This is a genomic window from Rhodococcus sp. WAY2 (genome assembly GCF_009859915.1).
Lineage (GTDB): Bacteria > Actinomycetota > Actinomycetes > Mycobacteriales > Mycobacteriaceae > Rhodococcus_F > Rhodococcus_F oxybenzonivorans.
Genome location: NZ_CP046572.1, coordinates 1,838,403 through 1,953,300 on the forward strand (window position 1 = coordinate 1,838,403; position 114,898 = coordinate 1,953,300).

The following is a 114,898-nucleotide window of genomic DNA, read 5'->3' on the forward strand; positions in this document are numbered from 1 at the left end:
CAGGGCCAGAGTCGATACTCCGCTGGTCTGCAACCAGGCGTCGGCCCAGCTGGTCAGGTCGCGACCGGATGTGCCGGACAGCTCGGTCAGCAGATCGGCCAAGGTGGTGTTTCCGAAGGCATGGGCGCGGAAGTAGCGGCGAGCGCCCTCGAAGAAGGCGTCCCGACCCACGTAGGACGCGAGCTGCTTCAGCACACTGGCGCCCTTGGCGTAGGTGATGCCGTCGAAATTGAGCTTCGCGGCTTCGAGGTCGACGATGTCGGCCACGATGGGATGGGTCGTCGGGAGCTGGTCCTGGAGATAAGCCCAGGCCTTGCGCCGGTTGGCGAACGCCACCCACGCCTGTGTCCACCGCGTCGCCTCGGCACTGGCGAGTGACCCCATGTAGTCGGCAAACGACTCCTTGAGCCACAAATCGTCCCACCACACCATGGTGACGAGGTCACCGAACCACATGTGCGCCATCTCGTGGAGGATCGTGTTGGCCCGGCCCTCGTACTGGGCATCGGTCGCCGACCCACGGAACACGTACGCCTCGGTGAAGGTGACGCAGCCCGGATTCTCCATGGCCCCGAGGTTGTACTCGGGCACGAAGACCTGGTCGTACTTACCCCACGGATACGGGTAGTCGAAGGCGTCGGCGAAGAAGTCCAAGCCCTGCTGAGTGATGTCGAAAATCGTGTCGGCGTCCAGATATCGTGCCAGGGATGCCCGGCACAGGACGCTCAGCGGAACTGTGAGGTTTCCTCTCTGCCAGGAGGATTCGACCCTGTGGTACGGACCGGCCACGACCGCGGTGATGTAGGTGGACAGGGGCAAGGTAGCTGCGAAGGTGACGACCTGGCCGTCCCTCACGGTGTCGCGACGGTCGACGTACTGGTTGGAGATCACTTCCCAGCCGCGTGGCGCGGTGACGACGAAGGTGAACGAAGCCTTGAGGTCGGGTTGTTCGAAGCACGGGAAAACCCGGCGGGCGTCGGCCGGCTCGTACTGGGTGTACAGGTACGTCTGTCCGTCGGACGGGTCGACGAACCGGTGCAGACCCTCCCCGCTGCGCGAGTAGTCGCCGTGTGCGACGACGGTCACGACGGATGATTCCCGTAGTCCGGTCAATGCGATGCGTGCACCGTCGTACTGCACATCCACCGCGGTTCCGTCGACGGTCACCGACTCCACCCGGGCACCGATGAAGTCCAGCCAGGTCTCGGGGGAGTGCGAGGTGAATTCCACCGTGGTGGTGGTGCTGAAGGTGTCCACGCCGGGATGCACGGCACCGAGTAGGTCGAGCTCCACTCGGTACCGGAGCACCTCGATCGACCGGCTGCGTTCGGCTGTTTCGGCCCGGGACAGGTTCGCGGTACTCACGGCGTCGATACTGCCAGGCGGAGAAGGCTCGCGGAGAGAGACGGTGCGGCGGCCGGGCGACCACATGAGGGCGGTACCCGATAATGGCCCCATGCGGTCGCGGAGGAAGATCCTGGATGCCACGCTCGAGTTGATCAGAAGTGACGGCTTCGACGGGGTCACCATCGCGGCGGTGGCTCAGGCCGCGGGCGTCACGCGGCAAACCGTCTACTCCATCTTCGGGTCACGCGAGGAACTGGTGTCGCAGGCGATCGCCGGCCTTGCGGTGGAGGTGGTGGGCGGCATCCGTTCCCGCTTGGACGCCACCGACACGCCCTTCGAGCTCGTCGTCGAGCTTGTCGTCGCCAGTCGGGCTGCGGTGCACGCGGACCCGGTCCTCGCGGCACTGCTCCAGGCCGAGCAGGGAAACCCTCTTTTCGACGCGGGAATGATGCGTCGCGCCAAACCCGTTGCACGCGAGTTGCTCTCACCCCTCGTTGATCGCTACCCCGACACGCAGACGTACCTGGACGACATCGTCGAAATTCTGGTCCGCCTGGGACTCTCGGTCATCATGTTCGACGACGAAGCCGTTCACGCCGACGACGACCTGCGCAGGTTTCTCACCCGCTGGCTACTGCCGGCGATGCCCTTCGGCTCGTGACGACCCGGCGCGGTGTGCGCCCCAGGTTCCGCCTCTCGAACAAACGAGTTTCTTGACACATCTTCGATCGAGTGTCTAGTTTTGACCTCGCCTGAGGGATTGCTTCGGGCGCTCTGCCCGCAAAGTGCGTCCGGTTGGCCGGCTCACGCGTGATGTGACCACGTCGACCTGTCTTGTCATCTCGCCGAGTACGTCTTCACCGAGAGCTGGGGGAAAGCTGTGTCTGCACTCAATCGCCGGTCCTTTCTGACGGGCGCGGCCGCCGCGGGAATTGCGTTGGCGAGCCCGCGTGTTGCCCAGGCCGGCGTCAGTCGCGAGGACCGTGGTGCGCGAACCTCGGTCACCCGCGAAAGTCATCGGGTGATCGTCGTCGGATCCGGATTCGGGGGTGGTGTCGCAGCTCTTCGTCTTGCCGAGGCGGGCGTGCCGGTACTCGTGCTCGAACGCGGAATGCGTTGGCCCACAGGGCCCAATGCGGAGACTTTTCCGCGGGCTACAGCTCCGGACAAACGGATCCTCTGGTACGAATCCAGCCCACAGCTCTTCGGCACGCCGGTGGCGATGGAGCCGCACGCAGGTCTCCTCGAGGCGGTGCTCGGTGAGAACATGACCGCACTGTGCGCTGCGGGAGTCGGCGGCGGATCCTTGGTATATCAAGGGATGACGCTGCAGCCGGCCGAGGCCGTCTTCAACACTCATTTCCCGGAGGCGCTCGACTGGGTGAGCATGGACAGGATTCACTATCCGCGGGTCGCTCGCATGCTGAAACTCGCGGTCGCTCCCGACGAACTGGTCGCCAGCCCGAACTACCGAGCTGCAAGGGTATTCGAGCAGAACGTCACGCGTGCCGGTCTTCCCGTGGCGAAAATTCCGATGCCGATCGACTGGAACTACGCGCTCGACGAGGTCCACGGGCGCGTGAAAGCGTCGTATACCAATGGCGACGGCGCTCTCGGCGTGAACAACGGCGGTAAACACTCGGTCGACGTCACGTACATCGCCGCCGCCGAGGCGACCGGGCGCGTGACAGTGGAGATCCTGCACCAGGTCACCGACGTCGAGCGGGCCAAGGATGGCCGATGGATCGTGCACGTCGACCGGATCGACTCGTCCGGCAGAGTCCTCGAGAAGAAGATACTCACGACGACCGCTCTGGTGATGGCCGCCGGCAGTGTGAACACCACCAAGCTGCTGGTGCGGGCGTCGGCAAAGGGACAGATTCCGGACCTACCCGACCAATTGGGCGCCGGTTGGGGTACCAATGCCGACCGAATCTATGTGTGGACAAGCCTCGAAGAGGAATTCGGCGCTCCGCAGGGCGGCCCGGTGGTCTACGGCAGTCTGAACTGGGACGACCCCTCGTCCGCTCACACGGTCATCCAGGCGTCGATACCACCGCTCTCCTTCGACGCCCGCAGCACCATGCTCGTCGGGTACGGCGTCAGTGAGGGCCGTGGCAGCATTGCCTACGACTCGGCGAATGACGGCGCTGTATTGCGTTGGCCGAAGGAAGGTGACGCAGTCATTCAGCAGGGTCATATCGATCCGACCGTGCGAAGAATCGCCGGACCGGGAAGCATACTCTCGGATACAAATTCGGGATTCCCCTCCACCTGGCATCCGCTGGGCGGTGCCTGCATGGGCGCGGTGTGCGACCTCGAAGGCCGCGTGCACGGCCAGCGCGGGCTGTACGTGCTCGACGGTGCCCTGATGCCCGGCAACACCGCCGCGTGCAACCCGTCGATGACGATCGCCGCTGTGGCCGAGCGCGCATTGGACCGCATTGTCGCTGCCGACGTCGGGACCCTGATATGAACTGGACGCGGAGAGGAACTACCTGTTACTCAGCACCGACCCGATGCCGGCGGCGACGACGAGCGCGATCGCGGCCAGCGTCTGCAGTCCCAGTACCTGCCCGAGGACGAGAACCCCGGCGAGCGTGGCAGCAGCCGGCTCGAGCGCGATGAGGATGGCGAACACCTTCTTGCTCATCACCTGTAGCGCCCGCAGTTCGAGAGTGTACGGAATGACCGAAGACAGCAGAGCCACCGCGGCGCCCACCGCCAGAGTGCGGGGATCGAACAGTGCTGTCCCGCCTGAAATCACACCGAGAGGCAGCGTGAGCACCGCAGCGACGATGCTGGCACCGGCCAGGCCGTCAGCGCTCGGAACCGTCGCCGCCAAGTGGGAACCGGCGACGATGTAGCCCGCCCACGCCGCCCCCGCAATGAGGGCGAACGCAACACCGACGGCGTCCAGCGCCTCGGTGCCCGTGTCCCGCAATCCGAGGATCACCACTCCCGCGAGAGCCGCCAGCACCCACACGCCGTCGCGGAGTCGCCGCGACAAGACGGCGGCCAGGGTGAGCGGCCCCAGGAACTCGATGGTGACGGTGGTGCCCAACGGTAGCCGCGCCAGCGCCTCGTAGAAGGCCGAATTCATCACTGCGAGAGCAAGTCCCAGGGCGATAATGCCCTCTCGTTGCGGTCGCGTCCACCGATGCCATCGTGGACGGACCAGAATGCCGAGGATCAGTGCGGCGACGGTGAGCCGCAGTGCCACGGCGCCCGACGCGCCCACCGTGTCGAACAAGGTGCTCCCGAAGGCGGCGCCGAACTGGACGGACAACACCGATCCGAGGACCGACAGGACAGGGACGAGCCGGTTGGGGGACGTTCCGGTCACGGGCGCTGTGTCTCCGCCGCAGCGGTGCGGTGAACCTGTCTTACGGCCGGGCGGAACCGATTCACTGCCCCGTGAAGTTCGGTGTCCGGCGATCGAGCATCGCCCCGACCGCTTCGTGGTGGTCGGCGGTGTGGTGCGCGAGCGCTTGCATCGCCGCCGAGAGTTCGAGCAGGCTTTCGAGGCTGTGTTGACGTCCCTCGCGGAGCAGCTTCTTGGTCATTCGAAGCACCTGGGGTGGGTTGACCGCCACCCGGTCGGCCAGCGCGCGCGCCGCCGGCAGCAACTGGTCGGGCTCGGTCACCTGGGAGACGAGTCCCCACTCGAGGGCTTTGGCGGCGTCGATCGCGTCACCGGTGAACGCCATCTCGCTGGCGCGCGCCATGCCGATGGCCTGCGGAAGAAACCAGGCGCCCCCGTCGCCGGGGACGAGGCCGACCTTGACGAAACTCTCCGCGAAGACTGCGGCGGTGGAGGCGATCCGCATGTCACACATCAACGAGAGGTCGCAACCCGCACCGATTGCCGGCCCGTTGACGGCGGCAATGGTCGGTACCTCGCAGTGGTACAGGGCGAGTGGGATGCGCTGGATACCGTGGCGGTAGCCCTGCCGGATTTCGGCGGGGGAGCCGCCGAACATTCCTTCGCGGTTCTGCATGTGCTTGACGTTGCCGCCGGAAGAGAACGCCGAACCGGAACCGGTGATGATGGCGGCGCGCACGCTGGGGTCACCGTTGACCTCGGCCACCGCGTTCTCGAGTGCCTCGATCACGTCGGGCTCGGAGATCGGGTTGCGGGCCTCGGGACGATTGAGCGTCCACGTGATGATGTCGCCATCGCGGGTGGTGAGCACAGCGTCGGTCATGTACGGCTCCCTCTGGGTGTGTGCGGCTTTCGGATCAGAGCCAAGTCTTGCATTCCGGCTAGATGCCGGCCCGCCGCACCAACGCGTCGGTGAGGGTCGGCGCGAAGAAGCCCAGAACCCGGAACAGCTCCCCATATCCCGGAAGCAACTCCACGGGCCGCGTCCGGACGGCGGTGACGAACCATTCGGCCGCCTGCTCCGGGGACAACGCCGCCATCGAGTCGTAGTCCGCGGTCGGGGCGATCATCGGCGTCCGCACCAGAGGCAGGTCGAGGGTGGTCACGGCGATGCCGCGATCGCGAAGTTCGGCACCGAGGCTGCGGCCGAACGCGCCGACCGCCGCCTTCGACGCGTGGTAGGCGGAGAATTTGGGCATCACACCCGCGGGCACGCCCCACGTGGCCACGTTGATGATGTGGCCGTCGCGGCGCTCGAGCATCGACGGAAGCAACGCGAGAGTGAGCCGGGTCGAACCGAAGTAGTTGATCGCCATGGTGCGCTCGTAGTCGTGGAAGCGGTCGAGCGAATCTTCGACCGTCCGCCGGATCGAGCGTCCGGCGTTGTTGACGAGGACGTCGACAGGGCCGATATCGCCGAGCACCCGGGACACCATGGCGTCGATCGAGTCGGGGTCGGTCAGATCGCAGGGAACGGCGTGCGCGTCGCACCCTGCACGCAGGATGTCGTCGCGGACGGCTTCGAGGGCTTCGGCGCCTCGGGCGACGAGCACGACCTCCGCCCCGAGATGTGCCAGTCGGCGTGCCGCGGCCTCGCCGACACCCGACGAACCCCCGGTGACCAGGATGCGCTTCCCGGCTACCCGATGTCCCGACTTCGGTACGAGGCGCGTCGCGAGTGTCCGCGGCGAGGGGAGAGGATTCAGTGCCGCCTGGGTGAGCAACTGTCGGATCACGTCCCCAGCGTGGCAGCAGACCGCCCGCAATGCACCCGGCGACACGGCAAGGACGAAAACAATCAGTCGTGCTTGCTTTTTTACGGGGTGGGTGTGATGCTGGTCGCATGGCCGAACTGCAGAGGTTCATCGATGACGTGTGTGCCGAGAGCGAAGCGTTGGATGCGCTGGTCGCAGACCTCCCGGACTCCCGATGGGCAGACCCCACACCCGCGGAGGGATGGACGATCGCCCACCAGATCGGGCATCTGCTCTGGACCGATCGAGCCGCTCTGCTGGCGATCACCGACCCCGACGCGTTCACCACGCAGCTGGCGGTCGCCGCGGCAGACCCGGCAGGTTTCGTCGACGCCGGTGCCCGCGAGTTCGCGAGCCTCCCGCCGGCGCAGCTCCTCGAGGACTGGCGGACGACCCGTGCACAGCTCGCCGACGCTCTGGCCGCGGTGCCGCCCGACCAGAAAATCCTGTGGTACGGACCGCCGATGAAGGCGGCGTCCATGGCGACGGCCCGCTTGATGGAGACCTGGGCGCACGGCCAGGACGTGGCCGACGCTCTAGGAGTGACACAGACACCCACGGCGAGGCTGAGAAGCATCGCCCACCTCGGTGTCCGCACCCGCGACTTCGCCTACGCCGTCAACGAGCTTCCTGCGCCGTCCGAGGAATTCCGCGTAGAACTGACCGCGCCCGGTGGTTCGTCTTCGTGGACATGGGGACCCGAGGACGCCGCCCAGCGGGTGACCGGACCGGCAGAAGACTTCTGCCTGCTCGTCACCCAGCGGGCGAATCGGGCAGACCTTGCTCTCGTCGCGACCGGACCGGACGCCGACCAATGGCTCGACATCGCACAGGCTTTCGCGGGTCCCGCCGGCGGGGGACGGGAGGCGGGGTCGCGATGACGGTGCGGATCGGCAACTGTTCCGGCTTTTACGGTGACCGCCTGTCGGCGATGCGCGAGATGCTCGAGGGCGGCGAACTCGACTACCTGACCGGTGACTATCTCGCCGAGCTGACCATGTTGATCCTCGGTCGTGACCGCATGAAGGACCCCGATCGGGGATACGCCAAAACGTTTCTCCGCCAGGCTGAAGACTGCCTCGGACTGGCCCTGGACAAGGGCGTCCGCATCGTCGCCAACGCAGGTGGCCTCAATCCCGCAGGTCTGGCCGCGGCGCTGCGCGCGGTGAACGACACGCTGGGGCTGCAGGCAAAGATCGCTCACGTCGAGGGTGACGACTTGATCGGGCGGGCCGTGGAACTCGGACTGGGCAGTCCGCTGACCGCCAATGCCTATCTCGGAGCGTGGGGAATCGTCGAATGCCTGAACGCCGGGGCCGACGTGGTGGTCACCGGCCGTGTCACCGACGCCTCGGTGATCGTGGGACCGGCGGCTGCGCACTTCGGGTGGCAACGGGGCGACTTCGATCAGCTGGCGGGTGCGGTGGTGGCGGGTCACGTCATCGAGTGCGGCACCCAGGCCACCGGGGGCAACTACGCATTCTTCACCGAGATCGCCGACCTCGACCGGCCCGGTTTTCCGATCGCCGAGATCGACGCGGACGGATCCTCGGTCATCACCAAGCACCCCGGAACGGGTGGGGCGGTGACTGCCGGAACCGTGACCGCGCAGCTGCTGTACGAGATCACGGGCGGCCGGTACGCCGGCCCCGACGTAACGGCCCGGATCGACACCGCCGAGCTGTCCGACGACGGCGCCGATCGTGTCCGCATCAGCGGGGTCACGGGTGAGCCGCCGCCGCCTCAGCTGAAAGTCTCGTTGAACACGCTGGCCGGGTTCCGGAACGAGGCCGTGTTCGTCCTGACCGGCCTCGACATCGAGGCCAAGGCGGCGCTGGTGCGGAGACAACTCGAGAGTGGGCTGACCATCCGTCCGGCCGAACTGGAGTGGTCGCTCGCCCGTACCGACCACCCGGACGCCGATACCGAGGAAGCCGCGAGCGCGCTGCTGCGGTGTGTGGTTCGCGATTCCGACGCCGCCGCGGTGGGTCGCAGCTTCTCCTCGCTCGCAGTCGAACTCGCACTCGCCAGCTATCCCGGCTTCACGCTCACCGCCCCACCCGGGCAGGGGCAGCCCTATGGGGTGTTCACGCCCGGGTACGTGCACGCCAAGGAAGTTCCGCACGTCGCGGTACTGCCGGACGGCGCCCGCGCCGACATCGAGCCGTCTCCCGAGGTGCGTGAACTCGAGGACGTCGACGATCCGGTACTTCCGGGGCCACCGCCCGATGGACCGACGACGCGCTGCCCCCTCGGCACCATTGCCGGTGCCCGCAGCGGCGACAAGGGCGGGAACGCCAACGTCGGTGTGTGGGTCCGTACCGACGAACAGTGGCGGTGGCTGGTCCACACCCTGACAGTCGACGAAGTGAAACGACTCCTCCCGGAGGCTGCCGACCTCCCCGTCACGCGGTACGTGCTGCCGAAATTGCGCGCCGTCAACTTCGTCATCGAGGGAATTCTCGGGCAGGGCGTGGCGTCCCAGGCCCGATTCGACCCGCAGGCCAAGGGTCTCGGTGAATGGCTGCGATCCAGGCACGTCGATATTCCGAAAGCACTCCTCCCCGAAGGGACAAGTTCGTGAACGTGTGGGACACACCGGAACGGCAGGAGCTGCGCAAGACCGTGCGCGGTTTCGTCGAGAGACAGATACTTCCGCACCTCGCGGACTGGGAGCGTGACGGTGAGATTCCGCGCGCACTGCACCGTGAGGCAGCCGAACTGGGGCTGATGGGCGCCGGATTTCCGGAGTCCGTCGGCGGCGAGGGCGGGGATCTGGTAGACGCGGTCCTCATCTGCGAGGAGATGCACCAGGCCGGCGCGTCGGGTGGTCTGTTCGCGTCTCTGTTCACCTCGGGCATCGCCCTGCCGCACCTGGCAGCGGCCGGTGACCCGGAGCAGATCGAGAAGTGGGTGCGGCCCACCCTGCGCGGAGACCTCATCGGCTCGCTCGCCATCACGGAACCGGGCGGCGGCTCCGACGTCGGACACCTGCGGACCACCGCGGTGCGCGACGGCGACCACTTCGTCGTCAACGGTTCCAAAACCTTCATCACCTCCGCGTGCCGCGCCGACTTCGTGGTCACCGCGGTACGCACCGGCGGACCCGGCGCCGCCGGTGTGTCCCTCCTCGTGATCGAGAAGGGAACACCCGGTTTCGAGGTGGCCCGCAAACTCGACAAGATGGGATGGCGCGCCTCCGACACCGCGGAGTTGTCGTTCATCGACGCGCGTGTGCCGGTCGCCAACCTCGTCGGCGCCGAGAACAGCGGATTCTCACAGATCGCCCAGGCATTTCTCACCGAACGCATCGCGCTTGCCGCCCAAGCGTATTCGAGTGCGCAGCGGTGCCTCGACCTCACGTTGGCGTGGGTCCGCGACCGCGAAACCTTCGGGCGCCCCCTGATCAGCAGGCAGGCAGTGCAGAACACGGTCACGGAAATGGCCCGGAAGATCGATGTGGCCCGGGTGTACACCCGGACTCTGGTCGAGCGGTCGCTCGAGTCGAACGAGGACTTCATCGCGGAGGTGTGTTTCGCGAAGAACACCGCGGTGGAGTCGGGCGAATGGGTGGCCAACCAGGCTGTTCAGCTGTTCGGCGGGCTCGGTTACATGCGGGAGAGCGAAGTGGAGCGGCAGTACCGCGACATGCGCATCTTGGGAATCGGCGGGGGCACCACGGAGATACTGACCGGCCTTGCCGCCAAGCGATTGGGGTATCAGGCATGACGACGCTGAAGTCGACCCTCGACACCGGCTCGGACGAGTACGCGGCCGCGGCGAAAGCCATGACCGACAAACTCTCCGAGATCGACACCGAACACGCCAAGGCGCTCGCCGGCGGCGGGGAGAAGTACACCGAACGGCACAAGAAACGCGGAAAGCTCCTCGCCCGGGAGCGCATCGAATTGCTGCTGGACCCCGACTCGCCCTTCCTCGAGTTGTGCCCGCTGGCGGCGTGGGGCAGCGAATTCCCGGTCGGTGCCAGCACCGTGGTCGGGATCGGGGTAGTCGAGGGTGTCGAGTGCCTGATCGTGGCCAACGACCCGACGGTCCGCGGCGGCACGAGCAACCCCTGGACCCTCCGGAAAGTGTTCCGCGCCAACGACATAGCGCGGCAGAACCGGCTCCCGGTCATCTCGCTGGTGGAGTCGGGCGGCGCCGACCTCCCCACCCAGAAGGAAGTGTTCATTCCCGGCGGTCGCATGTTCCGCGACCTCACCCAGCTGTCCGCGGCGGGCATCCCGACCATCGCCCTCGTCTTCGGGAACTCGACCGCCGGTGGCGCGTACATCCCGGGCATGTCCGACCACGTCGTGATGATCAAGGAACGGTCCAAGGTGTTCCTCGCCGGACCGCCCCTCGTGAAGATGGCCACCGGTGAGGAGTCGGACGACGAAACCCTCGGCGGCGCCGAAATGCACGCCCGCAAGTCCGGTCTCGCCGACTACTTCGCCGTCGACGAGCAGGACGCGATCCGGATCGGCCGCAGCATCGTCAAGCGACTGAACTGGACGAAGCAGGGTCCCGCGCCCCGGGCCGACGTCATCGAACCGCTCGCGGACCCCGAGGAACTGCTCGGCATCGTCCCCGCCGACCTCAAGATCCCGTTCGATCCACGCGAGGTGATCGCCCGCATCGTCGACGGCTCCGACTTCGACGAGTTCAAGCCGATGTACGGATCGTCACTCGTCACCGGCTGGGCCGAACTGCACGGGTATCCGATCGGCATCCTCGCCAACGCGCGCGGTGTTCTCTTCAGCGAGGAGTCGCAGAAGGCCACCCAGTTCATCCAGCTGGCCAACCGCTCGAACACCCCGCTGCTGTTCCTGCACAACACCACCGGATACATGGTGGGTAAGGAGTACGAGGAGGGCGGGATGATCAAGCACGGTTCGATGATGATCAACGCGGTCTCCAACTCCACCGTCCCGCACATCTCGATCCTCCTTGGGGCGTCGTACGGGGCCGGGCACTACGGCATGTGCGGACGCGCATTCGACCCGCGATTCCTGTTCGCCTGGCCCAGTTCCAAGTCGGCCGTCATGGGCGGTGCGCAGTTGGCGGGCGTCATCTCCATTGTCAGCCGGGCGTCGGCCGAAGCGCGCGGCCAGGCCTTCGACGAAGAGGCCGACGCCGGCATGCGGGCCATGATCGAGAACCAGATCGAGGCCGAATCGATCCCGATGTTCCTGTCCGGCCGCCTGTACGACGACGGTGTGATCGATCCCCGCGACACCCGAACCGTGGTGGGAATGTGCCTGTCGGCCATTGCCAACGCCCCGATCGAAGGCGCCGAAAACTTCGGCGTCTTCCGGATGTGAGGCAGCACATGACAACCCTCGACGCCCCACACCTGATCCGGTCCGTCCTCGTCGCCAACCGTGGTGAGATCGCCCGTCGCATCTTCGCCACCTGCCGGCGGGCGGGCATCGGCACCGTCGCCGTGTTTTCCGACGCCGACGCATCGAGCCCGCACGTTGCCGAGGCCGACGCCGCGGTCCGGTTGCCCGGCAACAGCCCCGCCGACACGTACCTGCGCGGCGACCTCGTCGTCGAGGCTGCCCGCCTGGCCGGAGCCGACGCCATTCACCCGGGTTACGGGTTCCTCTCGGAGAATGCCGATTTCGCGCGCGCCGTCCACGACGCGGGACTCACCTGGATCGGGCCACCCTCGCCCGCCATCGAGATGATGGGCTCGAAGGTGGAGTCCAAGAAGCTGATGGCTTCCGCCGGGGTCCCCGTCCTGGCCGAACTCGACCCCGACGCGGTCACCGAGGCCGATCTGCCCGTACTCGTCAAGGCGTCCGCGGGCGGCGGCGGGCGTGGTATGCGCGTCGTACGCGAGCTCGCGGACCTGGCGGAACAATTGGAAGGTGCACGCCGCGAAGCACAGTCGGCCTTCGGTGACCCGACGGTGTTCTGCGAGCGCTACCTGGAAACGGGCAGGCACATCGAAGTGCAGGTGATGGCCGACCGTCATGGAACGGTGTGGGCGGTGGGGGAGCGTGAATGCTCCATCCAGCGTCGTCACCAGAAAGTGATCGAAGAGGCGCCGTCCCCGTTGGTCGAGGCCACACCCGGGATGCGGGAGCGGCTTTTCGAGGCAGCCCGGCTCGCCGCGAAAGCCATCGACTACGAGGGTGCCGGCACGGTCGAATTTCTTGCCGATCAGGTGGGAGAGTTCTTCTTCCTCGAGATGAATACCCGCCTGCAGGTGGAGCATCCGGTCACCGAATGCACCACGGGGCTCGACCTCGTGGAACTGCAACTGCAGGTGGCGTCGGGTGTTCCTCTCGACGCGGAGCATCCCACCGTGTCGGGCCACTCCATCGAGGTTCGGCTGTACGCCGAGGATCCGGCTCTGAACTGGCAACCCCAGAGCGGCACCGTCCACCACTTCGACGTGCCGGGCACGACCACCGAGTTCGACGTTCTGCGCTCGCCCGGCGTCCGCCTCGATTCCGGTGTGGTCGACGGCTCGGTGGTGGGCGTGCACTACGACCCCATGCTCGCGAAGGTGATTTCGTTCGCGGCGACGCGGTCCCAGGCGGCTACCCGGCTGGCGTCGGCCCTCGGCCGTGCGCAGATCCACGGGCTGCGCACCAACCGGGACCTGTTGGTCAATGTCCTCCGGCACCCGGCGTTCCTTGCCGGCGACACGGACACCGCCTTCTTCGCGACCCACCACCTCGAGGTGTTGTCGCGGCCGCTCGCGTCGGCCGACACCCACAGGTTGTCGGCGCTCGCCGCCGCACTGGCGGACGCGGCGCACAACCGCGAGGTCGCGGCGGTGAACGCCACGCTCCCCAGTGGGTGGAGGAACCTGCCGTCCGCTCCGCAAAGCAAGACGTTCACGACAGGTGACCGAGAGATCGAGGTCCGGTACCTGCTCGGCCGGTACGGGCTGAAGGCGGACGGCTTCGACGATGTCACCCTCGTCGCGGCGACCGCACGCAGGGTCATGCTGGACGTTGCCGGGCTGCGCAGATCGTTCGAGGTGGCGCGCTACGGCGAAGACGTGTTCGTCGACTCCGCGCTCGGGCCGGTGAGCCTGCGCGCAGAGCCGCGATTCACCGATCCGAGCACCGTGGTGGCGGAGGGGTCCCTCCTCGCCCCGATGCCCGGTTCGGTCATCCGCCTCGGCGCCGAGGTCGGCGATTCCGTGACCGTCGGCCAGCCGATCGTGTGGCTCGAGGCGATGAAGATGGAACACACGATCAAGGCACCGGCATCCGGTGTGGTCACCGACCTGTCGGTGACCGTCGGTCAGCAGGTCGACGTGGGAACGGTACTGGCAGTAGTCGAAGCAGCGCAGGCTGAAGGAGAATCATGAGCTTCATCGAGACCGAAGAACAGAAGGAACTCCGTGCCTCCGTGTCGAGGCTCGGGGAGCGCTTCAACTACGTCGATTACGTGCTTCCTCGGGCGCGGCGCGGTGAACCACTGACGGAGTTGTGGAACGAGGCGGGCAAGCTCGGGTTCCTCGGCGTCAACCTCCCCGAGGAATACGGCGGCGGGGGAGCGGGCATCTACGAACTGGCGCTGGTCCAGGAAGAACTTGCCGCGCACGGTGCCGGGCTGCTGCTCGTGGTGGTGTCGCCCGCCATCTGCGGCACCATCATCGGCAAGTACGGCACCGAGGAGCAGAAGCAGAAGTGGCTCCCAGGACTCGCCGACGGGTCGAAGATCATGGCATTCGGCATCACCGAGGCCGATGCGGGTTCGAACTCGCACCAGATCACGACCACCGCGCGGCGGGACCGGTCGAGCGGAGCGAGGGATGATGATCAAGCCGAGGACTGGGTGCTGTCGGGGAACAAGATCTACATTTCCGGGGTCGATCAGGCCGATGCCGTTCTGATCGTCGCGCGGACCGAGGACTCGAAGACCGGCAAGCTGAAGCCTGCGCTGTTCATCGTCCCCACCGACGCCGAGAATTTTGTCAAGACGCCGATGGAGATGGACATCGTCGAGCCCGACCACCAGTTCATGCTGTTCCTCGACAACGTGCGGCTTCCGGCGGACGCACTCGTCGGCGAGGCCGACGCCGCGTTGATGCAATTGTTCGCGGGCCTGAATCCCGAACGCATCCTGGGTGCGGCCATGGCCGTCGGCATGGGACGGTACGCGCTCGACGCGGCCGTGAAGTTTGCGAACGAGCGCACGGTATGGAAGACGCCGATCGGCGCCCACCAGGGGATCTCGCACCCGCTTGCTCAAATAAAGATCGAGCTCGAACTCGCCAAGCTGATGATGCAGAAGGCCGCGGTGCTCTACGACAGCGGCGACGACTTCGGTGCCGCGGAGGCCGCGAATATGGCCAAGTACGCCGCCGCCGAGGCGAGCATCAAAGCCCTCGACCAGGCCATCCAGACGCACGGTGGGGCAGGCCTGACCAAGGGATACGGCCTGGCAGCGATGCTCGGTGCGGCCCGCATCGCCCGGGTGGCGCCGGTCAGCCGGGAAATGGTCCTGAACTTCGTCTCCCAGCACTCGCTCGGGTTGCCGAAGTCGTACTGATGTCGAACGGACAGCACATGACCGAAGTACACGCCGACCGGTACGTCCGCTACGAGGTGAGTCGCGGGTTCGCCACTCTCACCCTGGACTCGCCGCACAACAGGAACGCGATCTCCGGGAGGCTGGTCGAGCAGCTCCTGCAGGGATTGCGGGACGCCGCTGCGGACAACGACGTCCGCGGCGTCGTTCTGACCCACACCGGCGGCACCTTCTGCGCCGGGGCCGATCTCAGTGAGACCGGTGGAGATGTCGGGTCCCGGACCCGTCAGATGGCGGAACTACTGCGCGCCATCGTCGAGCTGCCCAAACCGGTGGTGGCGCGGATCGACGGTCACGTCCGAGCGGGAGGCATGGGTTTGGTGGGTGCCTGCGACATCGCGGTCGCCGGACCTCGGAGCACCTTCGCCCTCACCGAGGTGCGACTGGGGCTCGCCGCCTCGATCATCTCGTTGACCGTCCTTCCCCGCATCGACGCACGCGCGGCAGGCCGGTACTTCCTCACGGGGGAGAAGTTCGGCGCGCACGAGGCCGAGGCGATCGGACTGATCAGTGAGTCTGCGCAGGACCCGGACGACACCGTCGAGGAAATTCTCGACCAGTTCCGGCAGGCGTCACCACAGGGGCTGGCGGAGAGCAAGGCCCTGATCACGAAGGCACTGCTCGCCGATTTCGACCGCTACACCGACGAGCTGACAGCGCAGTCCGCGAGGCTCTTCGAGTCCGAGGAAGCCCGGGAAGGCATGATGGCGTTCCTGCAGAAGCGGCCGCCCACCTGGGCCTCCGGCCCCGTGCGCGGGTGACGAGTCTCAGGACTCGTCACCCGCGCACGGGCGAACAGCGCAACGAGAGGAAGTGACCGCATGACCCGCGAACCGAAGCAGGACCGTAGCCGGGTCACGCGTGAGCATCTGCTCGAGGTCACCATCGACTGCCTCGCCGAACTGGGGTGGGGCGCCACCACCGTCAGCCTGGTGGCGCAACGCGCCGGGGTGTCGCGTGGTGCCACTCAGCACCATTTCCCGACCCGGGAAGATCTGATCACCGCCGCCCTCGAGGTCATGTTCGACGCCCGGATGGAGCAGGCCCGGCGGGAGGCCACCGACCTGCCGTCGGGGGCGGGCCGCACCGAGGCCGTGGTGTCGCGGCTCGTCGACTACTACACGGGCACTCTCTTCAAAGCCGCCCTGCAGGTGTGGACCGCAGCCGCGGCCGACCCGGAGCTGCGGGCGCGGATCGTGCCGCTCGAAGAACGCTTCGGACGGGTCGCCCACCGCACCGCCGTCGAGCATTTCGGCTTCGACGACTCCGACCCGGTGGCACACCGCCTCGTGCAGGCCACTCTCGACCTGGCCCGCGGGCTCGGCCTCGCCGACGTCCTCACCGACGACTCGAAACGCCGCGCCGAGGTGGTTCGTCAATGGGCTGCGCAACTCGACGCCGCGCTCCCACGGGGCACTGACGGCGCCGAACGGACACTCGACGCGGTGGCAGTCGACTGAACCGGGCACACCCCGGCCGGATCGGTAGAGTCAGCGTTCATGGGCAGGAAATGGGGAGTGCTCGCCGCGGTCGGTGTCGTGGCTGCCCTGGCCGGCTGCGGGGGCGGCGACGACGCCGGGACCGATACTGCCGCCCCACCCGCCACCGGGCAGATCACCGAACCGGGACCGTTCTTCGGTCAGTGCGGCTCCGTCACGGACGATGAAGTATCGACGGCATTCGGTATGCCCTCCTTCACCGGCGTCACCCGCAACTCCGTCGGCTGTGAATGGGAAACCGCGGGAATCGGTGGGCCCAGCGTGACGTTCTCCTGGTACCGCGGCAGTCCGATCGGCCGCGAACGGGCGGGATCAGAACTGATCGGCCGACCGGCCACCGACATCGACGTCCAGGGAAACCCCGGCTTCATCGCCTCCTCCGAGGGGATCCTGTGCGAACTCGGTGTGGAGTTCGGCGGCGATTTCATTCACTGGTCGGTGATGTATGCCGACGCCCGGCCGGCCGCCGACCCCTGCAAGGTTGCGCGGGACCTCGCCGAACTCAGCGTGTCGAGGGCGAAGTGAGCGGGGGCCAGATGATGAGCGGAGGGGTGATGAGCGGCGGACGTCGCCGCGCGGCAGAGGTTACGGCCGCGATCGTGTCGGTGGCCGGGCTGATCGCGGGATGCGGGTCGTCGATCGACGGTTCGGCCCGACCCGAAGGTGCCTCTGTCACCGGTGACACGGAGAGGTTCACCGCCCTCCTCGAGGAGTGCGACGCAGTCACCGACGAACAGATCGCCGAATCCGTCGCGGCCGACGCCATCGAGCGCGGCTTCTTCGGCGCGATCTGCCGCTGGGATGCCGTCGGCGCCAATGGTCCGGTGAAGATCACCTTCAACTGGTTCGAGACAGGTTCGCTCGACACCGAGAAGGAGACGGGCGAGGAGCTGGGCTACAAGGTGGAGTCGTCGACCATCCAGGGCCGCAGAGCCGTGGTGATGCGGCCACCGAACGATCCCGGAGCCTGCGGGGTGAGCGTGGGATCGCCGTCCTCGGGCGTGGTCGGCTGGTGGGTGCAGTTCACCGCTGCCGCGGCGGATCCGTGTGAGGCGGCGTCCACCCTCGCCGATCTGACGCTCAACCTGAGCAGCTAGTGTGCTGGCACTCGAACCGAAAGCCCTTCCTCTCACCTCGCAGCCCTTACCACCGCCCGCCCGCTTTGACCTTCCGGCGCGCCGCCGGGTATCGTTGTGGGTCGTGTCCGGCATGCCCGGGCCGATCTGTGTGCCTAGCGAGGTATTGCCGTGCGCGCGTTCGTGCAGATTTGCTGCATGGAACGAGCATCCGGCTGCCTGTGTGGGGGTATGCGACACACCCGACCGTGGGGTGCGTGCACGTCACGCACCGCCGATCGAGTGCGGGGCAGTAGCTTCCTTGCCCCAACTGCTAGATCCCTAATTTCAGAACAGCCAAGGTTGCTTGTCCAGAGCAGTCTGTTCAACACGAAGAAAGCCGGTAAATGCCAACCATCAATCAGTTGGTCCGCAAGGGCCGCCGCGACAAGACCGCCAAGGTCAAGACGGCAGCTCTGAAGGGCAGCCCGCAGCGTCGTGGCGTGTGCACCCGCGTGTACACCACCACCCCGAAGAAGCCGAACTCGGCGCTCCGTAAGGTCGCGCGTGTGCGCTTGACCAGCTCCGTCGAGGTCACCGCTTACATCCCGGGTGAGGGCCACAACCTGCAGGAGCACTCCATGGTGCTCGTCCGCGGTGGTCGTGTGAAGGACCTCCCCGGTGTGCGCTACAAGATCATCCGCGGCTCCCTCGACACCCAGGGTGTCAAGGGCCGCAAGCAGGCACGCAGCCGCTACGGCGCCAAGAAGGAGAAGAGCTAATGCCACGTAAGGGCCCCGCTCCGAAGCGCCCGCTCATCAACGACCCGGTCTACGGTTCGCCCCTGGTGACGCAGCTCGTCAACAAGATCCTCCTGGACGGCAAGAAGTCCACCGCCGAGCGCATCGTCTACCAGGCGCTCGAGCAGGCACGCGAGAAGACCGGCACCGATCCGGTCGTCACCCTCAAGCGCGCTCTGGACAACGTCAAGCCTGCCCTCGAGGTTCGCAGCCGCCGTGTCGGTGGCGCCACCTACCAGGTGCCGGTCGAGGTCCGTCCGGGCCGTTCCACCACCCTCGCGCTCCGCTGGCTCGTGACCTTCTCGCGGCAGCGCCGTGAGAAGACGATGGTCGAGCGTCTCGCCAATGAGCTCCTCGACGCCAGCAACGGCCTCGGTGCCGCTGTGAAGCGCCGTGAGGACACTCACAAGATGGCTGAAGCCAACAAGGCATTCGCCCACTACCGCTGGTGACGTCACGTCGGAGCAGTCACCTCACCGTGACTGCTCCGGCGTCGTTGCTACGTCGGGCCCTACCCGGGCCCGGCTGATCTACAACTCGAGACAATGGCCCCGCTGGTGGAACACCGGGGAGGCCGACACCCGATACACGAGCTACGAGCGGGGAAGAATCCTGTGGCACAGGAAGTGCTGACCGACCTGAACAAGGTCCGCAACATCGGCATCATGGCGCACATCGATGCCGGCAAGACCACCACCACCGAGCGCATCCTGTTCTACACCGGTGTCAACTACAAGATCGGTGAGACGCACGACGGCGCGTCGACGACGGACTGGATGGAGCAGGAGAAGGAACGCGGCATCACGATCACCTCTGCCGCGGTGACCTGCTTCTGGAACAACAACCAGATCAACATCATCGACACCCCCGGTCACGTCGACTTCACCGTCGAGGTGGAGCGTTCGCTCCGCGTGCTCGACGGCGCTGTGGCCGTGTTCGACGGCAAGGAGGGCGTCGAGCCCCAGTCGGAGCAGGTGTGGCGTCAGGCCGCCAAGTACGACGTTCCGCGCATCTGTTTCGTCAACAAGATGGACAAGATGGGCGCGGACTTCTACTTCACGGTCCAGACCATCATCGACCGTCTCGGTGCCAAGCCCCTCGTCCTGCAGCTGCCGATCGGCGCCGAGGACGACTTCGACGGTGTTGTCGACCTGGTCGAGATGCGGGCCATCACCTGGCGCGGTGTCGTGCCGACCGGTGCCGAGCCCACCATCGAGGAGATCCCCGCGGATCTGGCCGACAAGGCCGCCGAGTACCGCGAGAAGCTGCTCGAGACCGTTGCCGAGTCCGACGAAGCTCTCATGGAGAAGTACTTCGCCGGCGAGGAGCTCTCCGTCGAGGAGATCAAGGCTGCCATCCGCAAGATGACGGTCGCGTCCGAGCTGTACCCGGTGCTGTGTGGTTCCGCGTTCAAGAACAAGGGCGTGCAGCCCATGCTCGACGCGGTCATCGACTACCTGCCGAACCCGCTGGACATCGGTGAGGTTCAGGGCCACGCGCTGGGCAACGAGGAGGAAGTTCTCACTCGTAAGCCGAGCAAGGACGAGCCGTTCTCGGCTCTGGCCTTCAAGATCGCAGCGCACCCGTTCTTCGGCAAGCTGACGTTCGTCCGCGTGTACTCCGGCCGGATCGATCCGGGCGCCCAGGTCATGAACGCGACCAAGGGCAAGAAGGAGCGCATCGGAAAGCTCTTCCAGATGCACGCCAACAAGGAGAACCCGGTCGACGAGGCCGTGGCCGGCCACATCTACGCGATGATCGGTCTGAAGGACACCACCACCGGTGACACCCTTTGCGATCAGAGCAGCCCCATCGTGCTCGAGTCCATGAGCTTCCCGGACCCGGTCATCCAGGTCTCGATCGAGCCCAAGACCAAGTCCGACCAGGAGAAGCTGGGCACCGCGATCCAGAAGCTCGCCGAAGAGGACCCCACGTTCTCCGTCGAGCTCGACGAGGAGACCGGCCAGACCGTCATCGGCGGTATGGGCGAGCTCCACCTCGACATCCTCGTCGACCGTATGCGTCGCGAGTTCAAGGTCGAGGCCAACGTCGGCAAGCCGCAGGTCGCCTACCGCGAGACCATCACCAAGAAGGTCGAGAAGCACGACTACACCCACAAGAAGCAGACGGGTGGATCGGGCCAGTTCGCCAAGGTGATCATCGCGCTGGAACCGTTCGTCGGCGAAGACGGCGCCACCTACGAGTTCGAGAACAAGGTCAGCGGTGGCCGCATCCCGCGCGAGTACATCCCCTCCGTGGATGCAGGCGCGCAGGACGCGATGCAGTACGGCGTCCTGGCCGGTTACCCGCTGGTCAACCTCAAGCTGTCGCTGCTCGACGGTGCATACCACGATGTCGACTCGTCTGAAATGGCCTTCAAGGTTGCCGGTTCGCAGGCACTGAAGGAAGCCGCCCGCAAGGCCGGCCCGGTCATTCTCGAGCCGCTCATGGCTGTCGAGGTCACCACACCCGAGGAATACATGGGTGACGTGATCGGCGACCTGAACTCCCGCCGTGGCCAGATCCAGGCCATGGAGGAACGCAGTGGTGCCCGTGTCGTGAAGGCGCTGGTTCCGCTCTCGGAGATGTTCGGTTACATCGGTGATCTGCGGTCGAAGACCCAGGGCCGGGCGAACTTCTCCATGGTGTTCGATTCCTACGCAGAAGTTCCCGCGAACGTCTCGAAGGAAATCATCGCCAAGGCGACCGGCGAGTAACCTCGGTTAAGCCGGCCGAAAGCACGACCCAGTAATAACAACCGCACTGCTGCATACCGCAAGCATCAATCAGTCCAGGAGGACACACAGTGGCGAAGGCGAAGTTCGAGCGGACGAAGCCGCACGTGAACATCGGCACCATCGGTCACGTCGACCACGGCAAGACCACGCTGACCGCGGCCATCACCAAGGTTCTGCACGACGCGTACCCGGATCTCAACGAGGCCTCGGCCTTCGACGAGATCGACAAGGCTCCTGAGGAGAAGGCTCGCGGTATCACGATCAACATCTCGCATGTTGAGTACCAGACCGAGAAGCGCCACTACGCGCACGTCGACGCTCCCGGTCACGCCGACTACATCAAGAACATGATCACCGGTGCGGCGCAGATGGACGGTGCCATCCTCGTGGTCGCCGCCACCGACGGCCCGATGCCCCAGACGCGTGAGCACGTGCTGCTCGCCCGCCAGGTCGGCGTGCCCTACATCCTCGTCGCTCTCAACAAGGCCGACATGGTCGACGACGAAGAGATCATCGAGCTCGTCGAGATGGAGGTCCGTGAGCTCCTCGCTGCGCAGGAGTTCGACGAGGACGCTCCGGTGGTCAAGGTTTCCGCACTGAAGGCGCTCGAGGGCGACCCGGAGTGGACCAAGAACATCCTCGAGCTCATGGCTGCGGTCGACGAGTCCATCCCGGACCCGGTTCGCGAGACCGAGAAGCCCTTCCTCATGCCCGTCGAGGACGTCTTCACGATCACCGGTCGTGGCACCGTCGTCACCGGTCGTATCGAGCGTGGCGTGATCAACGTCAACGAGGACGTCGAGATCGTCGGCATCAAGGAAACCAAGACCAAGACCACGGTCACGGGTATCGAGATGTTCCGCAAGCTCCTCGACTCGGGCCAGGCCGGTGACAACGTCGGTCTGCTCGTGCGTGGTATCAAGCGCGAAGATGTCGAGCGTGGACAGGTTGTCGTCAAGCCCGGCACCACCACCCCGCACACCGAGTTCGAGGGCCAGGCGTACATCCTGTCCAAGGACGAGGGCGGCCGCCACACGCCGTTCTTCAACAACTACCGTCCGCAGTTCTACTTCCGTACCACGGACGTGACGGGCGTTGTGACGCTGCCCGAGGGCACCGAGATGGTCATGCCCGGTGACAACACCGAGATGTCCGTCAAGCTGATCCAGCCCGTCGCCATGGACGAGGGCCTGCGCTTCGCGATCCGCGAAGGCGGCCGCACCGTCGGCGCCGGCAAGGTCACGAAGATCAACAAGTAGGCACCCGCCTGCCTGTGATCGGCTGATCACGCTGCACTACACGCCAGTGGCGCTCATCCTCCGGGATGGGCGCCACTGGCGTTTCTCGTCCGACCTCGTTGGGGTATCAGCGGAAGCTCAGGGCGTCCCACTCGCGGATTTCTCCCGGCAGCGCGATGCCCTCGAGGACGAAGGGGTCGTTCGCGACGAATTCCTCGGCTCGCTCCCGGCTCGTGAAGATCGCCATCGACCCGTGGGCAACAGGGTCGTCGAACGGGCCGATACTCAGCAAACCCCCTCGAGCGGAGAACTCGTCGAGGTACGCCAGATGCCGCGGGTACACCTCGGGGATACGCGCTGCACTGTCCGGATCGGTCGCATAGAACACCACATATTCCATGAGCCCGAACGTACCGAGTACGTGCGGGTGCGCGGGTCAGCTCTCGGAATTTTGTGCGGGCTGATCGGCCCGGTCGAGGTGCAGCAGGACCTGGGTGGCCACCTCGTTGTCACCGACCGTCGCCGCAACCCAGGCGGCGATGCGCTCCGATGTGCGGGTGAAGTCGGCGAGGTCGATCGTCGGATCAGCGGTCACGACGACGGACAGGGTGGGTAGTCCACGTTCGTTGACGGCCCGTGCACGGGTCTGCCGCACCCCCGGATACCGCTCGAGCTCACTCGACACCCCGTTGGCGAGAGACCCGAGGTCCACGGTGACGAAGGTTCCGGAGTCTCGGTCCGGCACCGCAACGGGCGCAGTGCGTCGCCTGGTGAGATCGAGCGCCAACAGCACCGTTCCGAACAGCACACCCCCGACGACCGCCGCGGCGAGCGCCCACCCCCACCAGTTCTCCTCAGGCAACGAGGTGACACGTGCGCGGTCGTAATGCGACACCCATTCCCGGACGATCGGTACGCCGAGGTCCCAGGCGACGGCGTAGGCGCCCACACCGAAGAGGATGAGGCCGACGACGAGGACGATCAGACGATTGACGGCGGCGGTGCGATGGGTCATGGCTTCACCTGCACTCGGAGTTCGGGGGCGGTACCGAGTAGTGACAGGGTCGGTTCCACCGCTTCGCGGACCGAGATGGCGACGTCACCGGCCGAGAACGCTTCGCTGCGCACCACTCGAACGGTGACGTGCTTGCGGTCGACCGTGGTGTGCGCGGACTGCACGCCGGGAGCGGTGCGTGCGTGGCTGCTGCAATGGCGGGCGAGGTCGGTGGGTCGAAACCAGACGATCGGTGTGTCGCCGACTCGCAGTGGCAGATGTGTGCGTGGTCGGGGTTTGACAGCCGCGACGATGAAGACGACGCCGAGTACCATCGCGCTCACCGCGGCCGGGACTATCCACTCCGACCAGTGCAGTCGTCCCAGCCACTCGACGGTGTTCCGTATCCAGGGTGCATTCGCGAAAGTGCCTCGCATGATGAGCAGTTCGCGCGCCGAGACGAGTGCCAGGCCCAGAGCTGCGACGGCGATGATGATCGCGGCCGGTACCGCGGCCGGTGTGGCCCGGGGTGTGCGCGGTCGGAGCGGGACAATGGGTGCGTCCGGAGCGCGGGAGTCGTCGTCCTGGTAGGGCGTGTCCGGTGAACTGTCCTCGTCCGGCGCTGCCTCTGTTCCAGCGACCACGATGTTCAGTTCACACACCGGCATCCCGGTCAGATCCTCGATGCGGCGGCTCACTTCCGCACGCAGCCGCCGGCTCAGGATGTCGAGACGGCACGGCCAGCGCATCGCGATGTACAGGTTGATGGCGACGGCATCGGCGCCCGTGGACACATCGGCGCGGGGGAGTTCGCGACCGGTGAGCCGGGACAGTCCGCCGGACTGCCTGACCACGCCGGGTACCTGCAGGGCTGCGGCGACGGCGATCTTCACGATGGCGCGCTCTTTGATGACCAACTCGCCGCGCAATCCGGACGCGTCGTAGTCGGCGGCCGCCTCGTCGGTACCGGCAGCCGATCCGGTGGGAGAGGGTTCAGCCACGGCCACGGCTTCGGAGGATGGCGCCGAGGTCGAGGTGACCGTCGCGGTGTGCACCGACGGCCATCCCTACCGCGCCGAGAAGTACCGCGAAGACGAATCCGCTGAAGCCGCCGAGGATTCCGGCGATCGCGAGGAGTAATCCGACGACCAACCCTGTCACTGTGCTGTTCATTGCGTGTGTCCTGTCTCGGTCAAGAGATCTTCGATGGTCACGTCTACCGGGACGTTCACCAGCGATTCGACGGCGGCCCGTACGTTTTCGGCGGTATCGACGACATTCGCCGGGTAGCGAACGGCCACGTGAACGGCGCACGACGACGGGCCGATGGTCACCCCGGTGACACGACGGCCGGGCAGATAGGTCGCGATTTCCCCGAATTGGCCGCCGTGCAGGGCTGCGACGCCGGGAGTGGCGAGGACGGCGGCGGCGACCCGTTCCGACAGATCTTCGGTGCCGGTGTCCGGCAAGGGCGACCCTGTCACTGCACCCTCGGTTTGAGGTCCGACTCGGCCACGATATCGGGTTCCTCGAGCATGACATCGAAGACGGTGATGTTCACTTCCGTCACCTCGAGCCCGGTCATGCGCTCGACGGCGGCGATGACGTTGCGGCGAATTCCGACGGCGAGTTCGTGAAGTGCGACGCCGTATTCGGCCACGATGCCGATGTCGATGGCGGCCTGCTTTTCCCCGACCTCGACGGCGACCCCTTGGGCGTGATTGACCCGTGCGCCGGGGATCCGGTCACGGAGAGCGCCGACTGCGCGGGCGGTGCCGCCACCCACGTCGTAGACGCCGTTGATCTCGCGAGTGGCGATGCCGGCAATCTTGGCGACCACGGCGTCGGCGATGATGGTCCGCCCCTGGGAGCTGACGAGTTCCGGCGTCGCTCCGGCACCGAACTGCACGCGGCTGCGCGCGCCTGAATCGCTGGTCATCGTGGATCCTTCCGAGTCGCCTGCCTTGTCCTCAACAGTAGTGATACCCGACCGTACGTGTGGCCCGACACAAGCTATGCGTCGACGGGATGTCGCGAGCGCCGGTGGGCGAAAAATATCTGATATTGCCTACGGGTAGCATTCGAGTGATCCAGGTAACAACACGCACTACCGAAGGACATCGATGGCTGACGTGCCCGCCGTGGACAGCGCTTCCCCGGAAAAGCCGACTCCACCGGAGGGGGACACAGCGCAGGCGGCGTCCGGCGGAGAAGCTGTCCGGCCGTCGGCCGGGTGGAGGTCCGGGAGGGCAATCGCCGGCGTGCTGTCGGTGGCGGCGCTGTCGCTGGTCGCCTTCAGCGGGTACTTCGGCTACTCGCACTGGCAGGCCGAGCGCGATGCCCGGGAGCGGTCCGAGATTCTGGACGCGGCTCGCCAAGGGGTCGTGAACTTGACGACCATGAACTTCGAGCGCGCCGACGAGGACGTGCAGCGAGTGCTCGACGGCGCGGCGGGAGAGTTCCGCGACGAGTTCGAAGCGCGCTCGAAGGACCTCGTCGCCGTCATGCAGGAAGCGCGGGTCCAGTCCGAAGGTGAGGTGCTGCAGGCCGCGATCGAATCGCAGAGCGGTGATTCCGCCGACGTGATAGTCGCGGTCGCACAGAAGGTCTCGAATGCCGGTGGCGCTGCGGAAGAACCGCGCGGACAGCGGATGCGGGTCACGGTGCAACTCGACGACGGCCGGTACAAGATCGTGAAGGCGGGGTTCGTGCAGTGAAGGCAGAAGAGAAGGTGCGATGGTGGTCGCGGACCCCACGCAGGTTGGTCTCCGTCCTGGCTGCACTCACCGCGGTGGCGGCTGTGCTGGCCGCAACCCTCTACGTGACGACGTATCGACCGGACCAGCGTGTCGATGACGACGTGCGCGCGGCGGTGACCGACACCGCGTCGCAGGGCGCTGTGGCCCTTCTGTCCTACACGCCGGACACCGTGGCGAGCGTCGTCGACACCGCCCGCGGTCGTCTGACAGGAGAGTTCCTCGACTATTACTCGAAGTTCACCACGGAGGTGGTGGTGCCGGCCGCGCAGGAGAGCCAGGTAGCCACCGAGGCGACGGTGGCGGCGGCCGGTCCCGTGGACGTACAGGCCGACACGGCGACAGTGCTCTTGTTCGTGAACCAGACGACGACGAGTGCCGCGGAACCCGAACCGGCCACGACGGCGACGAGTATCAACGTCGAACTCACGCGCTCCGGCGACGACTGGCTGATCTCCGGCTTCGATCCTGTCTAGTCGGCGCGAGTAGCGTGTGCGCGCATGAGCACCCTCCAAGAGGTCGGCGAACGCGCATCGTGGCGCTGCTGGCTGTGTGACGAACCGGTGGATCCCGACATGTCGGTCAACGATCCGCGCGGACCCAGTATCGACAGCGTTGTCACCGCGAAGAAGGCGAAGGCGAAGGGTGGCGCCGAACGCCTGGCGCACCGCGCGTGCAATACCAAGAAGGGCGCGGTCAAGCCGGTCGTGCCGTGGCCGGACCGGTTGTTCGTCGTCGATCCCGCACCGATCATCGGCGTGGTCGAGCAATTGAGCCGCAAAGGCGGACGTGTCGCGGTGGCGCGCTGCCCGGGAAAGTCGGATGCCGAAGAGGCGTCGGAGTGGCTGCTCGACCGGTTGTCCCGGTTGGCTCCGGACCTGCGGGTGGAGTCGCAGATCGACGCCGCCGGTGGTGCGTATCTGCTGGTCCTTCGTACCGCTTGACCCGTGAGTACTTGTTAACCGTGGCCGGTTTGTGCTGTCTACGTTGATATGAGACACGGGTGTCTACGTAGATGCGAGACAGATTTTAGGCGGGTTGGAGTTGTCCTTGGTAGCGCTTGGTGTGGTCGAGGTGTAGGTGTCCGATCACGTTGCCGTCGGCGGTGTAGGCGGTGACGTGGTCGTCGTCGTGGAGCAGGGTGATGGTCTGCCCGGCTCTGCGCCGGCCGACGCTCAGTCGGGTGTGGGAGTCGATGCACACGGTGCCGGCGGAGGAGACGATCAGGGCGTGCACGGTGGCGTCGTGTTGGATCGGAAGTGCTTGTGGCCCACCGAGGAGTGGCGCGTTCTGCCAGGCCTGCAGTGGCGGCATCTTGACCGCACTGTGCGGGCGGTCGGTGTTGTAGAACCGCTGGTAGGTGTCGCAGAGCTGCTGCAGTTCGATCAGAGTGGTCGGTTGGGTGGGGTGAGTGGCCAACCATTGCTTGAAGGTGCGGTGGTGGCGTTCGACCTTCCCGCAGGTCTGTGGGTGGTATGGGGTGGAGTGGATCAGCCGCGCCCCGGCCCGCTTCACGACCCGGGTGAAGCCCGAGGTGCCGCCCTTGGTGCGGCGGGAGGTGAACGCGCTGCCGTTGTCGGCGAGTACCAGTGCCGGAACCCCGAAGTCGGTGAACGCGGCGGTGATCGCCGCGATCGCCCCGGCGGCGGTCTCGGCGTCCGCGACCCGGGTGGCGACCAGGGTGCGGGTGCAGTCGTCGAGGACCTCGAAGACGGTGGCCTTGGCTCCGGTCGCCAACCGAACTTCGGTGGCGTCGATCTGATAGCAGTCGCGGGGTTTGCGGTAGCAGAACCGGCGGTAGGACGATTTCGGGCGTTTCTTCGGCTCGGGGACGACCAGGTGGTAGCGGGAGAGGATCTTGTTGATCGTGGCCCGGGACGGGATGGTCCAGCCCTGCTCGGACCAGTGTTGTTTCTCGGCGACCGCGTTCAGGTGGTAGGCGATGGTGTCGGCGCCGCGCTCGTGATGGGGCAGGTTGAGGCGAAGCCGCACGATCTCGGCCTCCACCTCCCACGCGGTGGCGTGTGGGCAGGAGGTGGGCCGGCGGGACCGGGCGGTCCACCGGCCGTCCTCCTCGATCCGTTTCTTGTGCCGGTAGGCGGTGGCGCGGGAGATCCCGTGGTCGGTGCACCAGCGGGCGAAGTTCCCGTCGAACATGTCGGCGCCGGTGGTCTGCGAGACCACCAGCAGGGCGTGTAGCAGTTCCATGACGGCTTCCGTTCCGGTCATGAACCAAGTCCACGACCAGTCAGGTGCCTCATACCTCAATCGACAGCAGCGTGTCTCACATCTGGGTGGACATCATCTGTCTCACATGTCCCCAGACTCAACAAACCGTGGCCGGTTAACAAGTACTCACGGGCGGGGAAGCCGCACGAGGGAGTAACGTCGGATCCAGAACATGAATCCGACCTCGAGTGCGAAGGAATCCCGATGAATCTGGCTTTGACCGACGAGGAGCTGGCGTTCCGTGACGAGATGCGAACGTTCTTCACCACGCAGATTCCGGCGGAGATCCGTGAGCGGTATGCGCGCGGAGAAGAGGTGGGGAGGGAGGGGTTCGTCGAGTCGCAGCGGATCCTGAATGCCAACGGGCTCGCGACGCCGCATTGGCCGGTGGAGTGGGGCGGCCGGGACTGGACGCCGGTGCAAAAGCACATCTGGTTGGAAGAGTTGCAGTTGGCGTCGGTGCCCGAGCCGCTCGCGTTCAATACCGGCATGGTCGGCCCGGTGATTGCGGCGTTCGGTTCACAGGAGCAGAAGGAAAAGTTCCTGCCGCCGACCGCGAATCTCGACATCTGGTGGTGCCAGGGGTTCTCCGAGCCCGAGGCCGGCTCGGACCTGGCGTCGCTGAAGACCCGCGCAGTCCGTGACGGCGACGAGTATGTGATCAACGGTCAGAAGACGTGGACCACGTTGGCGCAGCACGCGGATTGGATCTTCGTTCTCGCTCGCACCAATCCGGATGCGCCCAAGAAGCAGGCCGGTATCTCGTTCATCCTCGTCGACCTGAGTACGCCTGGGGTGACGGTGCGCCCAATCAAACTCATCGACGGCGGCCACGAAGTCAACGAGGTGTTTTTCGAGGACGTTCGGGTGCCGGCGGAGAATCTCGTGGGCGAAGAGAACCAGGGCTGGAGTTACGCGAAGTTCCTCCTCGGCAACGAGCGCACCGGGGTGACCCGGCTCGGATTTTCCAAGGTGCGTGTGGCGCAGGCGAAGAAACGCGCCGCGGAAATTGCAGTCGGGGACGGCACCTTGCTGGAGGATCCGCTGTTTGCCGCGCGAGTCGCGGAACTCGAGAACGAGATCATCGCGTTGGAGTTGACGCAGTTGCGGGTGGTGGCGAGTTCGGCCGACGGGAAGCCGAATCCGGCGTCGTCGCTGCTGAAGCTGCGGGGGTCCGAGCTGCAACAGGCCACCCTCGAGTTGTTGACCGATGTCGCGGGACCGGACTCGCTGCCCTTCGCGGCCGGTGAGGGGATTGCCTCGCCGCTCTGGGCGCAGCGGACGGCACCGACGTATCTGAACTACCGCAAGGTATCCATCTACAGCGGATCGAGCGAAGTGCAGCGCAGCATCATCGCCTCCTCGATCCTCGGATTGTGAGGGGTGTGTCATGGATTTCGAACTGACCGACGAACAGAAACTGCTGCGTGACACCACCAGGGAACTGCTCGGCCGCAGTTACGACGCGGAGAAGCGTAACGCCGTCACCGACACCGAGCAGGGGTGGAGCCCGCAGGTGTGGAAGCAACTCGCCGAGGTGGGACTACTCGGTTTGAGCTTCGCCGAGGATGACGGCGGAATGGGCGCTGGTCCAGTCGAGGTGGCGTCGGTGATGACCGAAATCGGCCGCCGGCTCGCCCCGGAACCCGTCCTCGACGCGGTGCTCGTTCCGGGCGGGTTGATCGCTGCGGTAGGCAGCACGGAGCAGCGCCGCCGAATCCTGCCGGAGGTGTCGGAGGGCAACCTGTTGCTGGCGTTCGCCGATCGGGAACCGGGGGTGCGGTGGCCCTCCACCCGAGTCTCCACGACCGCGAAGCAGGACGGCGACTCCTGGACGGTGTCGGGGATCAAGAACCCTGTCCTGCACGGGGGAAGCGCGAACACGCTAGTCGTCACGGCGACACTCCCCGGTGGTGGGGTCGGGCTGTTCCTCGTCGACGCCGACGCTCACGGGCTTACCCGCACGGGTTACGCGACTCACGACGGACTGCGCGCCGCGCAGATCGAACTGTCGGATACTCCGGCGGAGCCGCTCGGTGAGGGCGGCGATGCGTCGTCGGCGATCGAGGGCGCGCAGATCCGGGCGCAGGCGGCGTTGTGCGCGGAGGCGGTCGGCGCGATGGAGGAAGCGTTGCGGTTGACGACCGAGTACCTGAAAACCCGCAAGCAGTTCGGTGTCCCGATCGCGAAATTCCAGACCCTGACACATCGGGCGGCGGATATGTATGTGCTGCTGGAACTGGCTCGCAGCATGAGCCTGTACGCGACGATGTCGCTGGCCGACGGAACCGTCGACCCGGTGGTCGCCTCTCGTGCGAAGCTGCAGATCGGGCGTTCGGCCCGCAAGATCGGGCAGGAAGCGATCCAGATGCACGGTGGCATCGGTATGACCGCGGAGTATCCGGTCGGGCACTACGTCAGCAGGCTCACCGCCATCGAACACACCCTCGGCGGCTCCGACGACCATCTCCGCGTCCTCGCGTCGGCGACCACCCAGGGGACCATCAGCATTATTTAAAAGCCCCTGTGAGTACTTATTAACCCCGGGCGGTTAATAAGTACTCACAGGGGTTGGTCTCGGCTTGGTATCGAATTACGGCGTTTCCGACGTGTCGCGCGGGTGGTGGTGGTGTGACGCGGATAACGTTCTGCGCGCAACGCCAGAACTCACGGGGGACGTTCGTAATCTCGGTGAAGGAGTATTGCCATGGGGTCCGGTCCAGTCAAAGCGATCATGTGGAGCCTGCTTTTCGTGGGACTCGTCGGTGCGGGAGTCGGGATTTCCGAACTGCACGTTCAGTGGACGGTCGCGTCGCTGATCGTCGCTTCAGTCTCCGGTCTTGTCCTGCTCAGGATTCGCGCCGACGCGCACCCCGAACTGCACAGCGACCGCCGAATGGCCGCCGGCTAGACCCGCGTCACTCCCTTTGAAGACTGTCTGCCCACCTGCGAATGTCGCCGCGTTCCAGTGCGAGCGCCAGCAGTTCCGGGAACTTGTCCGGTGTGCAGGCGAACGCGGGAATCCCGAGAACACTCAGGGCCGCCGCGTTGTCGTGGTCGAACGACGGGGCGCCGTCGTCGGACAGTGCCAGCAGCACGATCACCTGGACCCCGGCAGTCTTCATGGCAGACATCCGCCGCAGCATCTCGCCGCGGATTCCGCCCTCGTACAGGTCCGAGATGAGCACGAACAGCGATTCGGCCGGTCTGTCGATCAGCGACTGGCTGTAGGCGATGGCCCTGTTGATGTCGGTGCCGCCGCCGAGTTGCGTGCCGAACAGGACGTCCACGGGATCGGACAGTTTGTCTGTCAGATCCACGACCGCAGTGTCGAAGACGACGAGCGAAGTTTTCAATGCGCGCATCGATGCGAGAACGGCGCCGAAGACGGAGGCGTAGACGACGCTCGACGCCATCGACCCCGACTGGTCGATGGCGAGGACGACGTCGCGGTGCACCGACGATGATCGACGTCCGTACCCGATCATCCGTTCCGGCACCACGGTCTTGTACTCGGGAAGATAGTGGGCGAGGTTGGCGCGGATGGTGCGGTTCCAATCGACATCGCGGAGCTTCGGATTGGTGGTGCGCGCAGCCCGGTTGATGGCGCCGGTCACCGCGGTCCGTGTTTTCTGCGCGATGCGTTCCTCGATCTGCCGGACCACTGTGTCGACAACCATGCGGGCGGTGGCTTTGCTCGTTTCGGGCATCACCCGATTGAGGCTCAGCAGCGTGCCGACGAGGTGGACGTCGGGTTCGACGGCGTCGAGCAGTTCGGGTTCGAGCAGCAACTCGGTGAGCCCGAGCCGGTCGACGGCGTCCTTCTGCATCACCTGGACGACGGTGCTGGGGAAGTACGTCCGGATGTCGCCGAGCCACCGCGCCACCTTGGGCGCCGAGCTTCCCAGGCCGGCACCTCGTCGACGGCTACCGGTGTCCTGGTTGTTCGCGTCGTAGAGGGCGGACAGCGCCCCGTCCATCGCGGCATCCGATTTGGAGCCCAGCCCGCCCGTCGACTCCTCGGCGGCGTCACCGAGCAGCAACCGCCACCGTCGTAACCGCTCGACGTCTTCGCTCACGACGGCACTCCCAGAATGTCGGCCACCGTGCGGATCGCGACTGCGGCCCGCCGCGGGTCGATCGGAGCTGCAGCTTCGGTTCGGTTTCCGCCCTGCACTGACTGGCCGATCGCCTGACGTTCCCCGGTGTCGAAGGCGCCGAATGTTCGCCGCAGCAACGGCAGCGTGTCTACGAAGTCCTGATCACCCAGTCCCGATACCCATCTATCGAGCAGGCGGAGCAGTTCCCGATCGTGGACGAGAAGCAGGCCACCGCCGCCGAGGAAGCCGTCCACCCATCCTGCCTTCGCGGACGGTGTGGCGCCGACGGACAGTGCCCGCGACAGCCTGGTCGCGGAGTCAGTTTCGCTGATCGCGCCGGCGTCGCGGAGCAGCCGGACCATCCGGCCGATCACCAGGCCGTTCACATCGCTGCGATCGACGAGCCCGGCGAGAGCGCCCAGCCATCGTTTCGACGCGCGATCCTCGTCGCGGAGCATCACGGCGGCATGGACACCGTCGATCGCCCGGCGCATCTCGATCGCGCTGTCGTCGTCCAATCCCGACAGCGCCGATCCCAGTCCCGCGCAGATCCGCACCAGGAGGCTGTCGTTGACGCGGGCGAGGGACGAGATGTCGGTGCCGCGGACGTCGCCGTAGCGGAGGGTCCGGGTGAGGGACGGCAGCGCATCCATCAAATGCATCACGTCGTGGTCGAGGGCGGCGGCCGTGTCGAGCGCACGGAGCAGTTCGGGCAGCGCATCGGTGAGGTTCGACAGCAGCGCCTGCTCGAGAAGTGCGGTGAGCTGGGCGAGGGAGACGTCCTCGTCCGACGCTTCGGCCCGCACCTTGGCGGTGGCTGCGGCCTCGACTGTCGTTCCCCAGAGTGATGCCTCGATGATGGCGACGGCGAGTTCCGGCTTCCAGGTCAGTGACCACGTTTCGCGGAACGTCCCGGTGGCGTTGATCTCGCTGTCCGCGGGAACGCCCCACCCGACCCCCAGGAGCTGCAGACGGTGGAGTAATTGGGAGCGCGTGACGTCGATGTCCTTGCGGAGATCGAGGTCGAGTGTCTTCTCCGTGGCCTGTTGCTTGAGGCGGAGCGTTTTTGCCCGTGCACGCAGGTCGGCGTCGAGCGGGACGGTGGGTGTGTCGTCCGGGACGCCGCCGAGTGCCTCACCGACCACGAGTCTCCGGGTGATCAGGTCGAGCAGGACGTCGTTGCCGTCGCACATCACGGCGCGGGTTGCCTCGGTAACCTCGGACAGGCCGGCCAGGGGACGTGAGCGCATGGCGGCCAGGGTGTCTGCCAGGCGTACCGCCTCGATGACGTGCGCGCTCGACACCGGGAGGTCCTCGGCGCGCAGCACGCGGGCCACCTTGGTGAGCCATCGTGGGATCGTTCGGTCGCCGGCGGTGAAGAGGTGGTGGTACCAACCCGGTGAGGTGATGCCCGCTCCGTACCCCGAGGCCGTGGACAGACGCGAATGGGTCCACGGAACCCACGTCAGTGAGGTTTTGATCTTCGGCAGGCCCTTGAGGATTCGCGCATCGGCGGTGGCGGGGCCGAGGGGCCCGGAGAGCGCCGGCGCATGCCAGGCGCCACAGATCACCGCCACGCGCCGAGCGCCGCCCTTGATGGCCTTGCGCAGCGTTTGGCGCATGTAGGCCTCGCGTCTTCTCGTCTCCTCGTCGAGGTCGGTGGCATTGCGCAGAACGGACATCGCTTCGGTGATGGCGTCGAAGGAGTCTGCGCCGGTGCCGGATTCGACGACTGCGTCCCACCAGCGTTCGGGGTCGTCGTATCCGGCAGCCGCGGCGAGCTGGGCCAACGGGTCTGTGCGATCGGATTCGGCGGATTCGGCGGCGAGCGTGTGGGCAGCCGGGAGATCACAGAACCGCACGTCGACTCCGTGCTCCGCGGACCACGAGAGTGCCTGCCACTCAGGGGAAAACACTGCGAAAGGCCAGAACGCAGCCGTCCGCGGTTCCCCGGTGGCGTAGGCCAGCAATGCCACCGGCGGTTTCATGGCGTCGACGGCCGTCAGTGCGATCAGCGGGTCGGCGTCCGCGGGTCCTTCGATCAGGACTGCATCGGGAGTGAACGCTTCGAGTGCGCGTCGCACCGACCGTGCTGATCCGGGCCCGTGATGGCGGATGCCGAAGACACGGACATCGGAACTCACCCGGCGACCTCCCGGCAGGCTCGGTAGAAGTCCGACCAGTCCTCGCGTTCACGGACAACCGCTTCGAGATACTCCGTCCACACCACCTTGTCTGCCACCGGATCCTTCAGTACGGATCCAAGGATGCCTGCGGCCACATCAGAGGGCCCCAGCGTGCCGTTGCCGAAGTGCGCGGCGAGCGCCAATCCGTTGGTCACCACGGAGATGGCCTCCGCGGTCGACAATGTTCCGGACGGCGACTTCAGCTTGGTACGGCCGTCCGAGGTGGCGCCGGAGCGTAATTCGCGGAACACGGTGACCACTCGGCGGATCTCGTCGACCGTCGCGGGGATTTTCGGCAGTTCGAGTGAGGCGCCCAATTGCTCGACGCGCCGCGTGACAATGGCGACCTCGTCCTCTTCGCTGGCGGGCAGCGGCAGGACCACCGTGTTGAAGCGCCTGCGGAGTGCGGAGGAGAGGTCGTTCACACCGCGGTCCCGGTCGTTGGCGGTGGCTATCAGGTTGAAACCCTTGGCTGCCTGCACCTCGATGCCCAATTCGGGCACCGGCAGGGTTTTCTCCGAGAGCACGGTGATGAGCGCGTCCTGCACGTCGGCCGGAATCCGGGTGAGCTCCTCGACTCGGACGATCCGGCCGCTCTCCATCGCGGTCATCACCGGGGAGGGGACGAGGGCTCCCGCGGTGGGGCCTTCGGCCAGGAGCCGGGCGTAGTTCCATCCGTACCGGATGGCCTCCTCCGGTGTTCCGGAAGTTCCCTGGATCAGTAGCGTCGACGTTCCGGAAATCGCGGCCGAAAGATGTTCGGACACCCACGTCTTGGCTGTCCCGGGGACACCGAGGAGCAGGAGTGCCCGATCGGTGGCGAGGGTAGCGACTGCGACTTCCATCAACCGGCGGGGGCCGACGTATTTGGGGGTGATCACGGTGCCGTCGTCGAGTTCGCCCCCGAGTAGGTACGTGACGACGGCCCACGGCGACATCTTCCAGGACGGCGGCCGCGGCCGGGTGTCCTGGGCGGCGAGGGTCGCGAGTTCTTCGGCGTAGTCCTGCTCGGCATGGGGACGCAGCAGGGCGGCCTGGCCGGCCACGATCTCGGTCACTCGAGCTCCTTCAGCAGCGTTCGGCGGTGTTCGATGTTGGCGGCGGCCGTCGAGAACGCCTGCTGCCAGCCGGGGTCGCGGGTGCGTTCGGCGGCCGCGTGGAGCAGGGGAACCGCACTGAACGGGAAGTGTGTCTCGGCGCTGCGCAGCGTCGAGTAGTGGCTGTGCCGGGACAATTGTCCGAGCTCCTTGCCTGTCGAGGCGTGCCGCACCGCGATGTCCTCGAATCGGGCGATGATGCGTTGCGCAAGTTCGAGGGGCCACGGGTGCGGGAGATCGTCGAACAGTGCCGCCCCGTCCACGCCCAGCAGGTAGGAGTCGGCGTGGCCGGCGAGTATGTACTCCAGCCGCTCACCGGCGGGAACGAGGGGGACGACGCGCCGCTCGGTTTGCCTGCCCTGTTTGTGCAGGAAGGCGGACGCCCATCGCGGGTTGCGCTGCATCACTGTCGCGTTGACCCAGGCCTCGGTCATCACATCACGCCATTGGTCCTCGATGCGGATGTCCAGGGCCTGGGATGCGGATCCGATCATGTCGTCCCATACCGACAGTGGTGCCGCGGTGACCACCATTCGCAGCCACCAACTCCGAATTCCCTTGTTCTTGAAGTGCACGTTTTCGATGCCGTCACGCCGCGCCGAATCATCGAGCGAACCCGGCATGTTTACCACGAGGCGGGTGCGGAGAGGCTTCTTCTCCACCCGCACCCACGCGCGGGCGCGGGAGGCCATCCGCTGCGCGTACGCCGAGCGGGGAAGTTGGCGCAGCAACTGGACTGCATGCTGGCGAACATCTTTACGCCGGTCGTCGAGTGCGTGCTCGAGGAGGGCGGCGTCCGCGTCGCCGAGCCCGGTGGCCAGTGCTGCGATGAACGCGGCCCGGTGCTCGCCGCGTTCGGTATCCCACGTTCGTCGCAGTTCCGCCGTGGCGGCCGCCGGATTCACCGAGCGCATCGCCGTGAGCCACTGCAGACGTTCCGGATGGGAGCCGCGATGCCACACCTCGAGGCGATCGGCTGTCCGCCGGAGCATCGACCATTCCGGGTTCTGGGCGGCCAGCCACTGTCCGCGTGGTCCGGTGAGCCGGAGAATGTTCTCCCGGTGCGTGTCGTTGCTCCGTGCCGCGGACATCAGTTCGGCGACGAGATGATCCGGCGCCCGGTACCCGCGCTCGACGGCTACGGCGAACCACTCCGTCAGTGTCCACGACTTGGCGGCGAGCAGTTGCATCAGGTGGTCGGCCGCCGCCGGGGGCAGTTGCACTCGGTCGTCCTCGTCGGCGGGCGCAGGCACGACGTGCAGGGAGGCGGTGACCCCGCCGGCTCGATGGGCATTTTCCAGAGCGGCCGCGCCCAGCAGCACTTCGGCAGGATCGCCGGTAATCGATCGCGCCAGTTGCCCCATGGCGAGGTCCTGCAGTGCGGGAGTGGACCGGGCCGTACCCAGGAGAGCCGTCGACAGAAGCTCGCTCATCGTCTTCTGCCTGCCGTGCGGGTCGAGACGGACGGTGCCGTTGCGGATACGAGCGAGTGGACGACACCGCGGTCGAACACGGACACCGGAGTCAGTGCCTCACTGTTCCAGTCACCGCACACGGTGACCGGGTGGCCGCCGGAGATGCCGAGCAGTGTCCACAGATTTCTCTCGTCACCGGTGACCGGCAACGCTCGCCCTTCGGCGTCGACCAGCAGCCATCCCTCGTCCGTGATCGTCGGCGTGACACCGCCCAGCAACACGGGCCACGAACGAACCCACGGGTCGGCGCCGATGACGTGGGCGAAGGCGTCGAGGGCCGGGTCGATGCCTCCCGCGGGAAGCGTCGTGAACGGTTCTGCCGCACCGTGGCCGGCGCCCCACTGCGCGCGCAACGGCGCGGCGCCGGGATAGAAGTGCAGATCCGCGTCGACGAGGGAACCGAGCGGCGGAACGGCGTTCGCGAAGTTCGGTGTGCCGTGGGCGAAATCGAGCAGGAGTGCCCAACGGCCGTGATCCCGGCCGAGTAACCACACCTTGCGGGTGAAAAGCCGTTTCTCTTCGGTGGTCTGGGAGCCCAGCACCATCCACCGATCACGCACAGCCGGTTCACCACGCACCCTGTCGGTGGAGACCGGGTATCCCACGTGGGCGCGGACCGTCGCCCGCAACGGCTCCGGCAGTTCGGGGAGACGACGATGCGCGACCACGAGTAGATGCAGCTTGGCGTACTCGGCAAGCAATCTCACCGGCCAGTCGGGGCGCAACGCGACAGTGAAGGCGAGCCGACGCAGCGCCGATGCGACGCCGGGAGCCTGTGCGTCGACCATTCGCGCCGCAACGGCATCGAATGCGGCGGGTGACGTGTCCGTGGATCCCAGCCCACCGCGGATCTGATCGGTGAGCCACAGATCGAGTTCGTCGAGGCCCGCGGCCACCCGATCGGCTCGACGTGCGGCAGACTTCCCCTGGGCGGTCGACGGGGGAGCAGGCGGACCGGGCTCGCTTGCCCGCGTGGCCCGTCGTCCCAGCCATTCGCGCGCAAACGGCGGGAAGTCAGCCGCGTCCGGGACCCGCCCCTGCGACCAGAGAAGGAGTAGCCCGAGCGCATGCTTGCAGGGGAATTTCCGGCTCGGACACGAACACGAGAAGGCGGGCCCGTCGAGATCGACCACGGTGCGGTATGGGCTCCTGCCGCTACCCTGGCACAGTCCCCACAGTGCGGTGCCGGTGTGGCCGGTATCCGACCACGACGCCGAGAGCGTGCGTGCGGCAGCGAGAGAGCCGGCATCGGTCGCGACCGATGCGACCTGTCCCTCCGACCAAGGCGACGTCACGTCAGTCACCGTAGGCGAGTAGTCCGACATGCAGGGAAGAGGGTGCGCTCACAGGCACGGTCTAGCTGGGTGTGGGCGTACCGGAGTCGGGCAACCGGTCCGCGGGCCGGGGTGGGTCGAACAATCCCGCGATGCTCGATATCCGGTCGGTGGAATCTTCGACGGCGATGTTCTCGCCGGTCCGCAACCATCCGTTCCGCAGCGAAGACGTCAGCCAATTGTCCAGGGCCGCCTGCGTCTCGAACTTGAGGACGATGACGCACACAGCGGACGTGCTGCTCTCCTTGAGCCATCCGCCGCCGAGGAAACCGGGGAAGAGGCGTGCCAGACCGAGGCCGACCTGAATCCAATCGGCGAATTCTTCTTCGCACCCCTGGCTGACCCGCCGGACGATGGTCGTCGTCACGGACGTGTCGACGACGTCGCCCGTTCGGACGCTGTCGGCGGCGTTCGTCACTGTCGTTACCTCGGATCCTGCTTGTCTATTGGCAAACTACCAGCGGCTCGGGGGCTGCACACTGTCCACTCGCCTCAGAGTTGATAGAACGGCGCGGCGTACCGGAACATTCCCGACAGGGCGGAGTCCCAGGTAGTGAGACGGCGAACCTGGAAATGGGACGACCAGGAAGGCTCGTCCGGTTCGATCCCGAGGGAGGATCCGGCGACGAACCCGAACCGGGGGTAGTACTCGAGGTGGCCCAGCAGTGCTACCAGCGGTTCGTCACGGGAATCAGCGGCGCCGAGGGCGGCATGCATGAGCGCCGAACCGACCCCACCGCGCTGGTGGCCCGGCAGCACACCGAGGGGGCCCAATGCCAGCACCGGCGTCGAAGCAACGGTGGCCCGGGTCAGACACACGTGTCCGATCACCGACTCGTGCCACTCGGCGACGAAGGACAGCGGCGGAATCCACGCCTGGCTCGACCGGAGTCGCTCGACGAGGTCGACCTCGACGGGGGCGTCGCCGTCGAAGGCCTGGCGATGGACCTCGGCGATCGCGGCGACGTCGTGGGCAGTTTCCCGTCGTATGAGCATGTTCGACAGACTGCCGCGAGAATTCTGTCCGTCGCAACGAATTTATGCGGCGGTTTGCTGCTGGCCGATAGCTGGACCCGGAGCCCGTGCACAGAAGGTTCTGAGCGATGCCGGGCAGATACCGCCGCAGCATCGGGAGTCGGCACTCGGCGAAGCGTTCTCCAATTGTGACCCTCGAGGGTTTCCCGCTTTCGGGTTTTTCCGGGTCGGGGATAGCAGTATGAGCACCACGCGTGACTGTGTCGGCCGCCGCGGCGGGTCGAGGAGCGGCAAGGGAAGTGGGTGCGGGTGGCCGAGGCGCGGGAGTCTCGATATAGTTGCAGTGTGCAACACAACGAGGTCGAATCGGGTGAGTCGTCCGCATCGGGCGTCGTGGCTGTCCATGACGAACTCGTCCGGCTCGTCCGCCAGCTCGTCGCCGGCGACGGACCTCCGGCAGGTTCGCCGACATTCGCTCAACATTCGCTGCTCTCATACATCGCCCGCAATCCCGGGTGCCGGGCCACCCAGATCTCCGAGTCCTTCGGAGTGCACCGCTCCACGGTGTCGCGGCAGCTGCGTGTCTGCATCGACGAGGGGTGGGTGCGGGCCGAGGCCGGACCGCTTCGCAGCGGCCATCCGCTGACCCTCACCGACGCCGGTGTCGCCGTGCTTGCGGGTGCGGATGCCCGACGGGTAGAGGAGGTGCGCGACCGGATGGCGTCCTGGTCGGACCATGACATCGCCGCGTTCGCCGATCATCTGCGCCGATTCCGCCATGGCGGCGACGACCCTTCGCGGCGTCCCTCGACCTTCGAGAGCAACGGAGACGACACCCGTGCGTGAGTTCACGAGCCCGCCGACCTTCAGCGTCTCCGAGCACGAGAACGCGGTCTTGACGGTGTTCGCACATGCGGAGAGCACGCCCGACCGGGTGATGTACGCCCGACCGGAGGCCAATGGCTGGGTCGACGTGACGGCCAAGGATTTCGCCGCACTCGTCACCGGGGTCGCGAAGGGCCTCATCAGCCATGGTGTCCGACCGGGCGACCGGGTAGCACTGCTGTCGTCCACTCGGTTCGAGTGGTCCTTGCTCGACTACGCCATCTGGGCGACCGGTGCGGCCTCGGTTCCGGTCTACGACTCCTCGTCGCCCGATCAGATCCGGTGGATCATCGAGGACTCCGGGGCGGTGGCTGCCGTGGTGGAGACGCCGGCTCATGCGGCGAGTTTCGAGGGCGACGGCATCCCGTACACGTTGAAGCACATCTTCACCATCGACGAAGATGCGGTGGGCACCCTCATCAAGGACGGACGCTCGGTCGACGACTCCGAGGTGTTCAAGCGAGTCGTCGCGCTGACCGCCGGCGACCTCGCGTCGCTGGTATATACCTCCGGTACCACCGGAAGACCCAAAGGGTGCATTCTCACGCACCGCAACTTCTTGTCGGAGGTGCGGACCCTCCTCGCTGCGCCGATCGGGGACGTGGCGCGTCCCGGCAACCGTGTCCTCACCTTCCTTCCCCTGGCACACGTCCTCGCCCGGGCGGTGTCCCTGGCGATGTTCGAGGCCGGGGCCACCCAGGCACACTGGTCCGATTTCGGGACGGTCACGGGAGAATTCGAACGTTTTCGCCCGCATACGATCCTCGGTGTTCCACGGGTCTTCGAGAAGGTGCGCGACGGTGCCGCCCGTAAGGCGGCATCCGGTGGTGGCCTGCAGAAGCGGATCTTCGACTTCGCCGAGACGACGGCCGTCGAGTACAGCCGGGCCCAGGACAACGGTGGGCCGGGACCGTTGCTCGCGCTGCGCCGCGCCGTCGCCGACAAGTTGGTCTACGCGAGGCTGCGGGCAGCCTTGGGCGGCGACTGCTGGTGGGCGATCTCGGGAGGCGGAGCGCTCATGCCGAGCCTCGGGCATTTCTTCCGCGGGATGGGCGTACCTGTGTACGAGGGGTACGGACTCACCGAATCCACTGCCGCGCATTGCGTGAACGTTCCCGGGGCGCAGAAGATCGGGACGGTGGGCAGGCCGCTCGGCGGACACGGCGTGCGCATCGCCGAGGACGGTGAGATCGAATTGTGCGGCGACGTCGTCTTCGGCGGCTACTGGCGCAACGAGCACGCCACTCGGGAGGCGCTGCACGACGGCTGGTTCCGCACCGGTGATCTCGGCTACCTCGACGACGACGGCTTTCTCACCGTCACCGGACGCAAGAAGGACCTTCTGATCACCGCAGGGGGCAAGAACGTGTCACCGGGGCCCCTCGAGGATCGGCTGCGCTCGCACACACTGGTGTCGCAGGCCGTGGTCGTGGGTGACGGTCGCCCGTTCATCGGTGCGCTGCTCACCGTCGATCCTCAGGAATTCGACAAGTGGAAGGCAGCCCACGGGCGACCTGCCGACGCATCGGTCGCCGATCTGCGCGAAGCCGAGGAATTGCGCGCGGAGCTTCAGGATGCCGTCGACGACGCGAATACCACCGTCTCCCACACCGAGTCGATCAAACGGTTCGTCATCCTCGACCGCGACCTCACCGAGGTGGACGGGGAATTGACGGCCACCTTGAAGATCAAGCGTCCAGTTGTGACAGAACGCTTCGCCGCCGATATCGATGCGCTGTATCGCCGGGCCTGACCGGTTACCGTGGCGACATGACGACCGCTTTCGTTCTGTCGGGTGGAGCGAGCCTCGGAGCCATCGAGGTCGGAATGCTGCAAACCCTCATTGGCAGGGGGATTCGCCCCGATCTCGTCGTCGGAACTTCGGTGGGAGCGCTCAACGGCGCTTGGCTGGCGGCCGGGTCCTCGGAATCGGATCTACGTGAACTGGCCGATCTGTGGCGCGGGCTGAAGCGGAGCTCGGTGTTCCCGACCGGCCTGTTCACCGGCTTCGTGGGTTTCGTCGGGATCGACAATCATCTGGTCTCCAACCGGGGAATCCGGCGGATCCTCGAAAAGCACCTGCGCTTCGGGCGGATGGAGGACGCTCCGATCCCGCTCCACGTGATCGCCGCCGATGTGCTGACCGGCAAGGACGTTCGGCTGTCGAGCGGTCCCGCTGTCGATGCCGTCCTTGCCAGCGCTGCCATTCCGGGGATTCTCCCGCCGGTAGTCGTCGAGGGTCGCGCGCTGGTGGACGGTGGCGTGGTCAACAACACCCCGATCTCGCATGCCATCGAACTCGGTGCCACGACGGTGTGGGTACTGCCCACCGGATATGCCTGCACGCTGTCCGAGGTTCCCCGCAGCGCACTCGGGATGGCTCTGCTCGGGGTGACGCTCGCGATTAATCAACGCCTCGCACTCGACATCGAACGTTATGAGGGCGCCGCCGACATCAAGGTCGTGCCACCCCTCTGCCCACTGGACACCAGCCCCGCAGATTTCGGCGACGCGGACGAGTTGATACGGCGGGCCCGCGAGCAGACTGCGCAATGGCTCGACGAGGCCCCCGTCGAGGTCGGGCAGGCAGACCTGCTTCTGCCACACATGCACAGATAGAGCTTCAGCGGCTACGCGGACACTGTAATCCCGGTCACATCACCGCAGATCGACACGGGCGCAGCGGTGATTTGATTTCACCGTGGGGTCGCTACTGTGAGTGCATGGCGGTCACGGTGGAGCGGGCAGTGCTGGATCAGGCGGAAGACATCGTCCAGATGCACTGGGACGCAGAGGATTGGCTCGCCGAGCAGCGAATCGACCCGCCGTGCCGCGGTGATGTGTCGCTCGCCGATGTGCGTGAGCAGATAGAGGCCGGAGAATGGCGCGTCGCGCGCTCCGGTGGAATCGTGGCGGGCGCCCTGCGCGTGCTGCGCGCCGATCCCGACATCTGGGTCGACGACGAGGTTCCCGCTACCTACGTCGCGCGGGTGATGACGGATCGCCGCCATGCGAGCCCAGGGTTGGGAGCGCAACTGTTGCGGTGGGTGGACGAGCACGCCCGGAGTGAGGCCGTGTCCGTCGTCCGACTCGAGTGCGTGGAAACCAACAGCCGACTGCGCACGTACTACGAGGAGCAGGGTTTCTTCCTGGTGGGCCGCCGCGACTTCGAGGTCGAATGGCCCAGCGTGGTGCTGTTGGAGAAGGCCGTTCGCTGACGATCAGAGCGGATCGAGGATGCGGTGCAGGAATTGCCGTAGCCGCTGCCCGGTCGGGTTCGTCAGTAGGTCCTTGGCCGTACCGCGTTCGAGGACGACGCCGCCGTCGATGAACAGCACCTGATCGGCCACCTGTTGCGCGAACCGGATTTCGTGAGTCACGATCACCATGGTCCAGCCCTCGGTCGCGAGATCGCGGATCACGCGGAGGACCTCGCCGACGAGTTCGGGGTCGAGTGCGGACGTCGGTTCGTCGAACAACATCAGTTTGGGCTTCAGCGCGAGCGCCCTGGCGATTCCGACGCGCTGCTGCTGGCCACCCGAGAGTTGGTATGGGTACTGATTCGCCTTGTCCGCCAGGCCTACTTGGGTGAGCAGTGCCAGGGCATCGGCACGCGCTTCGCCTTTCGGTCGCTTCTGGACGACCACCGGTCCCTCGGTGACGTTCTGAAGCACCGTCTTGTGCGGAAACAGGTTGTGCGCCTGGAACACCATGCCGCTCTGCGCCCGGAACCGAGCCAGGGTGGACCGGTCCACCTGGGCAGCGAAGTCGACCGACACCTCACCGATCGAGATCACGCCGGCGTCCGCGCGGTCCAGCGCATTGAGTGTTCGCAACACCGTGGTCTTTCCCGAACCGGACGGGCCGATGATCACGGTGACGGTGCCGGGCAGGACCTCGAAGCTGATGTCGCGCAGCACGCGATGTTCACCGAACGATTTCTCGACGCCGGAAACGTTGAGCAGTGGGGTGCGAGTGTCGGTCATCTGGCCACATACCTGTCGAGTCGGGCCTCGAGTCGGCCCTGAACGGCCGAGAGGACGATGCAGATCGCCCAGTAGTACAGCGCCGCGACACCGTACAGGGCGAAGAAGTCGAACGTGGGTGCGGCGGCGAGTTGCGCGACGCGGAAAAGTTCGGTGACGAGGATCGTCGAGGCCAGGGAGGTGTCCTTGACCAGCGAGATGAGCGTGTTGGACAGCGGCGGAACGGCGACGCGGGCCGCCTGGGGGAGCACGATCCGCTGCAACGTGGTGGTGTATCCCATGCCGATGGTCTGGGCGGCTTCCCACTGACCTTTCGGGATGGACAGGATCGCCGAACGAATGACTTCCGCGGCGTAACCCCCGACGTTGAGACTGAACGCGATCACCGCCGCCGGGAACGGTTCGAGCGTCACCCCGAATTGCGGCAACGCGTAGAAGACGATGAACAGCTGCACCAGCAACGGTGTGCCCCGGATGATCGAGATGTAGAAGCGGGCCGCGATCGACAACGGCGTGATCGAGGAGATTCTGGCCAGCGCGACGAGTAGGGCAATGACCAGTCCGATGGTGAAGCTGACGAGAGTCAGCGGAATCGTCATGGTGAGTGTGGCCTTCAGCATCGGCCACAGGTTGTCCAGGATCAGTTGGATCGTTGCGTCGTCCACTCCGGCGCTCCTCGTGCGTGCCGGCTCAGTTACTCGGCGCGGACACGTCGGTGCCGAAGTACTTGTCCGAGATCTTCGCCAGTGTGCCGTCGGCGCGCAGTTCGGCGAGCGCCTTGTCGATGTCGGGCATCAGGCCGCTGCCCTTCCGGGCAGCGAAGGCCTGTTCGCTGGTGTCGCCGGTCTCGGCCGCGATCTTCACGCCCGCGTCATTCGTCTGCTTCTGATACTCCGCGACGGCGAGGTTGTCGTTGACGGTGGCGTCCACTCGTCCGTCCTTCAAAAGTGTGATCGCTTGTACGAAGCCCTCCACGGACTCGACGTTTGCCCCGGCGTCCCTTGCGACCTGGGCCCAGTTGCTGGTCGCGGATTGTGCTGCGGTCTTTCCGTTCAGATCGTCGAGTCCGGTGATCGAGTTGTCGTCGGCGCGGGTCACGATCACACCCTCCGACACCGTGTACGGCGTCGACAGGTCGTACTTCTGGGTGCGCTCGTCGTTCACGGTGACCTGGTTGGCGACCAGGTCGTACCGCTTCGCCTCGAGGCCGGCGAAGATGGAGTCCCACGGGGTCTGGGTGAACTCGACGGACACACCGAGTTTGTCACCGACGGCGCGGATGACCTCGACGTCATAGCCGGTGAGCTGGCCGTCGGGGCCCTGATAGCTGAACGGGGTGTAGGTGCCCTCGGTGCCTACCTTGAGGACGCCCGCCTCGCGCACCTGGTCGATGACCGGGCCGGAGTCGGAATTGCTGCATCCTGCCAGGGACAGGGCGGTCACAGCGGCGATCAGGATGGCCGTAAGTGTGCGTCGCACGGTGTTCCTCCTCGTTCGGCGGATCAGCTCACCGTACTGGTCGAGTGCGGTTCGGAGAGGATCTTCCGGGCTTCGAGCGCGCGCTAGCTTCCGACCGTCTCCCGGAGAAAAGCCAGATCCTCGGCGAGTCCTTCACCCGGCGTTTCGAGGACCACGGGTGCGTCTGCCGTGCGGACGACCTCGGCGAGCAGTTCCGGGTCGATGGTTCCGTCGGCCAGGTTGGCGTGCCGGTCCCGCGCGGAGTTGAACTCGTCCCGCGAGTTGTTGAGGTGCACGAGGTCGATGCGTCCGGTGATGGCCTTGATGCGCTCGACCACACCCACCAGGTCTTCACCGCCGGCCCAGGCGTGGCAGGTGTCGAGGCAGAAGCCGGCACCGAAGTCGCCGACCTCCTGCCACAACCGGTCGATTGCGTCGAAGTGGCGGGCCATCGCGAAGTCGCCACCTGCCGTGTTCTCGATGAGGATCGGCACCGGGAAACCGCCCTTGTCGGCTTGGCGCTCGAAAAGTTTGCGCCAGTTGACGATCCCTTCGTTGACGTCCTCACCGTCGCGGACGTGGCCGCCGTGCACCACCAGCCCGAATGCACCGATGTCTGCGGCGGCCTGAGCCTGCTGCGCCACAGCGTTGCGTGAGGGCATGCGGAGCCGGTTGTTGAGGCTCGCCACGTTGATCACGTAGGAGGAGTGGACGACGACGTCGATGGGACTGTCGCGGATCTCGTCGGTCCGCGGGTGCGTGGGCGGTTTGTTCCACTTCTGGGGGTCGGTGAGGAACATCTGGATGATGTCGGCCCCCAGTCGTTCGCCGTATCCGATCGGATCGTCGTCCTGGCGGACATGTGCTCCTATGCGCATGCACTCAGGGTAGGGGGTGGGTGTCGGGTGTGGGGCGCAACACCTGGCCGGGATGCGGGTCGATTCGGGACGCACGGACCCGGACACGCCGACACCCCTCGCTCCGTGTGCGGGGCGAGGGGCTCTGTGTCGGCTGGTCTTTGTCAGGCGGGCGGCGGTGGCGGCGGCGGCGGTGGAGGGGGCGGCTGCGACGGTCCGCCGGGCGTCGATGTGCAGAATTGGCAGCTGTCTCCGAGGTCCTTGGGTAGTGGCTTCGGATTCGGCTGATGGCAGTTGATCTTGCAGGGAGGCGCGGCGGAAGCCACAGCCGCCGGACCCACCATCCCGATCGACAACGCAGCGGCGGCTCCTACGAGCGCTGCGATCACGCGGGTTCGGGGTGAACGACTCTTCGACATCTGGTGTTCCTTCTCGGAGGCAGCGAGGGTGTCAGCTCGGCGTTTCTGACGTGATTCCATCTTGTGCGAGCGTGCTCGGTACTGATACCGACCCCGGGGTGAGGATCAGGCCACCCTGCGCAGAGCAGGCCTCCCTCAGTCGGCGACCCCGATGTCCTCGTTCCACAGTTCCGGCTGGGTCTCGATGAACTCGGTCATCAAGTCGATGCAGTGCTGATCGCGGAGAACCGTCACATCGACCCCGTGCTCCCGGAGCCATTCGTGCCCTCCGGTGAAGGTGACGCTCTCGCCGATGACGACAGCCCCGATGTTGAACTGGCGGATCAGTCCACTGCAGTACCAGCACGGCGACAGCGTCGTCACCATGACGGTCGAGCGATAGTCACGCTGACGTCCGGCGGCCCGGAAGGCATCGGTTTCACCGTGCACCGAGGGGTCGTCGTGTTGGACGCGACGGTTGCGGCCACTGCCGAGGAGGTCTCCGTTTCCGGCGAAGAGGGCGGCGCCGATCGGGATGCCGCCTTCCTGGGCGCCCAGTTCGGCTTGGGCAACCGCGGCCGCGAGCAATTCTTCCGGATCGAGGGTGAGCCGGGTGGGCTTCGGCGACGTCGACATTCGTCAGCGCTCCGCTGTTCCGGAACTCTGCAGGATCGCTATCGCCGCCCGCGTCATCATCGGAGCAAGCGACGGAAGACTGTGCCCGTCACGCGCGCGCAGATTCGTGCGCAACAGTTCGTCGAAGCCCCCGACAAGTAGCCGCAGAAGGTCGTCGGGCAGGTGGGGGAGCGTGCGATCTTGCTGACGGGCGAGCTGATGAAGTCCGCGCATTCGATCGAGAAGGCTGTCGAACATCGCCTCGCGGGCCTGCCGAAGCTCCGGGGTGGCGAACGTCTGCACAGTGAGGGCATACGCTGCGCCGGGTTGTGCGGCCAGGACTTCGAGGTAGCGCTGAATGTGGGCGCGCAGCTGCAGCTGCCAGGGCAGCGTGGTGTCTGTGGCCGCGTCGAGTTCTTCCGCCATGATCCGGGTCGCGAGCGCGCACACGGCGACGAAGCACTCACCCTTGTTCGCATAGAACTCGTAGAACGTGCGTCGGGACACGCGCGCGGAGGCGATGATGTCAGCCACTGTTGCTGCCGCGTAGCCCTTTTCGGCCAGCACGTCGAGGGCGGCGAAGTCGATGCGGTACCGCTGGGAGGCCGCTACCGCCGTCGGGTCGAGCCGATGGCGGCCTGCGGGAAGTGGCTCAATGGCTGTGGATCCTGCCGACTCGCGCATGATGTCAGGGTAGACGTGCACCGAGCCTGTTCGTCGTCGCCACACCTGCCGCACCGTTTCGGCGCCGGTGCCGGTGCGCGAATCGAAGAATTGAACTGTTTTCCAGAAACGCCGGTGTTTCTGGTGTGAAATACCTAGCATGTCGCGCATGGGTTCACACCGCTCGCACCGAGGTCACCGGGTTGCCGCGTTAGCTGGAGTCCTCGCTGTCTGGCTCGTTGCCGCGCCCGCGGTCGCAGACCCGGTGACGGATTTCCTTTCCGTCCAACGCACAGCGGTCGATCGCGCCGAGTGCGGACCGGGGTCGGATCAGGAGTCGGGGATGCAAGGGCAGGTGCCGCTCGCGGACCGCCGGAGTGGACGCAGCCAGCAACCGTACTCGTGCAACCTCGGACTGGTCGGCCAACTCCAGGGTCAAGGGGCGGGAATCGTCAGCGCCGCGTATGGCAACTGCGTGTATGTGGGATCGAATATTCCCACCCGGCTCGACCGCCCCGGCCCTGGCGTCCAGGTAGTGGATGTATCCGATCCGGCCCGCCCGCGTCACACCGGGACCCTCATCGAACCGCCGATGCAGGCAGGCACCTGGGAGTCGCTCAAGGTCGATCCGGGGCGCGGTCTCCTCGCGGGCACGGGCGTCGGACTACTGACCGGCATCGGTGGATTCTCGATCTACGACGTATCCCAGGACTGCACGCGCCCGCGGCTCCTCAATCCGGGGACGGGAACGCAGCTGTCGCTCCCGCTGCCGATCACGACGCACGAGGGCGGCTTCTCGCCGGACGGCCGAACATATTGGGCTGCAGGCACTGCCGGCGGCCAGTTGTCGGCTATCGACGTCAGTAACCCGGCCGAACCCCGCGTGGTCTGGACGGGCCTGACCGGTGTGTCGAACCACGGCTTCGGGATCACGCCTGATGGAAACCGCATGTATATCTCGACGCTGGCGGGCATCACCGTGCTGGACATCAGCGCCGTCCAGCGCCGCGCTCTCTTTCCCGTGGTGCCGCATGTGGGCCGCAGACTGTGGTCGGACGGTCAGCTGACGCAACACACCATCCCCGTCACTGTGGACGGCGCACCAGTCATCTTCACCGTGGACGAAGGCGGATCCGGTGGCGTGAAGGTGATCGACTCGTCCGATGATGCGAATCTGCGCTTGATCAACACGATCAAACTCGAGGTGAACCTGCCGCAGAACATGGACGTGTGGGCCCAGGACAACGGCGGCAACGGTGCCTTCGGTTACGACGCGCACTACTGCAGTGTGGATCGGCCCGTGGACCCCACCGCGCTGGCTTGCGGCTGGATCCAATCCGGTATTCGCGTCTTCGACGTCCGCGACCTGCAGGACATCAAGGAGATCGCGTACTTCGTCCCGCCGGGGCAACCGGACAAGGCCGGCCGGCTCGAGAACTCGACGCATGCGACCCTGGGATCGATAGTCGGCCTTCCGCTGATCGGATCGATCGCGGTCGCGCGGGCCGCGCTGGAGGGCGATATCAACGGAGCGGACGCGGTCGGGCCGGGCACCCGGCCGATCGGAATCGACATGTCCAGCGATTGGTGCATGTCGCCTCCGGAGTTTCGCGGCGACCAACTCTGGGTGACGTGCATGGACAACGGCTTCCTTGCGCTGCAGTTCCAGAACGGTGTGTACCCGCTGACATGAAACGTCTCGCTCTGGCGGCCGTAGGCGTCGCGTGTGTCCTTCTCGGCGTGGTCGTCGGGGCGTGGTGGCAGCATCAGCCCGACCCGCCGCGCGCCGCCACTGTGTCGCTCGAACCCCTGGAAGTGGGCTTCGCGCAGGACATGTCGAGCCATCACCTGCAGGCGATCGAACTGTGTCACGCCCTGGCGTCTCCGCGTGAGCCCATGATCGATGCGCTGTGCACGCAGATCACCTCCGCCCAGAACCAGGAGATCGGTGTGCTCAGCGGCTGGCTCATGTTGCTCGACCAACCGCAGACTTCCCCGCAACCGATGGCGTGGATGGGAACCGGCCATCACCACTCCGGCGCCCACATGCCCGGAATGGCGAGCTGGACCGAGATGGACGAGCTTCGTCGGCTCACGGGACCGGCGGCCGAGGCGGCGTTCCTTCAGCTCATGATCCGCCACCATCGTGGTGGCCTCGACATGGCCTCCCACGCCGCCCAGCACGCCACCACGCGCGCGGTGGCGCAGCTGGCGACATCGATGGTCAAAGAGCAGAGCGAGGAGATCGGCGTCATGGAGCCGCTGCTGGCAGCCCGCGGTGGGGAGCAGCTTCCGTACCCGTAGCGCTGGATGAGCCCTGCCCGAGTGGCCCGATGTGACACAGGTTCGGTCCGACTGCGCCGATGTCAGTCGTAGACGCGGGCGATAAAGGCGTTCACGTTGTCGCGGACGCGCACGATTCTCTCTTCTGGGGCGAGATCGTCCCGGTACTGCCTGCCGAGTGCTGGGCTCTTTTTCCTGCGTGCGTATAGCGAACAAGCGAGATCAGCGCACATATAGGTGCCGATCGAGTTGCCCCGGCGACCGGATTCTCCGGCCTTGTGTGCGGCCATGAGGGAGACGCCACCATTGGCATGTGTGGTCATGCAGATCGTGCACATCTGCGCCCGCCGAGACCCACCGGATTCGTAACGCAGAGCGACACCGACTAGCCGATCCTCCTGTGGCACGACGACATAGCACCGGCCAGGAGACGAGGGGTCACGCCATCCGAGGAAGTCGAGGTCGCCCCAGGGTCTGTCATCCAAATCTCGGGGGACGGGCAGCCGCTTGGCATCACCCTTGGAGCAGTTGATGAACGACGACCTGATGTCGCGTTCAGTGATGGGTTCCATGACGACGAAGCACTCCGTTGGTTGTTTCTGGTGGACAAAGCGAAGCGACCCTACGGACTGCGATCGCATCGAGCAACGGAATTACGAGGCGCGCCGTTGCTGCAGTGGCGACGAGCGCGGCGCTACGTCCACGCAATTCGACGAACCTCCGGAACTCTCACCACATGCGGAACATGCTGTCGGACAGGGTGAATCCGTGCCCGACGTCGCTCGTGCAGGTAACGCCCGTCGTCTCTTCGACGTGGCAGGTCAGATCGTTCACGCGTAGCGACCTGCCGTACGGGAGAACGGTGGCCGGCGAACCGCCCAGCGGGTAGTACCGCGGATCACCCGCACTGATGAACTGATCCGAGCGGGAACCTGTCACTTCGACGGCGTTGGGCGGCACCCGGATGTCGGGGGCGCCGGATCCGGGAACCTTCGGAGCCGACTCCGGCATCTGGCCGTGACAACCCGCCGTCGGGAGGTCGCCGCCGGTCAGGATCGCGCAGTGGAACTTGGTACTGGGCGTCGTGAAGTAGAAGCTCCCCGCCGCGGTACCCGCGTAACGCTGCGGATCGACTTCCCGGGTTCTCGTGGGTGCGCTCGTCCCAGCACTGGGAACCACGCTCGGAGTTGACGGGGCCGCACTCCGCATCGAAGTAGGGGGCGTCGACGTGGTCTTTTTCGGCGGGGTAGTGGCGGAAAAGGTGGTCGACGGGGCGGCCGCGGTATCGGCGGATCCGCTCACCGAGCCTGCGCACCCGGTCATCAGCAACGCCGTGGTGAGCAGCAGCACTGCGCGGACCGAGAGACTCGTGCGGAGAGCTTAGGACTGCCCCCCGGCCGAAGCGGTCGCGGCGCGTCCGTCGACTTTCTGGGACAGTAGTGGGGAGCGATCTGCCCAGAAGCCGGTATCCAGGAGGTCCGATGTCGGAGAGCGGCCAGTCCCCGTACGGCGAGATCCCGCCGATGATCGACACCGACGAGGAGCGTAGGGCTCGGATTTCTTTCGAGGTTCGGCGTTGGTGTGAGCGAGCCACTATTTCGGGAACGCACCCGCCGTTGTCCGATCAGGCTGCCGTGCTGATCGCTGCCGGACACCTCGATGCGGCCACCCGGCAGGTGCTCGCGAACCGCCGTCGCACCGGCAGGACGATCCCATCGATCGGTGGGTTCGGTCACTTGCGTCTTCTGACGGACGAATACCACCAGGTCGTCCATCGTTGCGACACCCTGCGCCCCGGGCCGGCGCAACTGCTCTTCAAGTACCGCGCCACTGAACTCGCCAGGAAGTTGCAGGCATATCGGTCGGCAGTGGTGATGTCGACAGCGCATTACGGTAACGGTGTGCGGGCGATGCGCCGTGATCGGCGGGAGGGCGTGCATCTCGACCTCGAGCAACGTGATGCGCTCTTCCGTGCTCTGCAGCGGACGCCGACACCGTTGACCGGAAGCGCCTTCGAGCGGGCTGCGAAAATTGCGCGAGGTACCGCTGCGGAGCGGATCGGCCAGGCGTCGCAGAACACCGTGATGGCGGCGGCCGGAAGAAGGGTGGCCGACGCGCTCGGCCGCGGCGTCGACCTCGACGAAGACACCTTCGCCGACGGTTACGACACGCTCCTCTACCTCGCCGGAATGCTGTACGACAGGATCGACGGGTCCCCGGTGTGGCGCTCCGAGCACTTCGCTGTCCAGCGGCACCAACTCGACCTCGCCGACGAGCTGACGCAGATCGCTGTCGACACCGTGGCGTTGCGCGGCATTCGCCTCGAGCTCGACGACGCACTGCGCGTCACCCACTCCGACAGCGGTCGACGGCAGATTCAACTCCGGCAGACTGCACTGACGCCGGTGTGGGACCAGCTGGTGGACCGCGTTGCGGCTCTGGCGCGGATCGGTGACCTGCTCTCCCGAGCCGAAGTGCAATTGCGTTCCGTGCTGGCCGTCAACCGAGCGATGAGCCTGGACAGTCGAATCGACGACCTCATCTCCCGCTCGGGCGACCGGGAGCTATCGGCCGTGAACACCCACCACGTGGGGGATCAGTTCGACGGAGTGGAGGAGCTGATGCTCACCTACCAGTCGGCGCTGTACGGCGACATCGCAGAACTGACGGCGTGGTCGGGGAGCCCGGAGCGCAAATAGAGCCGCTAACCTAGGGCCGAGGTCGCGATCATATGGCGATGTCGCCTCGCCGGTGTTCGATGGCGGCTTGCCGCTCGGATTCGGACATTCCTCCCCACACTCCGAAGGGCTCCTCGACAGCCAGCGCATGCTCTCGGCACTGGACGATGACCGGGCAGCGGTTGCACAGCTGCTTGGCTCGCAGCTCACGCTGCTTCCGGATGCGCCCGCGCTGTCCGTCCGGGTGGAAGAACAGCGACGAGTCGACGCCACGGCACAAGCCATGCACCTGCCACTCCCACACGTCCGACAGTGGCTTGGGAAGGTCCGTATATGAAGGCATGTGAACTCCTCGATCGTGACGTGACGTAGGTGGCGGCGTTCTCGCCACCCGACGCTCACCCAGCCCGCACTGCTGGAGCGCGGTGAACATGTGAGGGAACCTGTACCCAGAAACGCGATGTGTCACGCACGCGTCAGAAAACTTTCACGGAGCGGCGTCGGGTGTTGCGTCTCGGCCGTCCGTGCCGTCACCGCGTTTCGAGCACGACCATGAGGCCGACGGTGGCCTCGCCCGCCGAGATGAAGAGTGGTCGCACGGTCTCGATATCTCTCGGCACAAGCCGCTACGGAAAGCTCCTCATGTTCAACTTCCGATCAACCGGGTAATCGGCTGCCCACGACGCCGGGGAACACACGCCGCGGCAGTTAAAGAAGGAAGAGCACATGGGCGAAGGGCACCCGATCGATCCAGCCAGCATGCTGGCCACCCACTTTCCGCGCGACCTCACCGATACGGTGATGAGCGACGAGTCGGCCACTGTGGTCCTCGACATCGCTGGTCACGGTCACTGGACCGTGTCGATCGACAGCGGTGTCGCCGAACTCCGCAGTGCGGACGGTCCTCGGAAGCCCACGTGCACTATCCGGACCGACGCAGACACGCTCGCCGATGTCCTGATCGGCCGGCGCAGCGGGGTCGACGCGTTTCTGGACGGCGACCTCGTCACACGCGGAAGCCTCGCGACGGTGCTTCAGATCGGCGGGGCGTTCGCGCCGGACGTCGAGTTGTCGACGCGACCGCAGTCGCGGGAAGTCGACGCAGGTGGCGTGCGCACGGCCTACCTGGAGGCGGGCCGAGCCGACGCGCCTCCAGTCGTTCTCCTCCACGGCCTCGGTGCCACCAATGCATCCATGCTTCCGGTGCTAGCGGACCTGGCCGAGGACCACCGCGTCATCGCGCCCGACACCCCCGGGTTCGGTGCCTCGGAAGCACCGTGCTGGACCTACACCGCCCACCAGCTGTACTCCTGGCTTCGCGCTTTCCTCGATGCGGTCGACGCCCGCGGCGCCGTCGTCGTCGGCAACTCTCTCGGTGGCCGCCTCGCACTCGAGTTGGCCATGCACGATCCCGAGGCGGTCGCCAAGCTGGTCCTGCTCTGTCCGTCACCGGCGTTCCGCCGATTCCGGCAGTTGGTACCACTCGTCAAGTTGCTGCCCGTGGATGTGGCGCGCCTACCCGCGGCCCCCGTGCCGCGCCCTGTCGTGATGGCGGGCGTGAAGGCGATGTTCGCCGACCCGAACCGAGTGCCACAGAGCTGGTTCGACGCTGCCGTCGACGAATTCGAGATTGCCATGAGCTCCGGTGCACACCGTCGCGCTGCGCTGTCGGCCTTGTTCAACATCTACACCGAGGAAGCCTTCGGCGATACCGGGTTCTGGGGACGACTCCCCAACCTTCGGACACCGGCGTTGTTCCTGTGGGGAAGCGAGGACCGGCTCGTTCCGGCCAGCTTCGCTCGCCACGTCAGCGAGGCGATGCCTACCGCGGAATCGGTGGTGATTCCTCATTGCGGGCACGTTCCTCAGCTGGAGCTGCCCGCTCTGACGATGCAACTGGTCCGCGAATTCCTGAGCTCGGAACGCACTCCGAGCGCGCAGGCGTCGACCGAGTACGGCTTGGCTCTGGGGTGATCTTGGGATATCCCTCATGATCAGTGCGCCCCGTCGGCGATCCGAGGTTCGGCTTGACACAGAAGGGCGCCGTCTAGAGTGCCTCTTCCTCTAGCTCCATGATTTCGATGTCGAGGGTCTCGAGGATCTCCTTCGTCGAAGCGAGGATAGGCAGGATGTTCTTGGCGAAGTACGACGCGATGACAACCTTGCCCCGATAAAACGGCTGGTCCCTTGCCGGCGTGTCGCGATCCAGGGCTGCCAACGCGACCTCTGCCTGCACCAGCAGTCGCCACGCGATGAGCAGGTCCCCCACTGCGTACAGGAACCGCACCGAGCCGAGCCCCACCTTGTACAGTTCGGACGGCTGTTGCTGGGAAGCCATCAGATAACCCGTCAACGTCCCGGCCATTTCCTGCACGTCGGTCAATGCGGTCTCGAGTAGCACCCGTTCGGCCTTAAGTCGACCGTTGCCTGCCTCGCTGTCGATGAACGCTCGTATTCGACCGACCACATGTGCGAGTGCAATGCCACGGTCGCGGGCGATCTTTCGAAAAATGAAGTCCTGCGCCTGGATTGCCGTGGTGCCCTCGTAGAGGGTGTCGATCTTGGCATCGCGGATGTACTGCTCGATGGGGTAGTCCTGCAGATAACCGGAGCCGCCCAGCGTCTGCAGACTCTCGGTGAGCAGTTCGTAGGCTTTCTCGGAGCCGACACCTTTGACGATCGGCAGCAGTAGGTCGTTCACCCGAGCTGCCAACTCGGCGTCTGCACCGGAAACCAGATCGGCGATGTCGGCATTCTGGTGTGCGGCGGTGTAGAGGTAGACCGCACGGAGCCCTTCGGCGTATGCCTTCTGCATCGCCAGGCTGCGTCGCACGTCCGGGTGGTGGGTGATGGGCACGCGGGGTGCGGTTTTGTTTGTCAGTTCGGTGAGGTCCGCGCCTTGAATTCGTTCTTTGGCATAGGCGAGGGCGTTGAGGTAGCCGGTGGACAGCGTTCCGGCAGCCTTGGTGCCCACCATCATCCGGGCATTTTCGATGACCTGGAACATTTGGGCGATGCCGTTGTGCACATCACCCACGAGCCAGCCCACCGCGGGAATGTCAGTCGCCCCAAAGGTGAGTTCGCAAGTCGGGGACGACTTGAGGCCCATCTTGTGCTCGACGCCGGTGACGTACACACCGTTGCGCTTCCCCAGTTCGAGTGTCTCCGAGTCGAAGTGGAATTTCGGAACGTAGAACAGGCTCAACCCCTTGGTCCCGGGACCGGCTCCCTCGGGGCGGGCAAGCACCAGATGGAAGAGGTTCTCAGCAGTATCTCCGACGTCGCCGCCGGAGATGAACCGCTTGACGCCCTCGATGTGCCATGTGCCGTCGTCCTGCGCGATTGCCTTCGTGCGGCCTGCGCCCACGTCGGATCCGGCGTCGGGTTCAGTCAGGACCATCGTTCCAGCCCAACCGCGCTCGAATCCTTCTTTGGCCCAATGTTTTTGCTGATCGGTGCCGACGCTGTAGAGCACGCTCGCCATCACCGGACCCATGTTGAAAAAGCTTGCGGATCCGTTTGCCGCGACCAACATTTCATTGATCGCCCAAACCAGCGGTGCAGGAGCAGGAACACCACCCATGCTCTCTGGTAGACCGAGCCGCGACCAACCAGCCTCGTTCACCGCCTTCACGGTCTTACGGAGGGGTTCGGGGACCACGACGGCGTGGTTGGGTGCATCGAATTCGACAGGGTTGCGATCCGCGTCGGCAAAGGACGCGGCAACCGGGCCCTCGGCCAGCCTCGCTACCTCCGCAAGAATGTTTCGCACCATGTCGGTGTCTAGGTCCCCATAGGCGCCGGTATCCAGTAGCTCACCGATCCCGAGTACCTCGAACAAATTGAACTCGATATCACGCACGTTGCTTTTGTAGTGGTTCATTTTTTTCCAACCTCGAAGAGTTTTAGCATTTCACAAGAAATCTTGCCTAGCAATGACGTCGACTAGCGGCCACATTTGGATGTGCCGAATGGGTGAACCGACTGTTCCGTCGGTCGACTCGTCTGTCCGTTATCACCTCCGATGTCGTTCTAATAGCGCGAACAGGGCCGAAAGCTGAATCGGGCAGCCTCGATCGACGCTGTGACGCTGTGACGCTGTGACGCTGTGACGCTGTGACGCTGTGGTGCTGCGTGTTGCGGTGCCGCACTGCGGCGGCAGACGGCCGGCTGCAAGCGATCACTTAATCTTGCAGTCGGAACGTGTGTTCGGATGTCTAAGGCGAGTGACCGAGGGCAGCCTCAGCCGTTGGGCGGGCCCTGGAAACCCGGTGTGCCAAGCAAGGTCGTCGCCGAAGCGGCTGCATGTGCTGGTAAAACAGGTTTCACCATTTCGTAGGGTGCTCCTAGCTCAGGCCGATTCTCGGGTTCGCCGCGATTCGGCCAGAGGGCAAAGGCGCGTTCCGCTTGCGCCACTATGGTGAGTGACGGGTTCACGCCGAGGTTCGCGCTGATGGCGGAGCCGTCAGCAACATGCAGGCCGGGGTGTCCGTAGACGCGTTGATAGGGATCGACGACCCCAGAATCGACGGAGTCGCCGATTGCGCAACCCCCTAGGAAATGGGCGGTAATGGGTATGTTGACGATATCGGTGATGGAACCACCCGGATCGCCGCCGATCTCCTGTGCCAGGAGTCGGACAGCCTCGTGCCCCTGAGGAATCCACGTTGGAGGAGCGGATCCCGGACTGGGGCGACTGGTGAGCCTTCGCATACCGAAATGCCCTCGCTTGGTGGCAAGTCGTAACGAATTGTCGCCAGTTTGCATAACGAGAGCAACGATTGAGCGCTCGGACCACCTGCGGACGGATACGCTACGGGCAAAAGCGGCTGGGTTGCGGGCCGCGACAGCAAAAGTCTTCAGAACACGAGGTACCCGGCCTCCTCCATCTGTGAGCACTGTCTGGAGCAGAGCCAGGGCGTTACTGCCCTTGCCGTAGCGAACGGGTTCGATGTGGGTATGTGAATCGGGATGGAAGGACGAGGTGATAGCAATGCCGCGACTGTAATCTTCGTTTGGTTGTTGGGCGGTAGCTGCGAGAATAGCCTCGGAATTTGTACGTACCGCAGTTCCGAGTCGATCGGAGAGTCCCGGCAATTCACCGGTCTGGGCCATTTCCAACAGCAATCGTTGCGTGCCGTAAGTCCCGGCAGCAACGACGACCTGTTCGGCAGTGATCGTGGTGTCCCTGCGCCGCCCGATTCGGCCGGTCGGCCTCGTTCGGACCTCGTACCCGCCGTCCGTTCCAGGACGCACTGCTCTCACCGTCGTGAGCGGGCGGATGTGTGCGCCTGATTGTTCGGCAAGGTAGAGGTAGTTCTTGACCAGGGTGTTTTTCGCCCCAACTCTGCAACCTGTCATGCACGATCCACACTGAGTGCATCCGGTTCGTGATGGCCCCGCACCACCGAAGTAAGGATCGTCGACGGTTTGTCCCTCTGGCCCGAAGAATACCCCGACCGGGGTGGTTGTGAGTGTGTCCTCAACGCCCATCTTCTTTGCAACGGCAGCAATTGCCTGGTCAGCGGGAGTTTTGTGGGGATTGGGCACTACGCCGAGCATTTTTTTGGCTCGGGTGAAGTAAGGGGCCAATTCCTCTTGCCAGTTCGTTATGTGCGCCCATTGAGGATCTTCGTAGAAAGCGCGGGTTGGTTCGTACAACGTATTGGCGTAGTTGAGGGATCCCCCTCCCACTCCGGCTCCGGCCATCACCAGGACGTCGGGCAGTAAATGCACACGTTGCAGTCCGAAACAGCGCAGTTTCGGAGCCCAGAGATATCGGCGCACATCCCAGTTCGTTCGGGGAAACTCGTGGTCCTCGAATCGTCGGCCGGCTTCGAGTACCGCGACACGGTAGCCCTTCTCCACGAGACGGAGAGCGGCAACGCTGCCGCCGAAACCTGAACCGATGATCACGACATCGAAGTCGAACGCGCTCACGCGGCACCCGCTACGGTCCGGGGATGCTTGGTTCCGGTATGCCAAGCCAACCAATGAAATGGGCGTGGGATCGCACGCGCGACAGGGTGCAGTGCAGCCCACCTCCATGGTGCGTGAACATCGTCCGCATCGCGGCGTATCGCCGAGACGACGACGTCGGCGACTTGCTCGGGAGTCATAGTGCCGAGGAGCTTCTCGATCCTCGGAATCCGTTCTTCAGCACCGGGGTGGCGGTCGAAGTATGGGGTGTCGACCTTCGCAGGCGTTACTGAAGAAACACGAACGCCTGTGCCGCGCAGATCTTGTCGAAGAGAATCGGTGAACCCGCGGACGGCGTAGCGAGCTGATGCATAACCGACTGCCCCGGGCCAGGGAACCGTGGCAGCTGGAGTATTGATCTGCAGGATATTACCGGAGCCCCGGGCTATCATCGGTGACACGAATGCACGGCTGACAAAGAATGCGGCAAAGTATGGCGCAGCCATCATCTGGACTGCTTCCTCCGGATCGGTTTCATCGAGGAACAGGAATCGGCCGGCGCCAGCGTTGTTGACGATGATGTCCGGAACACCGATATCACCGAGCACTTGGCCGGCCAAGTGCTCGACCTCCGAATACGACGTAAGGTCAGCGGACAGAGCGTGCGCGTGGCCGCCCCGGAGTCGGATCAACTCGGCCGTTTCTTTCAGTGGCCCGGGTGTTCGGGCGACGAGGATGACTTCTGCGCCGGCAGCAGCGATCGCAGCGGCGGTCGCAGCACCAATACCTGACGACGCTCCCGTCACAACAGCTAGTTTCCCGGTCAAGTTCATGTGCAATGGTCCGTTTCTGTTTGAGGGCCGTTCCGGTGTAGTGCGTTACTCATCGTTCGACCCTCGAATCTGTGTGGGCTCAGCTGTCGTAATCGACTGCGACTGTGGGGGTGGTGGGATGGGATTGACAGGTCAGGATGAAGCCGGCCTCGGTCTCGGCCGCCTGCAGTGCGAAGTTCTGCTCCATGGATACTTTTCCTGTGATGACTCGGGCTTTGCAGGTGCCGCATGCGCCGCCGAGGCAGGCATAGGGGGCGTCGATATTGTTTTTCAGCGCGGATTCGAGGACGGTCTCACCGGGGGCGAGTTCCACGGTGTGCTGTGCGCCGGACAGGGTGATGGTCACTTGGGAGGCGGGAAAATTGTCGAGGTGTGCGGGTCGGTTCGTGCCGCGGAACAGTTCGAGGTGTATCCGCTCGGTCGGCACCTTCTCGGTTGCGAGGTCATCGCGGATTGTGGTGGTGAGTTCGCTCGGGCCGCACAGGTACCACCGGTCGATCGTGGTGAGGTCGGTGGCGAGCAGGCGTTGAATTGTCGCCAGGTCGATACGGCCGCGCAGGGCTGCGGGGTGGTGTGCCTCGGCGGAGCGGATGTGGAAGATGCGTAGCCGGTCTGCGTACCGGGATTCGAGTTCGTCGAGTTCGGCGGCGAACATGGTCGACTCTGCGGTTCGGTTGCCGTAGAAGAGGGTGAAGCGGCTCTCGGTCTCGATCTCCATGGTGGTGCGCAGAATCGACAGGATGGGGGTGATGCCGCTGCCTGCTGCTACCGCGACATGGTGGTGCCGGGCGAGTGGATCGAGGGGTGCGCCGAAGCTGCCGGTGGGGGTCATCAGTTCCAGGACGTCGCCGGCTCGCAGGGTGTCGACCGCGTAGCTCGAGAACGTCCCGCCGGGGATGCGGCGGATGCCGATCGCCAGTTCTCCCGAAGTGGCGCAGGTGCAGATCGAGTAGTTTCGTCGCACCTTCTTTCCGCCTATGCGGTGGTGCACGGTCAGATGTTGGCCGGCCTGAAAGGCGAACTGGTCCTGAAGGTGGTCGGGAACGTCGAAGGTGACTTTGACGCTGTCGGGTGTGAGGGGCTCGACGCTTGCGACAGGGATCGGGTAGGTGCTGGCATGGCGTGCCGCGGAGGAACGCGGCATACGGACCGGGAGTAGGGCGGCGAGTGTGCCGTTGAGGCGTTTCCACTCCTGGTACTGCGTGGCGTCGAGGTGTTGCCCGAAGACGGTACTGATTTCCGAGTCGCGCTCGAGGTAGGCGGCCTCGTTGCGTCGCCAGGCCGCGACGTAGCGGTAGAAGGGGATGGAGGGGTGTAAGTGGTGAACCAGGTGATAGTTCTGCGACAGGAGCAGGGGAGTGAGGATCCATTCCGAGCCGACGCGGTTACGGGTCGCGCGGTAGCGGTTCTCGCGTTGGGTGTCTTCGAGGTCGTGATGGGGTAGCCAGTCGAACCACCACGCGAGCACGAACATCGCCACCCGTTCGGGAATCAGGTAGATCAAAGCGAGCGTCCACAGATGCCCGGCGAAGGCGGCGGAGACGATGACCGTCACCGACAGGGTCATCAGGGCCGCCGTTTCGGCAATTTCGGCGCGTGGGCGGCGACGCAGGTTGCGCACCAGGAAACTGATGTAGGGCAGGTCCATGGCCGGGAAGCGGATGGGCAGCTGCCACCAGGGTGATGCGCTCACGAAGTGATCGGGATCGGACTCACCGTCGTTGGTGTTGCGGTGGTGCTCGATATGGATGAACGCGAACGATCTGAAGGAGATCAGCGGCGAGACGAAGAACATTGCCACCCGACCGAAGGCGACGTTGACCCAGCGATGTGAGCTGATCGAGTAATGCGAGGCGTCGTGCAACACGGTGAACAGGACGAAAATTGCTGCCGAGCTCGCGGCGATGGTAGCGATCGCAGGCAACGTGTCGGTGAGGACAGCCCAGGTCGATGCGCCGAAGAGCGCGAGCGCGAATGTGCCGATGCCGACGATCGGCCAGGACAGCGTGGGAACCTGCTCGCCGGGATCGGGCAGGGCGTGCTGCGAGGCCGCTGCCGGGGGTTGGGGGTGTCGAGTCGTGGTCGACATCGGACTCCTCTGCGCGCTTTGGGATGAGATTGCTCACAACGTACAAACGGCGGGCATCGGTCGACAAGGCCATCCCAGCCCTCTGAGGTGTGCTGTCAGCACATCCGGCGCGCTCGGGCCCCGGTCAGCGCGGCTTCGGCTCGGGCAACACCGCGGCCCCCAGCACATTGCAGACGACCAGCGCCGCGTGCAGTTCGGCGATGTTGCTCGTCGCCGGCTCCAACGCCTCCATATCGGCGCAGTAGCGCCGGCCAAACCTCTACAGCTGACCGGTCCTGCAACGGGTGCGTCGCGCCCGAGGAGCGCAGTCACGACAATCTGGATGAGGTGCTCGCCAAGATCGATGTCGGCGAAGTGTTGACCGGTGATTCGGGCGATCGCTGATGAAAGTCGCTCTCGAACGCGGCCTGAATGCGGAGATCTTCTCCTACTCGGCGAGCTGCCGACGCAGCCGGGTCAGCTCGCCACGCTCAGCGGCCGTCAGCGGTTCCTCACGGTCCCGCTGCGCGGCATCGAGCGCGATAGCAGGAGCCGTTGTCGGTGACGGTCCGATTGATGTGGCCGACGGAAGTGTGCAGCGAAGAACCCCGGGCTCGACGAATGAATCCGATTGCGGTCAGGGTTTTCTCATCGGTCAGGGCCTCAGTGCATGCGAGTGGAAGAACCCGTCGACGACGGAGTGCAGGTACACGTAGCCGGCGCGGGCTCCGGCAGCATCACTGCTCAGTTTGGGGGTGATGCGGCGGGCTGACCATTTCTTGTCGCGGCGCAGCTTCTCGATCCGTGCCACCACCGAGGTCGGGGTGGCGGTCGGTGGGTAGTGGGGCACGCTCGGGGATCTAGCAGTCCCAGTTTCCCGAACTCGCGAAAGCAGGTCACCCATTCGCTGGCGCAGGCGCGGTAGATGCCCATCTCGGCAGCGACGTGGGCGATGGGACGGGATGGCAACGTTCGACGACTCGGCGGCGGCCTTCGACGGACAGCGGAGCGTTACGGGTTCAGCACGGACGGGATCTTCCTGTCGACGGATGCGTTGGCGGGACTTCTCATGCTGCCGTCGGAAGTCCTGTTGCCCTTCGCTCAGCCCATGCCCCACCCGGCGTCTACAACGTCATGAGTCGCAACAACTAGTGTGCAGATATGGAGGCGCTGGAGCCGGCTCACGCTGCGGAGGCTGGAAGGGGCATCGCTGCGTATTTGCTGGCGAATGTGTCCAGCCTGGCTGACGACATGCTGAAGTATCTGGTCGAGCGAATTCCGGAGGTCGGCGGGGATGACGAGCTTCGCGGCCTGACTTTGGGGTCGTGCTCGTCGAATCTCGAAGCGGTACTGTCGATGGTTCGTCACGGGATCGATGCAGCGGCTGCGGAGGCGCCGGTGACGGCGCTCGAACACGCGCGCGCAATGGCGTCACGAGGGCACAGCGTCGATGTGATGCTGCGGTTCTATCGGTTGGGTCATGCGTACTTCACCGAGAAGCTTTCCGACTCACTCACTGACTGGATCGAGGACCCTGCGGTTGCACTGAGGACGTTTATCGATCTGGAGCGCTTCGGATTTCGATACATCGATCGCATTTCCAGTCTGGTGGCTGCCGAGTACGTCGCCGAGCTCGACCGACGCCAGAACCAGGCACGCGCCGAGCGCGCCGATGTCGTGCGGGCACTGCTCGCTGGAGAACGTGTCGACGTCGCGCGCGCCGAACGTGTGCTCAGCCACCGGCTCACGGGTCGGCAGATCGGTTTCGTGTGCTGGGTCGACGAACGCGGTGTCGACCTCGAGGGATTCGCCAGGCGGGTCGGTAGGTTCCTCGGGGCTGGTCACTCACTCGTTGTGGCGGACGGCCCACTTGCGGTGTGGGGATGGGCATCGCTAACGGGGGACGTGCGGACGTCACCCAACGGCATGGCGACGGAGTTTCCCGGCGAACGCGAGAACGTTCACATCGCGGTGGGCTCACCCCATCCGGGGGCAGCAGGCTTCCGGACGTCCCATCTCGAAGCTCTACGCACACGCCGAATCATCGAACTGTCCGGGCGTGCGGCGCCATCGATCACAGAGTTCAGCGATGTTGCCTTGGTAGACGCCATCTCGCGTGACCTGGATGCGGCGAGGGCCTTCGTTTCCGCTCAGCTCGGCGAGCTCGCACGGGACGACGCGAAAGAGCGCGGCGAGCGCGCCGCGCTCCTGGCTGTTCTCGACGCGCAAGGGAGTCTGGCGACCGCCGCGAGCACCTTGGGAATCCATCGGAACACGGTCCTGCAGAGGATGCGTCGTGCCGAAGAGCGCAGAGCCAGGCCCGCGACGAGCAACATCGCCGAACTGCACGCGGCGCTGATCGTCTGCAATGTGCTGGGGGCCGCGGTGTTGCCCGAGCCGAAGCCGCGCTGACCGGGGCCCGAGCGCGCCGGATGTGCTGACAGCACACCTCAGAGGGCTGGGATGGCCTTGTCGACCGACACCGGCCGTTAGTACGTTGGCATCTCATCCAGAGAGCACGCCCGAGGAGTCCGACCCGCGACTACCTGTGCCACACCCGGCTCCGATGACCATCGGCCTACCACCCCCGACCTACCGTGACCGCACGCCATGTGCGGACTATCCAGGACTCGAAGAAGAGGACACACTATGCCAGCATGCGATGGGTTGTTGCTCAATCCAGTGAAGTACGCCCCGGAGCATTTCGATCCGCAGACGCGGCGGCTGCTGCGCGCGACGATCGACTGGTTCGAACACCGCGGTAAGCAGCGGTTGATCCAGGACTTCCACGACAAAGTCTTCTACGCAGACTTTCTGGAGTTCGTCGCGAAGGAGGGCCTGTTCGCGACGTTCCTAACCCCCGCGCGGGACGGCGCCGGCGATCCGGACAAGCGCTGGGATACCGCGCGCGTGGCGGCGCTCTCGGAGATCCTGGGCTTCTACGGTTTCAGCTACTGGTATGCGTGGCAGGTCACCGTGCTCGGGCTGGGCCCGGTGTGGCAAAGCGGCAACGACGAGGCCCGCGCCCGAGCGGTGCGCGCCCTTGCCGATGGCGGTGTCGCCGCGTTCGGCCTCTCGGAGAAGGAACACGGCGCCGACATCTACTCCACCGACATGGTCCTGACCCCCGACGGTGCCGGCGGGTACCACGCGAGCGGGTCGAAGTACTACATCGGAAACGGTAACTGCGCCAGCACCGTGTCGGTGTTCGGGCGCCTGGCCGGAATCGAGGGACCCGATCAGTACGTGTTCTTCTACGCCGACTCCGGGCACCCAAACTTCCACACAGTCAAGAACCTCGTCCCGGCGCAGATGTTCGTCGCCGAGTTCACCCTGCAGGACTAGCCGGTCACCGCGCAGGACATCCTGCACACCGGCCAGGACGCCTTCAACGCGGCACTGAACACGGTCAACATCGGCAAGTTCAACCTTTGCTTCGGCGGTATCGGCACGGCGACCCACGCTCTGTATGAGACGATCACCCACGCGCACAACCGGATCCTGTACGGGCACCCCGTCACCGACTTCCCGCACGTGCGTCGCGAGTTCGTCGACGCCTACGCCCGACTCATCGGAATGCGGCTGTTCGCCGACCGCGCGGTGGACTACTTCCGCTCCGCAAACCCCGACGACCGCCGGTACCTGCTGTTCAATCCGATCACGAAGATGAAGGTAACCACCGAGGCGCAGAAGGTGATCGGGCTGCTGTCTAATGTCGTGGCCGCCAAGGGTTTCGAGAAGGATCAGTATCTGCTGCTCGCGAAGGGGGACGTCGACGGGCTACCTAAACTCGAGGGCACTGTCGCGGTGAACCTGGCGCTGATCGCGAAGTTCATGCCTGCCTACCTGTTCGACCCCCAGCCTTACCCGCCAGTGCCCACCCGGCTCGATGCCGCCGACGACGAGTTCCTGTTTCGCCAGGGGCCTGCCCGCGGGCTGGCGAAGGTGCCGTTCCACGACTGGCGCGCGGTCTACGCCGCATCAGCCGCCATCCCGAACGTGGCCCGCTTCACTGCACAGGCCGAACACCTGGTCACTCTGCTCACCGAGGCCGCCCCGGATGCCGCCCAGCAGGGCGACCTGGACTTTGGGCTCGCCCTGACCGAACTGTTCACACTGGTCGTGTATGGGCAGCTGATTCTGGAACAAGCCGAGATCGTCGGTGTCGATGCCGAGCTGGTGGACCAAATTTTCGACGTCCTGGTCCGCGACTTCAATGCTGCGGCGGTCGGATTGCACGACAAACCCTCCACCACCGAGGCCCAACAGAAGCTCATTCTGGCAGCAATCGGCAGACCCGTCGTTGACGCGGAGCGGTTCGACCTCATCTGGCAGCGTGTCGCCGCGCTGTCCGGCGCCTATGAAATGAACCAAGGACCCCACCATGGCTGAGCACGCGTCTCACGGCGCCGCGGACCAAGACGATGGTCACGGCAGGCGTCCGAGAAATGACCGGAACCGGGCGAACAAATCGGTCCCGACCGGCACCCTCACCGCGATTCCTCGCCTCGCGGTACACACCCAACCGACCAGCCCGTGGGGGTACATATGCCTGCTCCGTCCACCGCCACGTTCATGCGGCTCGCCGACCTGATCGCCATCCCGGATGCAACCACTCGTCAGACCCGGCCGGTAATCGAAGCCTTCACCGGCAAACAATTGGCCACCGTGCCGGTCGCCACCACGCAGGACGCCAAGGACGCAATCACCCGCGCCCGGGTCGCACAGAAGAGCTGGGCCGACCGTCCGGTTGCGGAGCGGTCCGCGATCTTCCACCGCTACCGCGACCTGGTGCTGCAAAATCGCGGTGACCTGATGGACATGGCGCAGGCCGAGACCGGGAAGTCACGCGCCGCCGCCCAGAACGAGGTCCTCGACATCGCCTTGACCGCCAGGCAGTACGCGCGCGTCACACCAAGCTGTTGCGGTCAAAGCGCGTAGCCGGAATGCTTCCCGGCCTCACCAAGACGGTGGTGCGGCACCAGCTCAAGGGCATCGTGGGGGTGATCTCGCCGTGGAACTACCCGATGACGCTCGCCGCTCGTCTCGATCTACCCGGTCGCCCTGCAATGGCTCCCAGACCTCTGAGACCTCGGCGCCAAATGAAAGTTTGGCGAACCGATGCTGATATCCAACGAACTGTCCGAACCTCCCACCACCGCGATGCGCACGGTCGCCCGACTGGCCCTCTCTGGGGTGCTCGTCCTCGCCGGACTGAGCCACCTGCTCTGGGCCCGCGAGGACTTCCAAGCCCAAGTGCCCAGATCGATACCCCTGGTCCCTGACGGTGTCGTCATGGCCTCCGGCGGGGTGGAGATCATGCTCGGTGCGGACCTGGCGGTCCTGACCCGCGATCGGGTGAAAATTGGACGGATCATCGCCGCCTTCTTCATCGCAGTGTTCCCGGGAAACATCGCCCAATACCGCAACACTCGGGACGCATTCGCCCTCAACACCGACCGTCGGCGGTTCATCCTCCTATTGTTTCAGCCCGCCCTCATCGCCTGGGCACTCTGGTCCACCGCCCTTCCGACCCCCAACAGCTGAGCCAAACGCGTTGCGCGAGGACATACCGTCGAGCCGCCTATGGACTGGCGCCCAGAGCAGGTCGGGGACTGTCACTTGCTTCTCTGTCACGCACATCTAGGGACAGCCGCCTTGGTCGCACGAAAACAGAAGATAGACAAAACAATGAAGCAGTCGTTCTCAACCGGTACGGGAACACTGACGGTGTGCGGGCACGCGAAGTGCCCGCCCCGCAGTTCCGAGATGATGACCCCTCGTTTCCCCCCTATCGCGAGCCTGGATCCCTCGGACCTAAACATCGGAGTAGGAAAGCTCAAACCCATTCTGCCCAAGCATCTAACGATCGGCCTGGGCAATGGCTTGGCCGGTGTCATCGTCCGTGTCGGACCGACGGTTGATTCCAGCCGGAGATTTACACGCGAACTCGGCAAGATCGGATCGAGAAGCGAGCCGATGGTACTCGACAGGGATCACCTTCTGATGCCGCAGCCGGTGCCGCGCAGAAGGTGCGAAGGGGGCGCCACGTTGGAGAAGGGACCCGCCGCGACGAGCGCGGCCCCACAGATCCGGGATCGGGTAATTCGTGTTCTCGACGCCCAAGAGGTCGGTACCGCCTCGGCCGCCGACATCGCCCGAGCTTTGTTCGTCAGCCAGTCCCACCTGCGGCGGTTGTTGCGTCGGGACGGGACATCTCTACGTCAGTTGCGCGATGAACACCTCGCCACCCGAGCTGTCGAGGCACTGCGCCGAGGCGAACCGATCACGGTGCTGGCCCTAGAACTGGGCTTCTCCGACCCGCGGGCCTTCCGTCGAGCATTCAAGCGGTGGACCGGTTCGGCCCCAAGCACTTTCAGTGACGGACGAACCCCGCCACGACAGTCGTTCCGTGGACGCCTGTCGGTGACGAGAGAACTGGCGGCCGCAGGCAACAGGTAAGTAAAAGAAAAGGAAACCGTGGAAAGACGCAGAATCGTCTTGCTGGGTGCGACAGGAAATGCCGGGCTACGAGTGCTCCGAGGACTGCTCGCCCGCGGCGAGACGCCCACCTTGGTTGGCCGAAACCGCACCACAATGGTGGCCCTAGCCAACCGCTTCCAGGCGAATGCTCCTGTGGCCCAACTAGATAGCACCTCGACGGGCGACCTCGCGCGGCTCCTGGAACCCACCGATGTGGTGATTTCCACGGTGGGGCCATTCATGCAACTTGGTCTGGTGACGGTGGCCGCAGCGGTACAGGCGGGGGCGCACTACTCGCCCGTCGAAACTTGGGCTCGGCGACCGCGATCTTTGACCTGCCCACGCTCGCGGCGCAGCGAGGTGGAATTCTCCCTACCTGGTCTGGTCGAGATACACGAACAACCGACGGGCGATGTCGCCGACAACGGTTGCACCACCAACCAGTCGGCCAAGCCGGCGATGCCAAGGCTCATCATCTGTCCGGCTACGGTTGACGGTGTCAACTACGGACCCACGTTCGTCACTCGGCATGGGTCGAGCAACCCGACGAAGATCACCCTCAGCCCACCTGCTTGTCGACCCCTCCCAACGATGACACAGACAGGAGAATCTTGGTGATCGAACCGGACTGGAGCCGGGCACCGTGCCGCCGGAATCCGCAGTTGTGGGACGACACCGCGGACGCAGCGAACACGAGCGTCGAGACCCCGGCACAGCGCTCTATCCGCCACCGCGCGGCGGTTACGGCCTGTCGAGTGTGCCCGGTGATCGACGCGTGCCGAAGCGAGGTCGCGCTGGCGGCGAATCCAACTGGAGTATGGGCCGGTGAGGTATACCCGAGGCTCGGTCACCAGACCCGCAGTGAGATCCAATCGAAGACCGATCACCGAGCCCATGCGTCCACCGCGGCACGCCAGATCGGCCACCCGGCAGGCATCGGCGGGGATTCGGTCGATGCGGCATTCGCTGCTCTGATGACCACCATCCAAGCGCAACGCGAAGTCCCGGAGACGTCGGACACCTGCTGACTGGGAGTGCCTCTCTGCCATCATCGGGGTGACCCACGCTGATAGACATCCTCGATGTATGTTGCCGACGGCCGCCTGTCGCATCTTCGAACCCGCTGTCCAAAGATTGAGAAGTTATTGAATGGCACCAGACCCATGCCGCGCTGGAGTTTGTAGGTTGTGCAGGATCGGTGCATATCACGTGGGCTGAAACCGGGCGGCCCCCATTTTATCCGACATCGCAAGCAGTCATCATCGACGTCGCGTAGATCCCGCATGCCGATTCCTACGAGTTCGGAGAGTCGACCTCCGGTCAGCAGCGCCGTGAGCACGATCGCCAGGTCCCGTTCGGGCCACCCGTGCGTGCGCATCGTCGGGGTCACAGACCGCGGTGATCAGCCTGGTTACGGCGTCGGGGTCGAAGGCGGGGGTGACGTTTGGACATTGTCGGCCGCAGCACTGTCGGCATCGGGTTGGCTTCGAGGAGGACCCGGTCACCCGGGGCGGAATCGAGCGGCCAAGGCGCAGCCTCTCTTCGACGTCATGCCGTGCTCTCCCCCGGGCATCGGATCTGTCCGCTCGGCCTGCGCGCCGACTTTGTTGTCGGCGATCCGCCCGCGCCTCGTCGACAACAAGCGACAGTTGTCCGAGTCGTCGGGGCGTTCGCGCCCGACTTCCACGACGAGTGCGGTATCGGGCCCGTCAGCGGTGGCAAGCTGATGGTGCCTCGGTAGCACCTCTGCTTGTCAGGGGTGCGTTGGTGACCTCCTCACGCCCACGCGTTGCCGATCTCAACGTCCGCCTCGATTCAGTTGGTGGTCGATGAGGGCACCGGGGCGGCCGGGTTCTACGTATGGATTAGGGCAGTAGCACGCGAGCGGTGGTTTCCTCACAGTAAACAGCACTGCTATTGTGCTGAGGTGACGACTCGACCGGAGACCGGGGTTCACCGCGACACGGGTGATCCTGCGCCCGTCGAGCGTGAGGTGCCGTCCGATACGCCGACCGGCCCTGATCTCGAGAAGGTGATCGGCAAGCAGGTGCGCGCGCTCCGCAAGGCCAGTGGGCTTTCCGTGGGAGACATGGCGGCAAAAGTCGGAATCTCCAAGGCGATGTTGTCGAAGATCGAGAACTCGCAGACGTCATGCAGTCTGTCGACGTTGGCGCGGCTGGCGGCGGGACTGGACGTACCCGTGACATCACTGTTCCGGGGTGCGGACACTGCCCGCGACGCCGTGTACGTCGAGGCGGGGCACGGTGCGGTCATCGTCGGGCGTGGGACCCGGGTGGGGCATCACTACGAGCTTCTCGGCGCACTGCGCGGGCAGCACAAGCGACTCGAGCCGGTGCTGGTCACGCTCACCGACGCCAGCGAGACGTTTCCGTTGTTCCAGCACGCAGGGACCGAGCTGCTCTACATGCTCGAGGGCGTCATGGTGTATGGGCACGGTGAGGCCGAGTACACGCTGCGGCCGGGGGATTCGCTGCTCCTCGACGGTGAAGGTTTGCACGGCCCCAACGATCTCGTGCGGTTGCCGATCCGATTTCTCGCGGTCACCGCATATCCCGACCACCACGAGGACTGACGGCGGTCATCGGGATTTCTACCTTCCTCCGCCTCCGCGCCGGGCGTAGAGTGGCGGTTGGTTCGAAAGGTCGTGGTTACGGTGTTAGCGACAGTTCAGATAGCGTCCGACGACGGGTCCGCGCTGCCCTTCGATCGTCTGGAGCCGGTTTACCTGGCCACCGCGGGCGCGATCGGGCTCTACTACTTCGACTACGGCACCGATGCGCGGATGAGCTCGGACGAGCTCGGCGACTTCTACCTCGTTCAGATTCCGCTGTCGGGTACAGCCCGAATTACCTCTGGCGCTGAGGAGTTCGATTCGACGATGTCGGTCGCGTCGATTCTGCAGCCGGGGCGCCCGGCGACCATGCAGTGGCATGAAGGGCAATCTCAGCTGATCATCCGGCTGGCGCGCCGAAATCTCGAGGAGCACTTGCAGGAAATCCTGGGGAGCCCACTCGCTGAACCGCTGATATTCGAGACGCAGATGGAACTCGGAAGCCCCGCAATCCGCGGCTGGCGTGAGGCGGTCGAGCTGCTGGAGCGCGAGGTGGCGAATCATGATCCGATTACTGCAGATTCGGCCGCCATGGAGAAATTCGACACGATCTTGCTGAGTCAGTTCCTGTCCGCTCAGCCGAACAACTACAGCGCGATGCTGCGGAGTCTGGCTCAGAGTCTGACCTAGCTGATCACACGGTGGCCTGCCCCGCGGAGTGCCGCGGGGCAGGCCACCGGCTGTGTCGAGACCGGAATCAGGCCTTGGCGGGGTCCGCCGCCCTGGTCGTGATTGCCTCCGCACTGAGCACCGCGTCGGTGCCGTGTTTCGGGGCGCCGGTCAGTCCGACGGCATCGAGGACGTAGGCCGTCTCACCGTGTACGGACACGTCGAGGCCGTCGTATTCGCTGTCCTGGTCGGCGCGGATGCCCATGAACTTCTTCAGCGCCGCGGCGATCACCAGCGTGACGATGAAGCAGTAGCCGACAACGGCTGCCACGGCGACACATTGGCGCCACAGCACGTCGACACCGCCGCCGTAGAAGAGTCCCGCGGCGCCGCTGGGTGCGGCCGGATCTGCGAGGAATCCGATCAAAACGGTGCCGAGGATGCCGCCGACGAGGTGCACGCCGACGACGTCGAGCGCATCGTCGTAGCCGAGCCGGTACTTCCAGGACACCGCGAAGCAGCAGACCGCACCGGCAGCGCCTCCGACGACCAGAGCGCCGAGCGGTGATACGGCGCCACAGGCCGGTGTGATGGCGACCAGTGCTGCGATCAGACCTGACGCGGCGCCCAGCGACGTGGCGTGGCCTTCACGCAGTTTCTCGACGGCCAGCCAGGCGCAGATGCCTGCGCACGCCGCGGCGACGGTGTTGAGAATGACGACGGACGCGCTGTTTCCGGCGGAGAGCGCCGAGCCGCCGTTGAATCCGAACCAGCCGAAGAACAGGATGCCGGCGCCGAGCATGGTCAGGGGAAGGCTGTGCGGGCGGGGTGAGACGGGGAACGTCTTGCGGGCCCCGAGGACCAGGACGACGGCGAGAGCAGCCACGCCGGCGTTGATGTGCACGGCGGTGCCGCCGGCGAAGTCGATGGCGCCGAGGGTGTTGGCGATCCACCCGCCGATCACCGATCCGTCGGCGGAGTCGAACGCGAACACCCAGTGGGCGACGGGGAAGTAGACGAACGTTGCCCACAGTCCGGCGAACAGCATCCAGGCGCCGAATCTCATCCGGTCGGCGAGCGCACCCGAGATGAGTGCCACGGTGATGCCGGCGAACAACAGCTGGAATCCCGAGACCAGCGCGGGCGGCAGTCCGGGTTCGGCCGGCGCCTCCAGCAGCGCGCTGGAGCCGAAGAACTCGAGGGGGTCGCCCAGGAGGCCGAGACCGCCGAGGGAGTTGCCCAGCACGGTGGAGTAGCCGAACACGATCCACAGCACCCCGACGACGGCGAACGCGCCGAACGTCATCATGGCCATGTTGAGCGTGTTGCGCACGCTGACCATTCCGCCGTAGAACATGGCCAGGCCCGGCACCATGAGGCTCACTGCCGTGAAGGCCGCCAGAATCCAGGCGGTGTCGGCCGCAGCGACTGCTTCGTTCATAGTCGTCCACCTTGATCGAGGATGGCAGGACACTCTAAGCGTCCGCCGTTGGGAATCAATGTCTATTGCCAGTGAACCAAATCGGAGATTGCGAAAATAGTGCGCCGCGTGACGAATGCGTAAAGGATTGTTGTACCGTGTTGTATAGAAACAAAGTATCGTGACAGTGGACCATCTCGGTGAGGGGAATCTGTGGCCGCAGTGCGCGAGGCCCGCATCATCCGGCGCGCGGATTACCGGACCACGCCGTGGGCCAACGGCGCGGGCACCACCGCGGAGATCGCCGCCGGTGCCGTGTCCCGGTGGCGGTTCAGCGTCGCGACGCTCGAGGCGAATTCGACGTTCTCATCGTTTCCCGGGGTGGATCGGATCTTCACGGTGATCGGCGACCATCCCGCGTCACTCGACTTCGGCGACGGCCCCACCCTGATTCCGCGCCTCAGTCCGACGGCCTTCGCCGGCGAGCGCAGCCCCGACTGCGTGACGGAAGGGCCGACCGAGGCGTTCAATGTCATGGTCGACAGGTCCACCGCGGCGGCCTCCGTGGACATCGTCGACATCGGAGCGGCGCACGACGTCACCGCTGACGGGCGGCTTGCCGTCCTCGTCCTGGTCCTCGATGGGCGGCTGGCGACGGACCTCGGTCCCGTCCAACCGGGCGACTGTCTCCTCGTCGAGCAAGGGTCGGTGCGGCTGTCCGGGCAGGCGTCGGTCGTGGTGGCGGAGGTCCTCGCCTGCACGTGAGTGGCAAAGCGTACCGGGGCACACTTTGCTACTCACGTGCAGGGACTACCTCGCGCTCGAGAGGATTCGGCGCAGGCGCCCGATCGCGCGTTCGGTTGCGGGGCGGTCCTTCGCGATCAGCTGGTGCATGATGAATCCCTCGATCGCCGAGTACACCAGCAGGGTCAGGTCTTCGTCGGCGGTGATGCCCAGGCGGGTCAGCGCCTGCGACGTCGCCTCGATGTACGTGGCGTACAGGAGTTTTACGTGTGGGTGGAGGCGTGGGCTTCGCCGGGACTCGAGCATCAGTTCGTACTGGAATACCTGGAGGTCGGGGTCGCGGGCGACGAGGTCGGTGAGGTGTTCGACGAAGTGGTCGAGCGACGATCCGGCGGCGATGTCGGCGAAGACGCTTGCACTCTTGTCCAGCGCGTAGCGGAGCGCGGCGTCGAGGAGGGCGTCCGTCGACCCGGCGCTGCGCAGGACGGCGTCGTCCGAGACGCCGGCCTCACGGGCGACGGCCTGCGTCGTCAGCCCGCGCAAGCCGTCGCGGGCGATCACGGAGACCGTCGCGAGAACGAGATCGAGAGCCTGAGTGGTCTGGGGTGCCGGCCTTCGCGGCCGCCCGTCGGCCAGCGTCACGGTTCCACATTCCCGTGGTTCAGCAGCCATCTCATGCCGGGTTCCCGGGTGCGACTGATGCCCTTGTATTCGGCCATGTCCACCGGAAGGTCCTCGAGCACCCGGTACAGTCGCTCGCCCCATTCCGGAACGGTCGCGATATCGCGGAACGGAAGCAGATACGTCCGGATCAGGAACATGACGGCGCCGGAGTGGGCGAGCCGGATCAGATGCTGCACTTCGGTTCTCAGGAACAGGCGGTCCCCGACGTCGTCCAGCGGGCCGTCGGCGATGGTGCGCCGGTCCTTCCCCCACTCGGGGTAGGTCTCGGTCGACGTGTCGAGTTTGCCGTCGACGGTCAGCGTCCAGTTGGTGCGTCGGTAACTCTGGCCGGGCTCGAGCCGCATCAGGAAGTTGTGTGCGCGGATGATGATCTTCTCGCTGTGGACGCGCGGGACGGGGCCGTGGATCTCGAGGAAGCTCATGCCTACGTCGAATCCGAAGGACCAGTCCGCCGCGAACGTCACCAGTCCGGCGTCGCCCCACAGTTCGCCCTCACGCTGATCGAGCAGCACGACGTCCTCCTGGATCTGGCCGCAGATGTACACCAGCGGCGGCGCCGGCAACGTGTCGAGGTCGCCGAACACGAAGGTGTGCTCGATGCTGAGGAGGTCGTTCTTCCAGTACCACCCGTCCCCGCGCCGTGCGAGTGTCATGGTGTCGGGGTATTCGTCGGCGAGGGTGCGCATCAGCGTGAGCATCGCGTCCCAGGCGGCGGGAACCATGTGGGGCAGGCACTGGTGCCGCGACGGATCCGTGGCCAGGATGCGCTCACGTTCGGCGAGTTCCCGGTGGTAGTGGGCGTCGATGGCGATGCGGGTGTCACCCCAGCTGCCGGCCACGGTGTCGGTGGAGTGTCCGGCGGGCTCGACGTTGGTGCTGTAGCGGTACTGATCGCGGGGAAAGGGGAAGGGAAAGCGCGTGATGTCAGCACGCGAGTCGGTGGTTGTCACAGATCCAGCTCCAATCGGTCTCCTGCGGAACGTGATACGCACGGCATCATTGAATCTCCGGCGGCCTTCTCCTCGTCGGTGAGGAACAGGTCGCGGTGCTCGATCTCGCCGCCGCGAACCGACAGCCGGCATTCGCCGCATACCCCCTGGCGGCAGAGGTTCGGGACCTTGATTCCCCGGTCCAGCAACGCCTCGAGGAGGCTGGTTCCCGAGGGCACGGGGACGATCATTCCGGTGCGCCCGAGCTTGGCGGCGAAGGGTGTCCCGTCGGGCAGCGGGCCCGCCCCGAACGCCTCCGAGTGCACGCGCCCCGGTGGCCAGCCGCAGTCGCGGGCCCACTCGGCCACCGCCGCGATCATCGGCGCGGGACCGCACGTGTAGACGTGGGTGCCGAGTGGCTGGTTGGCCAGTGTGGGGATGAGGCGGTCGGCGAGTTCTCCGGGCGTCGAGACGGTGATCATCCGGTCGCCGCACAGCGTCGCCAATTCGTCGGCGTGCGCCCCCGACTGACCGCGGAAGGAGTAGATCACTTCGAACGAGCGACCCCATTCGAGGGCGGCCCGAACGTGCGACAGGATCGGCGTGACGCCGATTCCACCCGCGACCAGCAGGTGGTGCCGCGCAGTGAGTACGGGCGCGAACGCACTCCGCGGACGGCTCGCCCGGATAGTCTGTCCCGGCTGAAGGTCGTGGACCCAGCGCGAACCCCCGTGGCCGTTCTCGTCGAGCCGGACCGAGATCGCATAGTGGTCCGGCTCGATCGAGGGGCCGGTGAGCGAGTAGGAATTGTGCCGACCCTCGGCCCAGGTGACGGCGATGTGGCTGCCGGGGGTGAACGACGGCAGGGTGCGGTCCGCCGGGTCCGCGAGCACGATGTGCCGGATGCCCCGGCACAGCAACCGTGCCTCGCGCACCGTCAGAGTGAGCCCTCCGGTGATGCTCTCGCCCGCAACTGTTTCGAGGGCCGTGGTCATGGCAGTTCCTCCGAATCGGCTCGATATCCCAAATAGGCGCTGTGGCGCCGGGAGTAGTGGTAGTAGACGGTGAGTTCGGCGGAACAACCCCCGCACCGTGTCCGGCCGCCCACAGGCACCGGCACGGAGGGCGACGTGGTGTGGCAGTGCGCGCAGAACACGTCGCGCATCCAGACGCCGGGGTCGGTGATCACCACGGCGATCTCGCTGGGCACCGCGCCCGCGGAGATCAGCCGAGCACGCACCGCCCCCACCATGTGCTCGGGTCCCGCCACGACGAACCGCCACGCGATGCGCGCGTCGGACAACAGCTCGTCGAGCCCGCCGAACCCGGATCCGGCCCCGTCGTCGACGATCACCGTGCGAGTGGGAACGGGCGCCACGCGCTCGGACAGCGCGCGGAGGACCTGCGCGCCGACCGTGCGGTCCGAGACCAATACGTAGCGGGTGACGAGAGCGCCCGCTGCGAGGTCGTCGACGGCCGAGTAATCGGATCGCCACCGGGGGACGCTGGTCGACCTCATCGAAACCGCCATCGCGGATCAGGGAGCGAAGGAACGGTGGCCGACGAAGTAGGCCAACGCGCGGTCGGGGGTGGTGAAGCGGATGCGCGAGCCCTTGGGGAAGAAGATCGCGTCCTTCGCCTTCGCCACCTCGACCTGGCCGGTGTCGAGGTTCTCGAGGGTGAACTCCCCTTCGAGGACGACCTTCATCTCGTCGTAGGCATAGTAGTAGTCGAGCGGGGCGTCGGTGCGCTCGAGTTCGAAGTAGCCCGCCGACATCTCTGAGCCGTCCGGGTTGGAAAAGACATCGTCGATGTATCCCTTGGTGCCCGGGTATTCCGAGACCGGCATCTGCGGCAGGTTCTCGTGGAATCCGGCGGTGACGCGGAACGCTGCGACGGTGGGCTTGTCGGTGGTGGTCATGGGTTCTCCCTGAAGGCGTGGTGATGGGATCGGTAAGCTCCTCGACGTGAAACGAGGAGTAGCACTAGGAAACCACAGGACATATTTCGCCGACGTAAATTAAGGCAGGTTCGCTGAGGACATGCACTTCGACGCCGGAATACTTCTTGAAAGAGTCTATTAGCAGGGAGATCTGGTGATCCACCGACAACGTTGCCGTAACACGATGGACATAGTCGACGTGTTTCCTAGTGAACAACAAAAATTCCTGCGGTGAAACGCTCCGCTACTCGAGCCATAGCGTCCGATAATCCGGCCGAATGAAGGAAGCAACGTGACACAGACAGCAAAGTTCGTGATCGTCGGTGGAGGACTCGAAGGTCTCGCCATCGCCTGGTCGCTCGCGGACCGCGGAGAGACGGATGTGCTGGTCCTCGAGCGTGACACCTTGTGCTCGGGGATGACCGGCAAGTCTAGTGGCGTGGTCCGGTGCCACTACGGGACGCCGTCGCTGGCGGCGATGTCGTGGTACGGCGTCGACATCTTCGCCAGGGCCACCGAGATCTTCGGCGACGACATGGCGTTCCGGCAGTGCGGATACGTCGTCGGCGTCGGCGAAAACAACATCGACCCGCTGAAGGCGAACGTCGCGATGATGCAGGGCCTCGGCATCGACGTCGACTACATCGGCCACGACACGATGGCCGAACTGTGGCCGGGGCTGCACCTCGACGACTTCGCCGCTTTCGCCTACGAGCCTCTCGGTGGCCGTGGTGAGGCGTACATGGCGGGGATGGCGTACGGTGCGTCGGCCCGCAAGCTGGGCGTCACAATCCGGCAGAGCACGCCGGTGGCGTCGCTGCTGCAGAACGCGGGCGGCCGCGTCTACGGGGTTACGCTTGCGAACGGCGACGAGGTGCATGCCGAGCAAGTGATCCTCGCGACCGGCCCGTGGGCACCCGAACTCGGTGCCGGTGTCGGCGTCGACATCCCGGTGAAAGCCCAACGGGCGCAGCTCGTGCTGATCGATCAGGGTGTTCCGACGCCGGAGGTGCCGGTGTTGTCGGACCTCGCCGGACTGCAGTACATCTGCCGCGAGCCGAACGGCGAACTGCTGGTCGGCAACAGCGACCACGCCGCGCCCGAATACATCGACCCCGACAAGTACAGCAACCGCGCGGACGATTCCACCATCGAGAAGAACATCATGAAACTGGGAAACCGTCTGCCGGACATGCCCGACCCGCGGATCACGTCGTCCTACGTCGGCGCGTACGACGTGACGCCCGACTACAACCCGATCATCGGACCCGCACCGGTCGACGGACTGTTCCTCGCCACCGGGTTCTCCGGTCACGGTTTCAAGATCTCACCGGCGGTCGGCCGCCTTGTCGCCGACATGCTCCTCGACGACGGAAAGACGACCCTCCCGAACGTCGAGCCGTCCGACTTCAGGTACTCACGTTTCGAGGAGGGTGACCTCCTGTTCAGCCTGCACCCCTACGAGGGCGCCGGCGAGATGCGCTGAACCACAGACCCCCTCACCCCTAGACCACCAGTTCAGGAGCTACCCATGGCTGTCGACACTGCTGACGCGTTCACCGCGCAGAACATCGTGACAACCCCACCGCAGACCTTGTCCGAGGTGGCCCGGGCCACCGGAACCACCTTCATCCTCGCCCTGTTCGTCACCCTGTCCGGCAAACCGTGCGCCAAACTGGTGCCGATCGAGGCCGTCGAGCAGCTTCAGGACGACGGCGTGGGCTTCGCCGGCTACGCGGCCGGGCACATGGGGCAGGAGCCCAAGGACTCCGATCTCGTTGCGGTACCCGATGTCTCGTCGTTCACGCCGATCCCGTTCGTGAAGCCCGGACTGGCGATCGTGCACTGCGACCCGCACGTCGAGGGCAAGCCCTGGCCGTATGCGCCGCGGGTGATCCTGAAGGGGACGCTGAAGAAGGCGTCCGATCTCGGCCTGTCCGTCAACGTCGGCGCGGAGATCGAGTACTTCCTCGTCCACCGCACCGGCGACGGCGCTCTCACCACCGCGGACACCGCCGACGTCAGCCGGCAGCCGTGTTACGACGCCCGCGACGTCACCCGGATGTACGACCATCTGACCGAGGTGTCGCAGGCGATGAACGCGCTCGGGTGGGGCAATTACGCCAACGACCACGAGGACGGCAACGGGCAGTTCGAGCAGAACTTCGACTACGCCGACGCCATGACTACCGCCGACCGGGTGATCACCGCAAGGTATCTGCTGTCGGTGATCGCCGAGAAGCGCGGCATGAAGGCCACATTCATGCCCAAACCCTTCTCCGACCGCACCGGGTCGGGCATGCACCTGCACCTGTCACTGTGGAACGACGCCGGTTCGGTGTTCCCGGACGGCGACGACCCCAAGGGGCTGGGACTGTCGAGGACGGCGTACGCGTTCATCGCGGGGATTCTCGAGCATGCGTGTGCGCTGCAGGGTGTTATCGCGCCGACCGTCAACTCCTACAAGCGCACCGGGGCCACCTCGACGAGCAGCGGCGCCACCTGGTCGCCTCGCTACGCCACGTACGGTGGCAACGACCGCACCCACTACCTCCGGGTTCCGGACAAGAACCGGGTGGAACTGCGCGGCGGCGACGGCTCGGCCAACCCCTACCTGGCCGCGGCCACCGCCATCGCCGCCGGCCTGGACGGCATCGAACGCGAGCTCGACCCCGGCACTCCCGGCTCCGGCGACAGTCCCAGTGACATGCTGCCGATGACACTGCTGCACGCGATGGACGCCCTGGAATCGGATCCGGTGGTGACGGGCGCACTGGACGTCGCCGGTCCCGGGGTCGCCCAATACTTCGCGACACTCAAGCGCGAGGAGTTCTTCGCCTGGCACAACACCGTCTCCCCGTGGGAGCTCGACCACTACCTGACAGCGTTCTGAACGACCTCCCGAAAGGAGACATCCATGTGTGGAATCGTCGGACTTCACCTGCGTGAGCCGTCCCTCTACCCACAACTCGGCACCCTGCTCACCGACATGCTCGGTCAGATGTGTGACCGCGGACCCGATTCCGCAGGCATGGCCATTTACGGGGACCCGGCCTGGTCGCCGGTCGGTGAATCGACGGTCTCACTGCTCGACTGCCCCATTCCCGCAGCGGAACTCGCCGCCACGCTGTCGGCGTCACTTGACATCACCGTCACCGGAATCGACCTGTCCCCGACGACGATCCTGCACGGTGTTGTCGGCGCAGCGGATCTCGCGGCGGCCGTGCGCAGCGTGGCGCCGTCGGCACCGATCATCGGGTTCGGTGACGACCTGACCGTCCTCAAGGGCGTCGGGAACCCCATCGACCTGGCGAACCGGTTCGGGCTGCCGTCGGCGAGCGGCTGGCAGGGTGTTGCGCACACCCGCATGGCAACCGAATCCGCGGTGACCGCCGAGGGTTCGCACCCGTTCTCCGTCGGCCCCGACCAGTGCCTGGTGCACAACGGGTCGTTCTCGAACCACATGAGCATCAAGCACCAGCTCGAACGTGACGGCGTCGAATTCGACAGCGCCAACGACACCGAGGTCGGGGCGCGGTTCGTCGCCAAGCAGCTCGCCGAGGGCGTCGACCTGGAGAAGGCGCTGCTGATGCTCAACGAGACATTCGACGGTTTCTACACCCTCCTCGTCTCGACCGCCGACTCGTTCGCCGTGGTCCGCGACGCCATCTCCTGCAAGCCCGCCGTCATCGCCGAGACCGACCACTGGGTCGCGATGGCCTCCGAATACCGCGCCCTGGCGAACCTGCCCGGCGTCGACAACGCCCGAATCTTCGAGCCCGAACCGGAAGAGGTGTACGTATGGCACCGGTAGCCACCACCGAAGCGACTGTCCTGAACCTCGAGACGTCGAGTACCCGTGCCATCAACGAGCGGCTCACCTCGCCCGAAGCACCGAAGGCGGTGACCGTCACCGGCCCGCAGGGTGCGCACGCGCTGGCCTGCGGCCTCGACTCCGACATCGACGTCACCATCGACGGGCACGTCGGTTACTACTGCGCCGGCATGAACCAGCACGCGACCGTGACGGTCAACGGCAACGCCGGCGTCGGGGTCGGGGAAAACATGATGTCGGGGACCGTGCACGTCAAGGGTGATGCGTCGCAGTCCGCGGGCGCCACCGCCCACGGTGGCCTCCTCGTGATCGACGGCAATGCCGCTGCCCGCTGCGGGATTTCGATGAAGGGCGTCGACATCGTCGTCGGCGGCAACATCGGCCACATGTCCGCGTTCATGGGTCAGGCCGGCCGTCTCGTCGTCCTCGGCGACGCCGGCGAAGCGCTCGGCGACTCGCTGTACGAGGCCCGCATCTACGTGCGCGGCACCGTCGCCTCCCTCGGCGCCGACTGCATCAAGAAGGAGATGCGCGAGGAGCACCGGACGGAACTGCGGGAGCTGCTCGATCGGGCAGGTTTCGACGCCGACCCGTCCGAGTTCACCCGCTACGGCTCCGCCCGCAAGCTCTACAACTTCCACGTCGACAACGCCAGCGCCTACTAGGAGAACGCTCATGAACACCCCGAACCCGGCCCTGCGCGAATCGGCGACGTTCGACCGCGGCGTCATCTCCGAGATCCAGCGGGCCGCCGAGACCGGCATCTACGACATCCGCGGATGGGGTGCCAAGCGCAAGCTGCCGCACTTCGACGACCTGCTGTTCCTCGGCGCCTCGATGTCGCGGTACCCGCTCGAGGGCTACCGCGAGAAGTGCGACACCGATGTCGTGCTCGGCGACCGCAACGCCAAGTTCCCACTGCACCTCGACATTCCGATCACCATCGCCGGCATGAGCTTCGGCGCACTGTCCGGGCAGGCGAAGGAGGCCCTCGGCCGCGGCGCCAGCGAGGTCGGCACGTCCACCACCACCGGTGACGGCGGCATGACCCCCGAGGAACGGGGGCAGTCGAAGAACCTCGTCTACCAGTACCTGCCGTCGCGGTACGGGATGAACCCGGACGATCTGCGTAAGGCCGACGCCATCGAGATCGTCCTCGGCCAGGGTGCCAAGCCCGGCGGCGGCGGCATGCTGCTGGGGCAGAAGATCACCGAACGCGTCGCCGGGATGCGCACCCTCCCGATGGGCGTCGACCAGCGGTCGGCGTGCAGGCACCCCGACTGGACCGGCCCCGACGACCTCGCCATCAAAATCATCGAACTCCGCGAGATCACCAATTGGGAAAAGCCCATCTACATCAAGGTCGGCGCCACCCGCACCTACTACGACGTGAAACTCGCCGTGAAGGCCGGTGCCGACGTCGTCGTGGTCGACGGCATGCAGGGCGGCACCGCCGCCACCCAGGACGTGTTCATCGAACACGTCGGCATCCCCACCCTCGCCGCGATTCCGCAGGCGGTCCAGGCGCTGCAGGAACTGGGGGTGCACCGGAGCGGGGCGAGCGGAGCGACGGCGGGTAGATCCGTTCAGCTCATTGTGTCGGGCGGAATTCGCAGCGGCGCCGACGTCGCGAAGGCCATGGCGCTCGGGGCGGACGCTGTCGCGATCGGCACCGCCGCCCTGATCGCGCTGGGCGACAACAGCCCCCGCTACGCGAAGCAGTACGAGCAACTCGGCTCCGCTGCCGGGTTCTACGACGACTTCCAAGCCGGCAAGGACCCCGCCGGTATCACCACCCAAGACCCGGAACTGTCGAAGAACCTCGACCCCGTCGAGGGCGGACGGCGGCTCGCGAACTACCTGCGGGTGCTCACCATGGAGGCGCAGACCCTCGCCCGTGCCTGCGGCAAATCCCACCTGCGCAACCTCGAACCCGAGGACCTCGTCGCCCTCACCGTCGAGGCGTCGGCGATGGCCCGCGTACCCCTCGCCGGCACCACCTGGATCCCCGGCGCCCTGTAGGCGGCTCCGCCGCCCGTGCGCCTTTTTGGTAGCTGGAGCAACCAGAAAGGCGCACGGGCGCGAAGCGCCTGCCCGCTGAAACTATGAGTAGAGGACCGAGAACATGACTTCCTTCGATTCGCTGTGGGCGAGCATCCTCGATGTGGGACAGCACAAGTCGACCAGGGGATACCGAAGATTCGCGTGGAACGACGCCGACATGACGCTGCGCGAATGGTTCGCCGACTGCGCGCAGGCTCGCGGCATGAGCGTCGAGGAAGATCGCAACGGCAACCTCTGGGCGTGGTGGATGCCGAAGGGGTGGGAAGGAGACCCCCGCGATGCGTTCGTCACCGGATCGCACCTCGATTCGGTGCCCGACGGCGGCGCCTACGACGGACCCCTCGGGGTGGTGTCCGCGTTCGCTGCCATCGACATCGTCCGCGACCGGGGCATCGAACCGACCCGACCCATCGCGGTCACTGCCTTCTCCGACGAAGAGGGTGCCCGCTTCGGAGTCGCCTGTGTCGGCTCACAATTGTCCACCGGCGCACTGGCACCCGAACGTGCCCTCGCATTACGCGACAACGACGGCATCAGCCTCGGTGAAGCATTGGTCGGCGTCGGCCGCGACCCCCGCCATCTCGGCGAGGACCCCGACCTCGTCGACCGCGTCGGCGTATACGTCGAGTTGCACGTCGAGCAGGGACGCGCCCTCGACCTGATCGACAGCCCCATCGCCGTGGCCTCGTCGATCTGGCCGCACGGCCGGTGGCAGTTCGTCTTCACGGGGGAGGCCAACCACGCCGGCGCCACCCGCCTCGTTGACCGCCGCGACCCGATGCTCGCCTTCGCCTCCTCCGTCCACACCGCCCGCACTGCCGCGACTCTGCACGAGGCGGTCGCGACGTTCGGGAAGGTGCAAGTACTTCCCAACGGTGCCAACGCCATTCCGTCGGAGGTGCGGGCGTGGCTCGACGCCCGGGCCGCCGACGAGGAAACATTGTCCAAGCTGGTCCAGCAAATCACCGCGGAGGCGCAGGCCTACGCGGCCGCCGACGGTATCGGTCTCGACGTGGACGCCGAATCCGTCACACCGATCGTCGAGTTCCCGCACTCGACCCGGGAACGACTCCGCCACTCACTCGCGCACCTCGGCGACATTCCCGTTCTGCCGACCGCGGCCGGACACGACGCCGGGATCCTGTCCGCGAAGGTGCCCACGGCGATGATGTTCGTCCGCAACCCCACCGGGGTGTCCCACTCGCCCGACGAATTCGCCGAACCCGACGACTGCAACCGCGGCGCCCAAGCCCTGGCGGACGTGATGGCGGACTGGGTCAGCGAGCCCCTCCATCGCTCGAGATTCTCGCCGGGACTCGAGACCCGAACCCGATCCTGACAGACCGAACAACGTCCTACAAGGCGATTGCCGAATCTCGCCAGACGGCAGGCCGTTCGGGCAGCCGGCCGACGATCTTCTTGTTCGGCCACTCGGCCAGGAGGATCTTTCCGCTGGAGCTGGCGTGGAGCGGATAGCGTTTGCCGACCATGTGAAGCGACGTCCGCGACGTGGTACCCACGACGTGTGTACCGGCAGCGTCGGCAATGAGGTCGAGCTCATCCTTCGAGTTTGGCACCGACAAAGTGACGGTTTCGTTGAACTTGTCGGCCAACTCCTGCAGTAACGGTTGAGCGCGCGCAGCTCGACCGGCATAGGGGTTTGCGTGCCGTCCAAGTCGGGCCATTTCCGAGCCGAAGACATAGTTGTTGTCGATCCGGTCCACCAGACCGGTCCGCTCCATGCTGTGGAGCAGACGAAACGCGGTGGGGCGGGAAAGTCCGACTGCTTTGGCGAGGGTGCTCACCGTCGCACCGGTCTTGGGTCGGGAAGCAAGCTCGCGCAGGAGGCGAACCGCCTTGGTCACCGACTTGTTGGCGATCTCCGTCGGTTCGTCGGCCGTCACCGCGATCAATGTGTTCGCCTTCACCTCGTTCATGGCACCCCCGATTTGTTCGGCGCGGCCCTTCACGTCTACACGGTTCTTCATCGCTCAAAACTGCTTGGGCCGAGACTCTTCCACTCAGATAGGGGAGTGGACCGGTCGTTGATCAGGCGGCGGTGAGTTGCCGGATTCCGCCGAGTCGGCCCTGGTGGAAGACGAGGGGTTCGCCGTGTCCGGTGTCCATTTGCAGGATCCGGGCGATGACGATGACGTGGTCGCCGCCGTCGAGTTCGTGGGTGATTTCGCAGTCGACGAAGGCGTGGGCCCCGTTGATCCGGGGTGATCCGGACTCGGACAGCGACCAGTCGATGTCGGCGAACTTGTTGGGCTGTTTGCTCGAGAGGGCGCGGCAGACCGATTCCTGGCCGGCGGCGAGGACGCTGGCGCACAACCGGCCGGCGGCGCGGACCTTGGGCCAGCTGGTGGAGGTGTGGGCGACGCTGAAGCTGACCAGCGGCGGGTCCAGGGACAGCGATTGGAAGGTGCCGACCACTAGGCCGCAGGGGTATTCGGCGTCGGGGGTGATGCCGGAGAGGGCGACCACACCGGTGGGCAGGTTCCCCATCACGGTGCGGTAGTGCGCCTGATCGATGGTGCTGAGCATGGTGGCTCCTTCTCAGGGGTCTTAGGCTGGCGCGGCCGCCAGTGTCGTCAAGGACGCAGTCTGGGAAACGTTCAGATAATGAACGATACGTTCAAACTGATTAGAGTTTGCGTGCTAGGTCACATTCTGTCAAGCATTTTGGGGTCGTCTGTCGATCGCGGAGGGGGTTGCGACAAGCATGAGGCTCCGGCCGCGCCCCGGAGGCAGTCCACTGCAGGAATTCCGTGGACGGATCCATCCGCAGTTTCAACGCCTCAGCTTCTCGAGCGCGAGCGAACTCGTCTGATAGATGTTGCTGATAGGCCGATTTGAAGCGCAGGCTGCTGCGCGGGCAGGGCCTCGCGAGGACTCGACCGTCGGGGCGAGGCCCCAGTTCTCGTGGTGGCGCGAGTGGGGTGCATAACGCGAAGCAAACCTTGGTCGCGGCGACGACGTCGCCTGACGGGGTACCGGCTTGGCGACCTGTGAGCGCTATGTCACCCTTTTAACCACCGCGTTTATTATGTGAACACATGCGGAGGAGTTCCCGGCTTACTCCTTTTCTCGGGTCCCGTCCGAGTGAACTGACGACGCTACCAATCCAGTGCGCGAGCCACTCGATCGCGATGACCGCGACAACCCTTGTCCAAAGCGATTCGAGGGACCAGGAGGACTTTCGCCGATGCGGAACTGTGCCTCGAGCCGACAGACACACGTACGAGAACAGACGATGGAAGTGGAGAACAGATGAAGATTTCGCAGATCGAACTTTTCCAGGTGGACTTGCCGTACTCGGGCGGTGTGTATTTGCTCTCTGGCGGCCGTTCATACACCTCCTTCGATGCCTCCATCGTCCGCATCAGCACCGACGTCGGCATCCAGGGTTGGGGCGAGAGCACCCCGTTCGGCTCCACCTACATCGCCTCTCACGCGCTCGGCACCCGCGCCGGGATCGCGGAGATCGCACCCCACCTCCTCGGTCGGGATCCGCGTCAGCTCGACCGGATCAACGACGCCATGGACGAGGCACTCGTCGGCCACAATCATGCCAAGACCGCCCTCGACGTGGCGTGTTGGGACGTCTTCGGCAAGTCCGTCGGACTTCCGGTCGCCGAACTCCTCGGCGGTTCGACCGGTGTTCCGATGTCGATGATCTCCTCGATCTACGCCGGCGAACCGGAGGAAATGCGCCGCCGGGTCGCCGATCACCGTGCCAAGGGATACCGCGGCCACTCCATCAAGATTGGTGCACTCGACAGCGAGGGTGGGCCCGCCCTCGACGCCGAGCGGATCGCCGCATCGCTGGCCGACAAGCAACCCGGTGAGTTCTTCCTGGTCGACGCGAACGGTGGGATGCTGCCGGAAACCGCGCTGCGGATGCTGCGGATGCTGCCGCCGAACCTGGACTTCGTGCTCGAGGCACCCTGCGCCACGTGGCGTGAGACGATCTCGCTGCGTCAGCGCTGCCCGTACCCGATCATCATCGACGAACTCGCCCAGCAGGACGACGACATCGCCTTCGCCTCGGCGCACGATGTCGCCGACGGGATCGGACTGAAGATCTCCAAGGCCGGCGGATTGACCCGGGGCCGTCGTCACCGCGACATCTGCCGCGCTGCGGGGATGACCGTCAGTGTGCAGGACACGGTCGGTTCATCCATCGCGTTTGCGGCGATCGTGCAGCTCGGTGCCACCGTCCCGCCGCGTACGCTGCGGTGCGTCCTCAATTGCGAGGACATGGTCACGCTGCAGACCGCGAGATTCGACGTACTGACCGAGGACGGTGGCATCCTGCCCCCTACCGCCCCCGGCCTCGGTATCGAGGCCGACGAGGCCGTGCTCGGCGACCCGGTCGCCGTGTGGAGCGCTTGAGGTAGCAGCGACGCCCGCGTCGGGGTGGGTGTCGCCACTCACCCCGACGCGGGCCTCGCTCCACGCAAGAACTTGTAAGGCAACAGATGTCAGAGCCGAGCACCCTGTGCCGCATACGATGCGCGCGCCTGCGCCAAGGCTGCTTGCGCTCCTTCGTGAAGCACTTCGTAGTCCGCGGCGAGAGCGACGGTTTCGGATTCCGTTTTCGGCGCAGGACGTCGTCATTTCCTGACTTCCCCCGTAGGCGGCGACGTCCAGTCCGTGGCGAGTGCATGCCTCCACGATGGCGCGAACGGCATCGAAGGTAGCTCCGCCCAGCACATCCGAGGCGGAGCCGGCCAGGGACAACGTGAGGTCTGCGGTACCGATCAGAATCCCGTCGAGTCCGGGAGTCGCGCAGATGTCGTCGGCCTCGGCCAGGCCGTACGTGTCCTCGATCATCAGGTAGACCCGTTGAGGGGGTGCCGAGGCCGGGCGTAGTGCTGCCCGAACCGGTCCCCACGAGCGGTGCCCCTCGGGGGCGTAGCGGCAGAAGGTCCTATCGCGCCGTGCTGCAAATCGATGACGGCCCAATCGAATCCTGTTCGCACCATGAGTTCGGCAGCGAATACGGAGTCGAGTGTCAGCCATGCTCCGAGCGAAGGCGAGGGTGAATTCGAGGTCATTTCTGTTGAACTCCATTCGGTGGATGTACCGGCGACCGTCCGTGAACGCATTACCAACCTCCGTGCCAGCCGGCGGGGATCGATCTGGGAGCCAGGTCCTGCGCGGCGCCGTCTGCGGGCATGAAGTCGAAGTCGCAGCCCTGGTCGGCCTGCATGATGTGGTCGTGGACCAGCCGCAGGTATCCCCTCGAGGGGCTGTCCGGCGCGGTCGCCGGGGCTCGCCGGTGGAACTCGTCGTCGGGAACGTCCACAGCGAGCAGCCGCTGATCGGCGTCGAGCACTACCGGGTCGCCGGTGCGGAGCCTGCTCAGCGGCCCGCCCGCGGCCGACTCCGGCGCGACGTGCACGGCTACCGTGCCGAACGCCGTTCCGCTCATTTGGCCGTCCGAAATGCGCACCATGTCGGTGACCCCTCGACGGAGTAGCTTTTCGGGTAGCGGCAGCGCCCCGGATGGACTCCTCGACCTCCATCGCCACGAGGTTGCGGTACAGCATCGCGGTCGGTTTCATCAGGCTCTCGCCCAGGCTCATGGTCGGAAACTCGACGGCGATGCCGCCTGCCTGGGCGACGCCGCGCTTGACGGCGTCGGCGAGTCCCCTCAAGTGGAAGTTGCAGCTCACCAGGTCGGACCAGGAGTTGCAGATGCCGATCACCGGGCGCCCCATCGAGGGTCCGCCTGTCGATACCGGTCGCCGCGATCGAGGAGCGATGCAGGAAGCCGGCCAGATCGTCCCGCGCGAATTACCGATCGCTCCTCATTCAGGAACACCCACCGCGGAACAATCCGCGGTCGAGCGTCGAGGGAGGCGGAAAGGTCTGTTGGACATGTAATCCCAGATCGGTACTCGTAGCGAATGGAACAGAGAGGGCCGGCCGGGCTCGGTCATTTCTCTGGGGTCGGTGGAACCAGCACCAGCTTGCCGGTGTGCTTCTTGGCAAGGAAATCTTCCTGCGCGCGAACGATGTCGGACAACGGATAGGTGGCCGAGACGACCGGACGGATCTCATCCCGCTCGATGTATCCGATGAGATTCTCGAACACCGCGTCGTCCTGGAAGGTGCATCCGTACAGCGTGAGGTCTCTGAGGTAGACCGTGCGCAGGTCGATCTCGGAGATCGGCCCACCGATGGCACCGGCGACGGCGTAGCGCCCGCCCGTGCGCAACACGTCGAGCAGTTGAGGCCACTGCGGTCCGACGACGAGATCGATCACCACATCCACCGAGCCGCCACCGAGCGCTCCGATCAGATCGACTCCCCGCTCGATGGTCTGATCGGCGCCCTGCGCCTTCACCTCTGCCGCCTTGTCGGGTGAGCAGACGGCGATCACCGTGGCGCCGCGGCGTTTGGCGAGTTGCACCGCGGCGAGGCCCACACCGCCCGATGCGCCGGTGATCAGCACACGTTCGGCTCCGACCGCGGCGCGGTGCAGCATGTTCTCGGCGGTGGAGTAGGCGCACGGAAGTGCCGCGAGCTCGGCGTCGCTCCAGTCGCAGTCGACCGCATAGGTCTCTCGTGCCGGTGCCACCGCGTACTGCGCGAAACCGCCGTCGCATTCGCTACCGAAGATCCAGCATTCGTACGGGCGATAATCGACGTAGCTGCGCAGCATGGTGCTCACGAGGACCCGTTCACCGATGCGGTCGGGGGATACGCCGTCACCGACCGCGACGATGCGGCCGCACACGTCTCCGCCCTGAATTCGGGGGAATTTCAGGGTCGTCCCGGACCAGCTGGCGTCGTCGTCGTCGACAGACTCGAAGCCGCTCGCGCCCCCGGAGCTCGTCTCGGAGGTGATCGTCTTCGAATACCAACCGATGCGGGTGTTGATGTCGGTGTTGTTGATTCCGGCGGCCGCGACCTCGATCAACACCTCGCCCCGATCGGCTCGAGGGAGAGCGACGTCGGTGCGGTACTCGAGCTTGTCGAGTCCACCGTGGCCGGTCAAGAGAACTGCGGTCATGCTTTCCGGCAACAAGGTTTGCTCCTTCTGCGTTTCAGGGGATGTGTGCTCCGGCCGGTGTACCCCGATCACACCAGCGCGGCCACCGGTTCTCTGGAGGTGAAGGTCTGAACGAGTTCGCCGATCTCGATGATGCGACTACGCAGCACGTCACCGGGGCCGAGGAACCGCTGCGGTGTCCGCCCCACTCCCACACCGGCGGGCGTGCCGGTGAACACTACGTCGCCAGGGTAGAGCTCGAGGGTGTGCGACAGGTGCTCGATCAACGCGGGAACCGGGAAGATCATCTGCGAGGTGCGTCCGAACTGGACGAGTTCGCCGTTGATGTCAGCTTCGAGCGTGAGATCGTTCGGATCGTCGAATTCGTCGATCGTCACCAGAGCCGGTCCGATCGGGGCGAACCCGCGATGCGACTTGGCCAGGCTGAACTGCGGAACCGGTCCGGCCAACTGCCGGCCGCGGTCGGACAGATCCTGTCCGATGGACAACCCCGCGACGGACTCCCATGCCCGATCGGCCGGGATGTTGCGGCCACCCCGGCCGATCACGACCACGAGTTCGACCTCCCAGTCCACCGTCTCCGAGGGAAGCGGCACCGTGGTGACCGGGCCGGAGATCGCCGAGGCGAACTTGGTGAAGATCACAGGCGATTCAGGCCGCTCCACCCCGGACTCGGCCGCGTGGTCGGCATAGTTCAGACCGACGGCAAACACCTGGCGCGGCGCCGGCACCGGCGCCCCGAAGCGACCTGGGTCGATCCCGCCGCAGTGCGTCGGGGTAATTCTGTCGCGGTTACCCGTGTACCAGGTAACGAACTCCGCCCACCGGTCGTAGATCTTCTGCGGTTCGGCGGCAAAGTAGCCGTGGCTTTGTGCCTCGACATCGACGAGGCCGCTGCGCGTCGACACCTGAAGGCGGCCATCGAGATTGATCAACCGCACCTGAAGCTCTCCCATCATCTGCTCTGCGTGTCCGATTCCGTCGACCCGGGACACGATTGTCCGGCGACCATGACCTGGTGCGTGCCGTGGTGGGGACCGCATCCACCCGTTGATAGAGGGAGCTGTCGCCCTGGATCTGCCGCGGCAGCTGACCAGTCGCGATTCCCGCGCCCGTCCTGCACATCTGCACGACTGCCAACTAATCCTCATAATTTGAACAGTACGTTCATTAATCGTAGTTGATGATAGTGCGGTGTGGATCACAGCTTGTCAAGGCGGGGTCGGGGCGTGGACGCCGGTGGGGCCAGGGTCGGCAGTCGGTGCGCATGCGCTCTCCGTTTGCGACCGTCGCGAACTGCACAGCTGAAGCGCGCTATTTGGGGGACTGCGCCCGCCGTGTCCATCCTGCTATACCTCGCATCTGCCCTGGAACGGCGACTTCACAGCAGTGGCGTGGAGATGAGTCTTGACGGGCGATGAGGCCCATGTCACACTTTTGATCGTGACGTTCACTTATTGAACGTATGTGAATCGGTTGGTGGAACCCTTGGTTCCGCCGACGCACGTGAACACTTCATCCCCGCTTTCCCCATCCCGGACGGCATTCGCACCGTCCACGTCGGCTGTCACGTCGACGCGCACCAGCAAGGAGTGACCTGGTGACGATTACCAACACCGATTCCGTCGGAGAGTATGAGGACGGTCCTGTCGGCACGAAGGCCGACCAGGGTCCGGTCGATAAGAAACGGTTCCTGGTGAAGCTGACCGGCGTGATCGCCGGTGGCATGTTCATCGACGGGTACATCCTGGGCATCGTCGGCACCGTCATCGGTGCCATCACCCTCGATCTGAATATGTCGCTGTTCTGGGAAGGACTCATCGGTGCCTCCGCGCTGATCGGCATCTTCGTCGGCGGCCCCCTGGGTGGCTGGCTCGCCGACAAGCTCGGCCGTAAGCCACTGTTCGCGATCGACCTGGCGATCTTCATCGTCGGGTCGGTGATGCAGTTCTTTGTGGACTCGGCCTGGCAACTGTTCGCCGTCCGGTTGTTGATGGGCATCGCGATCGGCGCCGACTACTCGGTGGGTTGGCCGTTGCTCGCTGAATTCGCGCCCAGGAGGTTGCGCGGCAAGTTGCTGGCGATGAACGAAGTCGCGTGGTACGTCGGATTCATGGCCGCGTTCGTGGCCGGCTACGTGATGACCACCGTGTGGTCCCTCGACTGGCGCATCGTGCTCGGCTCGAGCACGCTTCCGGCGGTGATCTTGTTCCTCGCCCGGCTGGGTATGCCCGAATCCCCGCGTTGGCTGATGAACAAGGGCCGCACCGAAGAGGCTCATCAGATCGCTCACGACTACCTCGAGGATCCGTCGGATGTGGTCGACATCGGCAACGAGGGCACCCGCAAGGGCACGTTCGGGATGCTGTTCTCCCCGGCCTACCGGCGCGCGACGATCTTTATCTCGGTCTTCTGGTTCTGCGCGGTCGCACCGTATTTCGCGATCGCCACGTTCGCCGCCAGCGTGCTGTCCGGTTACGGCCTCGGGGACGGACTCGCCGGCGCCATCGGCATCAACGGCCTCGCCCTGGTCGGTGTGATGATCTCGGTCCTGTTGATCGAGCGGGTCGGCCGGCGGAAGCTGACTATTCCCCAGCAGTGGGTGTGCGCAGTGGTCCTGCTGATCATCGCGTTGTGGTCGTCCGCACCGCCCGCCGTGGTGCTGATCTGCTTCCTGGTCTTCGCCTTCGCCAACGCCATGTCCACCGCACTGACCGGGGTCTACCCGGGGGAGATCTTCCCGACCGAGATCCGTGGTCTCGGTACCGGTTTCGCGACCGCCTTCAGCCGCGTCGGTGCCGGTCTGGGTACCTTCCTGTTGCCGTGGTCGATGCACAACTTCGGAAGCGGAGTGACGATGGCCGTCGCCGCCGGCATCTGCGTCATCGGTGCTTCGGTCTCTCAGGTCCTCGCCCCGGAAACGATGGGCCGCAACCTCAGCGAAACCTCGGCCCCGCGCGGCGGGCAGCTCGCTCGAACCTGACCGATGCCCTTCTCGCGGCGTCGTGAGACTGCGTCGTCAGCACCGGAAAGCCGGATTCCATACCAGGACTCCGGCTTTCCGGTTTTTCTACATGATGCCGGTGAGGGGCAGGATCATTCGCCGGCCGCGTCCTGCCAAAACACCTCGACGAGGCGCTCGACGATGGCCTGCATCTGCTGAAGCGCTTCGGGGATGCGGTCACGACCGAAGCGGTAGCGGGGGCTGTTGAGGGTCAAGATCGCCACCAGGCTGCCCGAGGAATCCCGCACCGGCCGCGACAGCGAGATCAGTTCTTCTTCGAGTTCGTTGTCGATGATGCCGAACCCCTGCTCGCGGACCTGGTCGAGTTCCCGGAGCAGAACGGCACGATCGGTGATGGTGTGGGAGGTATAGGCCTCGAGCTTCTCGGGCAGCAGCGCGAGCACCTTCTCGAGCGGCATCTCGGCGAGCAGCACCTTGCCGGTGGAGCTGGCATGCAACGGATATTGCTGGCCGACCATGTGCGACGACATGCGGCTCATGATCCCGACCACGTGCGAGCCGGCGGCCTCGGCGACCAGGTCCAGGCCGTCCTGCGAATTCGGCACCGACAGCGTCACCGATTCGTTGAACTTGTCGGCCAGCTCCTGCAGCAGCGGCTGAGCGCGCGCGACCAGGCCGGCGTAGGGGTCGGCGCGCCGACCGAGCCGGGCCATTTCCCAGCCGAGGATGTAGTTGTTGTCGACCCGGTCGACGAGCCCGGTGCGTTCGAGGCTGTAGAGCAGACGGAAGGCGGTGGGCCGCGAGATCCCCACGCCCTTGGCGAGCGTGGTCACGGTGGCGCCGGTGCGCGGGTGTGCGGCCAATTCCCGTAGCAGCCGAACCGCTTTGATTACCGACTTGTTCGACATCTCCGTCGGTTCCAGTGCTTCGCTCATGCCACCCCTTCGTCGCGTCGGTGCGCGCACCACGTCATGTGGGCACCCGCTTCCACGACCACTCTACCGCCCCAGCGTTCAGATAGTGAACGCTGGGGCGGTAGCGGGAACTATATCGAGCACATATCGCGTGCTCGTGCATGTCAGGACTGGGCGCGGCCCCAGGTGGGTGATGCGCCGGCGGTGTTGACCGTGCGGGGAATCTCGAGGGGATTGCGTTCTTGAATCGGTGCGGGCAGCAGGACCTCCGGGGCGTCCTGGTAGGTGACCGGGCGCAGGAATCGGCGGATCGCGGTGGTGCCCACCGAGGTATGCGAGACGGCGGTGGTGGCGGGGTAGGGGCCGCCGTGGTGCTGGGCGGGGGTGACCGCGACGCCGGTGGGCCACCCGTTGAACACCAGTCGACCGGCGCGGGTGGCGGCGATCCGGGTGAGCCGGCGGAGTTGGTCGCGTTCGTCGGAGGTCGGTTCGGTGCGGGTGTGGACGGTCACGGTGAGGGTGCCGTCGACGCCGTTCAGCACTCGGTTCACCTCGTCCTCGGTGCCGTATTCGGCGATGATCGCGGCGGGGCCGAAGCTCTCCTCGAGTAGCGTGTCCGCCTGGGCGACCAGCTGCTCGGCGGTGGTGCGCAGCAGGGTAGGGGTGACCTCGGGCACTCCGCTCTCGCCGGTCGAGGCGGTGCCCTCGAGGAGGACCTCGACCCCCGGTACCGCGGTGGCTTCCTCGATCCGATGGTGGTAGCCCTCGGCGATCTTCGCGGTGAGCATCCGCGCCGCGGGCACCTGCTGGGCGAGGGTGGTGATCTGCTCGGTGACCGGCGAGCCGGCGGGCACCAGCAGGATGCCGGGCTTGGTGCAGAACTGGCCGGCGCCGAGTGTGAACGAGCCGACGAAGCCGGACGCGATCGCCTCGGCACGCTCGTCGAGGGCACCGGCGGTGACGACGGCCGGGTTGACGCTGCCGAGTTCACCGAAGAAGGGGATCGGGTTGGGGCGGGCGGCGGCGATGTCGAACAGGGCACGGCCACCGGCAACCGACCCGGTGAAGGCGGCTGCCGCGATCCGCGGATCCTCGAGGGCGCGGGTGCCGGCCCGGAAACCGCTGATCAGGGCGAACGTGCCGTCCGGGGCGCCGGACGCGGACAGTGCCCCGGCGACGACCTCGGCGGTGGCGGCGGAGGTGCGGGGATGGCCGGGATGGGCCTTGAGCACCACCGGGCAGCCGGCAGCCAGCGCGGAGGCGGTGTCGGTGCCGGCGACGGAGAACGCGAAGGGGAAGTTGCTGGCGGCGAAGACCAGGACCGGGCCCACGGGGATCTGGTACCGGCGCAGGTCCGGGCGGGCGCCGAGGACGAAGTCGGGATCGGCGCGGTCGATGATCACGTCCAGGAAGGTGCCGTCGATCAGTTCTTCGGCGAACATCCGCAACTGCACGCAGGTGCGGTTCACTTCCCCTCTCAGTCGAGCCTGCGGCAACCCAGTTTCGGTGATGGCCTCGGCGATCAGCCCGTCCGCGTGCGCCTCGAGGGCGTCGGCGATTGCGACGAGCACACCGGCGCGCTCGTGGGGGGTGCGGTCCTCCCAGAGCGGTGCGGCGGCGGCCGCGGCGGCGAGGATGTGGTCGAGTTGTGCGTCGGTGGTGTCCGGCTCGATCGAACGAGTGGTGGCAGTCATGAAGTGCGGGATCCTTTTCTTAAGGTCGAGGCTCGCGCCCGGGGTGCGGCGCCGCCGGGGGTGAGAGGTCAGGCGGCGGTGAGTTGCCGGATTCCGCCGAGTCGGCCCTGGTGGAAGACGAGGGGTTCGCCGTGTCCGGTGTCCATTTGCAGGACTCGGGCGATGACGATGACGTGGTCGCCGCCGTCGAGTTCGTGGGTGATTTCGCAGTCGACGAAGGCGTGGGCCCCGTTGATCCGGGGTGATCCGGACTCGGACAGCGACCAGTCGATGTCGGCGAACTTGTTGGGCTGTTTGCTCGAGAGGGCGCGGCAGACCGATTCCTGGCCGGCGGCGAGGACGCTGGCGCACAACCGGCCGGCGGCGCGGACTTTGGGCCAGCTGGTGGAGGTGTGGGCGACGCTGAAGCTGACCAGCGGCGGGTCCAGGGACAGCGATTGGAAGGTGCCGACCACTAGGCCGCAGGGGTATTCGGCGTCGGGGGTGATGCCGGAGAGGGCGACCACACCGGTGGGCAGGTTCCCCATCACGGTGCGGTAGTGCGCCTGATCGATGGTGGAAGTAAGCATGGTGGCTCCTTGTCAGATCGTGGTGCCGGACCCGGCAGCGGCGGGGGAGGAGTGGTCGGGGTGCACTTCGGTGGCGATGTCGCGTGCGGTACGCAGTGCGCTCTCGATAGCGCCGTCGATGAAACCGGCCCACAGGTTCGCGATGTCACTGCTCGCGAAGTGCAGGACACCTTCGGACGCCTGCTGCGCGCCCAGGTAGCGAGTGACCTGGTTCGGCCGGTGCATCATCCAGGTCTCCTGCGAGTACGGGTCGCTCATCCAGTCGTGCCCGGTCACCTCGAGGACGTCGAGATCGTCACGCCAGACGGTCAGTGCCTGTTGGACGGCGTCGCGGTCGTTCGGATCCAGCCGCGTCGAGTCGGCACCGAAAGCCACCAGTACCGCGTCGTCGTCGCCGAGGTACTCGGTGCGCACGACCGACAGTGGGTGGGCGGCGGAGGAGTACCCGAAGAAGGGAGTGATCGGACCCCGCACCCGGATCCAGCACTTGACGCCCTGGGAGGCCGCCTTCTCCTTGCTTGCCGCGCGCTTGCCGTCGTTGAGTGGTGGGGTGATGTCGAGGTCGCCGAGGATGTTCTGCGGCACGGTGATCACTACGCGGCGCGCCGTGACGACCCGACCGTCGGCCAGGTGCACGTGAGCGCGTTCGGCGTCGTGCTCGATGCGGGAGACCTCCGCGCCGGTGTGCAGGTCCGCGGTTGTGTCGGCGGCGATCGCTGCCACCAGGGCCTGGGTACCGCCGACGAGACGGAAGACCGCAGACGCCTCGTGCATCAAATGCCACGAACCTGCGGTGGCGGCAGTCCAACGCAATGCGCTGGTGAACGCACCCTCGGTGAGGGGGCCGTTGAAGTGCCCGACCCACGCCGCCTCGTTCGCCTGGTATTCGTCCGAGCTCAGCTGCAACCGATCGAGCATGTCCTGCACGCTGTACTGATCGATGCCGGCGATTCCCGGCGCGGCGGTCGGCAGATCGGGGCGCGGGATGAGTCGCATGGTGTCGGCGAGCAGTCGGCGCATACCGGGATCGATCAACTCCATGAACTGATCTAGCGTGCCGGTACGCACCTGGTCGCCGGCGAGCCAGAACGCCTGCTCCGCTCGCGGTCCGCGGGTCACCGTGAGTCCGTATCGGGTGATCTCGGCCCACACGTGCGGCTGCACCCAATGCATCCAGGTACCGCCGATCTCGAGGTCCCGACCGAGGCGGTGGTCGGTCCAGACCCGTCCGCCGAGACGATCGCGCGCCTCGAGCACCACCACACGCAGTCCGGTGTGCGACAGCTCCCGAGCGGTGATCAGCCCGGCGATGCCGCCACCGACAACGACGACGTCGGCCTCTTGATGCTGGTGGGCGCTGTCCGCCATTGCGTCTCCTTACCGTCACGAACACGAACAGAAGCCGAAGCCCGCAAGCCCGGTGCTCGTTCATAAAGTGAACGTCTCGTTCAAAAGTTCTCGGTACTGATATTGAGCCGCAGATCACAATCTGTCAAGAGCTCGTGGCCGCAGAAGACGCGCGTGATGTGTCGCCACGCAGCCGCGCCGTCCGCCCCGTTGTGGTGCCGAACCTTCGCTGGCGAAGGGCACGTACTCGTCTCGCGGAGGCTTAGGTGGTGGCAAGGCGCTACGCGGTGCCCGATACCGCTCGTTGTGGAGCTGTCGAGGCGATGTCCGGAACGGCGGCCGCGTCCCGGTCCGCCCTGCGTTCTCGCACCGTCCCGAGGGGGGTCTTGACTGGTCCTGAGTCCCATGTCACACTTTTGATCACATCGTTCAGTTTATGAACACTTGCGAGACTGAGCTGTAGTGCTCGTCCGATAATGCCCATCCCAACGACCCGCAGTTGCCGGTGAATCCCACGATTCCGGTGCCTGTGCACCATTCGCGAAGGTTGTGACATCACGTGCGAATCTCTCCTCCCCGTCTACCCGCCGCTCCGTACAGTCCGTGCCCACCGTCGTCGGCCGTGATCGTCACGTCGAAGCGCGCCGGCAAAGGAGCGACCTGGTGACCGTCATGAGCAACGAATCCGTGGACATGGACGAGCAGGCCTCGGCCGACAAGAAGCGCTTCCTGGTGAAGCTGACCGGGGTGATTGCCGGCGGCATGTTCATCGACGGCTACATCCTCGGCATCATCGGCACCGTCATCGGTGCCATTACCCTCGATCTGCAGATGTCGCTGTTCTGGGAGGGGCTCATCGGCGCCTCCGCGCTGGTCGGCATCTTCATCGGCGGCCCCCTCGGTGGCTGGCTCGCCGACAAACTCGGCCGCAAGCCACTGTTCACGATCGACCTGGTGATCTTCACCGTCGGTTCGGTCCTGCAATTCTTCGTGGACTCGACCTGGCAACTGTTCCTCGTCCGGTTGTTGATGGGCATTGCAATCGGCGCCGACTACTCCGTCGGCTGGCCCCTGCTCGCAGAGTTCGCCCCCGCCCGTCTGCGCGGCCGATTGATGGCCTGCAACGAGGTCGCCTGGTACCTCGGGTTCATGGCCGCGTTCGTCGCCGGCTTCCTGATGACCGCCGTATGGTCCCTCGACTGGCGCATCGTGCTCGGCTCCAGCACCCTTCCCGCGGTGATCTTGCTCCTGGCCCGGCTGGGTATGCCCGAATCCCCTCGCTGGCTGATGAACAAGGGCCGCACTGCAGAAGCAACCGAAATCGCCCACACCTACCTCGAGGACCCGTCGGACGTCCTCGACATCACCAATGAACCGACCCGCAAGGGCACCTTCGGGATGCTGTTCTCCCCGGCCTACCGGCGGGCGACGATCTTCATCTCCGTCTTCTGGTTCTGTGTGGTGGCACCATATTTCGCCATCGCCACCTTCGCCGCCAGCGTGCTGGAAGGCTACGGCCTCGGTGACGGACTGGCCGGCGCACTAGGGGTAAACGGCCTCGCCCTGGCCGGTGTCGTGGTCTCGGTCATCCTCATCGAACGCATCGGCCGCCGGAAACTGACCATCCCGCAGCAGTGGGTGTGCGCAGCGGTCCTGGCCGTCATCGGATTGTGGACCTCGGCGCCGCCGGTACTGGTGCTGATCGGCTTCCTGGTCTTCGCGTTCGCCAACGCCATGTGCACCGCCCTGACCGGGGTCTACCCGGGAGAGATCTTCCCGACCGAGATCCGCGGCCTCGGAACGGGTTTCGCGACCGCGTTCAGCCGAATCGGCGCCGGTCTGGGCACGTTCTTGCTGCCCTGGTCGATGCACAACCTCGGCGCGGGCACCACGATGCTCATCGCCGCAGGCATCTGCGTCGTCGGAGCATCGGTCTCCCAGATTCTCGCCCCGGAAACGATGGGCCGCAGTCTCAGCGAAACCTCCGCTCCGCACCAGCGGTAACAACCCCTGATCCCGAGCGCGGAGTCGTCGGGCTGACAACGACGTCCCCGGCGACTCCGCCTCGACCACAACGTTCCACCACGCACCCACATGGGTGTTCGCCTAGGAAGGAGCCAGCGATCATGTCGACCATCTCGGACGCGGTTACCGCACTCGCAAACAAGGGAATGGTCCTCGTCGTCGACGACGAGGACCGCGAGAACGAGGGCGACCTGATCATGGCCGCCGAGTACGCGAGCACCGATGCGGTCGCGTTCTTCCTCGAACACACCTCCGGATTTCTCTGCGTCGCCATCGACGATGCCCGCGCCGACGTACTCGGCCTGGACCTGATGGTCCCCGACAACACCGAAGCCCACAAAACCGCATTCCTGGTCAGCGTCGACTACCGGCACGGCACCACCACGGGAATCAGCGCAGGTGATCGCGGCGCCACCATCCGGGCGCTGGCCGACCCGGCACTGCAGCCCGCCGACCTCGCCCGGCCCGGTCACGTGATGCCGCTGCTCGCCAAGCCCGGCGGCGTCCTCGAGCGCCCGGGACACACCGAGGCCGGCGTCGACCTGTGCCGCATGGCCGGGCTCAGCGGCGCTGCCCTGCTCTGTGAGATCGTCACCCCCGACCGTCGGGAGATGATGCGTCGCGACGAACTCGAACAACTCGCCGCACAGCACTCGATCCCGATGATCTCCATTGCGGATCTTCGGGCCTGGCGCGCACGCACCGAGGACACGGTGACTCCGCTGCGCCACAACGCCCCTCGTGCCGAGAACACCGTCCTTCGATCCGGGCATAGCACCCTGCCAACCGAGGTCGGCACATTCGACGCGATCGCCTATCACGCACCCGGCGACGGCGTCGAGCACCTGGCCCTGGTGACGGGCGACGTCGCCGCCGCCCACGCGCCGCTGGTCCGGTTGCACAGCGAATGCATCACCGGCGACCTCGCCGGCTCACTACGCTGCGACTGCGGCCCCCAGTTCCGATCCGCCCTGAGCGCAATCGCCGAGGCCGGCGCCGGCGTCCTGATCTACCTGCGCGGGCACGAGGGTCGCGGTATCGGCCTGGGCCACAAACTGCGCGCCTACGAACTCCAGCAACATGAGGGCCTCGACACCGTCGACGCCAACGTCAGCCTGGGCCTGCCGGTCGACAGCCGTGACTACCGCGTCGCGTGCGAGATCCTCGACGACCTCGGAGTGGGCCGAGTGCGGCTGATGACGAACAACCCCGACAAGATCGGGGCGCTGATCGATCATGGCATCACCGTCGCTGAACAGATCCCCCACGAGTCGTCACCGACCGCCTACAACCGGTCCTATCTGACCACCAAACGCGACCGCATGGGACACACCCTGCAACGGCTCGGCTGACAACCCGTCACGCTGCGCCACCGTCGCCCACACACCGGTCCCGCACCGGGAGCGGCCGAACCGAGAGGATCACCATGACGACCACGGAGAACATCGTTCAAACCCGCCCCGCCCCGTTCACCTGGGCACAGTCCGCCAAGTACAGCCAGGGCGCCAAGGCCGGCGACCTGGTGTTCACGTCCGGTCAGGCCGGCTACGACGACGCCGGCAACCTCGTCGCCGGCGGCTTCGAGGCCCAGGCCCGCCAGGTGTTCGCCAACATCGAGAAGATCCTGCAGCAGCACGGCGCCTCGATGGCGTCGGTGGTCAAGCTGACCGCCTACCTGGGCAACCGCGACGACTTCGAAACGTTCAAGAAGGTTCGCGCCGAGTTCTTCTCCAGCCCGTACCCGGCGGTGACCGCGGTGCAGAACTCGTTCCTCGTCGAAGGCATGCTCTTCGAAGCGGACGCCGTCGCCGTCGCCGGTGCCCACCGCGTCCTCGCCGACACCGACGCACACTGAGCCTCTGTGGACTCCATTCCCCGCAACCCGCAGACGCCACCCACCCCAGACAGACTGGTTCTGGTCACCGGTGTCGAACGCCCTGAGGGCGCCTGCGCCGCACGTACTCTCGGCGCGCACGGATTCGACGTCGTCGCACACAGTTTCATTCCGGAGGCAGCCGAACAGATCGCCCGGGACATTGTCAGCGTCGGTGGCCGCGCAACCGCCGCCGTCGCCGATCTCACCATCCACGGGGACGTCGATCGGCTCTTCACTGGCATCGAAGACACCCGCGGCCGTGTCGATACCGTCATTCACACCGCCTGGATCCCCGGGCCCGAATCCACCGGCACATCGCTCCAGTCGATCCATCCCCACGACTGGGACCGATTCCTCCACGCTCATCTGCGGATGTTGTTCACCACCGTGCGCCGGGCAATGCAGTCGATGAACGACCCCAACCGCGCAGGATCCGTCGTCACCGTCATCGGAGTGGACCGCTCAGCCGCCGAAACACGTCGTTCCACCCTGGCCCGTCGGGTGATCGACGGTGCGATCGAGGCGTTCACCGCCGCAGCGGCCGACGACATCAGCGCGCGAACCGTGCAGCTCAACACCATCCGCTTGGTCGACGAACGCCCGTCACCCGAACTCATGGGCGAGCACATCACACCGGATTTCGAATCGGCCCTCGTCCTTCTCGCCGACCCCGCCCACCACAGCTGGTCCGGCAAGGTCCTCTCCGCACCCGTGCCTGCGGCCCACCTCGCCGCTGTGCGCTGAAAACCATCACCGATGTCCTGCCCACCACCTTTGGAGTAACAGCCGTGACAGTCGTGTCCGAACCCACCACACCGCAGAAGGTCGAGCTGACCGACGAGGAGATCTTCGCCGGCCACATCGGGGGGAAGCTCTCGGTAGAGACCACGACCGCCCTCGATACCCAGCGCGCCCTGTCCATTGCCTACACGCCCGGCGTCGCGCAGGTTTCCCGCGCGATCCACGCCGACGAGACCCTCGCCGACCGCTACACCTGGACCAGCCGCCTCGTGGTCGTCGTCAGCGACGGCTCCGCGGTACTCGGCCTCGGCGACATCGGCCCCCGCGCCTCCCTTCCGGTGATGGAAGGCAAATCCGCACTGTTCAAGAACTTCGCGGGCCTCAATTCCATTCCGCTGGTGCTCGACACCAAGGACCCCGACGAAATCGTCGAAACCCTCATCCGGTTGCGCCCGAGCTTCGGCGCGGTCAACCTCGAGGACATCTCCGCACCCCGCTGCTTCGAGATCGAGAAGCGCGTGATCGAGGCCCTGGACTGCCCGGTCATGCACGACGATCAGCACGGCACCGCGATCGTGGTCCTCGCCGCCCTCAAGGGTGCGGTGAAGGTGCAGAAGCGGGACATCTCCGCGCTGCGCGTCGTCATCTCCGGCGCCGGCGCCGCCGGTGTCGCCTGCGCGAACATCCTGCTCGCCGCCGGCATCGCCGACGTGACCGTGCTCGATTCCAAGGGCATCGTCTCGGCCGACCGCAAGGACCTGAACGAGGTCAAGGTCGACCTCGCGGCCCGCACCAACCCCACCGGCCGGCACGGCGGGATCGTCGAAGCCCTCGACGGTGCGGACGTGTTCCTCGGAGTGTCCGCGGGCACGGTTCCCGAAGAACTCATCGCGACCATGGCGGACGACGCCATCGTCTTCGCGCTGTCGAACCCGGACCCGGAGATCCACCCCGAGGTCGCGAAGAAGCACGCGGCGATCGTGGCCACCGGGCGTAGCGACTTCCCGAACCAGATCAACAATGTGCTTGCCTTCCCCGGTGTGTTCCGCGGTGCGCTCGACGCCGGCGCCCGCCGTATCACCGAAGGCATGAAGCTTGCCGCCGCCGAGGCAATCCTCTCGGTCGTCGGTGACGAGTTGGCTGTAGACAAGATCGTTCCCAGCCCGCTCGATCCTCGCGTCGCCCCCGCTGTTGCGGAGGCAGTCGCCGCCGCTGCTCGCGCAGAAGGCGTCACCGACTAGCGAGAATCCGTTGAACACCCCGGACCGGAGCCCGCACCAAGGTTCCGCGGACGGGGTGTTCGTCGTGTCCTGCCGGGACGAGTGGGGAGTGCCACCAGACTGACGCATGACCGCGTGCGTCGAGTGGCGATCCGTCGACTTCGTCAGTGGGACAACGGGTATGAATCCGCACCCACCCTCATTCCGCAGCAGCGCGCGCAGCAATGAGGGCGGGTGCGGAACTCGTCCACGCGACGGCGACCGCCAACAGGTACACGCCCGCACCTTGCCCCGCGGACTGGTCCGCACGCAGAGGCGGGATCCGAGAACGTTGGCGACTGCGGCGGAAGCGAAACGTCAGCAGTCGGGTCGGCGAATGTCAGCGGCCGTACCGCTGGCCGTGCCGCCGGCCGAGGCGAGCGCGTTCGGTCTCGGACATCCCACCCCAGATGCCGTAACGTTCTGCGGCGGTCAGGGCGTGGGTGCGGCATTCGGAAAGCACGGGGCAGTCCCCGCAGATCTGCTTGGCGCGTCGCTCACGCCGCGCGCGGATGGTTCGCTGTTCGCGATCGTCGGGTGAGAAGAACATGTCGGTATCGGTGCCGCGGCACGATCCCTCATGTCGCCAGTCCAAACCTGGAGGACGATCGGTGTGGTGCTCGGTTGCGATGGTCATTCGATGTCTCGGGGTCGACGTTGCGGGGTCCGAGGCCGCGCCGAGCCTTGGCGGAGCGCGCAGACGGACGTCATCGGTACTCCTACGACGATCGCACCACCGAACCGGCGCTCAGAGCATGGCCGGTACGGCGGTGCGTCGTACGCAGTTGGAGAGCGGGTGCCTGACGCCGACACAGCCAGCCAGGCACCCGCGCAGTTCGTTCAGTCAAGAAGGCGCTCCTGATTCCTGAACGAACGTGTTGCCGCGGGGGAACGCTCACCCCGCGAAGATTTCTCGTGGACGACTCGACCGGGGCAGGCGCGTGCCGCCCCGCCGAGGCAATGTCAGTTGGTGGCGGTGGAGACGTCGAACTCGATGGTGCCGAAGCCTTCGAACTCACCGACCCAGCGGCCGGCCTGGTTCATCGGCACCGCCTGCAGGCAGCTGCCGGGGAGGATGACCTGGCCGGCGTGGAACTCGACGTCGTAGGCGGAGAGGCGGTTGACCAGCCAGGCGACCGCGGCGAGGGGATTGCCGAGGATGTTGCGGGTGTTGCCGGTGATGACCTCGCGGCCGTTGAAGTGCAGGGTGCCGCGCATGTCGCGCAGGGTCAGATCGGTGAGACGGCGGGGAGTGCCGCCGAGGATGACCGCTCCGGTGGACCCGTTGTCGGCCAACGTGTCCGGAAGGTCGATGGCCCAGTTCTGGACACGGGAGTCGATGATCTCGATGGCGGGCACCGCGTAGTCGATGGCGTTGATGACATCGGCGACGGTGACGTTGGGTCCGCGCAGACTGTTCTTCAGCACAAACGCGGGTTCGAGTTCGACGAACGGTTCGATGTAGTCGCCTCGTTCGAGGGTGGTGCCTTCGTAGGCGAAGATGCTCGCGAGCAGGAATCCGTAGTCGGGTTGGCCGAGGCCGAAGGCTTCCTGCATGACCTTCGCGATATTGCCGAGCTTGTACCCGACCAGCCGGTCACCGCCTGCGATCGCGTGGTCGACGTTGATGCGCTGGACGGCGAACGCGGAGTCCGCGTCGAGAGCGGGCCAGGTCTTGGTGGGTGCGGTGATCGGTGCACCGTTGACGCGTGCGGTACGCAGGATGGCCGCGACGTCGTGGAGTTCGGTGGTCTGCATGAGGTCCTCTTCGGTTCGTCTTCCCACCGTCTCCCGCGCCGCGGGGACGGCGGGAAGACGGGTGGGGGCACGTGGGGGTGGTTGTGTCAGACGGCGTCGACGGTGCGGTTGCCGACGCGGAGTCCGGGATGGTCGTCGCGGAGCCGAACAGCGCCCTTGCCGTAGAGCTTTTCGCGCAGTGTCGAGCCTTCGTATTCGCTCCACACGGTGCCGCGGCGCTGAAGTTCGGGGACGACCAGTTCGATGAAATCCGCCATGTCCTGGTACTTGACCGCGTGCCCGAAGTTGTAGCCGGCGATACCGGTTTCGTTCATCCACCGGGTCAGCTCGTCGGCGACGGTGGTGGGGGAGCCGACGATGGTCGGGCCGGTGCCGCCGATGCCGATGAATTCGGCGATGTCGCGCGGGGTCCATTCCATGTCGGGGTCCATCTTCGAGAAGAGGTCGACCATGGTCTGCCCGGCGTTGGTCTTGACATGCTTGAGCGGCACGTCAGGGTCGAACTGGGACATGTCCAGCCCGGTCCAGCCGCTGTAGCGGGCCATCGCCCCGGCGTAGCTGACCAGCTTGCGGTAACTCTCGTACTTGGCGTGGGCCTGTTCGTCGGTCGGAGCGCAGACGACGTTCAGCATCTGCAGGACCTTGACGTTCTGCGGGTCACGCCCGGCCTCGGCGGCGAGGCTGCGCAGGCTGTCGACCTGCTTCTTCAGCGCGGGGATGGACACGGCGTTGACGAAGACCGCCTCGGCGCTGGAGGCGGCGAGGGCGCGGCCCTTCGAGGAGCCACCGGCCTGGAAGATCACCGGGGTGCGCTGCGGGGACGGCTCGCACAGCGCGAAGCCAGGAACGGAGAAGTACTTGCCCTTGTGCTCGATGTTGTGTACCCGGCTCGGGTCGATGTACATGCCGCGCTCGGCATCCCGCACGACCGCGTCGTCCTGCCAGGACCCCTCCCACAGCTTGTAGCAGACCTCGAGGTACTCGGCGGCCATGTCGTACCGCTCGTCGTGGGGAACCTGCTGTCCGGTACCGAGATTGCGTGCAGCGCTGTCGGAGTAGGAGGTCACCAGGTTCCATCCGACGCGGCCGTCGGTGAGGTGGTCGAGGGTGCTGAACTTGCGGGCAAGCGCGTACGGGTGCTCATAGGACGTCGACCCGGTGAGTCCGAACCCGAGGTTCTTGGTCACCGCGGCCATCGCGGAGACGGCCATGAACGGATCCTGCGCCGGGATCTGCGCCGCATCGGCAAGAGCGGCGTCGGCATTGCCCTCGTAGATGTCGTGGTAGCCGACGTTGTCGGCGAAGAAGATGCCGTCGAACCGGGCCTCTTCAAGCAGCTTGGCGTACTCGGTCCAGTAGGCGAGGTTCTTGTAGTTGCCGCCCTGGTCCTTCGGATGCCGCCACAGGCCGGCCGACAGGTGCGCCGGGCCCTGGTAATCGAAGGCAAAGAGTCGCATGCGCTGAGACGCCATTGTCTATCTCCGTTCACTTTTTGAACACGTAGTTCATGTGTTGAACACCACTGTAAGAGGTGGAATGTGCGGCCGTCAATACCTCATCTGCGTGGAAACTGCTCGACGCTGCGTCGTTCCCGTCCGAAGATGGGCACTGCACAACGTCGGCGATGGGTGTCCACTGCTGTCCACGGCCGCGCCGTGTGAGGCCCGCGCTCAGGAAAGAAGTGGTGGCCTGCAGCGCGGTGAGGAAATCGGCGGGCACCGCGGGCCACTCATCGGGCCACCGGTTCTGGCGGTGGCGCTCGAGGAGGGCCTCGATGATCGAGGTGATCGGAGGTCCGGCGTCGACGAGGTAGCGGCTCATCCGGTGCTCGGCGCACTGTGCGGCGAGGGTGGCGAGGGTGGCGAGCAGAGTCTGCGCCTCCTCGAGGCGGTCGCCGGCGGCCAGGCACCCGAGCAGGAGGCGGCGGGCAGTCAGTAGCGCTCGGGGGCGGCCGCTGCCGGTGAGCCGGTCGACCGCGTCCTGTGCCCGGGTGCAGGCCGACGAGATGTCTGCCGGGGTGGGCTCGGAGAGCAGGTGCATGACGGCGGCCGATTCGTCGAACTCGGCAACGATTTGGGCGATACCGTCCGGCGGCTGCGATCGGATGGTTGTCGGCCGCTTGACAGGCGGCATCGGGAAGAGCGGGTCGTGCAGGTGCAGGCGGATCCGTTCGTTGTCGATGCGGGCACGCAGCCGGGGCAGGTCGAGGGTGCGGGCAATGCTGGTGCCTTCGTCCAGGCGGGTGGTGGTGCCCTCCCGGTCACCGCCCAGCGCCTTGATCCGGGCGCCGATCACGAAGGGACCCAACATGAAGTCGACACCCCCCGTGGAACCGAGCGCGACGCTTTCCTCGAGGAGTCGGCCGGCCTCGGTGAGATCGCCACGTTCATACAGCAGCTCGCCGAGCAGTGCGCTGGCGAGGCGGGCGACGTGCGAATGCGGACCGGCCGCCTCGACGGCGATTCGGAGTCCTTCCCGGAAGTGAGCCTCTGCGGCCGCTGTGTCGAGTTGTTCGTTGGCGGCGATTCCGGTGATGCAGTGGCCCCACACGACGCTGTAGGGGCCGCCGGCCCGGTCGTGGTAGGGCGTGGCATCGCGCTCGATGTTGCGGGCGGCGTCGAAGTCGAAGCGGTAGACCGCGCCGAACGCGGCGATACCTGCGGCTGCGGACACGACCCAGGGACGCAGATTCTCCGGCCTGTCCAGGCAGTTGGCGACCAGTTCCGGTATGCCGGTGACCCGATCGGTGAACAACAGCGATTCTGCGGTGACGACACCGAACTCGGCCCGCAGATCGTCGATCTCCGATTCCGGTATCCGGCCGAGGGTCAGCAGGGAATCGATGCGGTCGAGGGCCGTATGGGCGGGCCCGGGGCGGAGCAGTTCGTTGTTCGCCCATGCCAGGATCAGCTGCAGACGCAGACTCGTCGACACCAGCCGGGGCGGCAATTTGTCGATCAGCCCGAGCACGGTGGACATCCGGGCGTGCTCGATCAGGTCCATGCCGTTGTCCTCGACCAGGGTGACCGCCCTGGCTGGGTCACCGGCGGCCAGCGCATGGTCGACCGCCTCGTTGAGGAAACGGCGATCGGTGAACCACTCGGTGGCCACCCGGTGCAGTTCGGTGATCTTCTCCGGCTGGTCGCGTTCGAGACGGTGTTGGAGGAATTCGGCGAACAGGTGGTGATAGCGGAACCAGCGCCCGTCCTCATCGGCCCGGCGGAGAAACAGATCGTGTTCTTCGATCTTCTCGAGCATCGCCTGCCCGTGCGGGTCCCCGGTCAGGGCGGTGGCCAATGAGCCGCACAGTCGCTCGCAGATCGAGGTCGCCAACAGGAAGTCGAGTATCGATGGATCGAGGTGGTCGAGGACGTTCTCGGCGAGGAACTCCCCGATCGCTTGGGTGCGGCCGGTGAGTCGCTCGATGAGGGTGGTCGAATCCTCTCGTCCGCGCAGCGACAAAGAGGCAAGTTGAAGCCCCGCCACCCAACCGTCGGTCGTTTCGGTCAACGTGGCCACATCACGGCCGGTCAGATCCAGGCCGCGGACGTCGACGAGGAACGACTGCGACTCGGTGGTGTCGAAACGCAGCGTCTCGGAGTCGATCTCGACGAGTTCGTCGTGCATCCGCATCCGGCTCAGCGGCAGACCGGTGCGAGAGCGGCTTGTGACCAGGATCTGCAAGTGGTGGCAGCCCTCCACGAGCAGAGTGCGCAGCACACCGAGCGTGTCGGGGGCGGTGACTCGATGCCAGTCGTCGAGGACGATCACGATGCGCCGGCCGTTCTCGTGGATCCGGTCGATCAGCGTGCTCAGCACGAACCGCTGTGCATCACCGCTGTGCTCCTCCAACTGTTGGCGCAGATTCCCGGTCACTTCCGGCTGCACCCGTTCGATCGCCTCGACCAGATGGACCAGAAACCACACCACGTTGTTGTCGTCCCGGTCCACGGTGAGCCAGGCGACCGCACTGCCCTCGTCCGCGAGTGCCTGACGCCACTGGGCGGCGAGGATGCTCTTGCCGTACCCGGTGGGGGCGTGAATCACGATCAACCGCCGCTGCCCGCCCTGGCGGAGCAGGTCGAGTAGCCGCTCACGCGGGACCAGCGCCCGCGCCGATTCGGGGGGACGGAATTTCGTCGCCGGTGACGGCGGCGGGGTCAGCGACCCGGTGGGCGTCACCCGCGCCGGCCCGTAGGCGGTCGCGCCGGGAGTGTGGGATCCGCTGGTGGTGGGCGGCGGGTGGGCGGCGGCGCCGGGCAACGGCAGAGGATCGACCGGCACGCCGGTCGACTCCTGCACCCGTCTCAGTTCCTCGCCGAACGCCGCGGCAGTGGTGGGACGGTCGGCAGCAGTCGTGGCCATGGCATGTTCGATCGCCGCGCATACCTGGTCGGGAATCGTCCCCCCGCGCAGATCCGGGATCGGGTGCGAGCTGACCCGTAGAAACTGGGCGACGAGGCGTTCACCCGAGCGCCGCTCGAACGCCGCGTGACCGGTCAACGCGCAGAACAATGTTGCTCCGACGCTGTAGATGTCTGCGGCGGGCTCGGGTGCGTTGCCGCGGAGCACCTCCGGCGCGGTGAACGCCGGTGATCCGGTCACCGTGCCGGAGGTGGTCTCGAAACCGCCCGGAATCCGCGCGATCCCGAAGTCGGTCAGCTGCGGTTCCCCGTAATCGGTGAGGAGCACGTTTGCCGGCTTGACGTCGCGGTGCACGATGCCGGTCCGGTGCGCCACCTCGAGCGCCCCGCACAACTTCACCCCCAGTCGCAGTACCGACTGCCAGTCCAGCGGACCCTCGATTCGGATCTGCGACTCGAGCGAACCGCGGGAATGCAGCTGCATCACCAGATAGGGGTGTCCGCTCCTGGTGGTTCCCACCTGCAAGATGGTGACGATGTTCGGATGACCTGAGAGCCTGCCCATCGCGCGCTGTTCCCGCAGGAACCGCTCCAGATTGTCGGGGTCGAGATCCGAGGTGAGCACCTTGACCGCCACTGTGCGATCGAGTGACGGCTGGACGCACCGGTAGACGATCCCGAATCCACCACTACCGATTTCCTGCGCGTCGTCGAACCCGTCCGCGTGCAGCTCGTCCGGAAATCCCGGCGCCGGCCCGCGCTGGGTGGCAAAGGGGTCGACCTCGGACATGGCGGCGCTCAACTCACCTGCACGCCTGCCGAGCCCACACCATGAGGCCCGAGCAGGCGGGCCGGCACGGACCCGGGCCTGCAGCTGTTCGTTTCACCGCCATATTTTTCTGCAGACACCTCAGGATAGGCGTTCGATTCACCCCGACGAACCGAATCGCCTCCACTCCGCAGTCACCGAGCCCCTACTCGGACGGGTTCACTTTGTGGCTAATGTGTTCAATTTGTGGATGGACGTGTAGACAATAGCTCGTGCGCGCATTCAGGTCTCTGGCTCGGCGGCCCGACGTCCTGGAACTCTTCGCTCATCGCCTGACGAATAGCCGGCAACATGCCCGAACTCAGCCCGGAGAGAACGTGATGTACCCAGCATCTCCCAGCTCGACAACATCCTTCCGCGTCGACGACGCCCCGCTGCTGCGCTTCCACAAACGGCTCGTCCTCTTCTCGGCCGGGGGACCGTTCCTCGACGGATACGTGCTGAGCATCATCGGGATCGCCATGGAGCACCTGACCCCGCAGTGGGATCTGAACTCGGCACAGCAAGGCCTCCTCGCGGCGTCTGCATCGATCGGCATCTTCCTCGGGGCCTTCCTCGGCGGAGGGCTCACCGACCGCTTCGGGCGCCGAGCCCTCTATACAGTCGATCTGGTCGGCGTCATCGTCTTCTCGGTCGCGCAGTTCTGGGTCGACGACTTCGGGTGGCTGTTTTTGCTCCGGATTCTCATCGGAATGATGATCGGGGCGGACTATCCCATCGCCACATCACTTTTGACCGAGTTCACCCCGAAGAAATACCGGGGCCCGTTCATCGGTGTCCTCACGGTGATGTGGTTCGTCGGCGCCGCGTTCGCCTACCTGGTCGGTGACGTCCTCACCCGAGTCGGCGATCAGGGATGGCGATGGCTGCTGGCCAGTGCCGCGGTGCCGGCTGTACTGACCGTGATCACCCGCATCGGAACACCGGAGTCACCGCGCTGGCTCGCCGGTAAGGGACGCATCGACGAAGCCAATGAGGTCGTTGCGAAGGTCTTCGGTCCGCACGCCGTCATCGAGATCGAGTCCGGGCGCCGCGCCGGGGGAGTCGGCGCGCTCTGGAATTCGGGGTACCTCCGCCGAATCGTCTTCGTCACCGCGTTCTGGACCGCAGCAATCGTGCCGCTGTTCGCGGTGTATGCCTTCGGCCCGAAGATCCTCGCGGAGCTCGGGCTCGACGGGCGGATGGCGAACATGGGGTCGGCCTTGATCACAGTTCTGCTCCTGGTCGGCTGTGTCGTCGCGATGGCGGCTATCAACCGGTTGGGGCGCCGCACCTTGTTGATCCAAAGCTTCGCGTGGTCCGGAGCGACCCTGCTCCTTCTGGGCTTGTTCCCCGAGAGTCCCGTTTCCGTCATCCTGTGCCTGTTCGCGACGTATGCGGTGTTCACCGGAGGCGCTCAGGTTCTTCAGCTGGTGTACCCCAACGAACTCTTTCCGACCGAAATCAGAGGCAGCGCGGTGGGATTGGCCTCATCGCTCAGCCGAGTCGGTGGTGCCCTCGGTACCTATATGGTCCCGATGGCCTTGGACCGCTGGGGCGTCGGCCCGACCATGCTCGGCGCTGCCGCGATCAGCCTGGCGGGCCTCGCGGTCAGTGTCGCCTTCGCGCCAGAAACGCGCGGCAAGTCCCTCGCCGACACAGCGCGAATCTGATCCGCAGGAGCCGTACTCACATACAATTCACTGAGCGATGTCTATACTCGCGTCCGACTCCGATGGGCGTGTATCGTCTGGCTCCGGGAGTGATTTGTGTCGAACCTGACAGTCGGCGACTTGGTGACCATGAGGCAACTTGCGTGCAGCGTGGTTGCCGGCGCGGCCGGCATAGGACGGACCGTGGTGTGGGCGCATGTGTGCGAGTTACCCGATCCGTGGAACTGGCTCAGTGCCGACGATCTGCTGATGACCACCGGGATGTGCCTGCCGGCACCAGCTGACCAACAGAAGCAGTTCATTCGAAGCCTCAGCGAGGCAGGTTTGGCCGGTATCGCGATCGGCGACGACCTGCAAGCGCCCCCGTTCACGCAGGACATGCTGTCCGAAGCCGACGAACTGGGCTTCCCCGTTGTCACGGTCGGTCATGCGACCCCCTTTGCGGCAATCGGCCGCACCGTCGCGATCGCGGCCCAGAGCGTTCAGGTGAGTCGAATTGCGCGCTTGAGTCGGCTCTACGACGCCACGCACGCGGCACCCGAAGAGGAGACATCGCTGCTCGGTCGACTGTCGGAGGAACTTGGACACCAGCTCCATGTCGTCGACGTCGAGCTCGGGAGCGAGGTGCTCCGTGATGCACACCCACTGGACGACGAACTCATCGGTCAGCTTCGCAACCGCGTCGGTGGCCGGCTCGACCGTCTTCCGCCGCGAATAGCGATCGACGCCGCTGCCGGAACGACGGCGACAGCGTTCCCCCTCGCTAGTCACCGCAAGTGCATGCTCGTCGCAGCTGGATACACCGACCTCGAGGTCGATGCCTTCGTGTTATTGCATGCCCAGAGCCTGGTCGGCGTGGAAGTAGAGCGCGTGACCCGAGAACGCGAGCGCACCGATGTCGTGCGGGCGGAGCTGCTCGAGCAGATGGTCACCGGATCGATCAGCGCGGATGCCGCCAGGCCTCGGCTGGGGCAACTGGGATTGGCCGATACGGACTGGTGCGTCATCGGATTCGACGCTGCTCGCCTCCACACCGCGCGCACGCTGATCGGAGACCGTGGATTCCCTTACTTGTCGTGCTTCGTCGGGGAAGAGGGTTATGTGATGATCCCGAGCGCCGACGCCGATCCGGCGGCGGATCTACTCGGCCACCACATCGATTCGATGGGCATGTCGGCACGTAATGCGACGACTCAACGGGTGCCGGACAGCGTTCGTCAAGCCCGGTGGGCCCTCCAGGCCGCGCGGGCGGCGGGAGGCGGTCTCGCCGAGTATTCGACTGCGGCGCCGCTGTTCCTTCCCCGCACCTTGACGGAAGCACACTTTGCGGCGCGAGCCGTGCTGGGCAAGGTCATCGATTACGACACGGCTCATCACAGTGATCTCATCGAAACTCTTGATGTGTTCCTGTCCATGGATCGAAACTGGTCGGCAACCTCCGAGAAGCTCGTCATCCACCGTCAGACACTCGGATATCGATTACGCAAGATCGAGGGTTTGACCGGCCGCAGCGTGAAGAGTTCCGCCGACATCGCCGACTTCTGGATGGCGCTGATCGCCCGTCGGATCAGTACCGGCCAGGCCTGAGTGACGAGAGGTAGACCATGTCGAGATTAACCGTCGGCGATCTCATCGCGATGGATCAGCTCGGGTGCACCGCCGTCGCCGGTATGGAAGGACTCGACCGACGGATCGTGTGGGCGCACACCTCGGAACTCGACCCCTGGGACTGGCTGGGAGCGGACGAGTTGCTGATGACCGCCGGTTTGTGTGTGCCGTCGGACGAGCAGGCGCAGTGCAGGTTTGTCGAGCGCCTCTACGAAAAAGGGCTGGCGGGTGTCATCATCGGCGATGATGCGACGGCGCCACCGCTGACGGGTGCGATGGTGTCCGTTGCCGACAGACTGAAATTCCCCATCCTGAGGTGCAGCCACACCACCCCATTCGCGGCCATCGGACGGACGGTGGCTCTAGCCAGTCAGAGTGTTCAAGTCAGCAGGGTTGCCCGACTGAGCCGACTCTACGAACACGCACGCTCGACGTCACTAGCGGAGACGAGTCTCCTGGAGAGGCTGTCTCGGGAGCTCGGATACACCTTGCACGTCGTCGACGTCGAGTACAGTACCGACGTCCTGCCCACGGACACTGCACTGTCCGAAACAGCCATCGCCTCATTGGCTTCGAATGTCGCCGGCACACTCGAACGCCTGCCCGCCCACCTCACGCTCGTAGAGGGTGCCAACTACGTGATGACCGCCCATGCACTGCCTACACACCGCAAATGCATGCTCGTCATGGAGGGAAGCCCAGCAACGGATGTCGATGCGTTTGCACTGCTGCATGTGCGGAGCCTGATCGGCGTCGAAGTC

General features: G+C 65.8%; 104 protein-coding genes and 5 pseudogenes (2 of these 109 only partly in view). 56 read left to right on the top strand and 53 right to left on the bottom strand.

Annotation, left to right across the window (positions count from 1 at the left end; all coding sequences use genetic code 11):
• Positions 1-1,365 carry the 5' portion of an aminopeptidase N gene (pepN, locus tag GFS60_RS08625; RefSeq protein WP_159920421.1) on the bottom strand. 1,155 nt of this gene lie to the left of the window's left edge, so only the first 1,365 of its 2,520 coding nucleotides appear in the window; the start codon lies at positions 1,363-1,365; the stop codon falls past the left edge of the window.
• Between the two features lie 91 nt (positions 1,366-1,456).
• Here pepN and GFS60_RS08630 point away from each other — a divergent pair, with 91 nt between their 5' ends.
• A complete protein-coding gene (locus GFS60_RS08630; protein WP_159920423.1) occupies positions 1,457-2,008 on the top strand; it encodes a TetR/AcrR family transcriptional regulator in 552 nt (183 codons plus the stop codon).
• 219 nt (positions 2,009-2,227) lie between these two features.
• Positions 2,228-3,823: a GMC oxidoreductase gene (locus GFS60_RS08635; RefSeq protein WP_159920425.1), complete on the top strand. Its 1,596-nt coding sequence runs from the start codon at positions 2,228-2,230 to the stop codon at positions 3,821-3,823.
• Positions 3,824-3,841: 18 nt separating this feature from the next.
• On the opposite strand, the gene GFS60_RS08640 is transcribed toward GFS60_RS08635, so the two are convergent.
• From GFS60_RS08640 to GFS60_RS08650, 3 genes are all read right to left on the bottom strand, one after another.
• A complete protein-coding gene (locus GFS60_RS08640) occupies positions 3,842-4,693 on the bottom strand; it encodes an EamA family transporter (protein ID WP_159920427.1) in 852 nt (283 codons plus the stop codon).
• A 61-nt stretch (positions 4,694-4,754) separates the two neighbouring features.
• Positions 4,755-5,555 carry a crotonase/enoyl-CoA hydratase family protein gene (locus tag GFS60_RS08645; protein WP_159920429.1) on the bottom strand — a complete coding sequence of 267 codons (801 nt, stop codon included), beginning with the start codon at positions 5,553-5,555 and terminating at the stop codon, positions 4,755-4,757.
• 58 nt (positions 5,556-5,613) lie between these two features.
• Positions 5,614-6,456, bottom strand: a complete 843-nt coding sequence (locus GFS60_RS08650) for an SDR family oxidoreductase (protein WP_159926986.1) — start codon at positions 6,454-6,456, stop codon at positions 5,614-5,616.
• Between the two features lie 119 nt (positions 6,457-6,575).
• Between GFS60_RS08650 and GFS60_RS08655 the strand changes: the two genes are divergently transcribed.
• The 14 genes from GFS60_RS08655 to tuf all read left to right on the top strand — a co-directional run bounded on the left by GFS60_RS08655 (position 6,576) and on the right by tuf (position 22,399).
• Positions 6,576-7,367, top strand: coding sequence for a TIGR03084 family metal-binding protein (locus tag GFS60_RS08655; protein ID WP_159920431.1), 792 nt, complete (start codon positions 6,576-6,578; stop codon positions 7,365-7,367).
• Positions 7,364-9,070, top strand: a complete 1,707-nt coding sequence (locus GFS60_RS08660; RefSeq protein WP_159920433.1) for an acyclic terpene utilization AtuA family protein — start codon at positions 7,364-7,366, stop codon at positions 9,068-9,070. Before GFS60_RS08655 ends, GFS60_RS08660 begins: the two co-directional genes overlap by 4 nt.
• Positions 9,067-10,215, top strand: coding sequence for an acyl-CoA dehydrogenase family protein (locus GFS60_RS08665; protein WP_159920435.1), 1,149 nt, complete (start codon positions 9,067-9,069; stop codon positions 10,213-10,215). The genes GFS60_RS08660 and GFS60_RS08665 overlap by 4 nt, the downstream gene beginning before the upstream one ends.
• Positions 10,212-11,810: an acyl-CoA carboxylase subunit beta gene (locus GFS60_RS08670; RefSeq protein WP_159920437.1), complete on the top strand. Its 1,599-nt coding sequence runs from the start codon at positions 10,212-10,214 to the stop codon at positions 11,808-11,810. Before GFS60_RS08665 ends, GFS60_RS08670 begins: the two co-directional genes overlap by 4 nt.
• Before the next feature lie 8 nt (positions 11,811-11,818).
• The gene (locus GFS60_RS08675) at positions 11,819-13,822 is read left to right on the top strand and encodes an ATP-binding protein (protein ID WP_236603402.1); all 2,004 of its coding nucleotides are present in this window, start codon (positions 11,819-11,821) and stop codon (positions 13,820-13,822) included.
• A complete protein-coding gene (locus GFS60_RS08680; RefSeq protein WP_159920439.1) occupies positions 13,819-15,009 on the top strand; it encodes an acyl-CoA dehydrogenase family protein in 1,191 nt (396 codons plus the stop codon). Before GFS60_RS08675 ends, GFS60_RS08680 begins: the two co-directional genes overlap by 4 nt.
• The gene (locus GFS60_RS08685) at positions 15,009-15,809 is read left to right on the top strand and encodes an enoyl-CoA hydratase family protein (RefSeq protein WP_159920441.1); all 801 of its coding nucleotides are present in this window, start codon (positions 15,009-15,011) and stop codon (positions 15,807-15,809) included. The genes GFS60_RS08680 and GFS60_RS08685 overlap by 1 nt, the downstream gene beginning before the upstream one ends.
• A gap of 60 nt (positions 15,810-15,869) precedes the next feature.
• On the top strand, positions 15,870-16,508 hold the full coding sequence (locus GFS60_RS08690; protein WP_159920443.1) for a TetR/AcrR family transcriptional regulator: 639 nt from the start codon (positions 15,870-15,872) through the stop codon (positions 16,506-16,508).
• Between the two features lie 39 nt (positions 16,509-16,547).
• Entirely contained in the window at positions 16,548-17,072 is a 525-nt protein-coding gene (locus GFS60_RS08695) for a DUF3558 domain-containing protein (protein ID WP_109328037.1), read from the top strand.
• 29 nt (positions 17,073-17,101) lie between these two features.
• On the top strand, positions 17,102-17,644 hold the full coding sequence (locus GFS60_RS08700) for a DUF3558 domain-containing protein (protein WP_159920445.1): 543 nt from the start codon (positions 17,102-17,104) through the stop codon (positions 17,642-17,644).
• 365 nt (positions 17,645-18,009) lie between these two features.
• On the top strand, positions 18,010-18,384 hold the full coding sequence (rpsL, locus tag GFS60_RS08705) for a 30S ribosomal protein S12 (RefSeq protein WP_005252198.1): 375 nt from the start codon (positions 18,010-18,012) through the stop codon (positions 18,382-18,384).
• Positions 18,384-18,854 carry a 30S ribosomal protein S7 gene (rpsG, locus tag GFS60_RS08710; RefSeq protein WP_072738343.1) on the top strand — a complete coding sequence of 157 codons (471 nt, stop codon included), beginning with the start codon at positions 18,384-18,386 and terminating at the stop codon, positions 18,852-18,854. Before rpsL ends, rpsG begins: the two co-directional genes overlap by 1 nt.
• 162 nt (positions 18,855-19,016) lie before the next feature.
• Positions 19,017-21,119: an elongation factor G gene (gene fusA / locus GFS60_RS08715; RefSeq protein ID WP_109328039.1), complete on the top strand. Its 2,103-nt coding sequence runs from the start codon at positions 19,017-19,019 to the stop codon at positions 21,117-21,119.
• Positions 21,120-21,208: 89 nt separating this feature from the next.
• Entirely contained in the window at positions 21,209-22,399 is a 1,191-nt protein-coding gene (tuf, locus tag GFS60_RS08720; protein WP_109328041.1) for an elongation factor Tu, read from the top strand.
• Between the two features lie 106 nt (positions 22,400-22,505).
• On the opposite strand, the gene GFS60_RS08725 is transcribed toward tuf, so the two are convergent.
• The 6 genes from GFS60_RS08725 to GFS60_RS08750 are packed head-to-tail and all read right to left on the bottom strand — an operon-like array spanning position 22,506 to position 25,311.
• A complete protein-coding gene (locus GFS60_RS08725) occupies positions 22,506-22,778 on the bottom strand; it encodes a YciI family protein (protein WP_159920447.1) in 273 nt (90 codons plus the stop codon).
• A 36-nt stretch (positions 22,779-22,814) separates the two neighbouring features.
• The gene (locus GFS60_RS08730) at positions 22,815-23,393 is read right to left on the bottom strand and encodes a hypothetical protein (RefSeq protein WP_159920449.1); all 579 of its coding nucleotides are present in this window, start codon (positions 23,391-23,393) and stop codon (positions 22,815-22,817) included.
• Positions 23,390-24,373: a DUF6286 domain-containing Asp23/Gls24 family envelope stress response protein gene (locus GFS60_RS08735; protein ID WP_442972195.1), complete on the bottom strand. Its 984-nt coding sequence runs from the start codon at positions 24,371-24,373 to the stop codon at positions 23,390-23,392. The genes GFS60_RS08730 and GFS60_RS08735 overlap by 4 nt, the downstream gene beginning before the upstream one ends.
• The gene (locus GFS60_RS08740) at positions 24,366-24,545 is read right to left on the bottom strand and encodes a DUF2273 domain-containing protein (protein WP_109328047.1); all 180 of its coding nucleotides are present in this window, start codon (positions 24,543-24,545) and stop codon (positions 24,366-24,368) included. Before GFS60_RS08740 ends, GFS60_RS08735 begins: the two co-directional genes overlap by 8 nt.
• On the bottom strand, positions 24,542-24,856 hold the full coding sequence (locus GFS60_RS08745) for a hypothetical protein (RefSeq protein ID WP_159920451.1): 315 nt from the start codon (positions 24,854-24,856) through the stop codon (positions 24,542-24,544). Before GFS60_RS08745 ends, GFS60_RS08740 begins: the two co-directional genes overlap by 4 nt.
• Positions 24,853-25,311: an Asp23/Gls24 family envelope stress response protein gene (locus GFS60_RS08750; protein WP_109328051.1), complete on the bottom strand. Its 459-nt coding sequence runs from the start codon at positions 25,309-25,311 to the stop codon at positions 24,853-24,855. Before GFS60_RS08750 ends, GFS60_RS08745 begins: the two co-directional genes overlap by 4 nt.
• A 184-nt stretch (positions 25,312-25,495) precedes the next feature.
• Here GFS60_RS08750 and GFS60_RS08755 point away from each other — a divergent pair, with 184 nt between their 5' ends.
• The 3 genes from GFS60_RS08755 to GFS60_RS08765 are packed head-to-tail and all read left to right on the top strand — an operon-like array spanning position 25,496 to position 27,072.
• Positions 25,496-26,089, top strand: a complete 594-nt coding sequence (locus GFS60_RS08755; RefSeq protein ID WP_159920453.1) for a hypothetical protein — start codon at positions 25,496-25,498, stop codon at positions 26,087-26,089.
• The gene (locus GFS60_RS08760; protein ID WP_236603404.1) at positions 26,086-26,604 is read left to right on the top strand and encodes a twin-arginine translocation pathway signal; all 519 of its coding nucleotides are present in this window, start codon (positions 26,086-26,088) and stop codon (positions 26,602-26,604) included. The genes GFS60_RS08755 and GFS60_RS08760 overlap by 4 nt, the downstream gene beginning before the upstream one ends.
• Before the next feature lie 24 nt (positions 26,605-26,628).
• A complete protein-coding gene (locus GFS60_RS08765) occupies positions 26,629-27,072 on the top strand; it encodes a hypothetical protein (RefSeq protein WP_201453529.1) in 444 nt (147 codons plus the stop codon).
• Positions 27,073-27,157: 85 nt separating this feature from the next.
• On the opposite strand, the gene GFS60_RS08770 is transcribed toward GFS60_RS08765, so the two are convergent.
• Positions 27,158-28,357: a DDE-type integrase/transposase/recombinase gene (locus GFS60_RS08770; RefSeq protein ID WP_236603167.1), complete on the bottom strand. Its 1,200-nt coding sequence runs from the start codon at positions 28,355-28,357 to the stop codon at positions 27,158-27,160.
• Positions 28,358-28,561: 204 nt separating this feature from the next.
• On the opposite strand from GFS60_RS08770, the gene GFS60_RS08775 reads away from it, so the two are divergent.
• The 3 genes from GFS60_RS08775 to GFS60_RS08785 all read left to right on the top strand — a co-directional run bounded on the left by GFS60_RS08775 (position 28,562) and on the right by GFS60_RS08785 (position 31,268).
• Positions 28,562-29,737 (top strand): acyl-CoA dehydrogenase family protein, encoded by a 1,176-nt coding sequence (locus GFS60_RS08775; RefSeq protein WP_159920455.1) that lies wholly within the window; start codon positions 28,562-28,564, stop codon positions 29,735-29,737.
• Positions 29,738-29,747: 10 nt separating this feature from the next.
• Positions 29,748-30,875 carry an acyl-CoA dehydrogenase family protein gene (locus GFS60_RS08780; RefSeq protein ID WP_159920457.1) on the top strand — a complete coding sequence of 376 codons (1,128 nt, stop codon included), beginning with the start codon at positions 29,748-29,750 and terminating at the stop codon, positions 30,873-30,875.
• Positions 30,876-31,064: 189 nt separating this feature from the next.
• Positions 31,065-31,268, top strand: coding sequence for a hypothetical protein (locus tag GFS60_RS08785; protein ID WP_109328063.1), 204 nt, complete (start codon positions 31,065-31,067; stop codon positions 31,266-31,268).
• 7 nt (positions 31,269-31,275) lie between these two features.
• On the opposite strand, the gene GFS60_RS08790 is transcribed toward GFS60_RS08785, so the two are convergent.
• The 7 genes from GFS60_RS08790 to GFS60_RS08820 all read right to left on the bottom strand — a co-directional run bounded on the left by GFS60_RS08790 (position 31,276) and on the right by GFS60_RS08820 (position 39,545).
• Complete coding sequence (locus GFS60_RS08790; protein WP_159920459.1) at positions 31,276-32,436, bottom strand: VWA domain-containing protein; 1,161 nt, start codon at positions 32,434-32,436, stop codon at positions 31,276-31,278.
• Entirely contained in the window at positions 32,433-34,601 is a 2,169-nt protein-coding gene (locus tag GFS60_RS08795) for a DUF5682 family protein (RefSeq protein WP_201453530.1), read from the bottom strand. Before GFS60_RS08795 ends, GFS60_RS08790 begins: the two co-directional genes overlap by 4 nt.
• Complete coding sequence (locus tag GFS60_RS08800) at positions 34,598-35,701, bottom strand: ATP-binding protein (protein ID WP_159920461.1); 1,104 nt, start codon at positions 35,699-35,701, stop codon at positions 34,598-34,600. Before GFS60_RS08800 ends, GFS60_RS08795 begins: the two co-directional genes overlap by 4 nt.
• Positions 35,698-37,173, bottom strand: a complete 1,476-nt coding sequence (locus tag GFS60_RS08805; protein ID WP_159920463.1) for a DUF5691 domain-containing protein — start codon at positions 37,171-37,173, stop codon at positions 35,698-35,700. Before GFS60_RS08805 ends, GFS60_RS08800 begins: the two co-directional genes overlap by 4 nt.
• Positions 37,170-38,510 (bottom strand): SWIM zinc finger family protein, encoded by a 1,341-nt coding sequence (locus GFS60_RS08810; RefSeq protein WP_159920465.1) that lies wholly within the window; start codon positions 38,508-38,510, stop codon positions 37,170-37,172. Before GFS60_RS08810 ends, GFS60_RS08805 begins: the two co-directional genes overlap by 4 nt.
• Positions 38,511-38,571: 61 nt before the next feature.
• Positions 38,572-38,967, bottom strand: a complete 396-nt coding sequence (locus GFS60_RS08815) for an antibiotic biosynthesis monooxygenase (RefSeq protein WP_159920467.1) — start codon at positions 38,965-38,967, stop codon at positions 38,572-38,574.
• A gap of 74 nt (positions 38,968-39,041) precedes the next feature.
• Positions 39,042-39,545, bottom strand: coding sequence for a GNAT family N-acetyltransferase (locus GFS60_RS08820; protein ID WP_159920469.1), 504 nt, complete (start codon positions 39,543-39,545; stop codon positions 39,042-39,044).
• 282 nt (positions 39,546-39,827) lie between these two features.
• On the opposite strand from GFS60_RS08820, the gene GFS60_RS08825 reads away from it, so the two are divergent.
• The 4 genes from GFS60_RS08825 to GFS60_RS08840 all read left to right on the top strand — a co-directional run bounded on the left by GFS60_RS08825 (position 39,828) and on the right by GFS60_RS08840 (position 43,627).
• A complete protein-coding gene (locus GFS60_RS08825; protein ID WP_159920471.1) occupies positions 39,828-40,370 on the top strand; it encodes a MarR family winged helix-turn-helix transcriptional regulator in 543 nt (180 codons plus the stop codon).
• Positions 40,363-42,162, top strand: a complete 1,800-nt coding sequence (locus GFS60_RS08830) for an AMP-dependent synthetase/ligase (protein ID WP_159920473.1) — start codon at positions 40,363-40,365, stop codon at positions 42,160-42,162. The genes GFS60_RS08825 and GFS60_RS08830 overlap by 8 nt, the downstream gene beginning before the upstream one ends.
• A 17-nt stretch (positions 42,163-42,179) precedes the next feature.
• Positions 42,180-43,028, top strand: a complete 849-nt coding sequence (locus tag GFS60_RS08835) for a patatin-like phospholipase family protein (protein WP_159920475.1) — start codon at positions 42,180-42,182, stop codon at positions 43,026-43,028.
• Between the two features lie 104 nt (positions 43,029-43,132).
• Entirely contained in the window at positions 43,133-43,627 is a 495-nt protein-coding gene (locus tag GFS60_RS08840; RefSeq protein WP_159920477.1) for a GNAT family N-acetyltransferase, read from the top strand.
• A 3-nt stretch (positions 43,628-43,630) separates the two neighbouring features.
• On the opposite strand, the gene GFS60_RS08845 is transcribed toward GFS60_RS08840, so the two are convergent.
• The 6 genes from GFS60_RS08845 to GFS60_RS08870 form a co-directional block, all read right to left on the bottom strand.
• Entirely contained in the window at positions 43,631-44,395 is a 765-nt protein-coding gene (locus tag GFS60_RS08845; RefSeq protein ID WP_159920479.1) for an amino acid ABC transporter ATP-binding protein, read from the bottom strand.
• Positions 44,392-45,060, bottom strand: coding sequence for an amino acid ABC transporter permease (locus tag GFS60_RS08850; RefSeq protein ID WP_159920481.1), 669 nt, complete (start codon positions 45,058-45,060; stop codon positions 44,392-44,394). Before GFS60_RS08850 ends, GFS60_RS08845 begins: the two co-directional genes overlap by 4 nt.
• A gap of 25 nt (positions 45,061-45,085) precedes the next feature.
• On the bottom strand, positions 45,086-45,874 hold the full coding sequence (locus GFS60_RS08855; protein WP_159920483.1) for an amino acid ABC transporter substrate-binding protein: 789 nt from the start codon (positions 45,872-45,874) through the stop codon (positions 45,086-45,088).
• Between the two features lie 83 nt (positions 45,875-45,957).
• Entirely contained in the window at positions 45,958-46,731 is a 774-nt protein-coding gene (locus tag GFS60_RS08860; RefSeq protein WP_159920485.1) for a deoxyribonuclease IV, read from the bottom strand.
• A gap of 533 nt (positions 46,732-47,264) precedes the next feature.
• A complete protein-coding gene (locus tag GFS60_RS08865) occupies positions 47,265-47,744 on the bottom strand; it encodes a nucleoside deaminase (protein WP_159920487.1) in 480 nt (159 codons plus the stop codon).
• A gap of 3 nt (positions 47,745-47,747) precedes the next feature.
• The gene (locus GFS60_RS08870; protein WP_159920489.1) at positions 47,748-48,407 is read right to left on the bottom strand and encodes a TetR/AcrR family transcriptional regulator; all 660 of its coding nucleotides are present in this window, start codon (positions 48,405-48,407) and stop codon (positions 47,748-47,750) included.
• A 139-nt stretch (positions 48,408-48,546) separates the two neighbouring features.
• On the opposite strand from GFS60_RS08870, the gene GFS60_RS08875 reads away from it, so the two are divergent.
• Together GFS60_RS08875 and GFS60_RS08880 are read left to right on the top strand one after the other, a co-directional pair.
• The gene (locus tag GFS60_RS08875) at positions 48,547-50,079 is read left to right on the top strand and encodes a hypothetical protein (protein ID WP_159920491.1); all 1,533 of its coding nucleotides are present in this window, start codon (positions 48,547-48,549) and stop codon (positions 50,077-50,079) included.
• On the top strand, positions 50,076-50,690 hold the full coding sequence (locus tag GFS60_RS08880) for a DUF305 domain-containing protein (RefSeq protein ID WP_159920493.1): 615 nt from the start codon (positions 50,076-50,078) through the stop codon (positions 50,688-50,690). The genes GFS60_RS08875 and GFS60_RS08880 overlap by 4 nt, the downstream gene beginning before the upstream one ends.
• Positions 50,691-50,752: 62 nt before the next feature.
• Here the strand turns inward: GFS60_RS08880 and GFS60_RS08885 are convergent, their stop codons facing one another.
• On the bottom strand, positions 50,753-51,241 hold the full coding sequence (locus tag GFS60_RS08885) for an FBP domain-containing protein (RefSeq protein ID WP_159920495.1): 489 nt from the start codon (positions 51,239-51,241) through the stop codon (positions 50,753-50,755).
• Positions 51,242-51,398: 157 nt separating this feature from the next.
• Positions 51,399-52,019 (bottom strand): hypothetical protein, encoded by a 621-nt coding sequence (locus GFS60_RS39020; RefSeq protein WP_236603405.1) that lies wholly within the window; start codon positions 52,017-52,019, stop codon positions 51,399-51,401.
• A gap of 131 nt (positions 52,020-52,150) precedes the next feature.
• Between GFS60_RS39020 and GFS60_RS08895 the strand changes: the two genes are divergently transcribed.
• Positions 52,151-53,368: a hypothetical protein gene (locus GFS60_RS08895; protein WP_236603406.1), complete on the top strand. Its 1,218-nt coding sequence runs from the start codon at positions 52,151-52,153 to the stop codon at positions 53,366-53,368.
• A gap of 28 nt (positions 53,369-53,396) precedes the next feature.
• On the opposite strand, the gene GFS60_RS08900 is transcribed toward GFS60_RS08895, so the two are convergent.
• A complete protein-coding gene (locus GFS60_RS08900; protein ID WP_109328148.1) occupies positions 53,397-53,690 on the bottom strand; it encodes a WhiB family transcriptional regulator in 294 nt (97 codons plus the stop codon).
• A 383-nt stretch (positions 53,691-54,073) separates the two neighbouring features.
• On the opposite strand from GFS60_RS08900, the gene GFS60_RS08905 reads away from it, so the two are divergent.
• The gene (locus GFS60_RS08905; protein ID WP_159920497.1) at positions 54,074-55,321 is read left to right on the top strand and encodes an alpha/beta fold hydrolase; all 1,248 of its coding nucleotides are present in this window, start codon (positions 54,074-54,076) and stop codon (positions 55,319-55,321) included.
• A gap of 73 nt (positions 55,322-55,394) precedes the next feature.
• Here the strand turns inward: GFS60_RS08905 and GFS60_RS08910 are convergent, their stop codons facing one another.
• The 5 genes and pseudogenes from GFS60_RS08910 to GFS60_RS40325 all read right to left on the bottom strand — a co-directional run.
• Positions 55,395-57,230 carry an acyl-CoA dehydrogenase gene (locus tag GFS60_RS08910; RefSeq protein ID WP_159920499.1) on the bottom strand — a complete coding sequence of 612 codons (1,836 nt, stop codon included), beginning with the start codon at positions 57,228-57,230 and terminating at the stop codon, positions 55,395-55,397.
• A 359-nt stretch (positions 57,231-57,589) separates the two neighbouring features.
• Positions 57,590-59,287: a GMC oxidoreductase gene (locus GFS60_RS08915; RefSeq protein WP_159920501.1), complete on the bottom strand. Its 1,698-nt coding sequence runs from the start codon at positions 59,285-59,287 to the stop codon at positions 57,590-57,592.
• Entirely contained in the window at positions 59,284-60,099 is an 816-nt protein-coding gene (locus tag GFS60_RS08920; protein ID WP_159920503.1) for an SDR family NAD(P)-dependent oxidoreductase, read from the bottom strand. Before GFS60_RS08920 ends, GFS60_RS08915 begins: the two co-directional genes overlap by 4 nt.
• Positions 60,100-60,178: 79 nt before the next feature.
• Positions 60,179-62,188, bottom strand: coding sequence for a fatty acid desaturase (locus GFS60_RS08925; RefSeq protein WP_159920505.1), 2,010 nt, complete (start codon positions 62,186-62,188; stop codon positions 60,179-60,181).
• Positions 62,189-62,700: 512 nt separating this feature from the next.
• Positions 62,701-63,171, bottom strand: a pseudogene (locus GFS60_RS40325) (IS481 family transposase); the annotation flags it as partial.
• Between the two features lie 157 nt (positions 63,172-63,328).
• Between GFS60_RS40325 and GFS60_RS08935 the strand changes: the two are divergent.
• From GFS60_RS08935 to GFS60_RS08975, 9 genes and pseudogenes are all read left to right on the top strand, one after another.
• Complete coding sequence (locus tag GFS60_RS08935) at positions 63,329-64,579, top strand: PucR family transcriptional regulator (RefSeq protein WP_159920509.1); 1,251 nt, start codon at positions 63,329-63,331, stop codon at positions 64,577-64,579.
• Between the two features lie 237 nt (positions 64,580-64,816).
• Positions 64,817-66,559, top strand: a pseudogene (locus GFS60_RS08940) (acyl-CoA dehydrogenase).
• 156 nt (positions 66,560-66,715) lie between these two features.
• Positions 66,716-67,206 (top strand): annotated as a pseudogene (locus tag GFS60_RS08945) (aldehyde dehydrogenase family protein); the annotation flags it as partial.
• 82 nt (positions 67,207-67,288) lie between these two features.
• Positions 67,289-67,714 carry a DoxX family protein gene (locus tag GFS60_RS08950; RefSeq protein WP_159920511.1) on the top strand — a complete coding sequence of 142 codons (426 nt, stop codon included), beginning with the start codon at positions 67,289-67,291 and terminating at the stop codon, positions 67,712-67,714.
• A gap of 504 nt (positions 67,715-68,218) precedes the next feature.
• The gene (locus GFS60_RS08955) at positions 68,219-68,629 is read left to right on the top strand and encodes a helix-turn-helix transcriptional regulator (RefSeq protein ID WP_159920513.1); all 411 of its coding nucleotides are present in this window, start codon (positions 68,219-68,221) and stop codon (positions 68,627-68,629) included.
• 18 nt (positions 68,630-68,647) lie between these two features.
• On the top strand, positions 68,648-69,268 hold the full coding sequence (locus GFS60_RS40330) for an NAD(P)H-binding protein (RefSeq protein WP_159920515.1): 621 nt from the start codon (positions 68,648-68,650) through the stop codon (positions 69,266-69,268).
• Positions 69,265-69,678 (top strand): WhiB family transcriptional regulator, encoded by a 414-nt coding sequence (locus GFS60_RS08965; protein WP_159920517.1) that lies wholly within the window; start codon positions 69,265-69,267, stop codon positions 69,676-69,678. Before GFS60_RS40330 ends, GFS60_RS08965 begins: the two co-directional genes overlap by 4 nt.
• Positions 69,679-70,577: 899 nt before the next feature.
• Entirely contained in the window at positions 70,578-71,243 is a 666-nt protein-coding gene (locus GFS60_RS08970; protein ID WP_159920519.1) for a helix-turn-helix domain-containing protein, read from the top strand.
• A 72-nt stretch (positions 71,244-71,315) separates the two neighbouring features.
• Entirely contained in the window at positions 71,316-71,912 is a 597-nt protein-coding gene (locus GFS60_RS08975; RefSeq protein WP_159920521.1) for a cupin domain-containing protein, read from the top strand.
• Between the two features lie 67 nt (positions 71,913-71,979).
• Here GFS60_RS08975 and GFS60_RS08980 read toward each other — a convergent pair whose 3' ends face one another.
• Complete coding sequence (locus GFS60_RS08980) at positions 71,980-73,332, bottom strand: ammonium transporter (protein ID WP_159920523.1); 1,353 nt, start codon at positions 73,330-73,332, stop codon at positions 71,980-71,982.
• A 192-nt stretch (positions 73,333-73,524) separates the two neighbouring features.
• Between GFS60_RS08980 and GFS60_RS08985 the strand changes: the two genes are divergently transcribed.
• Positions 73,525-74,076, top strand: a complete 552-nt coding sequence (locus GFS60_RS08985; protein WP_159920525.1) for a HutD/Ves family protein — start codon at positions 73,525-73,527, stop codon at positions 74,074-74,076.
• A gap of 45 nt (positions 74,077-74,121) precedes the next feature.
• On the opposite strand, the gene GFS60_RS08990 is transcribed toward GFS60_RS08985, so the two are convergent.
• The 5 genes from GFS60_RS08990 to GFS60_RS09010 are packed head-to-tail and all read right to left on the bottom strand — an operon-like array spanning position 74,122 to position 77,589.
• On the bottom strand, positions 74,122-74,697 hold the full coding sequence (locus tag GFS60_RS08990) for a TetR/AcrR family transcriptional regulator (RefSeq protein ID WP_159920527.1): 576 nt from the start codon (positions 74,695-74,697) through the stop codon (positions 74,122-74,124).
• The gene (locus GFS60_RS08995; RefSeq protein WP_159920529.1) at positions 74,694-75,689 is read right to left on the bottom strand and encodes a heme-dependent oxidative N-demethylase family protein; all 996 of its coding nucleotides are present in this window, start codon (positions 75,687-75,689) and stop codon (positions 74,694-74,696) included. The genes GFS60_RS08990 and GFS60_RS08995 overlap by 4 nt, the downstream gene beginning before the upstream one ends.
• Positions 75,686-76,663: a PDR/VanB family oxidoreductase gene (locus tag GFS60_RS09000; protein ID WP_159920531.1), complete on the bottom strand. Its 978-nt coding sequence runs from the start codon at positions 76,661-76,663 to the stop codon at positions 75,686-75,688. The genes GFS60_RS08995 and GFS60_RS09000 overlap by 4 nt, the downstream gene beginning before the upstream one ends.
• The gene (locus GFS60_RS09005) at positions 76,660-77,187 is read right to left on the bottom strand and encodes a dimethylamine monooxygenase subunit DmmA family protein (RefSeq protein WP_236603410.1); all 528 of its coding nucleotides are present in this window, start codon (positions 77,185-77,187) and stop codon (positions 76,660-76,662) included. Before GFS60_RS09005 ends, GFS60_RS09000 begins: the two co-directional genes overlap by 4 nt.
• An 18-nt stretch (positions 77,188-77,205) precedes the next feature.
• Complete coding sequence (locus tag GFS60_RS09010; RefSeq protein WP_159920535.1) at positions 77,206-77,589, bottom strand: cupin domain-containing protein; 384 nt, start codon at positions 77,587-77,589, stop codon at positions 77,206-77,208.
• 313 nt (positions 77,590-77,902) lie between these two features.
• Here GFS60_RS09010 and GFS60_RS09015 point away from each other — a divergent pair, with 313 nt between their 5' ends.
• The 6 genes from GFS60_RS09015 to GFS60_RS09040 all read left to right on the top strand — a co-directional run bounded on the left by GFS60_RS09015 (position 77,903) and on the right by GFS60_RS09040 (position 84,848).
• Positions 77,903-79,096: an NAD(P)/FAD-dependent oxidoreductase gene (locus GFS60_RS09015; RefSeq protein WP_159920537.1), complete on the top strand. Its 1,194-nt coding sequence runs from the start codon at positions 77,903-77,905 to the stop codon at positions 79,094-79,096.
• A gap of 45 nt (positions 79,097-79,141) precedes the next feature.
• A complete protein-coding gene (gene glnT / locus GFS60_RS09020; protein WP_159920539.1) occupies positions 79,142-80,503 on the top strand; it encodes a type III glutamate--ammonia ligase in 1,362 nt (453 codons plus the stop codon).
• Positions 80,504-80,527: 24 nt separating this feature from the next.
• On the top strand, positions 80,528-81,424 hold the full coding sequence (locus GFS60_RS09025; protein WP_159920541.1) for a class II glutamine amidotransferase: 897 nt from the start codon (positions 80,528-80,530) through the stop codon (positions 81,422-81,424).
• Positions 81,412-82,110 carry a protein glxC gene (locus GFS60_RS09030; RefSeq protein WP_159920543.1) on the top strand — a complete coding sequence of 233 codons (699 nt, stop codon included), beginning with the start codon at positions 81,412-81,414 and terminating at the stop codon, positions 82,108-82,110. The genes GFS60_RS09025 and GFS60_RS09030 overlap by 13 nt, the downstream gene beginning before the upstream one ends.
• Before the next feature lie 10 nt (positions 82,111-82,120).
• On the top strand, positions 82,121-83,467 hold the full coding sequence (locus GFS60_RS09035) for an FMN-binding glutamate synthase family protein (protein WP_159920545.1): 1,347 nt from the start codon (positions 82,121-82,123) through the stop codon (positions 83,465-83,467).
• Between the two features lie 103 nt (positions 83,468-83,570).
• Positions 83,571-84,848: an allantoate amidohydrolase gene (locus GFS60_RS09040; protein ID WP_159920547.1), complete on the top strand. Its 1,278-nt coding sequence runs from the start codon at positions 83,571-83,573 to the stop codon at positions 84,846-84,848.
• 16 nt (positions 84,849-84,864) lie between these two features.
• Here GFS60_RS09040 and GFS60_RS09045 read toward each other — a convergent pair whose 3' ends face one another.
• Positions 84,865-85,497 (bottom strand): IclR family transcriptional regulator, encoded by a 633-nt coding sequence (locus GFS60_RS09045; protein ID WP_236603411.1) that lies wholly within the window; start codon positions 85,495-85,497, stop codon positions 84,865-84,867.
• A 61-nt stretch (positions 85,498-85,558) separates the two neighbouring features.
• Complete coding sequence (locus GFS60_RS09050; RefSeq protein ID WP_159920549.1) at positions 85,559-86,056, bottom strand: flavin reductase family protein; 498 nt, start codon at positions 86,054-86,056, stop codon at positions 85,559-85,561.
• 726 nt (positions 86,057-86,782) lie between these two features.
• Here GFS60_RS09050 and GFS60_RS09055 point away from each other — a divergent pair.
• Complete coding sequence (locus GFS60_RS09055; protein WP_159920551.1) at positions 86,783-87,907, top strand: mandelate racemase/muconate lactonizing enzyme family protein; 1,125 nt, start codon at positions 86,783-86,785, stop codon at positions 87,905-87,907.
• Positions 87,908-88,219: 312 nt separating this feature from the next.
• On the opposite strand, the pseudogene GFS60_RS39035 reads toward GFS60_RS09055, so the two are convergent.
• The 5 genes and pseudogenes from GFS60_RS39035 to GFS60_RS09080 all read right to left on the bottom strand — a co-directional run.
• Positions 88,220-88,588, bottom strand: a pseudogene (locus GFS60_RS39035) (hypothetical protein); the annotation flags it as partial.
• Positions 88,589-88,622: 34 nt separating this feature from the next.
• On the bottom strand, positions 88,623-88,973 hold the full coding sequence (locus GFS60_RS09065) for a dihydroxy-acid dehydratase domain-containing protein (protein WP_159926998.1): 351 nt from the start codon (positions 88,971-88,973) through the stop codon (positions 88,623-88,625).
• Between the two features lie 100 nt (positions 88,974-89,073).
• Positions 89,074-89,238, bottom strand: a pseudogene (locus GFS60_RS39040) (dihydroxy-acid dehydratase domain-containing protein); the annotation flags it as partial.
• Between the two features lie 218 nt (positions 89,239-89,456).
• Positions 89,457-90,536, bottom strand: coding sequence for an alcohol dehydrogenase family protein (locus tag GFS60_RS09075; protein WP_159920553.1), 1,080 nt, complete (start codon positions 90,534-90,536; stop codon positions 89,457-89,459).
• Positions 90,537-90,604: 68 nt separating this feature from the next.
• The gene (locus tag GFS60_RS09080; RefSeq protein ID WP_159927000.1) at positions 90,605-91,492 is read right to left on the bottom strand and encodes a fumarylacetoacetate hydrolase family protein; all 888 of its coding nucleotides are present in this window, start codon (positions 91,490-91,492) and stop codon (positions 90,605-90,607) included.
• A 644-nt stretch (positions 91,493-92,136) separates the two neighbouring features.
• On the opposite strand from GFS60_RS09080, the gene GFS60_RS09085 reads away from it, so the two are divergent.
• Complete coding sequence (locus GFS60_RS09085; RefSeq protein ID WP_159920555.1) at positions 92,137-93,519, top strand: MFS transporter; 1,383 nt, start codon at positions 92,137-92,139, stop codon at positions 93,517-93,519.
• Between the two features lie 113 nt (positions 93,520-93,632).
• Here GFS60_RS09085 and GFS60_RS09090 read toward each other — a convergent pair whose 3' ends face one another.
• The 4 genes from GFS60_RS09090 to GFS60_RS09105 all read right to left on the bottom strand — a co-directional run bounded on the left by GFS60_RS09090 (position 93,633) and on the right by GFS60_RS09105 (position 98,046).
• Positions 93,633-94,436 (bottom strand): IclR family transcriptional regulator, encoded by an 804-nt coding sequence (locus tag GFS60_RS09090; protein WP_159920557.1) that lies wholly within the window; start codon positions 94,434-94,436, stop codon positions 93,633-93,635.
• Between the two features lie 143 nt (positions 94,437-94,579).
• A complete protein-coding gene (locus GFS60_RS09095) occupies positions 94,580-96,109 on the bottom strand; it encodes an aldehyde dehydrogenase (NADP(+)) (RefSeq protein ID WP_159920559.1) in 1,530 nt (509 codons plus the stop codon).
• 68 nt (positions 96,110-96,177) lie between these two features.
• Complete coding sequence (locus GFS60_RS09100; protein WP_159920561.1) at positions 96,178-96,678, bottom strand: flavin reductase family protein; 501 nt, start codon at positions 96,676-96,678, stop codon at positions 96,178-96,180.
• Positions 96,679-96,690: 12 nt separating this feature from the next.
• A complete protein-coding gene (locus GFS60_RS09105) occupies positions 96,691-98,046 on the bottom strand; it encodes a flavin monoamine oxidase family protein (protein WP_159920563.1) in 1,356 nt (451 codons plus the stop codon).
• Between the two features lie 651 nt (positions 98,047-98,697).
• Here GFS60_RS09105 and GFS60_RS09110 point away from each other — a divergent pair.
• The 5 genes from GFS60_RS09110 (at position 98,698) to GFS60_RS09130 (ending at position 103,908) form a co-directional block, all read left to right on the top strand.
• On the top strand, positions 98,698-100,029 hold the full coding sequence (locus GFS60_RS09110; RefSeq protein WP_159927002.1) for an MFS transporter: 1,332 nt from the start codon (positions 98,698-98,700) through the stop codon (positions 100,027-100,029).
• Between the two features lie 122 nt (positions 100,030-100,151).
• Positions 100,152-101,402, top strand: a complete 1,251-nt coding sequence (ribA, locus tag GFS60_RS09115) for a GTP cyclohydrolase II (RefSeq protein WP_159920565.1) — start codon at positions 100,152-100,154, stop codon at positions 101,400-101,402.
• Positions 101,403-101,476: 74 nt separating this feature from the next.
• Positions 101,477-101,905 carry a RidA family protein gene (locus GFS60_RS09120; RefSeq protein WP_159920567.1) on the top strand — a complete coding sequence of 143 codons (429 nt, stop codon included), beginning with the start codon at positions 101,477-101,479 and terminating at the stop codon, positions 101,903-101,905.
• A gap of 6 nt (positions 101,906-101,911) precedes the next feature.
• Positions 101,912-102,670, top strand: a complete 759-nt coding sequence (locus tag GFS60_RS09125; protein ID WP_159920569.1) for an SDR family NAD(P)-dependent oxidoreductase — start codon at positions 101,912-101,914, stop codon at positions 102,668-102,670.
• Between the two features lie 44 nt (positions 102,671-102,714).
• Positions 102,715-103,908 carry an NAD(P)-dependent malic enzyme gene (locus tag GFS60_RS09130; RefSeq protein WP_159920571.1) on the top strand — a complete coding sequence of 398 codons (1,194 nt, stop codon included), beginning with the start codon at positions 102,715-102,717 and terminating at the stop codon, positions 103,906-103,908.
• 358 nt (positions 103,909-104,266) lie between these two features.
• Here GFS60_RS09130 and GFS60_RS09135 read toward each other — a convergent pair whose 3' ends face one another.
• The 4 genes from GFS60_RS09135 to GFS60_RS09150 all read right to left on the bottom strand — a co-directional run bounded on the left by GFS60_RS09135 (position 104,267) and on the right by GFS60_RS09150 (position 110,838).
• Positions 104,267-104,563 carry a WhiB family transcriptional regulator gene (locus tag GFS60_RS09135; RefSeq protein WP_159920573.1) on the bottom strand — a complete coding sequence of 99 codons (297 nt, stop codon included), beginning with the start codon at positions 104,561-104,563 and terminating at the stop codon, positions 104,267-104,269.
• A 326-nt stretch (positions 104,564-104,889) separates the two neighbouring features.
• On the bottom strand, positions 104,890-105,684 hold the full coding sequence (locus GFS60_RS09140; protein ID WP_159920575.1) for a 2-keto-4-pentenoate hydratase: 795 nt from the start codon (positions 105,682-105,684) through the stop codon (positions 104,890-104,892).
• A gap of 86 nt (positions 105,685-105,770) precedes the next feature.
• A complete protein-coding gene (locus GFS60_RS09145; protein ID WP_159920577.1) occupies positions 105,771-107,156 on the bottom strand; it encodes an LLM class flavin-dependent oxidoreductase in 1,386 nt (461 codons plus the stop codon).
• A 13-nt stretch (positions 107,157-107,169) separates the two neighbouring features.
• The gene (locus tag GFS60_RS09150; RefSeq protein WP_328799824.1) at positions 107,170-110,838 is read right to left on the bottom strand and encodes a serine/threonine-protein kinase; all 3,669 of its coding nucleotides are present in this window, start codon (positions 110,836-110,838) and stop codon (positions 107,170-107,172) included.
• A 359-nt stretch (positions 110,839-111,197) separates the two neighbouring features.
• Between GFS60_RS09150 and GFS60_RS09155 the strand changes: the two genes are divergently transcribed.
• From GFS60_RS09155 to GFS60_RS09165, 3 genes are all read left to right on the top strand, one after another.
• A complete protein-coding gene (locus tag GFS60_RS09155; RefSeq protein WP_159927004.1) occupies positions 111,198-112,529 on the top strand; it encodes an MFS transporter in 1,332 nt (443 codons plus the stop codon).
• Positions 112,530-112,625: 96 nt separating this feature from the next.
• On the top strand, positions 112,626-114,116 hold the full coding sequence (locus GFS60_RS09160) for a PucR family transcriptional regulator (RefSeq protein WP_159920579.1): 1,491 nt from the start codon (positions 112,626-112,628) through the stop codon (positions 114,114-114,116).
• A 17-nt stretch (positions 114,117-114,133) separates the two neighbouring features.
• A protein-coding gene (locus tag GFS60_RS09165; RefSeq protein WP_159920581.1) for a PucR family transcriptional regulator crosses the window boundary here: on the top strand, positions 114,134-114,898 show its 5' portion. Its footprint extends 726 nt past the window's final position; the window shows 765 of its 1,491 coding nt (coding positions 1-765); the start codon lies at positions 114,134-114,136; the stop codon falls past the right edge of the window.

What these genes read in the sequence shown, in the direction of transcription:
- GFS60_RS08630 (WP_159920423.1), top strand. Translation starts at nt 1,457, where the DNA reads ATGCGGTCGCGGAGGAAGATCCTGGATGCCACGCTCGAGTTGATCAGA.
- GFS60_RS08645 (WP_159920429.1), bottom strand. Translation starts at nt 5,555, where the DNA reads ATGACCGACGCTGTGCTCACCACCCGCGATGGCGACATCATCACGTGG.
- GFS60_RS08655 (WP_159920431.1), top strand. Translation starts at nt 6,576, where the DNA reads ATGGCCGAACTGCAGAGGTTCATCGATGACGTGTGTGCCGAGAGCGAA.
- GFS60_RS08660 (WP_159920433.1), top strand. Translation starts at nt 7,364, where the DNA reads ATGACGGTGCGGATCGGCAACTGTTCCGGCTTTTACGGTGACCGCCTG.
- GFS60_RS08670 (WP_159920437.1), top strand. Translation starts at nt 10,212, where the DNA reads ATGACGACGCTGAAGTCGACCCTCGACACCGGCTCGGACGAGTACGCG.
- GFS60_RS08675 (WP_236603402.1), top strand. Translation starts at nt 11,819, where the DNA reads ATGACAACCCTCGACGCCCCACACCTGATCCGGTCCGTCCTCGTCGCC.
- GFS60_RS08680 (WP_159920439.1), top strand. Translation starts at nt 13,819, where the DNA reads ATGAGCTTCATCGAGACCGAAGAACAGAAGGAACTCCGTGCCTCCGTG.
- GFS60_RS08685 (WP_159920441.1), top strand. Translation starts at nt 15,009, where the DNA reads ATGTCGAACGGACAGCACATGACCGAAGTACACGCCGACCGGTACGTC.
- GFS60_RS08690 (WP_159920443.1), top strand. Translation starts at nt 15,870, where the DNA reads ATGACCCGCGAACCGAAGCAGGACCGTAGCCGGGTCACGCGTGAGCAT.
- GFS60_RS08695 (WP_109328037.1), top strand. Translation starts at nt 16,548, where the DNA reads ATGGGCAGGAAATGGGGAGTGCTCGCCGCGGTCGGTGTCGTGGCTGCC.
- GFS60_RS08700 (WP_159920445.1), top strand. Translation starts at nt 17,102, where the DNA reads ATGAGCGGCGGACGTCGCCGCGCGGCAGAGGTTACGGCCGCGATCGTG.
- rpsL (WP_005252198.1), top strand. Translation starts at nt 18,010, where the DNA reads ATGCCAACCATCAATCAGTTGGTCCGCAAGGGCCGCCGCGACAAGACC.
- rpsG (WP_072738343.1), top strand. Translation starts at nt 18,384, where the DNA reads ATGCCACGTAAGGGCCCCGCTCCGAAGCGCCCGCTCATCAACGACCCG.
- GFS60_RS08725 (WP_159920447.1), bottom strand. Translation starts at nt 22,778, where the DNA reads ATGGAATATGTGGTGTTCTATGCGACCGATCCGGACAGTGCAGCGCGT.
- GFS60_RS08730 (WP_159920449.1), bottom strand. Translation starts at nt 23,393, where the DNA reads ATGACCCATCGCACCGCCGCCGTCAATCGTCTGATCGTCCTCGTCGTC.
- GFS60_RS08740 (WP_109328047.1), bottom strand. Translation starts at nt 24,545, where the DNA reads ATGAACAGCACAGTGACAGGGTTGGTCGTCGGATTACTCCTCGCGATC.
- GFS60_RS08750 (WP_109328051.1), bottom strand. Translation starts at nt 25,311, where the DNA reads ATGACCAGCGATTCAGGCGCGCGCAGCCGCGTGCAGTTCGGTGCCGGA.
- GFS60_RS08755 (WP_159920453.1), top strand. Translation starts at nt 25,496, where the DNA reads ATGGCTGACGTGCCCGCCGTGGACAGCGCTTCCCCGGAAAAGCCGACT.
- GFS60_RS08765 (WP_201453529.1), top strand. Translation starts at nt 26,629, where the DNA reads ATGAGCACCCTCCAAGAGGTCGGCGAACGCGCATCGTGGCGCTGCTGG.
- GFS60_RS08770 (WP_236603167.1), bottom strand. Translation starts at nt 28,357, where the DNA reads ATGACCGGAACGGAAGCCGTCATGGAACTGCTACACGCCCTGCTGGTG.
- GFS60_RS08775 (WP_159920455.1), top strand. Translation starts at nt 28,562, where the DNA reads ATGAATCTGGCTTTGACCGACGAGGAGCTGGCGTTCCGTGACGAGATG.
- GFS60_RS08780 (WP_159920457.1), top strand. Translation starts at nt 29,748, where the DNA reads ATGGATTTCGAACTGACCGACGAACAGAAACTGCTGCGTGACACCACC.
- GFS60_RS08785 (WP_109328063.1), top strand. Translation starts at nt 31,065, where the DNA reads ATGGGGTCCGGTCCAGTCAAAGCGATCATGTGGAGCCTGCTTTTCGTG.
- GFS60_RS08805 (WP_159920463.1), bottom strand. Translation starts at nt 37,173, where the DNA reads ATGAGCGAGCTTCTGTCGACGGCTCTCCTGGGTACGGCCCGGTCCACT.
- GFS60_RS08820 (WP_159920469.1), bottom strand. Translation starts at nt 39,545, where the DNA reads ATGCTCATACGACGGGAAACTGCCCACGACGTCGCCGCGATCGCCGAG.
- GFS60_RS08835 (WP_159920475.1), top strand. Translation starts at nt 42,180, where the DNA reads ATGACGACCGCTTTCGTTCTGTCGGGTGGAGCGAGCCTCGGAGCCATC.
- GFS60_RS08840 (WP_159920477.1), top strand. Translation starts at nt 43,133, where the DNA reads ATGGCGGTCACGGTGGAGCGGGCAGTGCTGGATCAGGCGGAAGACATC.
- GFS60_RS08845 (WP_159920479.1), bottom strand. Translation starts at nt 44,395, where the DNA reads ATGACCGACACTCGCACCCCACTGCTCAACGTTTCCGGCGTCGAGAAA.
- GFS60_RS08860 (WP_159920485.1), bottom strand. Translation starts at nt 46,731, where the DNA reads ATGCGCATAGGAGCACATGTCCGCCAGGACGACGATCCGATCGGATAC.
- GFS60_RS08865 (WP_159920487.1), bottom strand. Translation starts at nt 47,744, where the DNA reads ATGTCGACGTCGCCGAAGCCCACCCGGCTCACCCTCGATCCGGAAGAA.
- GFS60_RS08870 (WP_159920489.1), bottom strand. Translation starts at nt 48,407, where the DNA reads ATGCGCGAGTCGGCAGGATCCACAGCCATTGAGCCACTTCCCGCAGGC.
- GFS60_RS08875 (WP_159920491.1), top strand. Translation starts at nt 48,547, where the DNA reads ATGTCGCGCATGGGTTCACACCGCTCGCACCGAGGTCACCGGGTTGCC.
- GFS60_RS08880 (WP_159920493.1), top strand. Translation starts at nt 50,076, where the DNA reads ATGAAACGTCTCGCTCTGGCGGCCGTAGGCGTCGCGTGTGTCCTTCTC.
- GFS60_RS08885 (WP_159920495.1), bottom strand. Translation starts at nt 51,241, where the DNA reads ATGGAACCCATCACTGAACGCGACATCAGGTCGTCGTTCATCAACTGC.
- GFS60_RS08895 (WP_236603406.1), top strand. Translation starts at nt 52,151, where the DNA reads ATGTCGGAGAGCGGCCAGTCCCCGTACGGCGAGATCCCGCCGATGATC.
- GFS60_RS08900 (WP_109328148.1), bottom strand. Translation starts at nt 53,690, where the DNA reads ATGCCTTCATATACGGACCTTCCCAAGCCACTGTCGGACGTGTGGGAG.
- GFS60_RS08905 (WP_159920497.1), top strand. Translation starts at nt 54,074, where the DNA reads ATGGGCGAAGGGCACCCGATCGATCCAGCCAGCATGCTGGCCACCCAC.
- GFS60_RS08910 (WP_159920499.1), bottom strand. Translation starts at nt 57,230, where the DNA reads ATGAACCACTACAAAAGCAACGTGCGTGATATCGAGTTCAATTTGTTC.
- GFS60_RS08920 (WP_159920503.1), bottom strand. Translation starts at nt 60,099, where the DNA reads ATGAACTTGACCGGGAAACTAGCTGTTGTGACGGGAGCGTCGTCAGGT.
- GFS60_RS08925 (WP_159920505.1), bottom strand. Translation starts at nt 62,188, where the DNA reads ATGTCGACCACGACTCGACACCCCCAACCCCCGGCAGCGGCCTCGCAG.
- GFS60_RS08935 (WP_159920509.1), top strand. Translation starts at nt 63,329, where the DNA reads ATGGAGGCGCTGGAGCCGGCTCACGCTGCGGAGGCTGGAAGGGGCATC.
- GFS60_RS08950 (WP_159920511.1), top strand. Translation starts at nt 67,289, where the DNA reads ATGCTGATATCCAACGAACTGTCCGAACCTCCCACCACCGCGATGCGC.
- GFS60_RS08980 (WP_159920523.1), bottom strand. Translation starts at nt 73,332, where the DNA reads ATGAACGAAGCAGTCGCTGCGGCCGACACCGCCTGGATTCTGGCGGCC.
- GFS60_RS09000 (WP_159920531.1), bottom strand. Translation starts at nt 76,663, where the DNA reads ATGACCACGGCCCTCGAAACAGTTGCGGGCGAGAGCATCACCGGAGGG.
- GFS60_RS09005 (WP_236603410.1), bottom strand. Translation starts at nt 77,187, where the DNA reads ATGAGGTCGACCAGCGTCCCCCGGTGGCGATCCGATTACTCGGCCGTC.
- GFS60_RS09010 (WP_159920535.1), bottom strand. Translation starts at nt 77,589, where the DNA reads ATGACCACCACCGACAAGCCCACCGTCGCAGCGTTCCGCGTCACCGCC.
- glnT (WP_159920539.1), top strand. Translation starts at nt 79,142, where the DNA reads ATGGCTGTCGACACTGCTGACGCGTTCACCGCGCAGAACATCGTGACA.
- GFS60_RS09025 (WP_159920541.1), top strand. Translation starts at nt 80,528, where the DNA reads ATGTGTGGAATCGTCGGACTTCACCTGCGTGAGCCGTCCCTCTACCCA.
- GFS60_RS09030 (WP_159920543.1), top strand. Translation starts at nt 81,412, where the DNA reads ATGGCACCGGTAGCCACCACCGAAGCGACTGTCCTGAACCTCGAGACG.
- GFS60_RS09035 (WP_159920545.1), top strand. Translation starts at nt 82,121, where the DNA reads ATGAACACCCCGAACCCGGCCCTGCGCGAATCGGCGACGTTCGACCGC.
- GFS60_RS09040 (WP_159920547.1), top strand. Translation starts at nt 83,571, where the DNA reads ATGACTTCCTTCGATTCGCTGTGGGCGAGCATCCTCGATGTGGGACAG.
- GFS60_RS09045 (WP_236603411.1), bottom strand. Translation starts at nt 85,497, where the DNA reads ATGAAGAACCGTGTAGACGTGAAGGGCCGCGCCGAACAAATCGGGGGT.
- GFS60_RS09050 (WP_159920549.1), bottom strand. Translation starts at nt 86,056, where the DNA reads ATGCTCAGCACCATCGATCAGGCGCACTACCGCACCGTGATGGGGAAC.
- GFS60_RS09055 (WP_159920551.1), top strand. Translation starts at nt 86,783, where the DNA reads ATGAAGATTTCGCAGATCGAACTTTTCCAGGTGGACTTGCCGTACTCG.
- GFS60_RS09065 (WP_159926998.1), bottom strand. Translation starts at nt 88,973, where the DNA reads ATGGTGCGCATTTCGGACGGCCAAATGAGCGGAACGGCGTTCGGCACG.
- GFS60_RS09075 (WP_159920553.1), bottom strand. Translation starts at nt 90,536, where the DNA reads ATGACCGCAGTTCTCTTGACCGGCCACGGTGGACTCGACAAGCTCGAG.
- GFS60_RS09080 (WP_159927000.1), bottom strand. Translation starts at nt 91,492, where the DNA reads ATGGGAGAGCTTCAGGTGCGGTTGATCAATCTCGATGGCCGCCTTCAG.
- GFS60_RS09090 (WP_159920557.1), bottom strand. Translation starts at nt 94,436, where the DNA reads ATGAGCGAAGCACTGGAACCGACGGAGATGTCGAACAAGTCGGTAATC.
- GFS60_RS09095 (WP_159920559.1), bottom strand. Translation starts at nt 96,109, where the DNA reads ATGACTGCCACCACTCGTTCGATCGAGCCGGACACCACCGACGCACAA.
- GFS60_RS09100 (WP_159920561.1), bottom strand. Translation starts at nt 96,678, where the DNA reads ATGCTTACTTCCACCATCGATCAGGCGCACTACCGCACCGTGATGGGG.
- GFS60_RS09105 (WP_159920563.1), bottom strand. Translation starts at nt 98,046, where the DNA reads ATGGCGGACAGCGCCCACCAGCATCAAGAGGCCGACGTCGTCGTTGTC.
- GFS60_RS09110 (WP_159927002.1), top strand. Translation starts at nt 98,698, where the DNA reads ATGAGCAACGAATCCGTGGACATGGACGAGCAGGCCTCGGCCGACAAG.
- ribA (WP_159920565.1), top strand. Translation starts at nt 100,152, where the DNA reads ATGTCGACCATCTCGGACGCGGTTACCGCACTCGCAAACAAGGGAATG.
- GFS60_RS09120 (WP_159920567.1), top strand. Translation starts at nt 101,477, where the DNA reads ATGACGACCACGGAGAACATCGTTCAAACCCGCCCCGCCCCGTTCACC.
- GFS60_RS09135 (WP_159920573.1), bottom strand. Translation starts at nt 104,563, where the DNA reads ATGACCATCGCAACCGAGCACCACACCGATCGTCCTCCAGGTTTGGAC.
- GFS60_RS09140 (WP_159920575.1), bottom strand. Translation starts at nt 105,684, where the DNA reads ATGCAGACCACCGAACTCCACGACGTCGCGGCCATCCTGCGTACCGCA.
- GFS60_RS09145 (WP_159920577.1), bottom strand. Translation starts at nt 107,156, where the DNA reads ATGGCGTCTCAGCGCATGCGACTCTTTGCCTTCGATTACCAGGGCCCG.
- GFS60_RS09150 (WP_328799824.1), bottom strand. Translation starts at nt 110,838, where the DNA reads ATGTCCGAGGTCGACCCCTTTGCCACCCAGCGCGGGCCGGCGCCGGGA.
- GFS60_RS09155 (WP_159927004.1), top strand. Translation starts at nt 111,198, where the DNA reads ATGTACCCAGCATCTCCCAGCTCGACAACATCCTTCCGCGTCGACGAC.